At 54.3% G+C, this 114,838-nt stretch carries 109 protein-coding genes, 1 tRNA gene and 1 pseudogene (2 of these 111 only partly in view); 68 read left to right on the forward strand and 43 right to left on the reverse strand.

All coding sequences use genetic code 11. The annotated features are described in order from the left end of the window. The 31 genes from tssH to K5Y30_RS00695 form a co-directional block, all read left to right on the forward strand. Positions 1-610, forward strand: partial view of a type VI secretion system ATPase TssH gene (gene tssH, locus K5Y30_RS00555; RefSeq protein WP_222182733.1) — the final stretch only. It extends 1,991 nt beyond the left edge of the window; only the last 610 of its 2,601 coding nucleotides appear in the window; its start codon lies beyond the left edge, outside the window; the stop codon is at positions 608-610. Positions 611-645: 35 nt separating this feature from the next. Continuing rightward, on the forward strand, positions 646-1,083 hold the full coding sequence (yiaA, locus tag K5Y30_RS00560) for an inner membrane protein YiaA (RefSeq protein ID WP_222182731.1): 438 nt from the start codon (positions 646-648) through the stop codon (positions 1,081-1,083). Between the two features lie 85 nt (positions 1,084-1,168). Next, complete coding sequence (locus K5Y30_RS00565; RefSeq protein WP_222182730.1) at positions 1,169-1,717, forward strand: type IV secretion protein Rhs; 549 nt, start codon at positions 1,169-1,171, stop codon at positions 1,715-1,717. Continuing rightward, complete coding sequence (locus K5Y30_RS00570) at positions 1,711-2,157, forward strand: putative T6SS immunity periplasmic lipoprotein (RefSeq protein WP_222182728.1); 447 nt, start codon at positions 1,711-1,713, stop codon at positions 2,155-2,157. The genes K5Y30_RS00565 and K5Y30_RS00570 overlap by 7 nt, the downstream gene beginning before the upstream one ends. Further along, positions 2,154-2,633, forward strand: coding sequence for a putative T6SS immunity periplasmic lipoprotein (locus tag K5Y30_RS00575; RefSeq protein WP_222182726.1), 480 nt, complete (start codon positions 2,154-2,156; stop codon positions 2,631-2,633). Before K5Y30_RS00570 ends, K5Y30_RS00575 begins: the two co-directional genes overlap by 4 nt. Positions 2,634-2,710: 77 nt before the next feature. Beyond that, entirely contained in the window at positions 2,711-3,124 is a 414-nt protein-coding gene (locus K5Y30_RS24925; protein WP_370634184.1) for a putative T6SS immunity periplasmic lipoprotein, read from the forward strand. After that, the gene (locus tag K5Y30_RS00580; RefSeq protein ID WP_222182724.1) at positions 3,121-3,639 is read left to right on the forward strand and encodes a putative T6SS immunity periplasmic lipoprotein; all 519 of its coding nucleotides are present in this window, start codon (positions 3,121-3,123) and stop codon (positions 3,637-3,639) included. The genes K5Y30_RS24925 and K5Y30_RS00580 overlap by 4 nt, the downstream gene beginning before the upstream one ends. Before the next feature lie 160 nt (positions 3,640-3,799). Then, the gene (locus K5Y30_RS00585; protein ID WP_222182722.1) at positions 3,800-6,325 is read left to right on the forward strand and encodes a type VI secretion system Vgr family protein; all 2,526 of its coding nucleotides are present in this window, start codon (positions 3,800-3,802) and stop codon (positions 6,323-6,325) included. Positions 6,326-6,338: 13 nt separating this feature from the next. Continuing rightward, complete coding sequence (locus K5Y30_RS00590; protein WP_222182720.1) at positions 6,339-8,591, forward strand: ATPase; 2,253 nt, start codon at positions 6,339-6,341, stop codon at positions 8,589-8,591. 151 nt (positions 8,592-8,742) lie between these two features. Further along, positions 8,743-9,729 carry an EexN family lipoprotein gene (locus K5Y30_RS00595; RefSeq protein WP_222182718.1) on the forward strand — a complete coding sequence of 329 codons (987 nt, stop codon included), beginning with the start codon at positions 8,743-8,745 and terminating at the stop codon, positions 9,727-9,729. Positions 9,730-10,222: 493 nt separating this feature from the next. Then, positions 10,223-10,480, forward strand: coding sequence for a PAAR domain-containing protein (locus tag K5Y30_RS00600; RefSeq protein WP_222182709.1), 258 nt, complete (start codon positions 10,223-10,225; stop codon positions 10,478-10,480). 1 nt (position 10,481) lies between these two features. Continuing rightward, positions 10,482-11,669, forward strand: a complete 1,188-nt coding sequence (locus K5Y30_RS00605) for a hypothetical protein (RefSeq protein WP_222210264.1) — start codon at positions 10,482-10,484, stop codon at positions 11,667-11,669. A gap of 18 nt (positions 11,670-11,687) precedes the next feature. Continuing rightward, a complete protein-coding gene (locus K5Y30_RS00610; RefSeq protein ID WP_222210265.1) occupies positions 11,688-15,077 on the forward strand; it encodes an ImcF-related family protein in 3,390 nt (1,129 codons plus the stop codon). Then, positions 15,077-16,657: a type VI secretion system protein TssA gene (gene tssA, locus K5Y30_RS00615; protein WP_255606547.1), complete on the forward strand. Its 1,581-nt coding sequence runs from the start codon at positions 15,077-15,079 to the stop codon at positions 16,655-16,657. The genes K5Y30_RS00610 and tssA overlap by 1 nt, the downstream gene beginning before the upstream one ends. An 18-nt stretch (positions 16,658-16,675) precedes the next feature. Continuing rightward, positions 16,676-17,386 (forward strand): hypothetical protein, encoded by a 711-nt coding sequence (locus tag K5Y30_RS00620; RefSeq protein WP_222210266.1) that lies wholly within the window; start codon positions 16,676-16,678, stop codon positions 17,384-17,386. Between the two features lie 41 nt (positions 17,387-17,427). Then, complete coding sequence (locus K5Y30_RS00625; RefSeq protein ID WP_222210267.1) at positions 17,428-17,925, forward strand: DUF805 domain-containing protein; 498 nt, start codon at positions 17,428-17,430, stop codon at positions 17,923-17,925. A gap of 188 nt (positions 17,926-18,113) precedes the next feature. Continuing rightward, positions 18,114-18,425, forward strand: coding sequence for a hypothetical protein (locus tag K5Y30_RS24790; RefSeq protein ID WP_225614411.1), 312 nt, complete (start codon positions 18,114-18,116; stop codon positions 18,423-18,425). After that, positions 18,377-18,511, forward strand: coding sequence for a hypothetical protein (locus K5Y30_RS24795; protein WP_255606576.1), 135 nt, complete (start codon positions 18,377-18,379; stop codon positions 18,509-18,511). Before K5Y30_RS24790 ends, K5Y30_RS24795 begins: the two co-directional genes overlap by 49 nt. 80 nt (positions 18,512-18,591) lie before the next feature. Further along, positions 18,592-21,321 carry a type VI secretion system Vgr family protein gene (locus tag K5Y30_RS00635; protein WP_255606548.1) on the forward strand — a complete coding sequence of 910 codons (2,730 nt, stop codon included), beginning with the start codon at positions 18,592-18,594 and terminating at the stop codon, positions 21,319-21,321. Next, a complete protein-coding gene (locus K5Y30_RS00640; protein WP_222182698.1) occupies positions 21,318-23,162 on the forward strand; it encodes a phosphatidylserine/phosphatidylglycerophosphate/cardiolipin synthase family protein in 1,845 nt (614 codons plus the stop codon). Before K5Y30_RS00635 ends, K5Y30_RS00640 begins: the two co-directional genes overlap by 4 nt. Positions 23,163-23,164: 2 nt before the next feature. Further along, positions 23,165-24,445 carry a sel1 repeat family protein gene (locus K5Y30_RS00645; protein WP_222182696.1) on the forward strand — a complete coding sequence of 427 codons (1,281 nt, stop codon included), beginning with the start codon at positions 23,165-23,167 and terminating at the stop codon, positions 24,443-24,445. 101 nt (positions 24,446-24,546) lie between these two features. Continuing rightward, the gene (locus K5Y30_RS00650) at positions 24,547-24,684 is read left to right on the forward strand and encodes a hypothetical protein (protein ID WP_192411639.1); all 138 of its coding nucleotides are present in this window, start codon (positions 24,547-24,549) and stop codon (positions 24,682-24,684) included. Beyond that, positions 24,681-26,525 (forward strand): phosphatidylserine/phosphatidylglycerophosphate/cardiolipin synthase family protein, encoded by a 1,845-nt coding sequence (locus tag K5Y30_RS00655; protein WP_222210269.1) that lies wholly within the window; start codon positions 24,681-24,683, stop codon positions 26,523-26,525. The genes K5Y30_RS00650 and K5Y30_RS00655 overlap by 4 nt, the downstream gene beginning before the upstream one ends. Positions 26,526-26,608: 83 nt before the next feature. Next, positions 26,609-27,805: a sel1 repeat family protein gene (locus tag K5Y30_RS00660; protein WP_255602442.1), complete on the forward strand. Its 1,197-nt coding sequence runs from the start codon at positions 26,609-26,611 to the stop codon at positions 27,803-27,805. 76 nt (positions 27,806-27,881) lie between these two features. Beyond that, positions 27,882-28,145 carry a PAAR domain-containing protein gene (locus K5Y30_RS00665; RefSeq protein ID WP_222210270.1) on the forward strand — a complete coding sequence of 88 codons (264 nt, stop codon included), beginning with the start codon at positions 27,882-27,884 and terminating at the stop codon, positions 28,143-28,145. A 2-nt stretch (positions 28,146-28,147) separates the two neighbouring features. After that, positions 28,148-29,383, forward strand: coding sequence for a hypothetical protein (locus K5Y30_RS00670; protein WP_222210271.1), 1,236 nt, complete (start codon positions 28,148-28,150; stop codon positions 29,381-29,383). Between the two features lie 22 nt (positions 29,384-29,405). Further along, complete coding sequence (gene tssF / locus K5Y30_RS00675) at positions 29,406-31,169, forward strand: type VI secretion system baseplate subunit TssF (protein WP_222210272.1); 1,764 nt, start codon at positions 29,406-29,408, stop codon at positions 31,167-31,169. Continuing rightward, positions 31,124-32,221, forward strand: a complete 1,098-nt coding sequence (tssG, locus tag K5Y30_RS00680) for a type VI secretion system baseplate subunit TssG (RefSeq protein ID WP_222210273.1) — start codon at positions 31,124-31,126, stop codon at positions 32,219-32,221. Before tssF ends, tssG begins: the two co-directional genes overlap by 46 nt. Next, the gene (tssJ, locus tag K5Y30_RS00685; RefSeq protein ID WP_192411648.1) at positions 32,196-32,729 is read left to right on the forward strand and encodes a type VI secretion system lipoprotein TssJ; all 534 of its coding nucleotides are present in this window, start codon (positions 32,196-32,198) and stop codon (positions 32,727-32,729) included. Before tssG ends, tssJ begins: the two co-directional genes overlap by 26 nt. A 2-nt stretch (positions 32,730-32,731) precedes the next feature. Then, positions 32,732-33,172: a type VI secretion system baseplate subunit TssE gene (tssE, locus tag K5Y30_RS00690; RefSeq protein WP_222210274.1), complete on the forward strand. Its 441-nt coding sequence runs from the start codon at positions 32,732-32,734 to the stop codon at positions 33,170-33,172. 36 nt (positions 33,173-33,208) lie between these two features. Further along, positions 33,209-34,558, forward strand: coding sequence for a VasL domain-containing protein (locus K5Y30_RS00695; protein WP_222210275.1), 1,350 nt, complete (start codon positions 33,209-33,211; stop codon positions 34,556-34,558). Between the two features lie 118 nt (positions 34,559-34,676). Here the strand turns inward: K5Y30_RS00695 and K5Y30_RS00700 are convergent. Then, a tRNA-Ser gene (locus K5Y30_RS00700) sits at positions 34,677-34,764 on the reverse strand. A gap of 244 nt (positions 34,765-35,008) precedes the next feature. On the opposite strand from K5Y30_RS00700, the gene phoA reads away from it, so the two are divergent. Beyond that, a complete protein-coding gene (gene phoA, locus K5Y30_RS00705; RefSeq protein WP_222182684.1) occupies positions 35,009-36,415 on the forward strand; it encodes an alkaline phosphatase in 1,407 nt (468 codons plus the stop codon). 56 nt (positions 36,416-36,471) lie between these two features. Here the strand turns inward: phoA and gap are convergent, their stop codons facing one another. The 3 genes from gap to K5Y30_RS00720 all read right to left on the reverse strand — a co-directional run bounded on the left by gap (position 36,472) and on the right by K5Y30_RS00720 (position 39,909). Further along, the gene (gene gap / locus K5Y30_RS00710; RefSeq protein WP_101764088.1) at positions 36,472-37,482 is read right to left on the reverse strand and encodes a type I glyceraldehyde-3-phosphate dehydrogenase; all 1,011 of its coding nucleotides are present in this window, start codon (positions 37,480-37,482) and stop codon (positions 36,472-36,474) included. 78 nt (positions 37,483-37,560) lie between these two features. Beyond that, on the reverse strand, positions 37,561-38,541 hold the full coding sequence (locus tag K5Y30_RS00715; protein WP_222182682.1) for a GlxA family transcriptional regulator: 981 nt from the start codon (positions 38,539-38,541) through the stop codon (positions 37,561-37,563). A 132-nt stretch (positions 38,542-38,673) separates the two neighbouring features. Continuing rightward, positions 38,674-39,909 (reverse strand): acyl-CoA dehydrogenase family protein, encoded by a 1,236-nt coding sequence (locus tag K5Y30_RS00720; RefSeq protein ID WP_222210276.1) that lies wholly within the window; start codon positions 39,907-39,909, stop codon positions 38,674-38,676. A 299-nt stretch (positions 39,910-40,208) separates the two neighbouring features. Here K5Y30_RS00720 and K5Y30_RS00725 point away from each other — a divergent pair, with 299 nt between their 5' ends. The 11 genes and pseudogenes from K5Y30_RS00725 to K5Y30_RS00775 all read left to right on the forward strand — a co-directional run bounded on the left by K5Y30_RS00725 (position 40,209) and on the right by K5Y30_RS00775 (position 51,783). Next, positions 40,209-41,819 (forward strand): ABC transporter substrate-binding protein, encoded by a 1,611-nt coding sequence (locus K5Y30_RS00725; RefSeq protein WP_222210277.1) that lies wholly within the window; start codon positions 40,209-40,211, stop codon positions 41,817-41,819. Then, complete coding sequence (locus tag K5Y30_RS00730; RefSeq protein ID WP_222210278.1) at positions 41,816-42,838, forward strand: ABC transporter permease; 1,023 nt, start codon at positions 41,816-41,818, stop codon at positions 42,836-42,838. Before K5Y30_RS00725 ends, K5Y30_RS00730 begins: the two co-directional genes overlap by 4 nt. Further along, on the forward strand, positions 42,835-43,692 hold the full coding sequence (locus tag K5Y30_RS00735; RefSeq protein ID WP_192234184.1) for an ABC transporter permease: 858 nt from the start codon (positions 42,835-42,837) through the stop codon (positions 43,690-43,692). The genes K5Y30_RS00730 and K5Y30_RS00735 overlap by 4 nt, the downstream gene beginning before the upstream one ends. After that, positions 43,692-45,314, forward strand: a complete 1,623-nt coding sequence (locus K5Y30_RS00740; RefSeq protein ID WP_222210279.1) for an ABC transporter ATP-binding protein — start codon at positions 43,692-43,694, stop codon at positions 45,312-45,314. Before K5Y30_RS00735 ends, K5Y30_RS00740 begins: the two co-directional genes overlap by 1 nt. A gap of 19 nt (positions 45,315-45,333) precedes the next feature. Next, positions 45,334-46,716: an NtaA/DmoA family FMN-dependent monooxygenase gene (locus K5Y30_RS00745; RefSeq protein WP_222210280.1), complete on the forward strand. Its 1,383-nt coding sequence runs from the start codon at positions 45,334-45,336 to the stop codon at positions 46,714-46,716. Between the two features lie 525 nt (positions 46,717-47,241). Next, positions 47,242-48,453, forward strand: a complete 1,212-nt coding sequence (locus K5Y30_RS00750; RefSeq protein ID WP_222210281.1) for a multidrug effflux MFS transporter — start codon at positions 47,242-47,244, stop codon at positions 48,451-48,453. A gap of 69 nt (positions 48,454-48,522) precedes the next feature. Further along, positions 48,523-48,642: pseudogene (locus tag K5Y30_RS00755) on the forward strand (cupin domain-containing protein); the annotation flags it as partial. Then, positions 48,620-49,384 carry a carboxymuconolactone decarboxylase family protein gene (locus tag K5Y30_RS00760; RefSeq protein WP_222210282.1) on the forward strand — a complete coding sequence of 255 codons (765 nt, stop codon included), beginning with the start codon at positions 48,620-48,622 and terminating at the stop codon, positions 49,382-49,384. The pseudogene K5Y30_RS00755 and the gene K5Y30_RS00760, both read left to right, overlap by 23 nt. A gap of 117 nt (positions 49,385-49,501) precedes the next feature. After that, positions 49,502-50,320: an aldo/keto reductase gene (locus tag K5Y30_RS00765; protein WP_222182658.1), complete on the forward strand. Its 819-nt coding sequence runs from the start codon at positions 49,502-49,504 to the stop codon at positions 50,318-50,320. A gap of 31 nt (positions 50,321-50,351) precedes the next feature. Further along, positions 50,352-51,341, forward strand: a complete 990-nt coding sequence (locus K5Y30_RS00770; RefSeq protein ID WP_222182656.1) for an aldo/keto reductase — start codon at positions 50,352-50,354, stop codon at positions 51,339-51,341. 169 nt (positions 51,342-51,510) lie between these two features. Then, a complete protein-coding gene (locus K5Y30_RS00775; protein WP_222182655.1) occupies positions 51,511-51,783 on the forward strand; it encodes a hypothetical protein in 273 nt (90 codons plus the stop codon). Positions 51,784-51,826: 43 nt separating this feature from the next. Here K5Y30_RS00775 and K5Y30_RS00780 read toward each other — a convergent pair whose 3' ends face one another. Next, on the reverse strand, positions 51,827-52,036 hold the full coding sequence (locus K5Y30_RS00780) for a CsbD family protein (protein WP_007892931.1): 210 nt from the start codon (positions 52,034-52,036) through the stop codon (positions 51,827-51,829). Positions 52,037-52,344: 308 nt separating this feature from the next. Between K5Y30_RS00780 and K5Y30_RS00785 the strand changes: the two genes are divergently transcribed. Together K5Y30_RS00785 and K5Y30_RS00790 are read left to right on the forward strand one after the other, a co-directional pair. After that, positions 52,345-52,962, forward strand: a complete 618-nt coding sequence (locus K5Y30_RS00785) for a TetR/AcrR family transcriptional regulator (RefSeq protein WP_370634167.1) — start codon at positions 52,345-52,347, stop codon at positions 52,960-52,962. A 61-nt stretch (positions 52,963-53,023) separates the two neighbouring features. Beyond that, positions 53,024-53,227: a hypothetical protein gene (locus tag K5Y30_RS00790; RefSeq protein WP_101764092.1), complete on the forward strand. Its 204-nt coding sequence runs from the start codon at positions 53,024-53,026 to the stop codon at positions 53,225-53,227. 74 nt (positions 53,228-53,301) lie between these two features. Here the strand turns inward: K5Y30_RS00790 and K5Y30_RS00795 are convergent, their stop codons facing one another. The 4 genes from K5Y30_RS00795 to K5Y30_RS00810 are packed head-to-tail and all read right to left on the reverse strand — an operon-like array spanning position 53,302 to position 57,278. After that, positions 53,302-54,615 (reverse strand): MFS transporter, encoded by a 1,314-nt coding sequence (locus tag K5Y30_RS00795; RefSeq protein ID WP_222210283.1) that lies wholly within the window; start codon positions 54,613-54,615, stop codon positions 53,302-53,304. Next, on the reverse strand, positions 54,608-55,243 hold the full coding sequence (locus tag K5Y30_RS00800; protein WP_222182649.1) for a DUF4286 family protein: 636 nt from the start codon (positions 55,241-55,243) through the stop codon (positions 54,608-54,610). The genes K5Y30_RS00795 and K5Y30_RS00800 overlap by 8 nt, the downstream gene beginning before the upstream one ends. Before the next feature lie 2 nt (positions 55,244-55,245). Continuing rightward, complete coding sequence (locus K5Y30_RS00805) at positions 55,246-56,589, reverse strand: amidase (RefSeq protein WP_222210284.1); 1,344 nt, start codon at positions 56,587-56,589, stop codon at positions 55,246-55,248. 8 nt (positions 56,590-56,597) lie between these two features. Next, positions 56,598-57,278 (reverse strand): DUF2848 domain-containing protein, encoded by a 681-nt coding sequence (locus tag K5Y30_RS00810; RefSeq protein ID WP_222182645.1) that lies wholly within the window; start codon positions 57,276-57,278, stop codon positions 56,598-56,600. Positions 57,279-57,393: 115 nt separating this feature from the next. Between K5Y30_RS00810 and K5Y30_RS00815 the strand changes: the two genes are divergently transcribed. Next, entirely contained in the window at positions 57,394-58,068 is a 675-nt protein-coding gene (locus K5Y30_RS00815) for a GntR family transcriptional regulator (RefSeq protein ID WP_222210285.1), read from the forward strand. Here K5Y30_RS00815 and K5Y30_RS00820 read toward each other — a convergent pair. Then, positions 58,065-58,451, reverse strand: coding sequence for a cupin domain-containing protein (locus K5Y30_RS00820; RefSeq protein WP_222210888.1), 387 nt, complete (start codon positions 58,449-58,451; stop codon positions 58,065-58,067). The two genes, K5Y30_RS00815 and K5Y30_RS00820, sit on opposite strands and share 4 nt — an antisense overlap. A gap of 215 nt (positions 58,452-58,666) precedes the next feature. Between K5Y30_RS00820 and K5Y30_RS00825 the strand changes: the two genes are divergently transcribed. From K5Y30_RS00825 to K5Y30_RS00835, 3 genes are read left to right on the forward strand one after another with little or no spacing between them, the layout of a single operon-like run. Further along, on the forward strand, positions 58,667-59,905 hold the full coding sequence (locus K5Y30_RS00825; RefSeq protein ID WP_222210286.1) for an MFS transporter: 1,239 nt from the start codon (positions 58,667-58,669) through the stop codon (positions 59,903-59,905). A 16-nt stretch (positions 59,906-59,921) separates the two neighbouring features. Next, the gene (locus tag K5Y30_RS00830; protein ID WP_222210287.1) at positions 59,922-60,995 is read left to right on the forward strand and encodes a sugar phosphate isomerase/epimerase; all 1,074 of its coding nucleotides are present in this window, start codon (positions 59,922-59,924) and stop codon (positions 60,993-60,995) included. Positions 60,996-61,052: 57 nt separating this feature from the next. Continuing rightward, the gene (locus K5Y30_RS00835) at positions 61,053-62,033 is read left to right on the forward strand and encodes a LacI family DNA-binding transcriptional regulator (RefSeq protein WP_222182639.1); all 981 of its coding nucleotides are present in this window, start codon (positions 61,053-61,055) and stop codon (positions 62,031-62,033) included. Between the two features lie 76 nt (positions 62,034-62,109). On the opposite strand, the gene K5Y30_RS00840 is transcribed toward K5Y30_RS00835, so the two are convergent. Further along, positions 62,110-63,042 carry a ribokinase gene (locus K5Y30_RS00840; RefSeq protein ID WP_222210890.1) on the reverse strand — a complete coding sequence of 311 codons (933 nt, stop codon included), beginning with the start codon at positions 63,040-63,042 and terminating at the stop codon, positions 62,110-62,112. A gap of 11 nt (positions 63,043-63,053) precedes the next feature. Beyond that, positions 63,054-63,935, reverse strand: coding sequence for an SIS domain-containing protein (locus K5Y30_RS00845; protein ID WP_137385979.1), 882 nt, complete (start codon positions 63,933-63,935; stop codon positions 63,054-63,056). Between the two features lie 323 nt (positions 63,936-64,258). Between K5Y30_RS00845 and K5Y30_RS00850 the strand changes: the two genes are divergently transcribed. Then, positions 64,259-65,212, forward strand: coding sequence for a sugar phosphate isomerase/epimerase (locus K5Y30_RS00850; protein ID WP_101764104.1), 954 nt, complete (start codon positions 64,259-64,261; stop codon positions 65,210-65,212). A 62-nt stretch (positions 65,213-65,274) separates the two neighbouring features. After that, complete coding sequence (locus K5Y30_RS00855) at positions 65,275-66,510, forward strand: MFS transporter (RefSeq protein WP_110866351.1); 1,236 nt, start codon at positions 65,275-65,277, stop codon at positions 66,508-66,510. A 68-nt stretch (positions 66,511-66,578) separates the two neighbouring features. Here K5Y30_RS00855 and ychF read toward each other — a convergent pair whose 3' ends face one another. Beyond that, positions 66,579-67,670, reverse strand: a complete 1,092-nt coding sequence (gene ychF / locus K5Y30_RS00860) for a redox-regulated ATPase YchF (RefSeq protein WP_008107633.1) — start codon at positions 67,668-67,670, stop codon at positions 66,579-66,581. A gap of 111 nt (positions 67,671-67,781) precedes the next feature. Further along, complete coding sequence (gene pth / locus K5Y30_RS00865) at positions 67,782-68,369, reverse strand: aminoacyl-tRNA hydrolase (protein ID WP_008107639.1); 588 nt, start codon at positions 68,367-68,369, stop codon at positions 67,782-67,784. Between the two features lie 257 nt (positions 68,370-68,626). Between pth and ychH the strand changes: the two genes are divergently transcribed. Continuing rightward, the gene (ychH, locus tag K5Y30_RS00870; protein WP_061723496.1) at positions 68,627-68,902 is read left to right on the forward strand and encodes a stress-induced protein YchH; all 276 of its coding nucleotides are present in this window, start codon (positions 68,627-68,629) and stop codon (positions 68,900-68,902) included. Here ychH and K5Y30_RS00875 read toward each other — a convergent pair. From K5Y30_RS00875 to lolB, 4 genes are all read right to left on the reverse strand, one after another. Next, positions 68,899-70,074 (reverse strand): GGDEF domain-containing protein, encoded by a 1,176-nt coding sequence (locus tag K5Y30_RS00875; RefSeq protein WP_192234164.1) that lies wholly within the window; start codon positions 70,072-70,074, stop codon positions 68,899-68,901. The two genes, ychH and K5Y30_RS00875, sit on opposite strands and share 4 nt — an antisense overlap. Positions 70,075-70,301: 227 nt before the next feature. Beyond that, a complete protein-coding gene (gene prs, locus K5Y30_RS00880) occupies positions 70,302-71,249 on the reverse strand; it encodes a ribose-phosphate diphosphokinase (RefSeq protein WP_006118899.1) in 948 nt (315 codons plus the stop codon). A gap of 124 nt (positions 71,250-71,373) precedes the next feature. Next, positions 71,374-72,243, reverse strand: coding sequence for a 4-(cytidine 5'-diphospho)-2-C-methyl-D-erythritol kinase (gene ispE / locus K5Y30_RS00885; RefSeq protein WP_222210288.1), 870 nt, complete (start codon positions 72,241-72,243; stop codon positions 71,374-71,376). Beyond that, the gene (gene lolB, locus K5Y30_RS00890; protein ID WP_101764109.1) at positions 72,240-72,863 is read right to left on the reverse strand and encodes a lipoprotein insertase outer membrane protein LolB; all 624 of its coding nucleotides are present in this window, start codon (positions 72,861-72,863) and stop codon (positions 72,240-72,242) included. The genes ispE and lolB overlap by 4 nt, the downstream gene beginning before the upstream one ends. 216 nt (positions 72,864-73,079) lie before the next feature. Here lolB and hemA point away from each other — a divergent pair, with 216 nt between their 5' ends. Genes hemA through kdsA form a run of 6 tightly spaced genes read left to right on the forward strand, consistent with a single transcriptional unit; the run spans position 73,080 to position 78,391 of the window. Then, on the forward strand, positions 73,080-74,336 hold the full coding sequence (gene hemA, locus K5Y30_RS00895) for a glutamyl-tRNA reductase (protein WP_061718543.1): 1,257 nt from the start codon (positions 73,080-73,082) through the stop codon (positions 74,334-74,336). A gap of 41 nt (positions 74,337-74,377) precedes the next feature. Continuing rightward, positions 74,378-75,460 (forward strand): peptide chain release factor 1, encoded by a 1,083-nt coding sequence (prfA, locus tag K5Y30_RS00900; protein ID WP_222210289.1) that lies wholly within the window; start codon positions 74,378-74,380, stop codon positions 75,458-75,460. Next, positions 75,460-76,299 carry a peptide chain release factor N(5)-glutamine methyltransferase gene (prmC, locus tag K5Y30_RS00905; protein ID WP_222210290.1) on the forward strand — a complete coding sequence of 280 codons (840 nt, stop codon included), beginning with the start codon at positions 75,460-75,462 and terminating at the stop codon, positions 76,297-76,299. The genes prfA and prmC overlap by 1 nt, the downstream gene beginning before the upstream one ends. Positions 76,300-76,301: 2 nt before the next feature. Continuing rightward, entirely contained in the window at positions 76,302-76,700 is a 399-nt protein-coding gene (locus tag K5Y30_RS00910) for a SirB2 family protein (RefSeq protein WP_101764112.1), read from the forward strand. Beyond that, entirely contained in the window at positions 76,697-77,506 is an 810-nt protein-coding gene (gene sirB1 / locus K5Y30_RS00915) for an invasion regulator SirB1 (protein ID WP_222210291.1), read from the forward strand. The genes K5Y30_RS00910 and sirB1 overlap by 4 nt, the downstream gene beginning before the upstream one ends. A 30-nt stretch (positions 77,507-77,536) precedes the next feature. Continuing rightward, positions 77,537-78,391: a 3-deoxy-8-phosphooctulonate synthase gene (gene kdsA, locus K5Y30_RS00920; RefSeq protein ID WP_222182591.1), complete on the forward strand. Its 855-nt coding sequence runs from the start codon at positions 77,537-77,539 to the stop codon at positions 78,389-78,391. Positions 78,392-78,510: 119 nt separating this feature from the next. On the opposite strand, the gene chaA is transcribed toward kdsA, so the two are convergent. Further along, positions 78,511-79,596, reverse strand: coding sequence for a sodium-potassium/proton antiporter ChaA (gene chaA, locus K5Y30_RS00925; RefSeq protein ID WP_110866345.1), 1,086 nt, complete (start codon positions 79,594-79,596; stop codon positions 78,511-78,513). 367 nt (positions 79,597-79,963) lie between these two features. Between chaA and chaB the strand changes: the two genes are divergently transcribed. Further along, entirely contained in the window at positions 79,964-80,194 is a 231-nt protein-coding gene (gene chaB, locus K5Y30_RS00930; protein ID WP_222182589.1) for a putative cation transport regulator ChaB, read from the forward strand. A gap of 237 nt (positions 80,195-80,431) precedes the next feature. Then, the gene (locus K5Y30_RS00935; RefSeq protein ID WP_168197458.1) at positions 80,432-81,103 is read left to right on the forward strand and encodes a gamma-glutamylcyclotransferase; all 672 of its coding nucleotides are present in this window, start codon (positions 80,432-80,434) and stop codon (positions 81,101-81,103) included. Between the two features lie 6 nt (positions 81,104-81,109). Here the strand turns inward: K5Y30_RS00935 and K5Y30_RS00940 are convergent, their stop codons facing one another. The 8 genes from K5Y30_RS00940 to K5Y30_RS00975 all read right to left on the reverse strand — a co-directional run bounded on the left by K5Y30_RS00940 (position 81,110) and on the right by K5Y30_RS00975 (position 90,094). Beyond that, positions 81,110-82,525 (reverse strand): serine/threonine-protein kinase, encoded by a 1,416-nt coding sequence (locus tag K5Y30_RS00940; RefSeq protein WP_222182587.1) that lies wholly within the window; start codon positions 82,523-82,525, stop codon positions 81,110-81,112. A gap of 66 nt (positions 82,526-82,591) precedes the next feature. After that, entirely contained in the window at positions 82,592-83,542 is a 951-nt protein-coding gene (locus K5Y30_RS00945; protein ID WP_222182585.1) for a hypothetical protein, read from the reverse strand. A gap of 13 nt (positions 83,543-83,555) precedes the next feature. Continuing rightward, positions 83,556-84,332 (reverse strand): PP2C family serine/threonine-protein phosphatase, encoded by a 777-nt coding sequence (locus K5Y30_RS00950; protein ID WP_222210292.1) that lies wholly within the window; start codon positions 84,330-84,332, stop codon positions 83,556-83,558. Next, complete coding sequence (gene tagH, locus K5Y30_RS00955) at positions 84,329-85,441, reverse strand: type VI secretion system-associated FHA domain protein TagH (protein ID WP_217546375.1); 1,113 nt, start codon at positions 85,439-85,441, stop codon at positions 84,329-84,331. Before tagH ends, K5Y30_RS00950 begins: the two co-directional genes overlap by 4 nt. A 33-nt stretch (positions 85,442-85,474) precedes the next feature. After that, positions 85,475-86,173: a type VI secretion system-associated protein TagF gene (gene tagF, locus K5Y30_RS00960; RefSeq protein ID WP_222182579.1), complete on the reverse strand. Its 699-nt coding sequence runs from the start codon at positions 86,171-86,173 to the stop codon at positions 85,475-85,477. Between the two features lie 13 nt (positions 86,174-86,186). Further along, complete coding sequence (gene tssM, locus K5Y30_RS00965) at positions 86,187-88,301, reverse strand: type VI secretion system membrane subunit TssM (protein ID WP_222210892.1); 2,115 nt, start codon at positions 88,299-88,301, stop codon at positions 86,187-86,189. Continuing rightward, on the reverse strand, positions 88,301-89,515 hold the full coding sequence (icmH, locus tag K5Y30_RS00970; RefSeq protein ID WP_101764124.1) for a type IVB secretion system protein IcmH/DotU: 1,215 nt from the start codon (positions 89,513-89,515) through the stop codon (positions 88,301-88,303). The genes tssM and icmH overlap by 1 nt, the downstream gene beginning before the upstream one ends. An 84-nt stretch (positions 89,516-89,599) precedes the next feature. Continuing rightward, the gene (locus K5Y30_RS00975) at positions 89,600-90,094 is read right to left on the reverse strand and encodes an SH3 domain-containing protein (protein WP_192234148.1); all 495 of its coding nucleotides are present in this window, start codon (positions 90,092-90,094) and stop codon (positions 89,600-89,602) included. Positions 90,095-90,688: 594 nt separating this feature from the next. On the opposite strand from K5Y30_RS00975, the gene flhB reads away from it, so the two are divergent. Genes flhB through K5Y30_RS00990 form a run of 3 tightly spaced genes read left to right on the forward strand, consistent with a single transcriptional unit; the run spans position 90,689 to position 94,327 of the window. Beyond that, positions 90,689-91,840, forward strand: a complete 1,152-nt coding sequence (flhB, locus tag K5Y30_RS00980; protein ID WP_101764132.1) for a flagellar biosynthesis protein FlhB — start codon at positions 90,689-90,691, stop codon at positions 91,838-91,840. Further along, positions 91,833-93,920: a flagellar biosynthesis protein FlhA gene (gene flhA, locus K5Y30_RS00985; RefSeq protein WP_101764133.1), complete on the forward strand. Its 2,088-nt coding sequence runs from the start codon at positions 91,833-91,835 to the stop codon at positions 93,918-93,920. The genes flhB and flhA overlap by 8 nt, the downstream gene beginning before the upstream one ends. Further along, positions 93,920-94,327 (forward strand): flagellar protein FlhE, encoded by a 408-nt coding sequence (locus tag K5Y30_RS00990; RefSeq protein WP_222182575.1) that lies wholly within the window; start codon positions 93,920-93,922, stop codon positions 94,325-94,327. Before flhA ends, K5Y30_RS00990 begins: the two co-directional genes overlap by 1 nt. A 45-nt stretch (positions 94,328-94,372) precedes the next feature. Here the strand turns inward: K5Y30_RS00990 and K5Y30_RS00995 are convergent, their stop codons facing one another. From K5Y30_RS00995 to galB, 8 genes are all read right to left on the reverse strand, one after another. Further along, the gene (locus tag K5Y30_RS00995; RefSeq protein WP_222182573.1) at positions 94,373-95,686 is read right to left on the reverse strand and encodes a cytochrome c; all 1,314 of its coding nucleotides are present in this window, start codon (positions 95,684-95,686) and stop codon (positions 94,373-94,375) included. A gap of 10 nt (positions 95,687-95,696) precedes the next feature. Then, positions 95,697-97,298 carry a GMC family oxidoreductase gene (locus tag K5Y30_RS01000; protein ID WP_222210293.1) on the reverse strand — a complete coding sequence of 534 codons (1,602 nt, stop codon included), beginning with the start codon at positions 97,296-97,298 and terminating at the stop codon, positions 95,697-95,699. Continuing rightward, positions 97,291-97,818: a sugar dehydrogenase complex small subunit gene (locus tag K5Y30_RS01005; protein ID WP_222182569.1), complete on the reverse strand. Its 528-nt coding sequence runs from the start codon at positions 97,816-97,818 to the stop codon at positions 97,291-97,293. The genes K5Y30_RS01000 and K5Y30_RS01005 overlap by 8 nt, the downstream gene beginning before the upstream one ends. Positions 97,819-97,833: 15 nt before the next feature. After that, positions 97,834-98,289 (reverse strand): heme-binding protein, encoded by a 456-nt coding sequence (locus K5Y30_RS01010; protein WP_222210294.1) that lies wholly within the window; start codon positions 98,287-98,289, stop codon positions 97,834-97,836. A 116-nt stretch (positions 98,290-98,405) separates the two neighbouring features. Continuing rightward, positions 98,406-99,290 carry an NAD(P)-dependent oxidoreductase gene (locus K5Y30_RS01015; RefSeq protein WP_222210295.1) on the reverse strand — a complete coding sequence of 295 codons (885 nt, stop codon included), beginning with the start codon at positions 99,288-99,290 and terminating at the stop codon, positions 98,406-98,408. A 3-nt stretch (positions 99,291-99,293) separates the two neighbouring features. Next, complete coding sequence (locus tag K5Y30_RS01020) at positions 99,294-100,382, reverse strand: 4-oxalomesaconate tautomerase (RefSeq protein ID WP_222210296.1); 1,089 nt, start codon at positions 100,380-100,382, stop codon at positions 99,294-99,296. A 3-nt stretch (positions 100,383-100,385) separates the two neighbouring features. After that, entirely contained in the window at positions 100,386-101,099 is a 714-nt protein-coding gene (locus K5Y30_RS01025) for a 4-carboxy-4-hydroxy-2-oxoadipate aldolase/oxaloacetate decarboxylase (RefSeq protein WP_101764141.1), read from the reverse strand. After that, on the reverse strand, positions 101,096-101,836 hold the full coding sequence (gene galB, locus K5Y30_RS01030) for a 4-oxalmesaconate hydratase (protein ID WP_222210297.1): 741 nt from the start codon (positions 101,834-101,836) through the stop codon (positions 101,096-101,098). Before galB ends, K5Y30_RS01025 begins: the two co-directional genes overlap by 4 nt. 130 nt (positions 101,837-101,966) lie before the next feature. On the opposite strand from galB, the gene K5Y30_RS01035 reads away from it, so the two are divergent. After that, positions 101,967-103,193, forward strand: a complete 1,227-nt coding sequence (locus K5Y30_RS01035; RefSeq protein ID WP_192234128.1) for a LysR family transcriptional regulator — start codon at positions 101,967-101,969, stop codon at positions 103,191-103,193. On the opposite strand, the gene aroQ is transcribed toward K5Y30_RS01035, so the two are convergent. The 6 genes from aroQ to K5Y30_RS24800 form a co-directional block, all read right to left on the reverse strand. Next, the gene (aroQ, locus tag K5Y30_RS01040; protein WP_137385953.1) at positions 103,194-103,625 is read right to left on the reverse strand and encodes a type II 3-dehydroquinate dehydratase; all 432 of its coding nucleotides are present in this window, start codon (positions 103,623-103,625) and stop codon (positions 103,194-103,196) included. Beyond that, the gene (locus K5Y30_RS01045; protein ID WP_222210298.1) at positions 103,622-104,461 is read right to left on the reverse strand and encodes an amidohydrolase; all 840 of its coding nucleotides are present in this window, start codon (positions 104,459-104,461) and stop codon (positions 103,622-103,624) included. The genes aroQ and K5Y30_RS01045 overlap by 4 nt, the downstream gene beginning before the upstream one ends. Next, positions 104,461-105,720 carry a gallate dioxygenase gene (locus tag K5Y30_RS01050; protein ID WP_222182555.1) on the reverse strand — a complete coding sequence of 420 codons (1,260 nt, stop codon included), beginning with the start codon at positions 105,718-105,720 and terminating at the stop codon, positions 104,461-104,463. The genes K5Y30_RS01045 and K5Y30_RS01050 overlap by 1 nt, the downstream gene beginning before the upstream one ends. 18 nt (positions 105,721-105,738) lie before the next feature. Next, on the reverse strand, positions 105,739-107,118 hold the full coding sequence (locus K5Y30_RS01055; RefSeq protein WP_222210299.1) for an aromatic acid/H+ symport family MFS transporter: 1,380 nt from the start codon (positions 107,116-107,118) through the stop codon (positions 105,739-105,741). 389 nt (positions 107,119-107,507) lie between these two features. Beyond that, positions 107,508-109,238, reverse strand: coding sequence for an arginine--tRNA ligase (gene argS / locus K5Y30_RS01060; protein ID WP_222210300.1), 1,731 nt, complete (start codon positions 109,236-109,238; stop codon positions 107,508-107,510). Between the two features lie 169 nt (positions 109,239-109,407). Further along, positions 109,408-109,530, reverse strand: a complete 123-nt coding sequence (locus K5Y30_RS24800) for a hypothetical protein (protein ID WP_007889544.1) — start codon at positions 109,528-109,530, stop codon at positions 109,408-109,410. 311 nt (positions 109,531-109,841) lie between these two features. On the opposite strand from K5Y30_RS24800, the gene K5Y30_RS01065 reads away from it, so the two are divergent. After that, the gene (locus K5Y30_RS01065) at positions 109,842-110,402 is read left to right on the forward strand and encodes a VOC family protein (RefSeq protein WP_222182549.1); all 561 of its coding nucleotides are present in this window, start codon (positions 109,842-109,844) and stop codon (positions 110,400-110,402) included. Here K5Y30_RS01065 and K5Y30_RS01070 read toward each other — a convergent pair. Further along, positions 110,399-111,538, reverse strand: a complete 1,140-nt coding sequence (locus tag K5Y30_RS01070; RefSeq protein WP_222210301.1) for a MalY/PatB family protein — start codon at positions 111,536-111,538, stop codon at positions 110,399-110,401. The genes K5Y30_RS01065 and K5Y30_RS01070 overlap by 4 nt on opposite strands. Positions 111,539-111,623: 85 nt before the next feature. Here K5Y30_RS01070 and cutC point away from each other — a divergent pair, with 85 nt between their 5' ends. From cutC to K5Y30_RS01085, 3 genes are all read left to right on the forward strand, one after another. Then, a complete protein-coding gene (gene cutC, locus K5Y30_RS01075; RefSeq protein WP_222210302.1) occupies positions 111,624-112,376 on the forward strand; it encodes a copper homeostasis protein CutC in 753 nt (250 codons plus the stop codon). A gap of 169 nt (positions 112,377-112,545) precedes the next feature. Then, a complete protein-coding gene (locus tag K5Y30_RS01080; RefSeq protein WP_222210303.1) occupies positions 112,546-113,403 on the forward strand; it encodes a hypothetical protein in 858 nt (285 codons plus the stop codon). Between the two features lie 167 nt (positions 113,404-113,570). After that, on the forward strand, positions 113,571-114,191 hold the full coding sequence (locus K5Y30_RS01085; RefSeq protein WP_222210304.1) for a LysE family translocator: 621 nt from the start codon (positions 113,571-113,573) through the stop codon (positions 114,189-114,191). A gap of 3 nt (positions 114,192-114,194) precedes the next feature. Here the strand turns inward: K5Y30_RS01085 and cmoB are convergent, their stop codons facing one another. Next, positions 114,195-114,838 carry the 3' portion of a tRNA 5-methoxyuridine(34)/uridine 5-oxyacetic acid(34) synthase CmoB gene (gene cmoB, locus K5Y30_RS01090; RefSeq protein ID WP_110866314.1) on the reverse strand. Its footprint extends 325 nt past the window's final position, so only the last 644 of its 969 coding nucleotides appear in the window; its start codon lies beyond the right edge, outside the window; it ends in the stop codon at positions 114,195-114,197.

A 114,838-nucleotide genomic window follows, 5' to 3' on the forward strand; every position in this document is an offset into this window, starting at 1 on the left:
TCTTACCGAAGCGGTGCGCAAACGTCCGTACAGCGTAGTGCTGCTCGACGAGGTGGAAAAGGCGCACCGCGACGTGATTAATCTGTTTTATCAGGTGTTTGACCGTGGCTTCATGCGCGACGGCGAGGGGCGCGAAATCGACTTCCGCAACACCGTGATTCTGATGACCTCGAACCTCGGCAGCGATCAGTTGATGCAGCTGCTGGAAGAAATGCCCGAAGCAGCCGAATCCGACCTGCAGGAGTGCCTGCGCCCGATCCTGCGCGACCACTTCCAGCCCGCGCTGCTGGCGCGCTTCCAGACGGTGATTTACCGCCCGCTGGCGCGCGAGGCGATGCGAATCATCGTGGAGATGAAGCTGAAGCAGGTCAGCAAACGGCTGCAACGCCATTACGGCATCCGCACCACCATCGGCGAAGGCCTGTACGACATGCTTACCGACGCCTGCCTGCTGCCGGACACCGGCGCGCGCAACGTCGACAGCCTGCTGAATCAGCAAATCTTGCCGGTGCTGAGCCAGATGATTCTGCAGCACCGCGCCAGCGGCACATTAGGTAACAGCCTGACGCTGGACACCAATGAAGAAGGCGAAGTGAGTTTTATATTCTGAACACGTGACGTTCTTTTTAATGACAAGGAGTGTGTATGAAAACCCAAAATATCCCCGTTTCACCCGCGTTTATCGCTATTTCCTGGATTGGCATGCTCGGCGGCACGCTGGTTTATCTGGCGGGCCTGTGGCGCGCCGAAATGGAGCTGAATGAAAAAGGCTACTACTTCGCGGTGCTGATCCTCGGACTGTTCGCTGCGGTTTCGCTGCAGAAAACCGTACGCGACCGGCTGGAAGGCATCCCAACCACCCATCTGTATCACATGGTTTGCCTGCTGGCGTTCACCATTGCGGTGGTGCTGCTGGTTGCCGGTTTATGGAACGCCACGCTGATGCCGAGCGAGAAAGGTTTTTACGGTGTGTCGTTCTTCATGGCGCTGTTTGGTGCGGTAGCGGTGCAGAAAAACACCCGCGACGGCATGCACAGCGTATCTGACAGCGCTGATGAAAATACGCAGGAATCTCAGGCCTGATCTTTCCGGGTTCTCACGCTGCCGTCGCCGTGGTGGGAGAACGTTGACGCCATGACGGCGGTGTAATGATTTTTGGTGAATAAGCATGACAGATAAAGCTAAAAAAGCGGCTATCAAAGAGGGGAGCCTGCGCTTATTAACATCAGGTGAGATTGCGCTGGCAAAATCTGTTTATGGTGAAAAGATCAATTACAGTAAGGTCTGGATTCATCACGACAGTTATTTGCCATTTGGCCTCCAGCATGAGCGTGTGGCCATGACACCACAGGGCGAAATATATTACCGAACGCAGTTATACAAAGATGATTATTCAAAAGTATCATCCTATGACCAACATACATTCATTCATGAACTCTGCCACGTCTGGCAGTTAGAAAAGGGAATGTGCGTTATATGTCGAGGACTTGTGAGTTGGATCGCTTCCTATCGCTACAGGCTAGATGGGCGCCTTTTGAGTGAGTACCCAATGGAGCAGCAAGCACAGATTGTCGCCGATAGCTTCATCCTTTATTCGCAGGGTTACAGTAAATTTATTCAGCATCGTGATAATGATAGTGTAACTTTAGATGGTGAGTTAGATGAGTATATAGTTTTAGAGGGTTACAGAGCGGCTCTGAGAGGATTTCCATGGTGATAAGTCAATTGAATAAAATAAAGTCGTTAAGTTGCATCATTGCATGTTTTACTCTTACAGGTTGTATTGGAGACAAAGTAACATTTTCTGAAGTTGCTCAAGCGGTTCAAAAAGAGAAAGATATATGCTTTGAAGTTGAGCGAGTTAGTGAATACAGGCTAAAATCCATGAGCATATTCAGGAGGGGCATGGAAGATGATCGCGAATCTGTAAATTTTCGTGATTCGCATATAATCGATGGACAATATATCTGCATTCCTCGCGCTCTTTCAGATAAATTGTCAGACGGTGAATACATTGTCAGATTCAGTCTGAAGTCAGAAGGGCTGTTTCAGAGTGTCAGAGTATTCTCTAACGCAATACAGTTGAAAGAACATGAGGTTAAGAGTATCCCGTTGCAGCAGGATGAAACTACCCATTATTTAGGTAATCGTTTTTGAATTGGCAGTGTTTTAAATTGCTTTCGATTGCGAAATATTCATTCATTAGAAAAAATACAAACGTATTAGTTTTTTTAGTGAGTGCTTTGGTTCTTACTGGATGTCCGGGCGTTGGTGACAGAGGGTGGCACGATGAAACAACGGAAGCAGTGCGAGAAGGGCAAGAGATTTGCTTTCCCATAAAACAATCACAAGGGTATATCCCGACTTACCTGGCAATTAATCAGAGAGATACCCCGCGAACAGAGCAACAAAACAGGATTGTTGGTGACGTTGAAATTTCTGATGGCATGCTATGTCTTCCCCCGGATGAGTTCACGCCTGCTGAAGGCAAAGAGTATGTAGTTAAATTTATTCTTAAAAACGGCGGGGGCATTGATTCAATAAGAAGCTTTGTCGTTGCTGTTAAAGTGGTTAATGGAAAATTGGGTAGCTATCAGTTACAGGATTCTGAAATATCGCGAGGCTATAAATAAGTAAGTGGGTGTGTAGTCAGCGCCTAAAACGGCCACCAAGATAAATGGTTCAAATGTTGAAGCATATGCGAAAGACGATGATAAGCACATTAATATGCTTACTTGTGACCGGGTGTACGTTGGGAGAAGAGCAGGTTGGATTTGAGCGTGATGACAGGGTAAGTCTGGTTAACTATATGCTTTGTATCAGCACGCCCCCAGAGAAAACGTATTATCTGAGCGTCATTTCGATAAAAAATAAGGATGATTCAGGGTTGAGGGAAACGTATGCGGGAAGTGAATTGTTGGCAGTTCACAACAAACGTTGCCTTTCACCATCACAGTGGCCTGTTACGGAAAATCGGGCCTACACTATTCATTACACTCTGCTATCTACTTTGACGAATCGCCCATCTTTTAGAAAGGTCGCGTCAATTAAAATAAGTAATGGGAAAGTGTCATATTTGCCATTGAAAAAATTAGATTATTTTCCCGGCTTTATTTCTGAATGATTTCAAATGTCGTAACTACAGGTGGAAGCCTGTTTTTATTCTTAAGTATTCATCTGAAATTCATGATGATATGTTATCGATTTTATAAAACAGGATTTTTCTTCACTCTGATAATGAGTTCCGTCTTTCTCACTGGCTGCATTGGCGATAAGGTGACGTTTTCAGAAACGGCGAATATTACTCGAAGAGAAAATGCAGCATGCTTTGACGTGCGACGAGCCAGCGACTACACGCTAAAATTCATGAGTAAATTCAGAAGGGGGCATGAAGATAACAGGCAATATTTAATGCCCAACAATACCAACTTAAAGGACGGACGATTTATCTGTCTTTCCGAATCAGTGATTGACGAATTTGGCGATGGAGAGTATGTGGTTAGATTTAGCTTGAAGCCAATTAAAAAGCATCAAAATGTCAGGGTGTTTTCAAATGCCATACAAATTGATGGGCGTCAGGTTAAAAACATCCCACTGCAGGAGAATGAAATTACGCATTACCTCGGTAACAATTTCTAAATTAATGTTAACTTTTCGTGGAAAATGCGCTCTCGTAATAGCATCCAGAATAATTAATCCAGCCGCCGTTAAAGAACGTTAATTAAGACCAGAGAAAGTCGTCAATGTCTCTATCACTGATAGAGACATTGTGGCCGGCTGTCATCAAGGAGTGAATGACATGAACATGACTGATTTACTGCAAGGTGCATCCTCGTTAATAAACGGGACGTTGAACCGTTACAAGCTTTCTATCCCCTCATGCTCGTCCAGTATTGACGTCGAGAACTTTAACGGCACAGAAGCATTGAGTGAGAACTATCACTACGATGTGCTGTTCACCAGCCCGGATAAAGACATCACGGCCGCACAGATGTTGCGTAAACCAGCAACGCTGACCATGGGCACCGGCGAGTTGATGGGGCTGTCGGGGCAAAAAATGGTGCATGGTTACATCACTGATTTTCACCGTCTGACGGGTTCTGCCGATCAGGTGACTTATCTGGTGGTTATTGAGCCACGCCTTGCATTGCTGGATAAGCAATATCGCTCGCACCGTTTCTTTGTGAATAAATCAGTTCCTGAGGTGGTGAGCCAAATACTGGATGAACACGGTTTTCAGGGCTGGGAATATGAATTTAGTCTCAAACATGAATATCCCAGGCGCGAGCAGATAAACCAGTACCAGGAAAGCGATCTTCAGTTTATTCGCCGCTTGCTGTCGGAAGTCGGCATCTTTTACATGTTCACGCTCCAGCCAAACACCCAGACTGAAGTCGTCCGGTTTGGTGATGCACAGTCTGCACTTATTCAGGGCAAACCGTTGCCTCTTAACAGTCCTTCCGACCTGGAGGACAACGGGCAGGAATCGATCTGGGGACTGAATATCACCCACAAAGTGGTCGAAGCAGGAGTGGTCGCGAAAGATTACAACCATCGCGAGGCGCAGCGTATTTTACGCTCGGTTCAGGCGGATATGTCGCGCGGCGATGGTGATGAGATCAACTACGGGCAGGTTTATCAATACCGTCCGCGTCATCCTGACAGCGGCGATAAATATGTGCCCGCGCCGGAGACTGCGAACTATTACGCGCGCCTCGATCACGAACGTTTTTTGTGCGGCCAGACGCTGATTACTGGCATCAGCAATGACGCATCGCTGGCTCCAGGCAAGGTGCTGACCATTATTGATGGTGTTTTGCCAACGCTGCCGGAACAGCTTCAGAGTCCGGTCGTCGTCACCCGCATCCACCTCAGTGCCAGCCGTAAGTCGGCGTTACAGATTAACCTCAACGGTTTGCCTTACAGCGAAACGCTGTGCTGGCGTCCAAGGTTGTTACCACGCCCAAAAGTCAGCGGCACCATGACAGCGCGTGTCACCAGCGCAAAAGACAATGATATCTACGCCTGGCAGGATGCCTCCGGTTTGTACCGCGTGGTGTTTGATGCAGATGAAGAGAGCAAAGATCGCGGCCAGGAAAGCATGCCGGTGCGCCTCGCCAAACCTTATGGCGGTGATATGTATGGTTTCCACTTCCCGCTGATACAGGGCACGGAGGTAGCGATTGCCTTCCGTGAAGGGGATCCTGACCAGCCCTACATTGCTCATGCGCTGCATGACTCGAGACATGTGGATCATGTAACAGAGAAAAACAGCACCCGCAACGTCATCCGCACCGCTGGGCTGAATAAGCTTCGCATGGAAGATAAGCGCGGTGAGGAGCACATCAAACTCAGTACCGAATATGGCGGAAAAACTCAGCTGAATCTGGGGCATAACGTTGATGCATCAAGAACGTTAAGAGGAGAAGGCGCTGAACTAAGAACAGATAGGCATATAGCTATTCGCGGTGGGGCTGGCGTGTTTATTTCTGCAGATAAACAGCCGAGAGCTCAGGGCGATATGCTGAATATGAATGCGGCGATTGCTGAGTTACAGAGCGCTTTACAACTGGTTACAGCACTAGCCCAGAGTGCCAGAACCTCAGGTGCTGCAGAAGCCGATGTGCAGTCACAGCAACAGTTAGCAGACACACTTAATCAGCTCAAAGATGCGGGCCTTCTGCTATCCGCTCCGGCTGGTATTGCCGCAACCACTGCCAAAAATATTCAACTATCAGCGGGACACAGCGTTACAGCAACCGCAGGTGAAAATGTTGATATGAATATTGTTAAGCGCTTCACCGTTGCAGCAGGTGAGGCAATAAGCCTTTTTGCACACCGCGTCGGGATGAAGTTGTATGCAGCAATGGGAAGTGTGGACATACAGGCGCAAACAGACGCGATGCGGTTGCAGGCAGATAAAAATATTACTATGAGTAGCGTCAATGGTGAAATTGTACTCAACGCCTCAAAGGGCATCACACTAACGAGTGGTGGCGGAGCCTTTATAAAAATAAGAGATGGCGCGGTCGAGATTGGAGCACCACAAAGCATTGCGCTGAAAAGTGGAGATATAAGTTGGGGCGGAAGCGCTTCATTAAATGAAGCACTTTCTCCAGCAGCTATTAGCGATCCACAGTTTACAAATCGTCTAAATGGCCGTTTCAGAGTTGTTGATAAAACGACCCAACAGCCGAAGCCGTATGTTCCTTACCGTATTGAAACTGATGACGGAAAAATCATTAAGGGAGTAACGGATGAGGAAGGCTTAACCGAAATACATCACGGAATGAATCCGGATTCAATGCGGCTTTTTTATGAATAACAGGGAGTGACTCATGGAAAATAATAACCGGCCTGCAGCCAATGCCATGTTAGATAAAAAAGAAAACACAACGGTTACTGCAGAGCACAATTCAGGCACAGTTTATTTTTGCCCAGCAACAGAAGAATTAGTGTTTATCTCGGATACCGTCAGTGGTGATTTCGAACGCCAATGGAGTGAACTTATTGGTGCGGTAGATAACATGCACCAGAGCGGTGAAAATTATTCTCAGGCGATTGAAAAATATGGCGTGCTTTTTTCTGAGCCAGCGCGAAGTGCAGAGTGCAAAGCAGCCGAAGATGCTGCAGCTGAGGCGCAGGCTGATTATGAAAGTAAGAAAGAAGCCCTCAAGGAGAAGCTAGGAGACTTTACGCCTAAAGGTTATGAGGAAGTTGTTGAGCTCATTCCAGTTAAAACCAGGGGGCGTGGCCGCCATAATGGGCCAGGAAGCCGCTATGTATATGTGAAAAAAGGGTACTACGATCAAATGGGTCGTGGAGCCAGACATAACGTTCGAATGAATAGGCAGGACAGGAACGGGGCGAGTAAAAGTATTTTTGACTACGATGCGGATGGTAACCGGACAGGAATCAGCGGAAAAAAGATAAAAGAAGGACTCAAAGATTTTGATATTAAAGAAATCGAGTTGTTCAAGATTGATGCCGACGATATTGGCAAGATTGATGTCACGCTCACGGACTGGGCTGAAAGTTGGAACAATAGCTTGTTTGTTGATGGCCAGCGTATAAGTGAAAATATTGATGTCTCTGCAGGTGCTCAATTTCTAAGATTTACCGCAAATGCGGGAGCGTCGGGTGAATTCAGCATGAAAGGTGGACGAAATCTCTCTATAAAGGGAGAAGCGTCAAGCACGCTGACAATTGCATCAGGTGAAGCGCGGATGACTTGTTATTATCCTGACAGAGTTGGCTGGTCGTTAAAATTTGAGTCTGAAATCATTCCCATTGATATGGGCATGTTTCGCATGTTTCTGGAACCATCACTCACCGGTTTTATTGGCGCATCGGTACATGTGGAAGGGCAGTTAGAAGTAGTGACAGTTGGAACCACTCAGCGCCTGAGAGGGAGAGAACATGGCGGCCGGTTACCACCGTTCCATGAACGGCGTACCACTGGCCGGGTATTCCATGAACAAATGAACGAAGGCGACGAGGGCGTGACCCTAAGTGGTGAGGCTTTTGCCGGGGCTAAAGTCACCGCAGCTTTGAAAGGTGGATTTCAATGGCTGCAGCCTAAGGCTGCGACACAGTATCAAAATAAGACCGATGAGGAAGCAAAAAAGGTCAGTGAATTTGTCGATTTCTGCACAATCAGCGGTGATATCACTGGCTTGGTAGGCATTGGAATCGGAAGCAGTTTTTATTGCACTTTCATAAATGGCAAGTTCATTTTTAAAATAGCCGCTAGTCTTTGCTGTGGATTGGGCGCGAAAGGATCTTTTTTATTAGAAGTTGCTTATGAAAAACTCTGGGATTTTGGTTCCTGGCTTGTTTACCAGCTAAGTCTGATTGATTATAGAAAATTGACTCTAATTTCAAAAGAAGCTTTTGAAGCGTTCAGCCAAATATGCGTAATGCTCTTGAGTGACATGAAAAACAGCGTTGAGTCTATGCTTACAACTGTTTCAACTCGAGTTAGTGATATTACAAATGCATTTAAAGATTTTGGGAATGATTTAAATGATGGTTTAAAGGCTTCTTATAGGAGGAATGCGATTGCTGAAAATATTAATGCATTCCCACAGAGAATGTTGATGTTAACGCCAGAGAGTAAAGGCAATTTATTATGGTTACTGAGTCGTCACGGGCAAGCTGACCATTTAGATACTAAAAATCGAAGTAAAATGCTAATCGATATTTATCCTGAGCGAAAGGAGGCTGTAATTAATGTTCTTAACAGCATCCAGACCAAGCGAGAATGGAAGTTGGTTTTTCTACGAATGAACGAGAAAGGTCGAGCTTACGTTAATGAGCTATCAGTAGATGCTGATAATAAAGCAGAAGAAATGGAAGAGACGATTATTGATTTCTTGCAAGAAGGCTTCAATAGAGATAAGGATTTAAAAGACATAAAGGCAAGGTTAATTGTAAGTAACATATATAAAGGTTTGAAAGAAAGTCCGGCTTCAGGATATGCATTAGCCATGAATAACACCATGGATTATAAACTGGCACAAGGTGTTAATTTACATTACCCACAAATGGGAGATTTTGGTCCATTAGATCACAATCAAGCATATGCATAACAGGTAAATCCCTTTAATAAAACTAATGCAAAAACCTTCTGAAGTAATAAGGGATTCTGAAATGAAAGGATGGTCTTAAGTGCAAAGTGTTGATTCTGATAAATGATGAGATCTAAATTTAACATTTAATTTAAAACATGCATGAGGAATAATGAAAATGTGTGTATTTGAGCAGAAGTCTATGAGAATAATAGTGTTGGTCTTTATTTGTTTTTTTCTTTCAGCATGCGATGATAAAAAATATACTGTAAATGAATTAATCATAAATGAAGGTATCCTACATTCAATTCAAAAAAAATGCACAAGTTCGATCTCTCTCAGAGATACATCAAATTGCATTAATGCTTCAACTGCGACAGAAACGCTGCAACAAGCTGAGAGCGGAGATGCACAAAAGCAGCGGTTTCTAGCTGAACTATATATTTCGAATAATGTATATAGTAAAGCCATACAATGGTTATCTGCAGCTGCTGGCAATGGCGATGAGCAAGCTGTAGATAAATTAGGTCAATTGGCATATGTGATTGGGAGCAGAAAGCCTGCAACTCCCGAAGATCAAAAGATGTTACGATCTTTAGAAGAGCTGATAAAGAAATATCAGCAACCTGATTCTGTATTAAGCTATTATCTTAAAAATCTGTCAGAAGGCGATTCGAGTGCCTTAATATCTTTGGGATTAATGTACCGCAGAGGGGAAGGGGTTGAAAAGAACTTTGATACCGCCATTTCATATTTTAACCGTTACTCTCAAAATATTGGTGTAAAATCACCCGGTTGGGGTGATTATTATCTTGCTTATATGCATCTTAATGGCGAAGGTTTTAATAAAAGTGAATTGGATGGCATCCAGTTATTTGATAAATCCTGTCTGGTGGGGTTTACATTGTCATGTCTGAAATTGGCAGATCTATATTTTCATGGCGGAACTGGTTTTAATCCAGACTATAAAAAAGCAACTAAATTATTAGATGTTTTTTATGAGGGAGAAAAAATAGATTCCAGAAACATTGAACATGTTGATGATCTATTGACTATGTATGCTAAAGGTGGATACGGCATAGAGAGAAACCCAACAAGAATAAAAGAAATAAACGATTTTTTGTGTGAGAAAAAGTATAGGTATTGTGCAGAAAAGTAATGTCCTGCACCCTTTATAAGAATGGATGTATCAAATAAAAACACTCAATCCTAATTCATATTATAAGAGTGATATTTTAATTATTCATACATGGGCTGTGATTTCTCAATGTGTTATAGGTGACAGAATGATGTCTCCTTACACTTTTTTTAAAAGGATTTATTGATGAGTGTTCAAATGGCACCAGTAGCGCAGAATGAATCAAGCAAAGATGAGAGAGTGGTAAACACATATCATACCTCTTGCCAATGTTATTTTCGACCTGAAACATGTGATATTATTTTTCTTAATGAGAATGATGCAAATGAATTTGATGAGTTGTCCAACAAATTGGCTCATTTGATGAGTTGCAAAATTTAATAGTTTTGCACTGCAATGTACTTAATTATATTCATTATGCTTTTTTATTCATGATGTGAAGTATTTCAATATCTACATTTTTGTATTTTTAGCTCATTGCAAATTTCTAATTTTATATTTTAAGCGAAAATTTATGAAAGGGATTATTCGACTCGGTGATGCAACCACACACGGTGGTCGTGTGCTCCATGGAAGCAGCGGCGTTAAATTTATGGGCAAGGAAGTTGCTTGCTTGATGGATAAAGTATCTTGCCCCCAGCATGGTGAAACCAAGATTATTGAAGGTGATGCTGGTTCAAAAATTAATGGTAAGCCTATTGCGCTTCATGGACATAAGTGTGGTTGTGGTTGCACATTAATTACATCCCTCGCCAACGCAGGTAAGGCATAATATGCCAGTTAATCTCAATGAAATTCCCGATGTTATTGAAAATCCTGACCCGCCTCATAAGTTACGTTGGATCATTTTTATTGTTGTTGTTTGCTGTCTGGGCGCACTTATTACGCTATATCTTTGGCCTAAAAATGCTTCTACAAAGTCTATCTGGTTTTGGTTTTGCGCAATCATACTTCCTTTGATCACTGGGCTAGTCTGTTTAGTTGCACGTTTGCGACACTATGAAAATCGTTGCGAGCAGGCTGCATACTGGAATCATCTTCATGAACAGGAACGTGAAAGACAAATACGTCGTGGGCGACAGGCGTTATTTATAATCGGTGCGGCTTATCACACGCCGTTGGGATGCAACAAACTCTCACAAGCATTGTTAAAGGGGCATTCTCAACTCAGAAGTGAATATTATCCTGCATTGCTTAATAGCTTCATGACAGCACAACTGCCGGTAGCGCAGGTTAAAGCAAGCCAGAATACTTACGAGACCAAGTTGGACCGCGCGCTCAATAGCCTGCTCCCTATCATTGCAGATGAAATTCGGCAACTTCCACGGGTTTTGCCCGCAATTCGGATTCGCCATGATGGCACTTTATCTGATGCCCTTATTCTTGATGCATGGCGACGACACAGCTCCTCTGTGTTAACTACTTCTGAGATCTCTGTCCGCTCAGAGGATGATGGATTAATGTGGCTGGATACATGGCTGGATAATCCAAAAGATGTCGTAATTCTTTCTGTTGAAATCAATCTGTTCTCCACACCGCGTAATAAACAAGCAGAATCCGTTTCCGCGATTTTTATATCTGATGAAAAATGGGTTGCAGAGAATGATGTCGAACCCATTGCCTGTGTGCATAGGCCAGTAGTCGGGAGTGATGCGTTCCAGACCATCAATGATGCCATGCGTTGGGGTAGTGTCGCTGCTGGCGAAGCATTAACGCTCTGGCGAACTCAGGTTGAAATGGAAGCACTTTCTCCTCTGCTGGTGGCGTTGGAGCAGGGAGAGTATTTATCCGGGATTCAAAACGAGCATGTACTTGATGATTCGTTTGGACATCCCGCTGCGGCGGTTGGAAATATTGCACTGATATGTGCTGTGGAAAACGCAAGTTCTTCTGGTTTGCCACAAGTGATTCTTACTGGTGATAAATCCACGCACATGTCCGTTGTCCGCGCTGTGAAGTAATACCAAAAGGAAGGGGTAGTGAAAAAGACAAACAGATTTAGCACATGGATATTCGTGGCTATCGTCGGACTGATAGGCGCCATCCTAATCTGGATTGATAATCCAGTTTTGCGTCCCGAAACGCGGGAACATAAACTTTGGTATTCCTTAGCGATAGCAATTCTATGTTTATTGATCCTGCTGAGTGATGATTTCATTAAGCGGTGCTGGTATTGGTTAGTATCCCATGAGTTTTTCCGGCGGCTAAGTTTGGTTGGCACCAAAGAACAGGTTTCCCATGCTGCTCAGTCTGCAAGTTCTGAGCTTCATAAAACCGTCAGCGTCATTCGTCAGGCATTGCGTCATCATTACGGGCACTTCTGGAAACGCAAAGTTCGTATCCTGCTTGTCACCGGAACCATGGCTGATGTTGAACGGCTTACGCCAGGATTGACTCATCAGCTCTGGCAGGAAGATCGCGGCACATTATTACTCTGGGGCGGCGTTCCTGAATCCTCACCCGATGAAAGTTGGCTGACTGCCCTTAAACGTCTGCGTCGTCGTCCGGCGGATGCGATGGTCTGGGTCACCTCTGCCGCTGACCATCTTGCCGACACTTCGGGCGTGCCTGCCTCAGCGTTGCCCTCTGCCGCCATGATGGACGCCACCGCGCACGCGTTATCTGCACGCTACGAGAAGCTGGGCTGGCGACTGCCGCTTTATGTCTGGTCGCTGCATCCGCGCGCCGAAAAGCAGCAGGGCCGCATGACTCAGGCGGTGGGCGTTCAGACACTCACTTCAGGAAAAATAGACAAGTTACTGGCGGAGCTGGCAGCTCACCTCACCTCGCAGGGCATTCAGCAGGCGGCAGGTTCGCCGCAGCATCGTTTCCTGCTGAGCCTGGCAGATCAACTGACGCGTGAACCTGAAACACTCAACGCGCTGATTGTACCACTGCAGAATCCGTATCGACCGCTACCGCTGGCGGGGCTGGTATTCAGTCCGCCTTCTGAAGGTGCAGAGCGCGCGGTGCCCAATCACTGGGGCCGCGATAATCGCTGGGATGCGCTGCCGTCCACATTCACTTCGCTGCCCGCGCACCTGCGTCCGCAGCGTCGCGGCTTTTCCTGGTCGCGCCTGCTGGCATCCGTGGCGTGCCTGGCGGTGATTGCCTGGGGCGCGGGCCTGCTGGTGTCGTTCACCACCAACAGCAGCGTTATCAGCAACGCCCACATGCAGGCGATGCAGGCAGCCGATACCGGACAACCTCCGCAGCAGCGTCTGATGGCGCTTTCTGATCTGCAGAAAACCATGCAGCGCCTGCAACATCGTGCGGAGCACGGTGCGCCCTGGTACAGCCGTCTTGGGCTGAATCAAAACGACGCGCTGCTGGCGGCACTGTGGCCGCGTTACGCGCAGGCGGCGCTGCCGTTGCTGCGCGATGCGGCAGCCACGCATTTGCGTAAGGAGCTGCAGACGGTCGCTGACCTTCCGCCCGACAGCCCGCTGCGTGACACCCTCGCCAAACCGGCTTACGCCCAGCTCAAGCTGTGGCTGATGCTGGTGCGCCCGGAGCGTATGGATTCAGCATGGTTCAGCCAGGCGCTGATGCAGGACTGGGCGCAGCGCGCAGATGTGGCTACAGGTTACTGGCAGGGCACAGCGCCCGGCTTACTGGCGTTTTACGGCGCAGGTCTGGTTGCGCATCCTGAATGGAAACTAAAGGCGGACCCGGAACTGACCGGCCAAGTGCGCGCGCTACTGGTGCGTCAGCTTGGCGTCAGCAACAGCGAATCGCGTCTGTATCAGCAGGTGCTGGCGCAGGTGTCGCGCAACTATGCCGATATGCGCCTTACTGACATGACTGGCGATACCGATGCGGCGCTGCTGTTCAGCACTGATGAAGTGGTACCGGGTATGTTCACCCGTCAGGCATGGGACGACGGCGTGAAACCCGCGATTGAGAAAGTGGCCAATGCCCGCCGCGAGGAGATGGACTGGGTGCTGGGCGACAATCCGCCGACGACCGGGAAAACCTCCTCGGCCGATGTGCTGGAAGCGCAGCTCACCAGCCGCTACTTCGCCGATTACAGCGCGGCCTGGCTGAACTTCCTTAACAGCCTGCGCCTGCAGCCCGCGCCGACGCTGTCGGATGCCATTGACCAGTTGACGCTGATGGCCGACGTGCGTCAGTCGCCGCTGGTGGCGTTGATGAACACGTTGAACGTGCAGGGGCGTACCGGTCAGACCGGCGGGGCGCTCGCCGACTCGCTGGTGAAGTCGGCGCAGAACCTGTTTAGCAAAGATAAGCGCCCGGCAATTGATCAGAATGCCGGGCCGAGCGGTCCGCTGGATGCCACCTTTGGTCCGCTGCTGTCGCTGACCGACGCGCAGGGCAGCTCGTCGTCAATGAATCTGCGCACTTTCCTGACCCGCGTCACGCAGGTGCGCCTGCGTCTGCAGCAGGTCACCAACGCCGCCGATCCGCAGGCGATGACGCAGACGTTGGCGCAGACGGTGTTCCAGGGCAAAACCGTCGATCTGACTGAAACCCGCGACTACGGCAGCCTGATTGCCGCTGGTCTGGGGCAGGAGTGGAGCGGCTTCGGGCAGACGGTATTTGTGCGGCCGATGGAGCAGGCCTGGCAGCAGGTATTAAGCCCGGCGGCTGAAAGCCTCAATGCCCAGTGGCAACAGGCGGTAGTGAGCGAGTGGAACAGCGCCTTTGGTGGCCGCTATCCGTTCAAAAACGTCAGCAGCGAAGTTTCTCTGCCGCTACTGGCGAAGTATCTCAACAGCGATACCGGCCGCATCACCCGCTTCCTGCAAACGCGACTTAACGGCGTGCTGCACCGCGAAGGCACACGCTGGGTGCCGGACAGCATCAACGCGCAGGGGCTGACCTTCAACCCGGCATTCCTCAAAGCGATTAACCAACTTAGCCAGATTTCCGACGTGGTGTTCACCACCGGTGAAGCGGGACTGCACTTTGAGCTGCGTCCCGGCACGGCGGCAGGCGTATCGCAGACGACGCTGACCATCGACAGCCAGAAGCTGGAGTACGTGAACCAGATGCCGGCCTGGAAACGTTTCACCTGGCCCGCGGATACCGAAGCGCCGGGCGCAACGCTGAGCTGGGTCAGCACCGAGGCAGGCACCCGCCTCTATGGCGATATGCCGGGTGGCTGGGGCTTAATCCGCCTGCTGGATAAGGCGCAGGTCACCGCTAATCCAGGCATCAGCAGCAGCTGGCAACTGAGCTGGGCCGTGCCCGACGGTCGCACGCTGAATTACATTCTGCGCACCGAAGCCGGTGATGGCCCGCTGGCGCTACTGCGGCTGCGCAATTTCACGCTGCCATCAGACATATTTCTCCAGAGCGCCACAACTGTCGCGCCGGAAGACCTTAACGTCACGGAGGACGAATAATGCCGCTTAAATCTCTTATCAGCGCCTGTGGTGAAGACGCTGAGACGCTTCGCGCCCAGGCAGAACAGCAAATCGCACTGTGGAATAACTGGCTGCAGCCGGTATCGGCGGACAATCCCGCCGGTGAGGACCCGACCTATCACGACGGTTTTCAGCAGATGCAGGAGGAGGTGAACCGCCTTTCCGGGGCGGACACCGCGCTTATCTGCGAGCTGGCGGAAAACCTACTCACCTCTGTTACGAAAGACATCCGCGTGGCGGCCTGGTACAGCTGGGCACGCCTGCAGCTTGATGGCGAAGCCGGGCTGGCTGATGGCTTGTCATTAATGGCCGGGCTACTGACGCAGTTTGGCAGCAGCCTGCATCCACAACGTGCGCGCAGCCGTGAAGCCGCGCTGCGCTGGCCCGCCGGTTCGCGCATGCTCGACACACTTTCACTTTATCCAGAAGTCACCAAACAGGATGCGTTGCGTATCGCTGGCGCACTGTTGCTGATTGAGGACGCGAGCCTGGAGCACGGCGGTGCCGGGCTGGGCAGTCTGTATGCGGCGCTGGAAAATCGCCTGCTTAAAGCGGGTGGCCCGGATGCGGTGGTGCCACAGGCGGCGGGTGAGGGTGATAAGCATCAAACCAGCGGTCCGGCTGCGCCACAGATGGGGGCGATAGCCTCCGGACGCGAGTTGCTGGATCAGGCGCGCACGCTGTCGAAATACCTGCGTGATCAACCCGGCGGCTGGCTTGCTGCGCACCGTCTGATGAAATCCCTGCGCCACGATACGCTGCTGCAACTGCCGCCGCTTTCCGGCGACGGCAAAAGCCGTATCGAACCGCCTAAGGCAGACCAGCGCGCTCAGCTTAAACGTCTTTGGCTGCAGCAGAGCTGGCAGGAACTGACCGAGCAGGCCGACAGCCTGTTTTCGCGTGGTGGTAACCATTTCTGGCTTGACCTGCAGTGGTACATCCATCAGGCGCTGACGCGCGCCGGCAACACCACGCTTGCCGCCATCGTGCAGGACGATCTCAAAGGACTGTTGTCGCGCCTGAACGGCCTGGAAACGCTGACGTTCAGCGACGGTACGCCGTTTGCCGATGAGGTGACGCTCGGCTGGATACAGCAGCAGGTGATGAACACCGAACCAGTGTGGGGCGAGGGGACGTCAACGTCAGCTGGTGCCAGCAATGAAGATGATATCCTGCAACTGGAAAGCGAAGCCGTAGAGCTGGCCGATCGCGAAGGTATCGAAACGGCGCTGAATTGGCTGCAGCATCGGCCGGGAACTGCTTTACCGCGACAGCAGTGGCTGCTGCGTCTGCTGATGGCGCGCGTCGCTGAGCAGTTCGGTCGTCAGGAAATGGCGCTGCACCTGCTGGGCGCACTGGATAACAGCGCAGATGACATGACGCTCGGCCAGTGGGAACCGTCACTGCTGTTTGAAGTGAAATCGAGGCGGTTAAAACTCCTGCGCGCTCGCGCCGGGCGCAGTGAAGCGGATAAAGCACGAGTGCAGCCGGAAATGGAACAACTGTTAGCTGGGCTGGTTCATATCGATGCGGCACGCGCTGTGGTGTTACTGGGTTAAAAACAAAAGGGATTTAATATGCTGATTTTACGAGCGATTATTGTAATGATGGTTTTTTCATTAACAGGCTGTACTTATTACTTATGGAGCTTAAGTGACACCCGCTCAACAACTGTGCGAGAAATGAATTTCTCTGATCGAATTAGCGGGATGTTTGAGTATAAAAATTTACATCTGACTGAAGGAGATAATGTCACTGGAAAAGACATTATCAGACTTCCAGATGAAGGCGTAGGATTCGTTGGGGACAATAATATCTATTTTGTGACGGTTAACGGTAATGAATTATTGGCATTGAACGATTTGATGAAGAAAGTGCCATTAAGAATGAACAATGATGATAAATTTATCGATATGAATCTTAAAGGCTACTACAGTAAGAACACTAATGCAGAATTCCAACAAACAATGAGCGTTAGAACTCGAAAACCTGTAACTGCATTAACTCAATCACAAAAGAAAGCGCTTGAGGATAAGCGGTTTTCATCAGTGGACGGTTATTTACAGCGTTCAGTGACCGTTGAGGGCATCATTATCAATAAAATGAGGTTAGGTTCATCTTTCCCTCAGACAACATCACTCGATGAAAGCTATCAGGTGCGATTTTATTCATCATATCGTTACGATAAGTTCGACAGTGGCTCGGTAGCCTTAAAACTTGCATTGACACCTGTCACGTTAATTGGGGATGTTGTTTTTATTCCGCTATATCTACTCACTGCAAAGTAGTAATAGGATAGGGATATTCATCAATCTAATAAGAGGGTGAGATGATTAGATGCATCATCAGATGTTACATCGGTGGGTGGCGAAACATATTTAATTATAAAGGATGCGCAAGTCGGAAAGAGTTTTGGGTTTTCATTCTGGTAAGCTTACTAGCTTTGAATTTATATTCAGCAATAACTGGAATGCTGACTCTGACCGGCAGTGGCATAGTTGATGTCTTGTTGTTCCTTTCAATGGGTTTTTCTCTTCAACTATTATTTATATGCATCCTGATCATCCCTGTTATGTCTTTGGGCGTAAGAAGAATGCATGATATTGGTCGGAGTGGCTGGTGGTTTAGTAGCCTGCTACTTAGCAATATTTTTATTATTCCTGTATTCCTTGGTGTTCTGGTCAACAGTATTGCAAATCGCTTTTCATGGGATATCGCACTCTCTATATCGATTTGGGCAAGCCTGGTGTTGAATTTAAGCGTTATTTTTTACCTGACATATCTGTGCTGTAAACCTTCAGTAAGACCATCACCGCTTCCACATTAACGCAATAAAAATAAAATCAGAGCTACGTAATGAAAGATCTCACCCTGCGTTATTACGATACCGAAATGCGCTAGCTGCGTAATACCGCTAAGGAATTTTCCGCCACGCAACCTGATAGCACTACGAAGGACAAAATAGACCGGGCTGGCGCGCCGGATCCGATAGGTGGGTTAACTGTCAGGGATTAAATGATGAACGACCGGTTAGCGGAATGTTACGCCGGGGCCTGGCGTAAAACATTCGATTATAAAAACTGCGCCACGCGCAAGGAATTCTGGTCATTTATTCTGGTCAGCACGCTCCCATCTTTATGCTCAGGCGCCGTGCTTCTTATTGCTCTTATTTGGGTTGATTTATGGGTGGTTATATTTTGTGGAATTGGTCTTGCGACTGTTATGTCATTTTTCAGCGTAATCATTATTTTTCTTTTATGTCGCTGGGAATTCGACGCATGCACGATATTGGCCGCTCAGGTTGGTGGTTTGGCTTCCTGTTTATAGGAAGTATTTTTTTCTTTCCTGTAAGTCTGTTTTTATTATACCTATGCAGTAAGCCTTTGCTCCATCTGCATCCGGTTTATCTCTGAATAAATAATTAGAGCTCTGTGTAAGATTTTTAAGATTCACTATTAAACTTAATTATTAGTATCTTTACGTCATGGAGGACATGATGAATACATCCGGTATTCTACAGAAAGTTTTGTCCGTCTCATTAAATCGCTATTATCTCGATTTACCGGGCAGCACCTTTAGTACTGATGTTGAAGAGATTGAGGGAAAGGAGGAGATGAGCGAACTGTATAGTTACACAGTTCGTTTCACCAGCGATGCTGGCGACATACAGCCTCAGCAGATGCTGCGGAAAAAAGTCTGGTTAAATATGCAAGCTCCCTCAGATGAGCTGAAATCGGTATTGCCTGAAAAAATCGTTAAAGTCATACACGGAGTGATAACTCACTTTCGGCGATTGCAAGGTTCACGCGATCAAGTAAGCTATGAAATTATTATTGAGCCATTTGTTTCACTGCTAGGTAAACAATTCCACAGTCATCGATTTTTCGTCAATAAATCAGTGCCTGAAGTGGTAACGAAAATACTTACTGAACATGGTCTGGAAGCCTGGCAATACCAATTTAGCCTGAAGCAAAGCTATCCAAAGCGCGAACAAATTAATCAGTACCAAGAAAGCGATCTAAAATTTATTCAACGTTTACTGGCTGAAGTAGGAATTTTTTTCTACTTTCGCTTACAGGAGGATGCGCGCACTGAAGTAATCCATTTTGGTGACAGTCAGGTGTCGTTTAATACTGTCAAATCGCTGCCGCTTAACAGCCCTTCAGGTATGGGTGATTGCGGAAAAGATTCGATCTGGGAACTAAATCTTAATCATCAGGTTGTGGAAGCTAGCGTATCCGCTAAAGATTATAACCATCGTGAGGCGCAATATATTTTACGGTCTGCGGAAGCGGATATGACACGGGGCGATGGCGATGAAACTAATTATGGCAAGGTTTATCATTATCGACCTCGCCATCCGCAATCTGGTGACAAGTACACACCAGCTGCAGAAACCGCAAACTTCTATGCACGTTTGGATCATGAACGCTTCCTCGCTAGCCGAACATCCATTACAGGAATAAGCACCGATCCCTCTCTGGCTGCTGGGCAAACGCTGATAATAACCGACAATAGTGTTCCTTCAACCTTGCCAGAGTTGCTGCATAACCCACTGGTAATTATAAAGTTGAAGTTCGTTGCCAGTCGGGAATCAGCTATGCGAGTGACGATTGGCGCCGTGCCATACAGTGAAACAATTTGCTGGCGTCCAGCAATGCTTGTACGCCCTAAAGTCAGCGGCACTATGACAGCGCGAATCACTAGCGCAAAAGATAATGATATCTACGCCTGGCAGGACGCTTCAGGTCTTTATCGTGTGGTGTTTGATGCGGATGAAGAGAGCAAAGATCGCGGGCAGGAGAGCATGCCAGTGCGACTCGCCAAACCTTATGGCGGCGATATGTATGGCTTCCACTTCCCACTGATTCAGGGAACGGAAGTAGCGATAGCCTTCCGCGAAGGTGATCCTGACCAGCCTTATATTGCTCACGCGCTTCATGATTCGCGCCATGTCGATCACGTCACCGAAAAGAACAGCACACGCAACGTTATCCGCACCGCAGGTTCAAACAAACTGCGCATTGAAGATAAGCGCGGTGAAGAGCACGTCAAACTCAGCACCGAGTATGGTGGTAAATCACAGCTAAGCCTGGGGCACCTGGTTGATTCCTCGAGAGCCAAACGCGGTGAAGGTTTTGAACTGCGCACGGACAAGTGGGGCGGGATTCGTGCTGGAAGCGGTATTTTTATAAGTGCAGATAAGCAACCTGGCGCTGGTGCAGAAGTGCTTGAGATGCAGGATGCACTTAACCGCTTGCACAATGCAGGCAATCAAATGCAGCAGTTAGCTGATGATGGAAAAGCCGCAGGCGCAGAACCTGCGCAAGTGGAAACTCAACTTAATTTCATGCGCGAAGAGTTAGAACAGCTCAAGCAAGCAGTCGCACTGCTTAGTGCGCCGCAGGGAATCGCGTTAACCAGCGGTAAACATTTACAGCTTGCAGCGGCAAAGAACTTAATCGCCACCGCAGAGGCAGACGCTGATGTTGGCATCGTCAAACGCATGTTTATCGGTGTGGGCGAGGGACTGAATATATTTGTGCGCAGAATGGGTATCAAGCTATTAGCAAATCAGGGGCCGGTTTCGATTCAGGCGCAGAACGATCAATTGCAATTGCTTGCAAGGCAAGGACTGGAAATTACCAGCACCGAAGATGAAATTCATATCATTGCTAAAAAGAAAATCGTGCTGAATGCCGGGGGAAGCTACATCACGCTGGACCCGTGCAAAATTGAGTTGGGCACCGATGGTGACTTTGCGGTGAAATCAGCAGATTTCGCCTATAGCGGACCGGCAAGTATGACGGCGGAACATCCTGAATATCCCGAAATCCAATCCACCGCTAAGCAATTATTGAATCTCAAAGTACCAATGTCACCTGATGCAGAAGCCGGAAGCTGGGCTGGCATGCCGTATACGTTGTACGCCGATGGAGCAGCGATAAAACAGGGCGTGCTGGATAACACCGGCAATTTACCGATTGAACATCAAACCGTGACGAAATCTTATCGCTTGGTAATGGCAAACGGTGTTAGCTACCAGATTCCCATCGCCGCCACTTATCGCAATCCAGAGCAAGGTGTTCTAGCGAATCGCGGCATTCATCATCATCGCTCGCAAACTGAGGGCGAAATTAATGCTCCTGTTTCGCACACTGAGCACCGTTCGCTCTATGCCGCATTACTTGATGGTATTAATGACAGGGAAGAAGACGCATGAGTCAGTCAGATATCGTTTCACCTATTGCAACTGATATAACCCAGCAATGTGTGATTACACCCCCGTGGTTTGTACAGGGCAGCGAATATCAACCTTTGCCGGCGACCTATTTTCCGCTGATTAATGGTGAGGAAGCATTTGGTGCAGTGCATCATGCCATCGAAAATGCGCGCAAATCAGTGGATATTATTTGCTGGGGTTTTCAGCCTTCGATGTATTTTGTGCGTGATGGTCAAGCCCCATGTATTGGGCAACTATTAGAAGATCTTGCCCAGAAGCGTGGCATTGAAGTGAGGATCCTGGGTTGGGAAATGCCGTTTAATACCGCTGGATTAGGTGGTGAAGCTAATTTGCCGGGTAAATTTATTACTGGAGTTAAAAATAGAGCGGGTCAAACCTCGACTAATGATCAATTTTCTTTTGATCAGGATTGGTTTGAAAAATATGCGCTTGCTAACACCATTAAAGAGATATCGCGTGGAATAGGAACTACACCAAAAAAACTGCAGCAGTTCCCACAATTTGTCAGCCGTGGCTTTAATGTAGATGAGCGTGCGGAAATTGCTTATCAGACTAAGTTCAATAGCCTTGATAAAAATCTGAGCAATATGAGCACTGCTACTATGGCAGCAAGTGTTACACACCATCAAAAAACAGTGTTAGTGGATTATGAACTGCCGGAGAGAGCGGTTGGTTTTGTAATGGGTCACAACATGCTGGATGAATACTGGGACACAGACGCGCATTCAGCTGCTAATCGAGGTGAGAATAGACTCCCACCGAATAAAGGTGCGACTGGTGCTCTGCCACGTCAGGACATTTCCAGCCGGGTAACCGGACCAATACTAGAGCATTTGCATCATAATTTCGCGACTGCATGGAAGAGAGAAACCGGTCAGGATCTCTTGTTGCAGCGTCATGCCAGTGAAGTGGCTAAAAAAATGAAGCCGCAAAGATCGCTTGGTGCTCCATTAATGGCACAATTGCTGCGCACTCAGGCGCAGGAAGGTAAACGAGATATTGAGAAACTCTATTTGCAGGCAACAAACAATGCAACGCAGTTTATCTATATTGAGAACCAATATTTCCGCTGGCCTCCACTGGCAGAATTGATCAAGAAAGTCGCAGCAGATCAGACTCGTGAAGGACGCGATCCAGGAAAACACGGATCACTATATCTTTTTGTTACAACCAATGTGAGTGAGCAGGGAATTGGGCCTGGCAAAGTGAATACGCAACGTATGCTCGAGAGTTTGGGGCGTGCTGATACTATACCTGGAATTACCAAATTAAGACGTAAAGAGATGTTGTGGAATGAAATGCCAACTCCACCATCTATTGATGCAACCTACGCTGATAAATTAAAATATATTCAGGGTCGAGATAAGAAAAAAGCTGAAATCAGAGCAAAAGAAAAGGAAGTTGATAATAGTGTGGTTGTTCCAGTAGAACATCCCGGGTTAAAAATTCATGTCTGCTCTTTAGTTGCTCCTGACTCTGATCCAAATGATTGGATGCCAGTATATATTCACTCTAAGTTAATGATCATCAATGATGTATTTACCACGCATGGGTCGGCCAATATCAATACTCGAAGCATGCAGGTTGATAGTGAAATGAATATTGCTCATTGTAATACATCAGTAACAAAGGTGATGCGGAAGAGATTGTGGAATTTGCATACTAATAATTTAGGTGGGCAGGATGATGCACGGGAAGCATACATAGAATGGGATAGATTAATTCAAAGTAATAAGGTTTTTGAAGGTGAACATCATCCTCCAGAAGTTTCTGTTATTGAGTTTTACTATGCTGAAACAAAGTTAACCGATTTGGATTAATCATGAAAAATATTTTGTGTTTTATTTTACTGCTTATTGCCTGCGATCAGAGCAGGGGATATGCTTCATTGATAGGTAAAGGCACCATGGATTCATTGTTAAATTTAAATTATAAAAAAGAGTTTGTTTGCAGCCGGCAAAAAATGATTGAGTCATCGCCTGATGCAGAGGTTATATTTAACTATGCGCGTTGGATGCAAAAAAATAATCAACTTAAACAAGATGAGAACGTGTACTCTCAAGTAGAACGCCTTTATCGTATTGCTTCAGAGAATGGTAATGCTAAAGCTAACATAAACTTACAAAATGGTTCACTTAGAGGGTATTTTTATTTAAAAGATGATGAGCGTTTGCGTATGAGTCAGGAGTTAATTAATCATGGCATTGGTGCTGGGTATTATTTTGTTGCGATCTATCTTCAGCATGGTGTTGCAGGTTTACAGAAAGACCAAGAGATGGCTTTACGTTATATGCGTAAAGCTGCTGATGAAGGAAATCCACAAGCGCAGGCTTATGTTGGTGATAAATTAGCACCAAAAGATATTGCTCCTGAGATTGGTTTACAACTCCGCCGTTGTGCAGCAGAGCAAGGAGAAGGAAGGTCTGCGCTTTCCTTAGGGATTTACTATCAATTAAACAAGCAATTTGAGGCTGCCATTGAAGCATTCCAATTAGGCGTTTCTGCAGGTGATGCAGCATCTGCAAGCTTCCTAAAACATGGTTTTGACGGTCCGACAATATCAGAAAAAATTAATTATTTAGGGCAACAAAAAGATACTGAACGTACTAAAAGATATGAAATTATAAGTACAATTCTGAATGATTATTCTTATGCAAACCCTTCCATTCCAGAAATAGATGAAATTGTGCCACTTCCACCCGCACCGTTACCCGCCTGGGATGGAAAGTTGAAATGGCTGGAAGAACGAGAAGCCAATATTCCACCTGAAAAGCCCAGTGAAGCACTGATTCACCAAATGGCACGAGATAAACAGCTCGATCCTGCTACCGGCAAACCATTACCAGAGTCACCACATTTTGTTCGTGATGATTCCATCAAGCTATCATGCCGTAATGGTGAGGTGTGTCCCGTGAGTGGATATTGGGAAATGGAATGGTGGGATTACAACAGCCTAAATACTCAGAGGATAGTGCGCTTTAATCAGGGGGATATTCTGCCAGCTGACAGAGTACGGCGCGTTGTCACTCGTCCCTGGCCATTTGAGGACAAAATTGTGATTGAAGAGAAAATGATGGCGTGGCGTTTAATCGCTGAAGCTTAAGGTGTTCTTTTAAAAGTTCTGATGTTACCTAAATTTGACGTCCGAAGTTTGGCGGCATGCCATAAACGTTACATTTTAATTCTTCAGTAATAAAGAGGGTCATGCTGGCAAATCGCGGCATTCATCATCATCACTCGCAACCTGCAGAAGAAATTAATGCTCCGGATTCGCACACCGGGCACCGTTCGCTCTATGCCGCATTACTTGATGGTATTAATGACAGGGAAAAAGACGCATGAGTCAGTCATATATCGTTTCACCTATTGCAACTGATATGACCCAGCAATGTGTGATTACACCGCCGTGGTTTGTACAGGGCAGCGAATATCACCCTTTGCCAGCAACATATTATCCATTGATTAATGGTGAGGAAGCATTTGGTGCGGTGCATCATGCCATCGAAAATGCGCGTAAATCAGTGGATATTATTTGCTGGGGTTTCCAGCCTTCGATGTATTTTGTGCGTGATGGCAAAGCACCCTGTATTGGGCAATTATTGATTGATATTGCTGAAAAGCGTGGCGTTGAAGTAAGAATACTGGCCTGGGAAATGCCGTTTAATACTGCCGGATTTGGTGATGAAGCAAATTTACCTGGAAAGTTTTTGCCGATTGTAAGAAACCGCGCAGGTCAGACTTCTACCGATACACAATTTGATTATGACTGCTGGTGGTTTAAAACCTCTGCGCGCTTTAATACCATGAAGGAGATGGTCCGGGGAAAAGAAAGCACGCTTGAGAAACTTTATCCTTTTCCACATTTTGTTTGCCGTGGTTTTAATGCGAGGGATCGTGCTGAAATTGCATACCAGGCAAAATTTAAGGCTCTTGATAAAAACCTGAGTAACTCAACGATTGCTACTATGGCAGGAACTGTCACACATCATCAAAAAACCGTATTAGTGGATTATGAACTGCCCGAGAGGGCCGTGGGTTTTGTGATGGGACATAACATGCTGGATGAGTACTGGGATACTGATGCACACTCAGCCAGGAATCGGGGTGCTCATGCACCCGAACCGAATAAAGGTGCGACCGGTGCTCTGCCACGGCAGGATATTTCAAGCCGGGTAACCGGGCCAGTCCTGGAACATTTACACCATAATTTCGCGACTGCCTGGCAGAAAGAAACCGGGCAGAATCTTCTGTGGCAGCGTAATGCCAGTGAGGCTGCTAAAAACATGCGGCCGCAAAAATCACTTGGCACGCCGATTATGGCGCAATTGCTGCGCACCCAGGCGCAGGCAGGTAAGCGCGATATTGAGAAACTCTATTTACAGGCAACAAATAACGCCACACAGTTTATCTATATTGAAAACCAGTATTTCCGCTGGCCACCACTGGCAGAATTGATTAAGAAAGTCGCTGCGGATCAAACTCGAGGAGGGCGCGATCCGGGTAAACACGGCTCGCTTTATGTTTTTGTTACCACTAATGTGACTGATGGCGGTATTGGAGCAGGTACAGTAAACACGCAACGTATGCTGGAGAGTTTAGGCCGGGCAGATACCATTCCAGGTATTACCAAATTAAGACGTAAAGAGGCGCTGTGGAATGAAATGCCAAGTCCGCCATCGATTGATGCCTCACTTGATGAAAAAATAAAATATATTAAGGAAAGGAAGGATAAAGAGGCGGAAGTCAAAGCGAAAATGCAGGAAATAGACAATAGTGCCGTTGTCCCCGTAGAGCATCCGGGATTAAAAATCCACGTCTGTTCGCTGGTGGCACCTGATTCAGAGGGAAATAACTGGATGCCAGTTTATATTCATTCAAAACTGATGATTATCAATGATGTTTTTACCACCCATGGTTCAGCCAATATCAACACACGAAGTATGCAGGTCGATAGTGAAATGAATATTGCGCATTGTAATGCACCAGTAACCAAGAAGATGAGGAAGCGATTATGGAATCTGCATACGAATAATTTGGGTGGGCAGGATGATCCTGAAATTGCATTTGATTATTGGAATGATTTGATAAAAAAGAATCAGGCGTTAAAAGATTCAGGTAGTTCACCTAAAGCTTCGGTTGTTCCTTTTATGTATTCAAAAAACAAATTAAGTGATCTAGATTAAATATGAGATTTTTAATATTTTTAGCCCTTTTTCTTGTTGCATGCGATCAAAAAAATATCAGTTTATCAACAAAGAGTGACGCAATGAATCCATTGAATGCAATAAAGATTAAGTTAGACTTTTCTTGTAAATATCAAAGAGTTAACAATGGGAGTGATAACTCTTATTTACTATTTAGTTACGGTCGCTGGTTGCAAAAAAATAATCAGCTCAAACAGGATTTAAATACTAATGCCGAAATAGAACGCTTATACCGTATCGCAGCGGAACATGAAAATGCAAAAGCTATTATCAATTTATTAAATGGATCGTTGAGAGGTTATTTCATCCTAAATAATGAAGAGAAATTGAGTTTCAGTCAGACGTTAATTGACGAAGGGATTGGTGCTGGATATTATTTTATAGCTCTATATTTACATAATGAAGCAGCTGGTCTTAAGCAAGACTATGAAATGGGATTACGCTACATGCGTAAAGCCGCAGATGAAGGCAGCCCACAGGCCCAGGCTTACGTGGCTAATATACTTGCACCATTAAATATGGCACCAAGTGTTAGTCGAAAGTTGCGTCGTTGTGCTGCTGAGCAGGGAGAGGGAGATGCAGCAAACGCTTTGGGGATCAACTACCAGATAAGCAATGAGTTTCATAATGCAATTGAAATGTTTCAATTAGGAGTGGCCGCAGGAGATTCGAGTTCGGCTAGTTATTTATCTGGTGGTTTTAATGGGGCTGATAAAAACAATGATCTTTATTATTTAGGACTAAAGGAAGATAAAGAACGATCTCGACGTTATCATGATATTAAGAAAATTTTATCCCGTTACTCGTATGCTAATCCCAAAGTTCCAGAAATAAACGAAATAGTTCCATTGCCACCCGCACCGTTACCAGCCTGGGATGGAAAGTTGAAATGGCTGGAAGAAAGAGAAGCCAATATTCCACCTGAAAAGCCCAGTGAAGCACTGATTAACCAAATGGCGCGGGATAAACAGCTCGATCCTGCTACCGGCAAACCATTACCAGAGTCACCACATTTTGTTCGTGATGATTCCATCAAGCTATCATGCCGTAATGGTGAGGTGTGTCCCGTGAGTGGATATTGGGAAATGGAATGGTGGGATTACAACAGCCTAAATACCCAGAGAATAGTGCGCTTTAATCAGGGGGATATTCTGCCAGCTGACAGAGTACGGCGCGTAGTCACTCGTCCCTGGCCATTCGAGGACAAAATTGTGATTGAACAGAAAATGATGGCGTGGCGTTTAATTGCTGAGGTTTAAATATTATGGTTTGTTTTATTTAAATGTATTGCCGCCAAAAAATGTTGGCGTTTTCTCAGTTTAAAGGAGTGATTTAATGAAAGGAATTATCCGATTAGGCGATAGCCATGCTGGTGGCGGCACGGTGTTGGAAGGTTCAACCACAATGAAATTTTCTGGTATCGGCGCAGCACGTAAGGGGGATGCGGTTATTTGTCCTATTATTGGTCACGGTAAGAATTTCATTGCTGAGGGCCATGCTACGTTTAAAGATAATGGTGTGCCAGTGGCATTTCAGGGGCATCGGTGTGCGTGTGATTGTGAATTAATCTCCAGCCTGACACAAGCTGTGGCAGAGTAATTATGGCAATCAACCTCAGGCAGGTACCTACTGCGCTCAAACAACCTGAATTACCAAGATTGTGGATCTGGCTATTATTACTCGCTCTGTTTTTGGTATCTGGCACCGCTTATCAAATGTCAGTAAATTTGGAAAATAAAGCCATCGATGCTGAAGCCTTTTGGGAAAAAGCATTAGTGATTCCAGCCGCTATTTGGTTCACGCTGTTAGTCCTTCGAATGGTTTATTATTCCGGAGATGTTGCAACAGTTGATAAACTGAATGCTAAAAGAGAAAAGGCTATTCAGCAACAAGTGCAATTGGGTCAGCGCTACCTCAACATCTTAGACGTCAGCCTTCATACTGCATTGCGTTTTCCTGATGATCAGGATGGTAAAAAACAATGGCAGGCGATCCAACAAAAACAGCAGGCTCTGAAAACCCAGCCTTCATGGCAAAGCGAACGCGGTATTAGACATAGCCGGTTAAATGCCACGGCTGAACAATCGCCGGAGCAAATACTTAACCAAGCAATGACCGCAACAATTAATCAATTGAGTAAGACGTTAGCATCGTTTCCATCTGATTTACCGCTGCATCTACTACTGGAAAATCACATCGGCATACCGGATATCAATTTTCAAAAAATGTGGCAGCAACATTTTAACGATGCTCATATCCAGCAAGCGATTGAATGGCTGCATGGTTCTGGACTTCAAGCTATTGATGAGTGGCTTGATCATTGCAGCAATAAATCCTCATTGCTTTTAGTATTAGCCGTCAATTTTGCCCCTGTACAGCTGGAAGGATCGGCTGAATCGCTAGTTTATTTACTGCTGGCAAATCCGGGTTTGCCAGATTCGCCCAAACCGCTAGCGCAATTGCATCGACCTGAACAGGCTTACAGTGTGACTGAGGAGGATCTGAACTATGCGGTGCAACATGCTGCGCTGTGGGGAGATGCCACGACTGAACAAATCAAAAGCGGATGGTTGGTTGGCATACATTCTTCATGGCAGCAGAGGGTAGCAATGGCTCTTAAAGCGCTATCGTTACCGCTCAATATTGGACAGGATCTGCACGACATTAACAGCACGTTGGGTTATCCGGGGCCTGCTGCATGCTGGCTTACTATCGCTTGTGCCAGTTCCTCCTTAAATGAAGGCCCACAGATTATGCTGAGTGGAACGGGATTAGAAACCGAGCAATTGTGGGCCACGCTGATCGTGCCAGCTAAAGACCAAAACTCTAATACTTAACGCAACAACTCATGGCTCAATAATGAAAGATCTCACCCTGCGCTATTACGATACCGAAATGCGCTACCTGCGTGATGCCGCAAAGGAATTTGCGGCTACGCATCCTGATCGCGCTGCGATGCTTAACCTTGACCGGGCTGGCGCGCCGGACCCGTTTGTTGAACGTCTGCTGGAGGGCTTTGCCTTTTCCGTTGGTCGGCTGCGTCAGAAAATTGATGACGACCTGCCGGAACTGACTGAAGGGCTGGTCAGCATGCTGTGGCCGCACTACTTGCGCACCATTCCGTCGCTGTCGGTGGTGGCGCTGACGCCAGACCTGCCAAAAATGAAAATGGCGGAGGTGGCGCCAGCCGGACTGGAGGTCTATTCGCGTCCGGTTGGCCCGAAAAACACCGTGTGCCGCTACCGCACCACGCAGGCGCTGACGCTGAATCCGCTGGAAGTCGCTGGCGTGACAATGGCAACCGAGCCGGACGGGCGGTCGCTGCTGCGTATCCGCATCGACAGCAGCGGTCAGGCCGACTGGAATCAGACCGACCTGAGCCGCCTGCGCTTCTGGCTGGGTGAAGACGTACCGGTCAGTAACGCGCTGCACCAGATGCTGACGCGTCGCCATGCGGCGTTGTATATCCGCCTTGCGGGTCAGGAAGAGCGTGCGCAGCTCGACGGCTGGTTCAGCCCCGGCGGATTTGGCGACGATGACCGGCTGTGGCCTAAGGGCGACAGCGCATTCAGTGGCTATCAGCTTCTGCTGGAATATTTCACCTTCCCGGAGAAATTCCGCTTTGTTCATCTCAACGGGCTGGAGAACATCACGCTGCCACTGGGCCTTGCGTATTTCGATATTGAGGTGGTGTTCAGCGCGCAGTGGCAGAACGATCTGCCGGTGACGGATGAATCACTGCGGCTGCACTGCGTGCCGGTGATCAACCTGTTCACGCTGGAGGCGGATCCGCTGACGGTGAGCGGACTGGAGAGCGAATACCTGCTTCGTCCGAAGCGACTGCAGGACGGCCATACCGAAATCTACGCGGTGGATGCGGTTAACGGTTCGGGTATTGGCGGCAGCGCAGATTACGTGCCGTTCTCCAGTTTCCGCCACAAGGGCGGCATGATGCGTCGCCTGGCACCTGAGCGCTACTTCCATACCCGCGTGCGCAAAGGCGTGAGCGGGCTACACGATACCTGGCTCATTCTCGGCGGCCAGCAATGGGAAGCGGGGCAGGAGCTGGCCAAAGATACGCTGTCGCTGCGCATCACCGGCACTAACGGTCAGCTACCGCGCCGGGCGCTGCAAAGTACGCTGCTGGATCGCTGCGAACAGGTATTACAGACGCCGGTAACGGTGCGCAACCTGTGTCGTCCAACGCTGCCCGCTTATCCACCGGCAGAAGATCGCTTTCACTGGCGCGTGCTGAGCCATCTCGGCTCTGGCTTCATCAATATGATGAGCAGTGCAGAAGTGCTACGCGGCACGCTGGCGCTCTACAACTGGCAGGATGACGAGCTGTGTAACCGCAAGCTCGACGCCATTCTTGACGTGCAGCATCACCGTCTGCAGCGCTTTGAAAACGGTTATCTGCTGCGTGGTCTCGAAGTGGAAATCACGTTGGACAGCAATGGCTTCACCGGTAACGGTGACATCAACCTGTTCGGCGAGATGCTCAACCGCTTCCTGTCACTTTACGCCGACATGAATCAGTTCATTCAGCTCTCCCTCATCATCCGGCCAGAAGGAAAATGCATCCGGTGGAAAGAGAATCACAGCCAGCGCCTGCCCGGCTAATTGCGCAGCTGGGTGACCGGCTGCCGTATATGAACTTTTACCGCTTCTGCCAGCTGCTTGAGCAAAGCGATCCCGACGCGCCAGTGCCTGGCAGCGGCTGGCAGGTGCGCCATGAGCCGGTGCGCTTCCGTCCGCATCCGGGCATGGGCTTTCCGGCTGGCGAAATTCGCGGCTATGAAAATCCTGTCCGTCCCGGTTTGCCGCCGACCGTGCGCGTCAACTTTATGGGGCTGTACGGCACCGAATCGCCGCTGCCTACGCGCTATATCGATGACATCGCTCAGCGCCGCGATGGCCACGAGGCGATGCAGGATTTTCTCGATATCTTCAACCACCGTCTGACCGCACAGTTCTACCGCATCTGGCGCAAGTATTCCTATCCGGCAACCTTCGCAGAAGGCGGTCGCGATAATACCTCGCAGTATTTGCTGGGACTGGCCGGACTCGGCATTAAAGGCTGTGCAGAAAACGTCGCCACGCCGGTATCGCGTTTCCTGGCGCTTCTGCCAGTGATGTTGCTGCCGGGGCGCACCGGTGAGGGTGTGAGTTCGCTGGTCACCCTGCTGGCGCCGGATACGCGAGCTGAGATAAAGCACTGGGAGCCGCGCCGCATTGAGCAGCGAAACGTCCTGGCGATGAGTGTACGTCAGCCGGTGAGCATGAAGAATCGCCCGGTGATGGGCACGCACGCCACCGACGTCAACGGCCAGGTGCTGATTCGGCTGTTTACCGACAATCGCGACGAAGTCAGCGGCTGGCTGCCGGGGGGACAACTGCACGGTGATTTTATGGCGATGCTGCACGTTTATCTCGGAGCGAAGCTCGATGCGCGACTGGAGCTATGCGTGGAGCGCAGCCTGCTACCCGATGCGCAGCTAAGCTGCCGTGAAGCTGATGCGGTGCTGCTGGGACGCACTGCCGTGCTGCCCCAGTTGAGCGCATCACATTCTAAAAGAGATGACGTTATTACTATTCAGCTCGGCCGCTATGAGCGCGTCCGGGTCAACACATCAAGGATTGAGACCGATGAAGAAGGCGATTACCGCTGGTAAAACCCTGCTCCCTATAATATTCGCGCTGGCCGTCAGCGGATGCGGACTGACGCAGAAAGTGTCGGACGGCACTGTTTCGATGACCAGAGCCATTTTCTACAAACAGATTAAAACGCTGCACCTCGACTTTGTCGCGCGCGAAGGTGTTAACCGCAATGCTCAGGGCGCAGCGTTGACCACCGTGGTGCGCGTCTGGCAGTTGAAGGATCGTAAAGCGTTCGACAGCTCGGACTATCCATCGCTGCTGGCCGCCGACAGCCAGGCGCTGAAGACCGATTTAGTGGCGGAGAAATCGGTGAGCGTGCGTCCCGGCGAGTCAGTGAGTATTGATGTGCCGATGGAAGAGAATGCAAAGTTTGTCGCAGTAGCGGGCATGTTTTTGTCACCGGACCAGCAGAATGAGAAATGGCGGCTGGTGCTAACGCGTGACGACCTCGATCCCGACAAGGCGCGCATTATTGAACTGGGCGACGGTACGTTGACGTTGCTGGCCGTGAAGAAGGAGTAATCATGACACCTTCACTTTACGACATTCTGTACGGCAATTTTGAAGGTGATCTGGAGCTGGAACGTGTTGGCGAAGAGAACCAGGTGATTTTGTCGGTGCTGGATAACATGCAGCGCATTCTCAACAGCCGCGCCGGTTCGCTGGCGCACCTGCCGGATTACGGCCTGCCCGATATGACGCGCATCCTGCAGGGCATGCCCGGCACCGCGCATCAGCTGCTGTATACGCTCTCTGAGGTGCTGCTGAAATACGAGCCGCGCCTGAAGCGCATTGACGTGGTGTTACTGGAACAGAGCATACCCGGCGAACTGCGTTATGCGATTGATGCTGAGCTAAATGAGATCGGATTAGTGCGCTTCGGCACCGAATTTATGCCGGAAGGGCGCGTGATGATCCGTCACATGAAACAGCAGCAATATCTGGATGCCAGGGCATCTGTTTAATTTTTTCGCCTGATTAGGGCTTTTCGGAACACAGCAATGACTTCATCTCAACCTCGCTTCGTCAAAACCGGTGGCGATCCGCGCGCGTTCGCTGAATATGCCGCGCTGCGCCAGGAAATGCAGAAACTCACGCATCCGGCGCGTCCGGATGTCGATTGGCCGCACGTCTCCACGCTCTGTTTAACGCTGTTCGAAAAAAACGGTGTCGAGCTGCAAAGCGCGGTCTGGTACACGCTATCGCGCGCGAACACAGCAGGATCGGCAGGTATGACGGAAGGCCTGGCGGTGCTAGTAGCATTGATTACCCGCGATTGGCCGACGTTATGGCCGCAACCGGCACATTCACGTATCGAACTGCTGGCGGGACTGAGTCGTCGGTTGCAGCAATTCCTGCGTACTCAAACGATAACCGAAGCAGACTTAACGGCGCTGAGCCAGGCGGCGCGCTTGCTCAGCGAGGTTGGCGATCATCTGCAACGTCTTGAACTGCGTCAGCTTAGTCAGATTGATCCGCTGCTGGACCGCATTCGCAGTGCGGTGGTGATGCTGGAACACTGCGATGTTTCAAAATCTGATGCTGTGACTAAGCTGCCTGAAGTCGTTCCGATTGAGAAGCCCGCACTGACGTTAGCAAGTGCAGAAGTCAGTGGCTGGGTGTACGTTCCATCTCCGGGTGCGCCGGCACCCGATTTGCGGCGGCTGCGCCGTCGGGCATTTATCAGTGGCGTGGGCGCGACGCTGCTGAGCGTGTTACTCATCGCCGCTACAGGCTATTTGGTTGTGCAAAAAACTGAGCAGGAATCTCCGTTGCAGCAGGCATTACTGGCTTCAATATCACCACTTCCTGCGCCTCTCACACCGGAAATGATGGCTGAGCTGCAAGCGAATCCCGCCGAATGGCTAAACGAAGCGGCATGGCTGGAGCAAACGCAGCAGCAATTGAACCGGCTACAAAACGTATCGCCGGACTGGAATCTGCAGCTCGGTAATGCGCTGGTAATGCAGGCCAGCCTGTTGTGGCCTGATTCGGATGCGGTTAAAACGATGAGCGCACGGTGGAACAAGCAGCTTAACGCGGCAGCAATGCCAGCAGATAAAATGCAGGGATGGCAACAGGGCATGGAGCAGCTCAACGCGTTGTCGCAGCGCCTGAATGGACTTGACGAGAAGCGCGGCAAATATCTGACGGTGAGCGAACTGAAAACAGCGGTCTACAATATGACGCAGGCGTTCAACGTAACGGTGCCACTGGAAGAGGAACTGCGCGTGTTGCAGCAATCGGACGATGACGCTACACAGAATCAGTTAACACAAGCGGAAATGCACCTGAAGCAGCTTATCGCCAGTTACCAAACGATAGCTACATCGTCAAAAGAGCAGGACTAGCAAAATCCGCAGCCAACCGGTATTCGCAGCTATCAAACTCTGCGGGGGTTTGAATCCCCCTTGCAGAAAACAGGCAAAAAAAAAGCCTGAACTTTCGTTCAGGCTCTTCTTTAGAATGTGGCGGTGAGAGGGGGATTCGAACCCCCGATACGTTGCCGTATACACACTTTCCAGGCGTGCTCCTTCAGCCACTCGGACACCTCACCGCATTTTTTTGTCAACCGCGCTGGGTCAACGGGGCGCTACTATAGGGAGATCGCTGAAAAGGGTCAAGCGCTATTTTCTCCTTTTGTTCTATTCGCTTAAGCTCTGAGCGTATTGCCGTTAGCCTGCTCATCATGGCGATTCTGTCATCAAATCATTCCCTCTCTGTCACAAAAATGTCACCGCACTGTCGCAGACTTGTCCGCGGAAACATTTGGTTATATCTATGGAAAAGGATACTTAGAAATGAAACAGATACCTCTCTTTACGGTTACGCTGCTGGCTTCTCTGATCGCGACATCAGCAGTGGCAGACGATGCACACTATTCCCGCGCTGCTACCGGCGATGTCACCGAGCACGGCGGCGCGCGTCGTCTCACCGGCGACCAGACCGAAGCGCTGAAAGCGTCATTAAGTAATAGCACCGCAAAAAACGTGATTCTGCTGATTGGTGATGGCATGGGAGATTCGGAAATCACAGCCGCGCGTAATCAGGCGCGGGGCGCAGGCGGTTTCTTCCCCGGCCTTGATGCATTGCCGCTTACCGGTCAATACACGCACTATTCACTGGATAAGAAAACCCACAAGCCGAATTACGTGACGGATTCCGCCGCATCGGCCACCGCGTGGGCCACCGGCACCAAATCCTATAACGGCGCGATTGGCGTCGACGTGAACGGCAAAGATCAGGTAACGATTCTTGAGCTGGCGAAAGCCGCCGGTAAAGCCACCGGTAACGTTTCCACTGCTGAGCTGCAGGATGCCACACCAGCAGCGTTGATCGCCCACGTCACTTCGCGCAAATGCTACGGCCCGGAGAAAACCAGCGAATTGTGCCCGACTAACGCGCTGGAGCAGGGCGGTAAAGGATCGATTACCGAGCAGATGCTGAAAACCCGTGCGGACGTCACGCTGGGCGGCGGCGCGAAATCCTTTAGTGAAACCGCCAAAGCCGGTGAGTATCAGGGTAAAACCCTGCGCGAACAGGCACAGGCGCTGGGTTATCAGTGGATTGATAATCTTGATGGCATGAACGCGATTCAGCAGGCCGATCAGAGCAAGCCGGTGCTCGGTCTGTTCGCCGACGGCAATATGCCGGTGCGCTGGCAGGGACCGAAAGCCAGCTATCACGGCAACATTGATAAGCCGGTGGTGACCTGTGAAGTGAATAAAGAGCGTCCGGCTTCGGTACCGACGCTGGCGCAGATGACCAAAAAAGCCATCGATCTGTTGAGCACCAATGAGAAAGGCTTCTTCCTGCAGGTGGAAGGCGCGTCGATTGATAAGCAGGATCATGCGGCTAATCCATGCGGTCAGATTGGTGAAACCGTCGATCTGGATGAAGCGGTGCAGCAGGCGCTGGCCTTTGCGCGCGAACATGGCGACACGCTGGTGGTTGTGACCGCCGATCACGCGCATAGCAGTCAGATCGTGGAAAACGGCACCAAAGCGCCGGGTTTGACGCAGGCGGTGAATACCAAAGATGGCGCGGTGATGACCATCAGCTACGGCAATTCAGAAGAGGATTCGCAGGAACACACCGGCACGCAGGTGCGCATTGCGGCGTACGGCCCGCATGCGGCCAACGTGGTGGGCTTGACCGATCAGACCGATCTGTTCTTTACCCTGAAGGATGCGATGGGGTTGAAGTAACGGAGTGATTGGTGAAAAGGTCGCCATGAATGGCGACCCTACAAAATCAAATGCGATTACAATCCGCGTTTTGCCATCAACCGCGCTAAATCCACCAGACGATTGGAGAAGCCCCATTCGTTATCGTACCAGGCAAGAATCTTTACCAAATTGCCGCCAATCACCAGCGTAGAGAGCCCATCAATAATCGATGAACGGGCATCGCCCTGATAATCGCTTGATACCAGCGGCTCGTCGCTGTATCCAAGAATCCCCTGCAGCGGACCTTCTGCCGCCGCGGCTTTAAACGCGTCATTCACCTCTTCTGCGGTCACGTCGCGTTTCAGCGTCACGGTCAAATCCACAATCGACACCACCGGCACCGGCACGCGCAGGGAATAGCCGGTCAATCGACCCTCCAGCTCCGGAATCACCCGACCGAGCGCCTTCGCCGCCCCGCTTGAGTAAGGCACAATCGACAACGCCGCCGCCCGTGCACCGCGCAGATCTTTCTCCGGCTGATCGTGCAGCACCTGGCTGTTGGTATAAGCATGCGTGGTGTTCATTAAACCGTGCTCGATACCAAACGCCTGGTGCAGCACCGCCGCCGCTGGCGCTAAGCCGTTGGTGGTGCAGCTGCCGTTACTCACCACAAAGTGCTGCTGCGGATCGTAACGTTGATCGTTCACGCCCAGCACAATTGTCAGGTCATCGTTTTTGCCCGGCGCGGAGATAATCACGCGCTTAGCACCGCCGCTGGTGATGTGCACTGCGGCTTTGTCGCGTTCGGTGAAGAAGCCGGTGGCTTCAATTACGATATCCACGCCGACATCGCGCCAGCGAATATTCGCCGGATCGCGCTCGCTGAACACTCGCACCGCTTTGCCATCAATGCGCAATTCGCCCTCACCGGCCTCCACTTCCGCCGGTAGCCTGCCGAGCAGGGAGTCGTGTTTCAACAGATGCGCGAGGGTTTTACTGTCGGTGAGGTCGTTAATGGCGACGATTTCAATATCATCGCTGCCCAGAGCTGCACGAAAAACGTTACGTCCGATACGGCCAAAGCCGTTAATGCCGATCTTAGTCATGATTGACTCCTTTTCCGAAGATGCTGGAGTCACTCTAAGCCGATGATGTGATGGCGTAAACGCCAAAAAAGGATCACTTTACGCCAATTTCTGGCAGTGGAAGCGCTGGCGATATTCGCCCGGCGTGAGATGCAGTTGACGCTCAAAGCTGCGGCGTAAATTGATGCTGCTGCCAAAACCGGTCTGTTGCGCGATGCGATCCAGCGTGTCGTTGCTTTGCTCCAGCAGTTCACGCGCGGCGGCGAGGCGCGCTTCGGCCACATAGCGCGCGGGCGGTGCGCCGGTTTCACGGGTGAACACGCGGGTAAAGTTGCGCGGGCTCATGGCGACGCGCTCCGCCAGTTTCTCGACTGAGAGATCTTCGGCGAGGTTGGCGCGGACCCAGCGCTGCAGTTCAGCGATCGGGCCAATGCCGCTCGGCGTTTGCAGATGAAAGCGGCTGAACTGCATCTGTCCGCCCGGACGGCGCAGATACATCACCATATCCTGCGCAATATCACGCGCCACGCTAAAGCCGAAATCCTCTTCCACCAGCGCTAATGTCAGGTCAAAGCCCGAGCTGACGCCGCCGGAGGTCCAGATCGGTCCGTCCTGAATAAACAGCGGACCGCCTTCCACCTGAATCGCTGGATAGCGCGATTGCAAGGTATCGAGCAAGCGCCAGTGCGTGGTGGCGCGGCGACCTGCCAGCAAGCCGGATTCCGCCAGCAGCATCGCGCCGCCACATACCGACACCACGCGACGCGCCTGCGGAGCCGCCAGCTTGATGAAATCGACCACCATATTGCCTTCTTCCACGCTGTCGCCGCGCCCGGTGATCATGATGGTGTCCCACGCAGTGCGCGGATCGAGATCGGCCAGTTTGAGGTCGGCTAATAGATTGAGGCCGGATTGGCCATGGATCACCTGATGCGATTGGGTGGTGGCGAGGCTGACGCGATAGCGTTGCTGATCGACGCCAACCGGCAGATGGTGATTGGCGCGCATCAGGATATCGGCGATACCCGCCGCTTCAAACAGCATGCCGCCGTCGGGTACAATAATCAGAAAGGTTTTCATGGCGTGAAATAGACATTTTGACGGAATAAGCCAGAGTGTCTCATGGCGGCAATATCAGGCACAATCCATAGCGGCGCAATTTAATGCGCAATAAATTGCGCCGCTAAGGGATGGTGCAATGATCCATATCGATTACACAGATGATTTATCCGCTACGCCGATGCGCCACTGCTCGGGTGGCAACGTGCCGTTCACCGCGAAATCACCGACGATGCGATCCTTGTAGATGCGTGGATTGTGCGAGGAAAGCGTGCGCACATTGCGCCAGAAGCGGTCCAGCCCCAGCGGTTTCAGCGTGGCTGACGCGCCCAGCGCATCAAACAGCGTCGAGCTGGCATTGAGCAGCAGATCGCTCACCACATTCAGCGACTGCGACACTTCCAACTCGGCGATCGCCACCGCAGGGTTCTCCACCTCCTGATCGCCACTAAAGTGGGCGTCATACGCTCGCTGCACCGCGCTGGCGGCGTGCAGCACAATCGCGCCGCTGCTGTAGGCTGCGCCGCGCAGGCGTCCAACCACTTGCAAAATCTGCGCATCCTGCGCGGCACGCGGCGCATTGCCGTTGCTGTAAGTGCGGGTGCGCGACGCCACCTGCTGTGCCACTTCGCCGCTCTGCGCGCGGCCAATGCCAGCCAGCGTCGCCAGATGAATCAGCTGATAAAACGCCGGTGAATACCTGAAATGAATCTCTTCATTGATGTCATCGGCGGCGATCGCCACGTTGGCAAAAATCGCCGTGCCGCTGGCGGTCAGGGTTTGGCCGAAGCCGTTCCAGTCGTCGAGTACCGTCACGCCCTCTGCGGTGCGGGAAACCGTCACCGATACGCCTTTGCCGTTTTCATCGGTGATGCCGATATCAATCCAGTCAGAATAGAGCGAGCCGGTGGTGTAAAACTTGCGGCCATTAAGCCGCCAGGATTCGCCGCTGCGCGCAATGCGCGTGGAGAATTCAGACTGACGCGCATCGCCGGTTTCGCTCCACGCCGGCCCAACGATTTCGCCGCGTCCGAGGCGCGTTAGCCACTTATCACGAAACGGGCTGCTGCCGCTGTTCAGTACGTTCTCCACAAAGCCGAGATGACCGCGAATCGATTGCACCAGATTAGAATCCGCCTCGCCAAGCTCAATCAGCAGCGCGAACAGCTCAGGCAGCGTCGCGCCCAGGCCGCCATGGCTTTCCGGTACGCGCAGTGCGGTGAAGCCGCTCTGTTTCAGCCACGCAATTTGCTCCAGCGGCAGTTGACGCTGCAGCTCTCGCTCAATCGCGCCCGCGCGTATGTTCTGGAACATACGGCGGAAACGCTCCGCCAGCTGTTCATAACGGGATGACGGGCCAGCTCCCCAACCTGATTCGATGTGCGACATGACGCTTCTCTCCAGCATAGAAATTTTCATTACTATGTCATCGCCATCGGGCGCGATTTAATGCTTTTTCTGCGTAAGCTATTTCGCCAAATAACTAAACTCAGCTTATTTCACTATATGGAACAGATGATTCATTTCTGCATATTGACTGCCACTATTGTTATTTGCCGCGCTTTATATCTGTGTTCTATTCAAACGCGACTCCGAAAATTACCCATTAATTTCCAGAAAATATAATTTCAAGCGGAATAGATCCACGCGAAATCTGTTATTAGCGTTTGACCGGGAAATAGTGAGAAATGAAATATCAGGTTCTTCAGCGCTTATTCATACCGATATGGGCGACGATAAGTGGTGCGTTGCCCTTTAGCGTCAGCGCGCAGACCGTGCCGCCCCATTATAGCGACGGCACGCTGGTCTATCTGCATGAGCAGGAGCCGCCATGCTTGTGGGGCGGCTGGGTGCAGCAAGCTTATTTATCGCGTCAGGTTTTTGATTATCTGGTGAGTTATGACAACGGACAGATTCGTCCGTGGCTGGCTGCCAGCTGGAGTGAATCCGCCGATCGTAAAACCATTACTTTTCATCTACGCCACGACGTTAAATTTACCGATAACGATCTGTTTAATGCCGATGCGGTTATTGCGAATTATCCGGCGTGGCAAAAAGGCATAGGCTGGCACGGTTTTACTTATATGACCGGATTTACCAAGGTCGATGATTATACCGTGGCGCTACATTTATCTGAGCCGAATCCTGAAATCTATAACGTGCTGGCAAATGGTCATTACGGATTTCAATCACCCGATTCACTGGCGCATCACAGCAGCGAGCAGAAGTGCTTACGACCGGTCGGCACCGGACCGTGGAAAGTGGCGCGCTGGGTGCGCGGCGATGGCATCAGTTTTGTGCGCAATGACGACTATCGCTGGGCACCGCCAAACGCGCACCACAACGGCCCGGCATATATCAAGCATCTGGAGTGGAAGTTCGTGCCGGATGCCACCACGCGCTGGGGCGCGCTGGTGAGCGGCGGCGCGGATGTGATTTATCAGCCGCCGTCCGCGCAGTGGCAGGCGCTGCAGCATCATTATCAAACGCTCTCCTACGTCGCCACCGGACGGCCGCAGGCGTTCTCCTTTAATTTGCAGCGCGGTCCGTTTACCGATCAGCGGGTGCGCCAGGCGTTTGCTTACGCGCTGGACCGCAAGCAGATCGTCAAAACCGTGTTCAAAGGCGCGGTGCCGTATGAGGGCAACGGCTCGCTGAGTAAAAGCACGCCGCTCTATCTCAATGTCGACGATCGCTATTCACTCAATATCGCCAAAGCCAATCAACTGCTGGACGCCGCCGGCTGGACCGGGCGCGATGCCGCCGGCTATCGCACCAAAGACGGCAAAACGCTGGATGCGCGCTTGCCGTTTATTCAGGCGATTATCGACCAGGAGGGCGCGCTGATGCTGCAGGCGGTGCAGGATCAGGTCAAACGCGTTGGCATCAAGCTGGATCTGATCCCGCTGACGCAAACCGAAGGCTTTGCCGGCGCACGTTCGCGTCCGGCAGATAAAGAAATCAGCTTTGGTTACTGGGTTTGGCCGTCGCCCAACATCCTCGACATCGTCTACAACCATGCGCTTAACGGCGCGTTCAACGGCAATAACACCAGCTTTTTCAATAATCCCGAAGTGGAAGCGCAAATCCTTGATGCGCAGCGTGAGCCGAATGCGCAACGGCGCCAGCAAAAGTTCGACCTGCTGCAAAAGTGGTTTGACGATCAGGCGATTGCCATCGGCGGCTACAACTTCACCTACAACGTTGCCATTGCCAACAACATTCGCGGGCTTTGGCAGGATCAGGGCAACGGATTGCTGAACTTTAACGATGCTTACTTCGTGCAGGAGCAGCCATGAGTGAATTAACGTCATCGTCGCCGCAAAACAGCACCGCCGATGTGGCCAGCGTTGCCGCGCCACGCAGCCGTACGGCGTCGCTGCTGCGGCGGATTTCACTGCGCATCGCCTCCGCGCTGTTCGTGCTGTGGGGCACCATCACCGTGACGTTTTTGGTGCTGTCGGTGCTGCCGGGCGATCGCGCCACCATCCTGCTGAATATCACTTCCGGGCAGGTGATTGAACGCACGCCGGCGGAGCTGGCACCGATCAATGCGCAATACGGTTTCGATAAGCCGATTGTCGAGCAGTATCTGCACTATTTCTGGCGGCTGCTGCACGCCGATTTTGGTTTCTCCTTCGAGTTGCAGCGGCCGGTGGTGCACATCATCGCCGAGCAGCTGCTGCCGACCTTTACCCTGGCGATTGCCGCGCTGCTGCTGGCGTGGATCATCGCCATTCCATGGACGCTGCTCACCGCCGGACGCCATCGTCGGCTGGCGGCATTCGGTTCGGCAGTGGAAACCATCATGGCCGGATTGCCGCAGTACTGGATTGGCATTCTGCTGCTGATTGTTTTCGCCATCGGTCTGCGCTGGTTCCCGGTGGTCGGCGGCACCAGACTGCTCGGCACCGTGCTGCCCGCCATCACGCTGGCGATTCCGCTGGCGGGCTTTATTGGTCACGCCATTCGCGGCGAATTTGAACGCAGCATGCAGCAGCCGTTTGTGCTGTCGGCGCGGGCGCGCGGCATGAGTCTGGCGGGCGTGCGGCTGCGCCATGTATTACGCCACGCCCTGATTCCGGCCATCACGCTCAGCGGCTGGGCAATTGGCAATTTGCTCTCTGGCGCGGTGCTTGTGGAAGCGGTGTTTGCCCGGCCGGGCCTCGGCAACGTGCTGGTCAATGCGGTGAGCAACAAGGATTTTGCGCTGGTCTCCGGCATCGTGATTCTCATCAGTTTCCTCTACATCGTCATTAACCTGGTGGTTGACCTGATTTACCTGATCGTCGATCCCCGCCTGCGAGGTCGCCCATGACAACTCATCTCACGGATTACGCCGGACCGCGCATTACGCGCTTCAGCTGGCAATTGCCGCTCTCAGTGCTGCTTTCCGCCATTGTCGCGCTGTTCTTTATTGTCGCGGCCATCGCGCCTGGCGTGCTGGCGACGCACGATCCCTTCAGCACCAATCTCTATCGCGCGCTGCAAGCGCCTTCGTGGGACAACTGGCTCGGCACCGATGACATCGGCCGCGATCTCTACAGCCGCATTATATGGGGCACGCGTCAGTCGCTGCTGATTGGCATCGGCGCGATGGTGATTGCGCTGTTGGGTGCGGTGGTGCTCGGCTTTAGCGCCGCGCTGGGACCGCGCTGGCTGGCGGAGCCGGTTAATCGTCTGCTGGAAATCCTGCTGGCGTTTCCCACCTTGCTGCTGGCGCTGCTGTTTGTCGCGCTTTTGGGTCCCTCCGCCAGCAGTTTGCTGATCTCGGTCGGCATTGGCACCGCGCCCGGCTATGCGCGATTGGTGCGTGCCCAGGCATTGCAGGTCAAACAATCCGGTTATGTCGAAGCGGCGCGTGCGCTCGGACATCCGTGGCCACGGCTGTTTACCCAACACATCGCGCCAAACGTGTTCCGGCCGCTGTTCTCGCTGGTGGCGTTAGGCATCGGGCAATCGGTGGTGTGGGCATCCGGTCTGTCGTTTCTTGGATTAGGCGTGGTGCCGCCGTCGCCGGAGTGGGGCGCGCTGCTCGAAGCCGGAAAAATTAACGTCACCGTCGCCTGGTGGCTGGAAGTGCTGCCGGGCATTGCCATTGTGCTGGTGGCGCTGTCGTTTACGCAGATTGGCCGCTACATCCAGCAGCGAGCGGAAGGAGAGACGCGCTAATGAGCAACAATGTGATTGATGTGCGCGGCCTGAATATCTGGGCCAGCAGCGAAAGCGGGCAACCGCGCCATATTGTGAAGAACGTCAGCTTCGCGCTGCAACGCGGGCAATGTCTGGCGCTGGTGGGTGAATCGGGGTCGGGGAAAAGCGTCACCGCCCGTTCGCTGGTGGGATTAGCTGGAGACGGATTACACGTGCAGGCTGACACGCTGAGCCTGCACGGTGAGACGCTGCAGCAGCGTAGCGACAGTTGGTGGCGCAAGGTGCGCGGCAGCAAAGTGGGTTTCATTTTGCAGGACGCGCTGGTGTCGCTGGATCCGCTGCGTCCGGTGGGCAAAGAGATCGCCGAAGCGCTTGCGCTGCATGGTTGGGGCAACGCCGCCAGCCGCCAGCAGAAAGTGCAGGCCTTGCTGGAAGAGGTCGGCGTGCCGCAGGCGGCTTATCGCGCCAGCCAGCGGCCGGGAGAGCTGTCGGGCGGCTTGCGCCAGCGCGCATTGATCGCTTCGGCGATTGCGCTGCATCCGGATGTACTGATCGCCGATGAGCCCACCACCGCGCTGGATGTCACAGTGCAGGCGCAGGTGCTGGAAGTGCTGCGCCAGATGCTGGATCGCGGCACCAGCGTGATTTTGATTAGCCACGACCTGGCGGTGGTGGCGAAAATCGCCGATCAGATTCTGGTGATGCAGGGCGGATCGATTGTGGAGGCGGGCACGGCGCAGCAGGTGCTGCAACAGCCGCAGCATGCGTATACCCAAGGTTTGATAAACGCGATTCCCAGCGAACACACCAAAGGGCAACGCCTTTCCGGCAGCGCGTCCAGCGTGCCAATCCCAACTGTGATGCCCTCGGATGAAGTGCTGCTGGAAGCGCGGCATATCGTGAAGCGTTTTCGCGGGCACCGCGCCGTCGATGACGTTTCCTTTACCCTGAAGCGGGGCGAGACGCTGGGAATTGTCGGCGAGTCGGGTTCGGGTAAAACCACCTTGTCGCGCATCGCGCTGGCGCTGGAATCACCGGACAGCGGCGAGGTGCTGTTTGCTGGCCGGCCGTGGAGCCATGCGTCCGCCGCCGATCAGCGCGCCATTCGCCGCCAAATCGCCGTGGTGTATCAGGATCCGCTCTCCTCGTTCGATCCGCGCTGGCACGTGGCCGACATCCTGCTGGATGCGATTGCGCTTGATCGGCAGGCGCCGACGCAAACGCCACGCGAGCGGGCGATTAGCCTGCTGCAATCGGTTGGGCTCGGTGCGGAGCATCTCAGCCAATGGCCGGCGCGTATGTCGGGCGGCCAGCGTCAGCGTGTGGCGATTGCCCGCGCGATTGCGACCCATCCCAAAGTGATTGTGCTCGACGAAGCGGTCTCGGCGCTGGACGTCACCATTCAGGCGCAGATTCTCGATCTGCTCAGCGATCTGCAGGCGCAGCTCGGCGTCAGCTACCTGTTTATCTCGCACGATCTCGGCGTGATCCATCACATGAGCGATCGCGTGCTGGTGATGCAGAACGGCCAGGCGGTCGAGCAGGGCGCCGCCGATGAGGTGTTCTACCGCCCGCGCCATCCTTACACCCAGACGTTACTTGCCTCGCTGCCACGCCTGGCCGCGCTGGAAACCGCTTAACTTTGCTACTGGAGCGAACATGTCACGCGAACTGATTTACAACGGATTTTTGCATCTCACACCGAATCATCACAGCCACGGTTACTGGCGCACGCCGGAAGGTCAGGTGCAGTACAACTACAACCAGCTTGATGCCTATGTGCAGACGGTGAAAACGCTGGAGAAAGGGTTGTTTGATACCTTGTTCATCGCCGATGTGGTGGGCGTGTATGACATCGAATATGGCGACGGTAAAACCACCATGCGCGCCGGCACCCAGTTCCCCGAGCCCGATCCAATCACCATTCTTTCGGCGCTGGGTTTAGCCACTGAAAATCTCGGTCTGGTGGTGACCAGCAACGTGATTCAGACCCATCCGTTCTCGTTTGCGCGCCAAATCTCCTCGCTGGATGAATTTACCCGCGGTCGCATCGGCTGGAATATCGTCACTTCGTATCTCTCCAACGGTTTCCGCAACTACGGCTATCAGGACATTGTGCCGCACGACGAGCGCTATGAATGGGCGCAGGAGTATCTCGATGTGGCGTATAAGCTGTGGGAACTGTCGTGGGAAGAGGGCGCAGTGCTGCACGATCCCGCCACCAACCGCTTTTTCGATGCCGACAAGATCCACAAAATCAACCACGTCGGTAAGCGCTATCGGGTGGAAGGGCCGCACATTGTTGAGCCGTCGCCGCAGCGCAGCCCGGTGTTCTTCCAGGCCGGCAATTCCGACGCCGGACGCCGCTTTGCCGCGCGCAACGCCGAAGTGACGTTCCTGCCATCGCAAACGCCAGACACCGCGCGCAAAGATATCGCCATCCTCAATCAGGATGTGGTGGATTTTGGTCGCCAGCCGGAGGATTTGAAGAAACTGGTGATGCTTTCCACCGTGATTGGATCGACAGAGGAAGAGGCGAAGCGTAAGCAAAAATATCTGTTCGACAACATTGATATCAATGCATTGCAGGGCTTTTACAGTGGCGGTTCGGGCATCGACCTGGCGAATATCGATCCCGATACGCCGCTGACCGAACTGAGTCGCCGCGAGGAGTTCAGCCAGCATATGCGCTCGAAATTCCGTATCGCGGTCGATGCTGATTATGGGCAAGGCCGCGTGCTGACGTGGCGCGAATACCTGATCCAGCACGCGCTGCTGCCGGGCCGCTTCGCCGGTACGCCAGAGCAGATCGCCGACCGGGTGCAGCAGTTTGCCGATGCCGGCGTTGATGGTTTTAATGTGGTGCCGGTCACCACGCTGGGCTGGTGGGATGAGTGGGTCGAACACGTGGTGCCGGTGCTGCAAAAACGCGGCCTGGCGCAAACGGCGTATAAGGCAGGCACGCTGCGCGAGAAGATTTTCGGCAAGGAGAGCAAGCTGCCGGCGTCGCATCCGCAACGGACGTTGACGCTAGGTGAGTAACACGATTACCAGGGCACCATTTATAGCGTAATGCTTGGCAGTTAACCCAGCGGCGAGTGCGCAGGCCGGGGCCACTTTTGGGCCGGCGATCCTCGCGCCGCTTACGCGGTACCTTCACTTTGCTCGTCTGCCTTACGGACCGGCGAGGACGGGACGTCCTTGTCCCGGCTCCGCCTTTCGCCCGCGTCCTGCGGGCTCTCCTGGCTTCCTCGCTTCGTTCAGCGCTGCGGAATGCCTCCCCAAAACTGGCCCCGGCCTGCTTTGATGCTTTCGTGCGTGTTGTTGAAAAGGGCACATTTGCAGAAGGCACCGCTTTAGCGGCGCGAGGACGGCCCATGACGTAGCAGATGTGCCAGAGCCCGCACCGGAATTAAAGCAAAAGGCTTTTTAAGCACACAAGCATTACAACATTCAGGGCGACTTCTGATTAATGAATTTTCCTCATAGGCGCAATGCCATTTCAGACCATTATCTTCACAATTCCTTCCGCTAACATGTATGGATTCGATCTCTCTGGAATTCAACATGGATCACGCCTCAACGCGTCCGCCATCCTTTACCGTCAAGTCGAGCGGTTTGCCGTTTATTCTCATTCTGAGTGCGTTGATGGCGATCACCTCGTTATCCACGGATATCTATCTGCCCGCCATGCCGATCATGGCGCGCGAGCTGCACGGCGATGCAGAACTCACCATCACCGGTTTTCTTATCGGCTTCTGTATTGCCCAGCTGATTTGGGGGCCGCTAAGCGACCACTTTGGCCGCAAAGCGCCGCTGTTTGTTGGGCTGACGCTGTTTGTGATTGGCTCAGCGGGTTGTGCGCTCTCCACTGACATTACCCACATCGTGTTCTGGCGCGTGTTCCAGGCGCTGGGCGCTTGTACCGGACCGATGCTGGCGCGCGCCATGATTCGCGATCTGTTTGCTCGCACGCGTGCCGCGCAGGTGCTCTCGACGCTGATTGTGGTTATGGCGATTGCGCCGATTGCCGGGCCGCTATTAGGCGGACAGATGATCCGCGTGACATCCTGGCATGCCATCTTCTGGCTGCTGGCGGCCATAGGCGGCGTGATGCTGATTCTGATCTGCTGGTTGCCGGAAACGTTGCCGCCGGAAAAACGGGTGAAAGCCTCGCTGCCGGGCGCGTTTCGCAACTATTTCGCGCTGCTTAAAAATCGCCATTTCATGCGTTTTACCCTGTGCGTCGCGTCGTATTACGTTGCGGCGTATGCCTTTATTACCGGCTCGCCTTTTGTCTACATCACTTACTTCGGCATTGATGCGCAGCATTATGGCTGGCTGTTTGCGGTCAACGTGGTCGGTTTGATGGCGGTGAGCATGGTGAACCGACGTTTAGTGCATCGTTATCCGCTTGAGTCGCTGCTGAAGTTTGCGGTGCTAACCGCCACCGTGGCGGCGCTGATCCTCGCGCTCTGCACCAAACTACAGCTTGGCGGCATCGTAATGATCATTCTCTCGGTGTTCGTGTTCTTCTCGATGAACGGCATCATCGCGGCCACTTCAACGGCGGCGGCGATGGATGCGGTGCCGAATATGGCGGGTTCCGCTTCAGCGCTGATTGGCTCGCTGCAATACGGTAGCGGCATCATCTCGTCGCTATTGCTGGCGCTGTTAAGCGACGGCACGCCGTGGACCATGGGCTGGATTATCGTGCTGTTTACTGTGGTGAGCGCGGTGATGGCGATTACCGCCGCCAAGGCTATGTCGCAAGCTTAAATGTTCTGGTCGAAAAACGGATCGAGTTGGCTCATCGCTTCATCGACATAACGCGGCACCCAGTAGGTCTACTGGCATGGCGCCAGCGCCAACAGTGCGATGACGCACCTCGCGGTGACTGGCGTGGTGGATGGCAAAAGCGTAACCTGGATGGAGAAAGTCACTGATGAACACTATCGCGCCGATTAAGCCACTCACAGTCGGCATCGTCATGATGTTCGCCGGAAACCTGGCGACCTATGCTGCAACCCAACAAGGAGTGACACCTGCAATGAATCAGTCAACAAATCCGTCCGATACGCTCTCGTCACGTCAACAAGCCATTCCGCTGATGGCGGCGTTTATGGCAACCAGCAACATGGAAAAACTGGATGGCGCACTTAATCAGGGACTGAACGCCGGATTAACGGTAAACGAAGCCAAAGAAATTCTGGTGCAGCTGTATGCCTACACCGGTTTCCCGCGCAGTCTCAACGCGCTGAGCGCGCTGATGAAAGTCACGGAAGCGCGCAAGCAGCGCGGCATCAAGGATGAAGTGGGCAAAGAGCCGCTGCAGCCGGTGCCGGTGGGCGATGCGCTGCGTCAGCTGGGCACCGATAACCAAACCAAAATTTCCGGCGCGCCGGTGCAAGGGCCACTTTTCGACTTCGCGCCGGTGATCAATCAGTTCCTGCAAAGTCACCTGTTTGGCGATATTTTTGCCCGTGACAACCTTGACTGGCAAAGCCGCGAACTGGCGACAGTGGGCGCATTGGCCGCCACGCCGGGCGTGGAGGCGCAGCTGCTGTCACATACGCGCGTCAGCTTGCGCGTAGGCATCACGCGCGGCCAGTTGCAGCAGCTGGCGGAACTGTTGCGTGCCAACGGGGAAGCGCAGGCGGCGGATCGCGCGGAAGCAGCGCTGCAGGCAACGTTTCAGCCTGCATCGTAGCGGGCCCGGCCAGCTCCGGAGCTTCATTGCGAGTTTTGAAAAGGGCTCATCTGCTATAGGCCCGTGACGCAGCAGATGTGTCAGGGCCCGCACAAATAACGCACCAACGGCCTCGATATGCCTCTGCTGGGCTTTGGTGTGTTTCAGATGACCGATGCCGCCGAGTGCGAGCGCGCGATAACCGACGCCATTGAAACCGGCTATCGTCTGATCGATACCGCCGCCTCCTACCAAAACGAAACTCAGGTCGGCAATGCCCTCAAGCAGAGTGGCATCGCGCGCGATGAGCTGTTCGTCACTACCAAATTGTGGCTGCAGGACACCAACTATCAAGGTGCCAAGGCGCAGTTTGAGCGCTCACTCAATCGCCTGCAGATGGATTATGTCGATCTCTATCTGATTCACCAGCCATACGGCGATGTGCACGGCGCGTGGCGGGCGATGGAAGAGTTGCAGCAGGCAGGCAAGATCAAAGCGATTGGCATCAGCAACTTCCAGCCGGATCGCCTCGCGGATCTCATCGCGTTCAACAAGATTGTTCCGGCGGTCAATCAGGTGGAAGTCAATCCGTTCAACCAACAGCTGCACGCGGTGCCGTGGATGAAGAGCCGCAACATTCAGCCTGAAGCCTGGGCGCCGTTTGCGGAAGGCAGAAACGGTTTATTCCAGCATCCGCTGCTGACGAAGATTGGCGAAAAATACGGCAAGAGCGTGGGTCAGGTGGTTCTGCGCTGGATCTTCCAACGCGGCATCGTGTCGCTGGCGAAATCGGTGCGCAAAGATCGCATGGCAGAAAACATCAACGTGCTGGACTTTGAACTCGGCGAGGCAGAAATGCAGCAAATTACCGCGCTGGATAGCGCGACCAGCGCCTTCTTCTCGCACCGCGATCCCGCGATGGTGGAGTGGCTGACAGGCCGTAAACTCGACGTGTAATCATCACCGACGCAACCTGAGGAACAGAGAGATGCAAAAACGTTATCTGGGAAATTCCGCACTGGAAGTTTCAGCGCTTGGCCTCGGCTGCATGGGGCTAAGTCATGGCTACGGTCCGGCAACGGATACTCAGCAGGCCATCAAGCTTATCCGGGCGGCCGTTGAGCGCGGCGTAACATTTTTCGATACCGCCGAAGTCTATGGGCCGTACCTGAATGAAGAAGTGGTTGGCGAAGCATTACAGCCGTATCGCGACGAGGTGGTTATCGCCACCAAATTTGGCTTCACCTTTGGCGCTGATAATAAGCAGCAGATCCTCAATAGCCGACCGGAGCATATTCGTGAAGCCGTTGAAGGTTCACTGCGTCGCCTGAAAACCGACGTGATTGATCTGCTGTATCAGCATCGTGTTGATCCCGACGTGCCGATTGAGGATGTGGCTGGCACGGTAAAAGATCTGATTAGTGAAGGCAAAGTTAAACACTTTGGTCTGTCAGAAGCGGGCGCGAATACCATTCGTCGCGCCCATGCGGTGCTGCCGGTCACCGCGCTGCAAAGTGAATATTCTATGTGGTGGCGCGAGCCGGAACAGGAAATCTTGCCGCTGTTAAAAGAGCTGGGCATCGGTTTTGTGCCTTTCAGCCCGTTAGGCAAAGGCTTCTTAACCGGCGCGATTAAATCGGGAGCGACCTTCGGTGAAGATGATTTCCGTAGCAAAGTGCCACGCTTTGCCGCCGAGGCGCTGGCAGCTAACGAAAAACTGGTGACGCTGGTGGCACAGCTGGCGGCGGAAAAAGGCGTGACCTCCGCCCAGATCGCGCTCGCCTGGCTGCTGGCGCAGGAGCCGTGGATTGTACCGATTCCGGGCACCACCAAACTGCATCGTCTGGAGGAGAACCTTGGCGCGGCGGAAATTGCGCTTTCCGCGGCAGAGTTGCAAAAGCTCAATCAGGCGCTGGAGACCATCAAAGTGATGGGTGAACGTTATCCTGCGGCGCTGCAGGCGCGGGTCGGCGGTTAAGCCAGGCTAACGCTTGCGGCGCGATGTTCAGCTGTCGCAAGCGTTGCATGTCGAAGCATTTTCGATTGCATCGACATTTTTTTGTATTTGACGTTTTTTTCTCAGTGGGTATGCTCAGCCACGTCAGGATCCCCCGGCCAGGGTTGGTTGAGACGATTACAGAGAGCCCATGAAAAACAGTAATGACAAACAGTTATGCGACATCGCGATTGGTGATGCGGTGATGGAATTATTTAACCAGGATGCGCCGGTTTCGCGTACCACGCTGCTCGCGCAATTAGAGAAGATGATACATGCGGGTGTGACGGCGGAAGAGGTGCGGATCGCCAGACTGGCTTTAAGTGTGGTGAAAAGCAGCATCGATAACGCTGAGCAATCTGAAAAGAACGTGATGAGCTTTAGGGCGAAAAACGTCGCGGCGGATGACTCAACGCAGCACTGATAGCTGCATGCCGGACAAAGTTGTCCGGCATAACGGCGCGGCGTTACCAGCGGTACTTATTCGAATCTTCCCACTCTTTAACTTCTTTCTCCGCACGGTCTTTTTCATAACCGTAACGTTCCTGGATTTTGCCGACCAGCTGATCGCGTTTTCCTTCAACCACGGTCATGTCATCATCGGTCAGGTCGCCCCATTTTTCCTTCACTTTCCCTTTGAACTGCTTCCAGTTGCCGCTAATACGATCTTCGTTCATGTTGATCTCCCTATTTCGTGGTGACTGTGTGCTGCCCTTCGCTGGCCTGATGCCAGCGGGTGAATTAATCCTGGCACAGGATTTGCGCTTTGCTTGCCTGAGCTGTGAGCTGACTCATAAATTTGCGAATGTGTGAGCCAGCGTGGAGAAAAAAGCCGTTAATAGCAAAAAGTGATTCTCTAACTCTTTGCTCTATAAGGCATTATGTTTGCCCGTCTATACAGACAATGCCGGGTTGCGATATAGTAACCGCCGATAAGACATTTCCGTCAACTTTTGGAAACCTGCATTACCCAATGCCATCCGCCATGAGCAAAACGCCAACCACTGACACGAAAAACAGAGAGCGTGGCCGCCCAAGAGAGTTCGATATCGAACAGGCTCTGGACAAAGCCATGATTGTTTTTCGTCAAAAGGGTTTTCATGCCGCGTCACTGAACGATTTGGGCGAGGCGATGGGGCTGACGGCGGGCAGCATTTATAAGGCTTTCAAAGATAAGCGCAGCCTGTTTCTGCTGGTGTTTGAACGCTACCTTTCGGTGCGCAATGCCGATCTGCGCCAGCGTCTGGCACAGTTCACCAGCGGCCGCGAGAAGCTCGGCGAGCTGCTGCAATTTTACCTCGATTCCGCGCGGGCGGTGGAAGGTCGTACCGGCTGTTTAGTGGTGGGCAGCGCGGTGGAGCTGCAGGTGCTGGATGACGATCTTTCGCAGCTGGTGAGTGAAGCGGTCATCCGCAATAAAAACTTCCTCGCCTCGCTGCTCAAAATGGGCCAGGAAGATGGCTCGGTCACGCCCAATCTGGATGTGGACACCGCCGCGGGATTGATCCTCTGCATCGCCTTTGGCATGCGCGTTGTGGGCAAGATCACCGATGTAAAAGATGAACCAGAGACCATCAAGTTAGTTATGAAGCTGCTGGACTAAAATTTGTCTAATTAGGAGTCGGATACTTCCTAAATAAGCGAAGCGTAAAGACGGAGGGCAAGTGAAAGACGAAGATTCAGATATTACGGAAGAGATTCGCGCATTGGTGGGCAGGGTAGTGACACGTATCCTGCGTCCTGATGAAGCGCTTACCGTTCAGGAACTCATAGGCGCGTTGTATCGCCTAAGTTTGCGCTCCACCGACAGCAAAACCAAAGTCGCCTGCGAGAAAGCCATTCGTATCCTGGCGAAAAAACTGCACTAATAGGGTCGCGCGTGCCGCGCCTTGTTGTTCTCCTCTGCTGAAGTCTGGCAATCCCTCGCCAAACACCTGTCTGATTAAAGCGGGCGATGCGCGGTCTCTTTCGCCTTCCACAGCGCAAACAGCGTGATCAGCAACGCCAGGCTGACATACAGCGATACCCACAGCGTGCTGCCCATCTCTTTATACAAGGTCGTGATGATCAGGGGCGCAAAGCCACCGCCAATGATTCCTGCCAGCGTGTAAGCCAGTGACGATCCGGCGTAGCGCACGTGGCTGGGGAACTGCTCGGTGACAAACGCCGCCTGCGGTCCGTACATCACCGCATGAATCAGCAAGCCGCCAATGACCGCCAGCACAATCAGCACCGGCTGTGAGCTATCCAGCAGCACAAAGAACACAAACGACCAAACGATTGCCAGCAGCGCACCGGCAATGTAGACCGGACGACGGCCGAGCTTGTCGGAGAGCGCACCAAACATCGGCACCGTAATCGCATTGCCAATTGCGCCGAGCATAGTGGCCATTAACGCCAGCGGACGCGGCAGTTGCAGCACGGTGGTGACGTAGGTGAGGGTGAACACCACCACCAACGCATACAACACGTCGGAGCCGATACGTGAACCGCCAGCGATCAGTAGCTCACGCGGATAGCGAACAAACACCTCTTTCAGTGGCGTATGCGTGGTTTTCTCCGCCTGCTGCATCGCGACAAAGGTTGGCGTCTCTTCTACGCCGCGACGCAGCCATAAGCCAAACATCACCAGCAGCAGACTCAGCAGGAACGGAATGCGCCATCCCCACTCCTGAAACTGCTCGCCGCTCAACGCAACCGTTACCAGCGTGATAAATCCGGTACCAATCAAGGTACCGCACGAGGGACCCACCTGCGCAAACGAGGCGTTACGGCCACGCTTGTCGGCATCGCCATGCTCCATCGACAGCAACACCGCTCCGGCCCATTCGCCGCCTAATGCAATGCCCTGAATAAAGCGCAAGGCCACCAACAGCACTGGACTCCAGATGCCCCACGCCGCATAGCCCGGCAGCAGGCCCATCAGCGCGGTGGTGACGCCCATAATCACCAGGGTGGTGATCAATACTGCTTTACGCCCGGCGACATCGCCGAGATGACCAAAGATAAAGCCGCCCACCGGACGGGAAATGTAGCCGACCGCATAGGTGGAGAACGCCAGAATGGTACCGACCAGCGGATCGAAGCTGGGGAAAAAGACGTGGTTAAACACCAGCGCCGCCATGATGTTGTAGACCGTGAAGTCATACCACTCCAGCGCGGTGCCGATGGAGCTGGCCGCCGCGAGGCGACCGGTTTTGCTGTGGCTGGCGCGCGCGCCTGACGCGTGCGGCAACGTTGAATCGGTATTAGCCATGAGCCATCTCCTGTTGGGTTAACTGCCAGCTGAGGGAGTAGAGCTGTACGTCCGCGTTGAGTGCCTGCGCGGCATCGGCGGCGAGGGTTTTACACACCTGGGCGTCGCGGCAGGTCAGCAGCAGCATCGGATGCATTGGTCGCGTTGCGCTGGTTTCCCGTGGCAGCGGCGAGCTCAGCGTGGTGTCAGGCGTCAGCAAACGTGAGGCGATATAGCCGGGCGTTTGCTGCACGCTGCTTTGCCAGCTGCCCAGCGATGCAACATCTGTACCCGCTTTTAAGGTCAGCACCGCCAGATGGCTACCGGTGCCTTGTCCATGCTGATGCGATATGGCGCAGACGCGGCGCATCGGATTGACCATTTTGCTGAGGTTCTTCACCGACCATTCGGTCTGGCGCGTGAAGGCGGCGTGATAATCGGCGCTGGTAAAGGCTTCCAGCGATACGGTTTCATACAGGCCGAGGTATTTGCGTTCGGCATCCACCGCCTGATAACGCGTGCCGCTAAGAAAGCCGCTGATGGCCACGCGCTCTTCAACGTGTTCGTGGTCGTACCATTGGTTGAAATCCGCTTCATCTGCAGCATCGATATTGGTGGCGACAAACAGCATGCCGTGGGGTTGAGTCATGATCAGCTACTCCGTTTCAGGGTGGTTTCAATCGCGGCAGCCCAGCTGAGTAATGCAGCATCGTTGCCATGGGGGGAAGAGAGCATCAGGCCAACCGGCGCAGCGCCGGGCTGATGACAAGGCAGAGAAATCGAACAGCCATCCAGCATGTTGATCACGCTGGTGTTGCGCAGCATCAGCAGGTTGACCTGCATGTAGCGCGCGGGATCGTCGAGCTCAGTCAGCGTCGGCGCGATCAACGGCACCGTCGGCATCAGGATGCCGTCGAAGGGCGCAACCGCCTGCTCGACGCGTTGTTTCCAGTCGGCGCGCAGTTGGTAAAGTTCGGCGGCATCCTCTTCGTTCAGTAAGCTGCCGCGATTAATGCGCGTCAGAACCTGCGGATCGTAGGCTTCTGGCTGGGATTGGGCGTAATGCTGATGCCATTGCCAGGCTTCCCACGCGGTAATGCCTCCACGTGCGTTAATGGAGTCCAGTTCTGCCAGCTCTGGCAGCGGCAGCTCGGTGATTTTCACGCCCTGCGCGCACAGCACATCAAGCGCATGCAGCCAGGCGGCGCTGACGTGTTCGTCAAGGCCAGCCAGCACGCGCGTCTGCGGGATAACGAAATGCGCGTCCGATAGAGTGCGTTCATCCAGCGTGAGCGGTCGATCGGCAATCACGCTATCGAGCAACCAGCAGCTGCGCACGTCGTGAGCGATCACACCGATGCTGTCGAGCGATGCCGCCAGCGGCAGCGTTCCGCGTTGATCGATGCGGCTGGCGCTCGGTTTGAAGCCGGTTAAGCCGCACAGCGCCGCCGGAATGCGCACCGAACCGCCGGTATCGGTGCCAACCGCCGCCAGACACATGCCGTCGCTCACCGCCACCGCTGCACCGGAAGAGGAACCGCCCGGAATGCGCTGCTGCGCGCGCTGCCACGGATTGGCGGGTGTGCCGTAATGCGGATTGACGCCGAGGCCGGTGAAGGCGAACTCGCTCATATTGGTTTTGCCAACGATGGCGGCACCGGCCAGCTGCAGCCGATCCACCATGCTGGCGTTCGCCGTGGCTGGGCTGGTGTTGCTGAGCAAGCGGGAACCGGCGGTAGTGACTTCTCCGGCGACATCAAACAGATCTTTGATGCTGATGGGCAGACCATCAATCGCGCTGCGTGGCTGTTGCTGCTGCCAGCGCGCACCGGCTTGCGCGGCCTGCTGCTGCGCATCCGCAGCATAAACGTTGGTGAACACGCGTTTGCCTTCACCGCCTTCCGACGCGATCGCACGCAGCGCATCCTGCGTCAGGGTTTCAGGGCTGATTTGCCCGGCGAGCAGCTGCTGGCTCGCTTGCCATAACGTTGTCATAGGGAACCTCAGGCGATAACCGGCAGCGAGCCAGTGATGTAGGTGTGTTCCAGCGTGCGGTTGAGCACCGGATCGTGCAGCGCCATGCGGAACTCACTGGCAGGACGAATCCCGCCGATGGCGCTGAGCGTGCCGCACGACATGGCGAAACCTTCCTCAACCTGGCCTGTAGCAAAGTAGCGGCTTAACAGATCGAGCGGCGTCAGCAGCGAGGAGAGGGCGCCTTGCTGATAAGTTACCCAGTCACCGTTGACGTTGATCCATGCACGAAGCTCGAGCTGATCCCAGTGCGCTTTAACGTCCGCCATGCGCCACGCGTGACCGGCCACCGGTTTGATGCACGCCTGTTTCGATAGCGCCACGCTGAAAGTTTCCAGATGGCGATCGGTATGATCGGAAATCAGCGACACCCAATATTCGCCGCGATGGAAAAACACAAAGGGTTCAGCTTCACCGGACGTCTGATCGCCGACCACTTCCAGCTGCGTTTCCTGACTTAATTGATTGGTGGCGACGCGGTAAAACAGCGGCACTGCACCAGGAGCGGGCACGCCCAGCGCTTCCAGCTCCCTGATATGGTGCAGCACCGCTTCCTGATCGCGTCCTACCCAGCCCGCGATAACAAGTTGATTAACCTCAACATCCAGTACTGCCGCATCGGCGTAATCTGTCGTAAACCGTAATTGCATGGGATCGATCTCCAGGTGAGAAATGCGTGTGAAATTTCACTGTGATTTCAATCTAGCCATTTTCATGCCAGGTTTTTGTGTAATATGTCTCAGTTACCTAATAAGGATTTGTGTGATGAGTAATGTGATGGCTGAAAATGTGAGCTCGCCGACGACCCCGAAAAGCATTTCGCTTAACGAGCGCGCCTATCTGGCGTTCAAGCACCGGCTGATCACGCTGCGCTACAAACCGGGCGACTATCTCAATATCGCGCAGGTGATGGATGATCTTGAGATGGGCAGAACGCCGGTGAATCAGGCGGTGCATCGACTGGAGACGGAAGGGCTGTTGCAGATTATCCCGCGCAAGGGCGTGATGGTGGCGCCGCTGTCAATTGATGATGCGCTGGAGTTAATTGAGGTGCGTCTGGTGAATGAGGCGCTTTGCTTGCGGCTGGCTTCGCAGCGGGTCAATGCGGCGCAGATCATCTATCTGCGGGAGATGAATCAGCGCATTGCCAATGCCAGCGCCTCACGCGATCGCGAACAGATGATGCTGCTTGACCGCGAATTTCATCAGGTACTGGCGGACATCGCCGCCAACGGTCGGCTGGCCGATATTCTCAGCATTATCCACGCGCAGGCGCAGCGCTTCTGGGCCACCACGCTTTCCAGCGCTGCGCACATGAACGAAGTGATCGCCGAACACGAAGCGATCATTGCGGCGCTGGAGCAGGGAAATGCCGAGCAGGCGGAAGAGGCGGCGCGGGTGCATATCTATTCGTTTAAACAGGCGCTGCTGAATAATTAATACTCGGCTTCTTCACCCGGCAGCGGAATAGAGAGTTCCATGCCCTCAACCCCGGCGTAGAAAATAATCAGCTCGGCACGCTGATCCGTGGTGAAACCACGATGGGCAATGTCGATGGATTCATTAAAGGCTTCGCCAGCGTTAAACGTTTTAGTCTCGCCGTTGGCTTTGTCTTCGATAGTCAGCGATCCCGATAAAATATACGCGGTATTCGGCATCGGATGCGTATGCCACGGCAGCTCGGAATGTGCAGGAATGGTCATCTTCATCACCGTGATCTCGGGCTTACCGGCTGGATAGTGTTCAATATGCTGGCCATTCCAGGCTTGCCCGCTTTGCAGTAGCGTTTCTGCACTGTTTTCATGTTCGTTATCGGCGCTCATCTCATTCCCCTGAATCGTCATTAACAATCTCTCCCGCACAGGATAGTGCAAATCAGCAAGGCTGCGCGTGCAATCACTGTCAGCCTAAGCCGCATCGGTGATGCTCGGATCACTTGTAAAAGAATTGTGATCGGGCACCAGGAACCGCTTAAAGTAATCGATTACTTTGTTTCTCTCAGTGGAATGTAATCGATTTCTTTTGGCGCGAGGTCAGCATGTTTTCGGCAACGACAGGTTCTAAGATCGCGGTGAGGCAGCAGCGTCTGCTGATTCCCCGCTTGTCATTGATGATGTTCATGCAGTTTTTCATTTGGGGAAGCTGGTCCGTAACGCTCGGGCTGGTGATGACGCAGCACAACATGTCATTGCTGATTGGTGATGCTTTCTCAGCAGGGCCGATCGCCTCAATACTGTCGCCCTTTGTGCTGGGCATGTTGGTTGACCGCTTCTTCCCTTCACAGAAAGTCATGGCGGTGATGAACCTGGCGGGCGCGGTGATTTTATGGTTTGTCCCGGGCGCGCTGGTGGCCGAAAACGGCGCGCTGCTGATTGGCTTGCTGTTTGGCTATACGCTGTGTTTTATGCCGACGCTGGCGCTCTCTAACAACATTGCCTTTCACAGCCTGGCCAGCAGTGACAAAAGTTTTCCGGTGGTGCGGGTGTTCGGCACCATTGGCTGGATTGTGGCGGGCATCTTTATTGGTGTTACCGGCATCGCCTCCAGTACCGCGATTTTCACCCTGGCCGCGATCTGCTCGGTGGCATTGGCGATTTACAGTCTCACGCTGCCGCATACGCCTGCACCGGCGAAAGGCATGCCGCTAAAAGTGCGCGATCTGTTCTGTGCGGATGCCTTTGCGCTGCTGAAAATCCGTCACTTCTTCGTCTTTGCTCTCTGCGCCACCTTGATCTCCATCCCGCTCGGCACCTATTACGCCTACACCGCGTCCTGGCTGGCGGATGCGGGCGTGAGTAACGTCAGTACCGCGATGTCATTTGGTCAGATGTCGGAAATCTTCTTTATGCTGGTGATCCCGCTGCTGTTTCGCCGCCTTGGCGTCAAATACATGTTGCTGGTCGGCATGGTGGCGTGGTTTGTGCGCTACGCGCTGTTTGCCATGGGCATGAACGATGAAAGCCGCGCACTGATCTACATGGGCATTCTGCTGCACGGTGTCTGTTACGACTTCTTTTTTGTGGTGGGCTTTATTTACACCGACCGCATCGCCGGCGAGAAAGTGAAAGGGCAGGCGCAGAGCATGGTGGTGATGTTCACCTACGGTATTGGCATGCTGCTGGGCTCGCAGATCTCGGGCGCGCTGTATAACCGCCTGATTGCCGGACAGGGCACGGCGCAAAACTGGGCAACATTCTGGTGGATCCCCGCAATTGCCGCAGCGGTGATCGCCGTTCTTTTCCTCTTCACCTTTAAATACCGGGATGAAGCGGTTTGATTGACGGGAGATGTAAGTGAAAACGTTAAAAGGACCGGGAATTTTTCTCGCGCAGTTTATTGGGCAACAGCAACCGTTTAATTCGCTGGCAGGGTTGGCGCAATGGGCCTCTGCGCTCGGTTATAAGGCGCTACAGATGCCTTGTAATCACCCGCTAATTTTTGATCTGCCGCGCGCCGCAACCAGTCAAACCTATTGCGATGAAGTGACGGGTTTGCTGGCCAACTACGGCTTGCAGATCAGTGAATTATCGACGCACCTGGAGGGCCAGCTGATTGCCGTCCATCCGGCGCACGATCGCGCCTTCGACGGCTTTGCACCCGCCGCCTTGCACGGCGACAAAGAAAAGCGCACCGCGTGGGCGATTCAGGCGGTGAAGCTGGCAGCGGCCGCGTCAGCCAACCTTGGATTGCAGGCCCACGCGACGTTCTCCGGTTCGCTGGCCTGGCCATATCTCTATCCGTGGCCGCCACACAATCCTCAGCTATTGAGTGAAGCTTTCTCAGAGCTGGCGCGGCGCTGGCTGCCGGTGCTGGACGAGTTTGACCGCTACGGCATTGATGTCTGCTACGAGATCCATCCCGGTGAAGATCTTCACGATGGCGTGACGTTTGAACGCTTCCTGGCGTTGGTGAACAATCACCCGCGCTGCAACATCTTGTTCGATCCCAGCCACTTGCATTTGCAGCATATCGATTATCTGCAGTTCATCGATATCTACCATCAGCGCATTAAGGCGTTTCACGTTAAAGATGCCGAATATCTGCCGAACGGACGCAGCGGCGTGTATGGCGGTTATCAGCGCTGGATAGATCGTGCTGGTCGCTTCCGCTCACCCGGTGACGGACAGATCGATTTCCCGGCCATTTTCAGCAAGCTGGCGCAATACGATTATGCTGGTTGGGCGGTGCTGGAGTGGGAGTGTTGCCTGAAAGAGGCGGAAACCGGCGCGCGCGAGGGCGCCGACTTCATCCGTCGCCACATCATTCCGGTGGCCGAGCGGGCATTTGATGACTTTGCCGCACAACCGCAGCAGGCGGCCAGCATCCGCGCCCAGTTAGGGTTAAATGCGGCAAAGTCGCATGATTAAGGCGGGCGCGAAATTATGCTAGCCTCCGTAGTATCTGAGTAAGCAAGAGTTGCAAGCATGTCCATCCAAAAAATCGCCCGCTTAGCGGGCGTTTCTGTGGCAACAGTTTCACGGGTACTGAATAACAGCGATACGGTAAAAGCGCTGAATCGTGAGAAAGTCCTGCACGCTATTAAAGCGAGTAATTACCAGCCAAATTTATTAGCGCGTCAGTTGCGAACTGCACGTAGCTCAATGATTCTCGTGATGGTGTCGGATATCTCCAATCCCTTTTGTGCCGAGTTGGTAAAAGGCATTGAGGAGCAGGCGGAGAAAAACAGTTATCGCATTCTGTTGTGCAATTCTGGCTCAGACATCGAGCGCTCCCGCTCCAGTTTGCAATTGCTGGCCGGGAAAATGGTGGATGGCATTATCACCATGGATGCGTTCAGTAAGTTGCCAGAACTGGCGCAGCTGATTGGCGAAACGCCGTGGGTGCAATGCGCGGAATACGCCGATGCCGGTGATGTCTCCTGCGTGGGCATTGATGATGTGCAGGCATCAAAGCACGTCGTGGCGTTTCTGGCGGGCAGGGGACGACAGCGTATTGCCTTAATCAACCACGATCTCAGCTATAAATATGCGCAGCTGCGGCAGGCGGGTTATCAGCAGCAACTTATCCATGAAGCACGCAGCTGGCAGGCCATCACGTACGCCACCGAGCTGAGTTTTAATGCCGGTAAACAGGCGATGGAAGCCTTGCTGAGAGCGCCCGAGCGTCCAGATGCCGTGTTTGCCGTGTCGGATACCTTAGCGGCGGGCGCGCTGTCAGCCATTCATGCCGCCGGGCTGCGCGTGCCGCAGGATATAGCGGTGACGGGGTTTGATGGATCCGACCTCGCCGAAATGGTCACGCCGCCGCTGAGCACGCTGGCGCAGCCGTCGCGCGATATGGGGCGCAAGGCGTTTACCTTGCTGCTGAATAAGATCGATCAACCTGATTCGCCGGCTCAACGCATTATGATGGACTGGCACTTTGTGGTGCGCGCCAGTACTTAATCGGCGTTTACGAAGGCTGCGAAGTATATGGTCTGATGTTGTAAAGGTGCCGTTCAGAGCTTCAGGTCCGTATTTTTCAACCAAACAGGCGCTGGCGATTTTGCGTCAGCGCGTGCGCCACATCAGGCAGCATCGGGAAAGAACTCTGACCACCATATTTCTGGATTGAGCAGGAACTGATTTCAGCCGCGAAAGGAATCGCTTCTTCCAAATCGATGTTGTTCACCAGGCAATAGGCGATGCCGCCAATAAAGGAATCCCCTGCGCCGGTGGTATCCACCACATCCGGACAGAACACGGCGGGATAATGTCTGGCACCGGCATCACCGGATAACACCGCGCCTTTCTCGCCCAGCGTAATAATCACCCGGCCATTCACCTTCTGCTGTAGCGCTGCCGCACAGGTCATCGCTTCCTTAACCGACGTGACAGCGGTATTGCTCATAAAGCTGGCTTCGGTCTCATTCACCACCAGTAAATCGACCTGACTCAGCGCCTGCGGAGAGATTTCGCGTGCTGGCGCGTTGTTCAGCAAAATCTTGCATTCATGGCGGCGTGCCACGCTGATGGCACGTTCAACCACACGATCGGGAATTTCCGACTGCAGGATTAACAGTGGCCGATCACTGAATAACCCATCGTGAATATCAGATTCGGTTATCAGGTAGTTTGCGCCCTTAATAATGGTGCTGCAGTAATCGCCGGATTCCAGAATCTGCACGATGCCAATGCCGGAGGTTTTTCCGCGCTGGCTAATGTTATCCACCGATACGCCATTTTCGTTCAGTGATTTTATTAGCTCAGAACCATAAATATCATTGCCCACGCAGCCCACCATATTGACGTTCAGTCCCAGCTTGGCGCACTGAACCGCCTGGTTTGCCCCTTTACCGCCCGGCATCAACATTAATTCGTTGCCGGTAAACGTCTCCCCAATTTCCGGCAGGCGATCCTGCTGGACAAGAATGTCGTAGTTAAGACTGCCAATAACAACAATATTATGTTTCATCATTTCGGCCCTTAATTGGCGGTGCGCTTGGACGCAACCGCATTTCTGGTGTTGTGTAAACTGGTCTGACTTTTTTCGCTGGTCTTGCTGGCTATAAGGGTAAAGATGGCATCCAGAATATTCAGATGCACAATGCGCGTGGTGGCGTTCTCTCCGGTAATTGGATTGTTTTTAACCGACGAGATAATCGAGTGCCGGGCAATTAAACTCAGTGGGCTGTTGGGATAATTGGTCAGGCAGATGGTTTCTGCGCCGTTCTCATTCGCCGCTTTTACCATCTGAATAATGTCCGTGGTTTGGCCGGAGTGAGAAATCGCCAGCAGGATATCGCCGGGTTGCATCAATGAGGCGGTCATCAGCTGCTTGTGGCTGTCACTAAACACCGACGAGAAGATGCCGATCTTCAGCAGCTTATGATTGAAGTCATCACAGATAGAACCTGAGCCACCGCACCCGGCAATAACTATGCGTGCGCTTTCTGGTTTATTAATAAACAGATACGCCACTGCTTTTATCACGGCACTATTAATCACGCTCAGGGAATCCTGCAGTGCCAGCACCGAATTTAAAAAGGTGCTTTCAATCACCTGCTCGACATATTTTTCTGAATCGGGGATTACCGGAATATCGATGATATCTTCCTGCGTGCTGACTTGCCGGGCAATATTGATTTTCAGATCGTGAAAACCGGTAAAACCGAGTTTCTTCGATACTTTAGTAATGCTCGAGACGCTAACATTCAGATAATTCGCAATATCAGTGATGCACATTTTAGATAAAGACTGCGGATTGTCGTCAATAAAACGTGCAATTGAACGTTCCTTTTTTCCCAGCTCAGGCGCAAGGGTGCGAGCCAGCAGAAATATCTCATTGCCTTTAAGTCGATTATGCATTTTGCGCGCTCATTAAAAACGTTGCCGCTAAGCTAGCATGGCAGTTAGGGGAAAAGTGTTAACTGGATCACACGCTGTAAAACGTTTTACTGATGCATTTTACTGACAGTAAAATAAAAGCATCGTTATTGCGATTGTTATTTCATTAACAGTAAAATAGCTATTTAACTTATTGTATTGCAATGATTTTACTCGCAGTAAAATTTTTACTATTATAAATCTACCGTTTATTTTATTAGCGGTAGTATTTAGCTGATCGCATTTACCTGATGAATATTCTCATTTATAAGAACATGGAAATCCCATTAAAGGTAATTTAAAAAATGAAATTCTCATCACGTATAAATTCATTTCGCTCCAGAGCCGATCTGTTTGCGGCGAAGAACAATATGGATACTTGCGATCTTATTACGCGTATGGGTAGCGTTGCGGGCTTGACGCATATTGAGCTGAATTATCCGGAACACTTTATTGGTCAGGATAAAGCGCTGATTAAACAGACCATCGCCGATAACAATTTGCAGGTGGGCGGCATCGCACTGCGTTATAACAAAGAGTTCATCGAGGGTGAATTCACCAATCCGGATGCCGCACTGCGAAAAAAAGCGATTGAAATTACCCTTGAAGCCGCAGAGATGTGCAAATACCTTGGCGGTAATACCGTCACGCTGTGGTTTGGCTACGATGGCTACGATTATCCGTTCCAGCAGGATTATTTCCGCGCCTATGAGTGGCTGGTCAGCGCATTACAGACCGTGACCCAGGCACACGCGGATATGCAATTCAGTTTTGAATATAAGCCGTATGAACCGCGCACCTTCTCCTTTATTGGTGATGTCTCTTCAACGCTGATGCTGATTGATGATGTAGGCTCCGACAATCTCGGTATTACCCTCGATTTCTGTCACATGATCATGAAGAAAGAGAATCCCGCTTTCTCACTGTTCCAGTCGGCACGCAAAAACCGTCTGGTGGGCTTCCACCTGAATGATGGTTATGGTCATTTTGATGATGGATTGATGCTGGGTTCCGTGCACCTGATGCAGACGCTGGAATACATCTATTACGCAAAACGCGTTAACTTCAGCGGCCTGATCTATTTCGATACCTTCCCAAGCCGTGAAGATCCGGTTGCCGAATGCGCGCAAAACATTCGCATGTATAAAGCGCTCTCCAGCTTTATTGATCGCCTGAGCATTGATGAAATCGATCAGCTGATTAAAAGCCAGGATGCGCTGAAAGTGCAGGGCATGCTGATGAAAATCATCGCTGAATAAAAACAAAATCAAAACTTACCTCTATTAACTACCACCAGTCAGTGTCTGACACGGGGGAAACTATGTTCGACAAAATAGGTTTGCCTAAAAACTTGCTTTGGGGCTATATCGGCCTCGCGATATTCATGATCGGCGATGGTGTAGAACAAGCGTGGATTGCCATCTGGCTGGTGGATAAAGGGCTGTCTGTCGCGCAAGCCTCTTATCTGATCACCGCATACGGTGTCACGGTGACGCTGGCGGCCTGGGTGACCGGCGTACTGGTGCAAACCCTCGGCCCGCGCAAAGTGATGCTGTATGGGTTGATCACCTTTGTTATCGGCAGTATCGGGTTTATCGGCGTTGGCCTCAAGACCATGCACATGGCCTGGATGCTGCCGTTTTATGCCATTCGCGGCATCGGTTATCCACTGTTTGCCTACTCGTTTCTCATCTGGATTAACTACAGCACGCCGGTGGAGCGCCGTTCTACCGCAGTGGGTTGGTTCTGGTTTACCTTCTCGCTGGGTTTGAGCGTCATCGGTCCGTTCTTCTCCTCGCTGGCATTGCCGGTGATGGGCGAAATTCATGTGCTGTGGGTCGGCATGGTATTTGTGGTCGTCGGCTCCGTGTTAGGCATTTGGGTGAACCGCGACGTGGTACCGGCATCTGAAATTCATCCTTTCAGCGCGGCGGAGTTAATTAAAGGCATCACCATTCTGCAGCGTCCGGTGATTGCGATGGGATTGGTGGTGAAATCGGTAAACGGCATCGCCCAATATGGCCTGGCGACCTTCCTGCCGCTCTATCTGATCAGTTTCGGCTACAGTAAAACCGAATGGCTGCATATGTGGTCGGCGGTGTTCCTGGTGGCGATTTTCGCCAATCTGTTCTTTGGCTTCTTTGGCGATAAGTTTGGCTGGCGAACCACTATCATGTGGGTCGGTGGCTTTGGCTATGCCGCGGTGCTGATTTTGGTCTGGGCCGTGCCGCAGCTGCTGGGCCATAACTTCTATGTGATGGCATTGGTGCTGTGCCTGTGCGGTATTACCATGGCCGGTTATGTGCCGCTGTCGGCGCTGTTCCCGTTGCTGGCCCCGGACAGCAAAGGCGCGGCCATGTCGGTGCTGAATCTGGGCGCAGGTCTCGGGGCATTTATCGCACCTGCCATCACCGCGCTGTTCTACTCATCGCTGGGTGCGGGCGGGGTGCTGGGAATTTATGCCGGGCTTTATGTTCTGAGCGGGGTGTTGACGCCATTCCTGAAAACGCCTGAAGAGCTGGATGCGCGAGTGGCGATGACGGACAAAGCGGCCTGAAAGACGTGAGATTTTGGTTATAAAAAAAGCCCAGTTAATTAACTGGGCTTTTTATTGCGATTAAGAGATTAGACGTTGAACAAGAAGTTCATCACATCGCCATCTTTTACAATGTACTCTTTACCTTCTGAGCGCATTTTACCGGCTTCTTTCGCGCCTTGTTCGCCTTTAAACGCAACGAAATCTTCAAACGCGATGGTCTGAGCGCGGATAAAGCCTTTCTCGAAGTCGGTATGGATTTTACCCGCCGCCTGTGGCGCGGTGGCGCCGACAGGAATGGTCCATGCACGCACTTCTTTCACGCCTGCGGTGAAGTAGGTTTGCAGGTTGAGCAGCGCATAACCGGCGCGGATCACGCGGTTCAGGCCCGGCTCTTCCAGACCCAGTTCAGCCATGAACTCGTCGCGTTCGTCATCTTCCAGCTCAGCGATATCAGACTCAACGGCAGCACACACTGGCACCACCACCGAACCTTCGGCTTCGGCAATCGCACGCACCTGATCGAGGTACGGATTGTTTTCGAAACCGTCTTCGTTGACGTTAGCGATGTACATGGTTGGCTTCAGCGTCAGGAAGCTGAGGTAGCGGATGGCCGCTTTCTCGTCAGCATCCAGATTCAGTGCGCGCAGCATGCCCGCTTCTGACAGATGTGGCAGGCACTTCTCCAGCGCAGCCAGCTCGGCTTTCGCATCTTTGTCGCCGCCTTTGGCTTTCTTCTGGCAACGCTGAATCGCACGTTCGCAGGTGTCGAGATCCGACAGCGCCAGCTCGGTGTTGATCACGTCAATATCTTCCGCCGGGTTAACTTTACCCGCAACGTGGATGATGTTGTCGTTTTCAAAGCAGCGCACCACGTGACCGATGGCTTCGGTTTCACGGATGTTGGTCAGGAACTGGTTGCCCAGGCCTTCACCTTTGGACGCGCCTTTCACCAGACCGGCGATATCGACGAATTCCATGGTGGTGGGTACGACGCGCTGTGGCTTAACAATCTCGCTCAGCTGATCGAGGCGCAGATCGGGCATTGGTACCACACCGGTGTTTGGCTCGATGGTGCAGAACGGAAAGTTGGCTGCTTCGATACCCGCTTTAGTCAGCGCGTTGAACAGGGTGGATTTACCGACGTTCGGCAGGCCCACAATACCGCATTTAAATCCCATGGTCTGATTACCTTTCTCACTGAGTGCGCAGCGCTGTTCAATAGCGCCGACAGATTCAAAAAATTTCGCGCATTATACACAGAATTGCCTTCTGCGGCTCGGGAATTGGCCTTAGCCCGCCTTGAACGCATGCAGGCGGTTCATCGCCTTAATCTTATCTTCTTTCAGCCACAGTTCGGTGCAGCGCACCGCTTCGTCTACGGCATCATCAATCAGCTTTTGTTCGCTGGCTGGCGGCTTACCCAGCACGAAACCGGTCACTTTATTGCGGTCGCCAGGATGACCAATACCCACGCGTAAACGGTGAAAATTATTGTTGTTGCCCAGCTTGCTGATGATGTCTTTCAGGCCGTTATGGCCGCCGTGGCCGCCACCTTGCTTGAATTTCGCCACGCCCGGCGGTAAATCCAACTCATCGTGCGCTACCAAAATCTCTTCTGGCGCAATGCGATAAAAAGTCGCCATCGCCGCCACCGCTTTGCCGCTGAGATTCATAAAAGTGGTGGGCACCAGCAGGCGCACATCTTCTCCCGCCAGCGACAGGCGCGCGGTGTAGCCATAAAACTTTGGCTCGTCTTTTAAGGACTGATTGTTGCGGCTCGCCAGTAAATCGACATACCAGGCGCCAGCGTTATGGCGGGTTGCGGCGTATTCAGCGCCGGGATTGGCCAGCCCCACAATCAGTTTAATGCTGCTCACGATGTTTATCCTGTCTTGCTGCGGAAAGGGCGATAGTTTACTGCCTGGTGGCACGGATGACAAAGGCCGCGCGCCACAGATAATGTCTCTACGTGACTAATCATTTTCTATCGAAATCAAGGCGCTGGCGGTAAAGATTTGTCAAAGGTTGTGAAGGATATGTGATCCTGTACGCAACTTAAGCGGCAGGTATTGCCTAAGCTTATGGCTAGTTAACCATACGTGCTGTTTTGCTTTTAAAAGGATGGAGGTGGATCATGAAACGTCAAAATTGCCGCTTTGTAGGTAACGGTTTGATGTGTTTGGGTTTACTGACGATGGTATTAGGCGTCGGCTATTCCATTATCAACCAGCTTCCTTCACTCAACCTGCCGCAATTCCTTGCGCACGGTGCGATGTTCAGCATCTTCGTTGGCGCTTTACTGTGGCTGGTGGGCGCGCGCGTCAGCGGACGTGAGCGCGTGGAAGATCGTTATTACTGGTTACGTCATTACGGCGATAAGCGTTGCCGTCGCAATCACTCATCACATTAAGTGAGTACGGTTTGCTGCAGCGGCTGTAACTGCGCGAGATAACGTTCGATGCGGTTACGGCCGCTGGCTTTTGCGCGGTACAACGCTTCATCGGCCAGCGCCAGCAACAGCGGGAAGGGTTCGCCAGGCTGCAGCGCGGTGGCATAACCGATGCTGACGGTATAACGCACGTCGTTAGGTTGCGACAGCTGTGTCGCCAAACGGATACGTTCACATACCCGCTGCGCCTGCTCGGCATCGCCGGGAATGATCGCAGCAAACTCCTCGCCACCCAAACGGGCAAAATGTCCACTCTCCGGCATCAACGCCTGCACCACCTGACAAAAATCGATTAACACTTGATCGCCTTGCTGATGGCCGAAACGGTCATTGATGCTTTTAAAATGGTCCAGATCGAACAGCACCGCGCTATAGACAAAGTGTTGTGACTGTCGCGCGCTGCGCAATAACATTTTATCGGCCTGCTCGAATAGCGCGCGGCGGTTCCACACGCTGGTGAGCGGATCGTGCATTGATGCCAGTTTATGGGCGATTTGCGTGCGTTCGTTGACCATCGCCAGAATGGTGAAACTCAGGCCAATAACAAACAGGATCGATTCAAGAATCACATACACCGAGAAGCTGGAACCGCCAATCGCACCGCGCACCGGCGTCGCCACCGCATCGTCCAGAAAGATACGCGCCACGTGAAACAGCAAATGGATCCATAGCAGGATTTGCGCCGGCCAGAAGGTGACGGTCAACGACGCGCGCACGCGCCACAGCAAGCGGATTAGCGCGCCGGTATAGATGATGCACAGCAGGCAAACCACCAGCACGCGCTTCGGCTGGCTATGATAAAACGCGGGGAACAGGCACAAAATCGCCCACAACAAACCGCCGCCTAACCAGCTGAGGCCAATCGCTTTACCGCAGAAGATGCGGAAGGCATTGAGCAGATTGCCATAAGCCAGCAACAGCATGACGTTGCCGACCGCGACCGGTAAAAAATGGAATCCCGCACTGCGTAAGCTGCTCAGGAACACCGCCGCCAGGGTTAAAACCAGCGCCAGCGTGGTGCAGCCCAATACGCGATCATACTGCGCACCGACCCAGGCAAAAATCAAAATGATACTCAAAAACCCCAGCACAAAGAGCTCGCAAACAAACAGTGTGTAGAGGTCGAGAGTCATAGTGGTCGGAGCTCTTAAAAAAGTGGGGAAGAAAATACCATTAATTATTGGAGCGCTAAAGGGCGGCAATGCGAGTTGATGGAAAAGAGTGGATGGCAGCGATAATAGCGAGATTTAACGAAATTTATCGCGCAAATATCAATGGGGAAAGTGGCTTAATCGGTGAGTCAGGTTGAGGGCAGGGTGCAAAGAAAAACCGGGCACGAGGCCCGGTTTCACGCGATGAATTAATGCTCAAACATCGCGGAGATTGATTCTTCGTTGCTGATACGACGAATCGCTTCGGCCAACATGCCAGACAGCGTCAGAGTACGCACGTTTGGCAGAGATTTCATCTCTTCAGACAGCGGAATGGTATCGCAGACAATCACCTGGTCAATCACCGACTTACGCAGGTTTTCCACCGCGTTGCCGGAGAAGATTGGGTGAGTAGCGTAAGCGAAAACACGTTTCGCGCCGCGCTCTTTCAACGCTTCAGCCGCTTTGCACAGCGTACCGCCGGTGTCGATCATATCGTCGACCAGTACACAGTCACGACCCGCAACGTCACCAATTATGTGCATCACCTGAGAAACGTTCGCGCGCGGGCGGCGTTTGTCGATGATAGCCATATCGGTATCGTTGAGCAGTTTGGCGATGGCGCGGGCACGCACTACGCCACCGATGTCTGGGGAAACTACAATGGGATTTTCCAGGCCAATTTGCAGCATATCTTCCAGCAGGATTGGGCTGCCGAAGACGTTATCCACCGGGACATCAAAGAAGCCCTGAATCTGTTCAGCATGCAGGTCAACGGTGAGAACACGGTCAACGCCCACGCTAGAAAGGAAATCGGCAACCACTTTGGCGGTGATCGGTACACGAGCAGAACGCACACGGCGGTCCTGACGCGCATAGCCAAAGTAAGGAATGACAGCAGTAATACGACCAGCAGAAGCCCGACGCAAGGCGTCGACCATCACAACCAGCTCCATCAGATTATCGTTGGTGGGGGCACAGGTGGACTGGATGATGAAAATATCACCACCGCGTACATTTTCGTTAATCTGTACACTTACTTCACCATCACTGAAACGGCCAACAGCGGCGTCTCCGAGGCTAGTGTAAAGGCGGTTGGCAATACGTTGTGCTAGTTCCGGGGTGGCGTTACCAGCAAATAGCTTCATATCAGGCACGAGAAGAACCTCAGGCTTGGCGTCCAGAGAATGAACGGCTCTAGAGTAACCGGCGAATACCAAAGAGCATGTTCATACGGGTGTGTTAATGCGCAACATGCAGTGTCTGGAACGGGTGACACTGTCACGTAGACGCTTTTAGCCCAGAAAGTGTGCGCTGCAACGGCGAGAGGTTAAGCCCGCGCGCCACAAATCCGCAAATCCATTTCGGGGCAAGCTCCAGCACCTGACGTGCGTCGGATTCGGTGTCAAATTCAGCAAACACACAAGCTCCGGTCCCAGTCAGGCGCGACGGCGCGTATTCTAGCAGCCAGGAAAGCAGCTCATCAACCTTACGAAAACGTTTTCTTGCCACAGCCTCACAATCATTGTGAAAAGGACGCTGTAACAGTTCATCTAATGTGCGGATTGGTGAATCACGCGTCAGTTCGGGATCGCGGAACAGATCCGGCGTCGCGATGCTCACGCCCGGATGGGCCACCAGATACCATTTTTCTGCCGGTTCAGCCGGCTGCAACAGTTCGCCAACGCCTTCAGCAAAGGCCGCGTGACCCTGAATAAAGACGGGCACATCCGCGCCCAGTTTGATGCCAATCGTCGCCAGCTCAGCAACGCTTAAGCCGGTTTGCCACAGATGATTCAGCGCCACTAACACCGTCGCTGCATTCGAAGAACCGCCGCCAAGTCCGCCGCCCATCGGCAAAACCTTCTCCAGCGCGATGCTGGCACCGGCCTGCGCGGGCAAAGTACCACGCGCGGCGGCAACGGTTTTTAACGCCTGCGCGGCACGCACAATCAGGTTCTCGTCATCCGGCACACCAGCCAGCGGTGTGAGCAGCGTAATCTTGCCGCTGCTGTCTGGTGTGATTTCCAGCGTGTCACCGTAATCGAGAAACTGAAACAGCGTTTGCAGATTGTGGTAGCCGTCAGGACGACGGCCAGTGATATACAGGAACAGGTTCAGTTTTGCTGGTGCGGGCCACGTGGTGATCATTGGGTGGTCCAGCTATCCATGCGTAATTTGATGCGCTGACCGCCTTCAGACAGCTCCAGATTCGCCGGCAGCGGCGGATTCACTTTGCTGTCGTAATCAGAAATATTCACTTTCCACTGCTGACCGTTACGACTGTAGTTCAGGCTTTGCAGCTGATAATTGTTGTTGAGCTGATAATCGCTGGCATCGCCTGGCAAGCCCATCATCCACTGACGCAGATTGGCGAGCGGAATATCCATGCCGGTGAGCTGTGAAATCATCTTCTCGGCATCGTTACTCACGTAGCGTTTGCCTTTGTTATCTACGATCTGCACCACGGAACCTTGTGCATCCAACTGCAATTCGGTGCTGCCGAGCGGATTGGTCAGCAGCAGGCGATAGCGATCCGCAGCGGTTTGCTGCCAGTTAAAGCGTGCATACACTTTTTGCTTATCCGACAGGTAAGCGAACGCACCGCGCGTCTGATACTGGCTGATTTTCGCCACGGCTTGCTGATGCTGCTGCCATTGCGGTGATGTGGTGCTTGGGCCCGGACCTTGTGGTTTGTTAATGGTACATGCAGCCAGTAACACGCTGGCAAGGGGTAAAAGGCGCAGTAACTTGCGCGGGGGCAAATGCATCACGTGGTCATCTCCTCAGACACGTTTTTACTTCGTAACCGGTAACGCTAACCATCCGCATGTAAGCCGTCAATGCTGTTATGGCAATAATTGCGCACGATCAGTTTAATCTTATTACTGTCATAGGCTTTGTATGGCTTTTCTTGACCTGTGGCATCTTGTAGAATGCGCTGCACAAAACCCTGACAACACTTGGGATATCCCAACCCGAATCACATGACGCTGCTTGCACTCGGAATCAACCACAAAACTGCACCTGTTGCGCTACGCGAACGCGTTGCGTTTACACCAGACACGCTGGAACTGGCGCTGAATAGCCTGCTGTCCCAGCCGATGGTGCAGAGCGGTGTGGTCCTTTCGACCTGCAACCGTACAGAACTCTACCTCAGTGTAGAGCAGCAAGCCGACCTGCAGGAGAAGCTGGTGCGTTGGCTGTGTGACTATCACGATCTGCGTGAAGAGGATGTGCGCAACAGCCTCTACTGGCATCAGGATAACGCGGCGGTCAGCCATCTGATGCGCGTGGCCAGCGGGCTGGATTCACTGGTGTTGGGTGAACCACAGATTTTAGGTCAGGTTAAAAAAGCTTTTGTTGATTCGTCACGCGACCACGCGCTGAGCAGTGAACTGGAGCGCATGTTCCAGAAAACCTTCTCGGTGGCCAAGCGTGTGCGCACCGAAACCGAGATTGGCGCCAGCGCCGTATCGGTCGCCTTCGCTGCCTGTTCACTGGCGCGTCAAATTTTTGAATCTCTCAGCACCGTTAACGTGCTGCTGGTCGGCGCTGGTGAAACCATCGAGTTAGTGGCGCGTCATCTGCGTGAACACTCCGTCAAGAAGCTGATGATCGCCAACCGCACCCGCGAACGCGCACAGCTGCTGGCCGATGAAGTGGGGGCAGAAGTGATTGGCCTCGGCGATATCGAAACCCGTCTGGCCGATGCCGACATCATTATCTCTTCCACCGCCAGCCCGCTGCCGATTATCGGTAAAGGGATGGTGGAGCGCGCGCTGAAAGCGCGTCGCAATCAGCCGATGCTGCTGGTGGATATCGCCGTACCGCGCGATGTCGAGCCGGAAGTGGGCAAGCTGGCGAACGCCTATCTCTATAGCGTTGATGATCTGCAAGCGATCATCGAGCAGAACATGGCGCAGCGTAAAGCCGCCGCCGTGCAGGCTGAAAGCATTGTGGTGCAGGAGAGCGGCGAATTTATGGCCTGGCTGCGCGCGCAAAGCGCGGTTGAGACCATCCGTGAATACCGTTCGCAGGCCGATCAGGTGCGCGCCGAGTTACAGGAACGCGCGCTGGCCGCGCTGCAGCAGGGCGCTGACGCCGAAAAAGTGCTGCAGGAACTGGCACACAAGCTGACCAACCGTTTAATTCATGCACCAACCAAATCACTGCAGCAGGCCGCGCGCGACGGCGACAGCGAACGCCTGCAGATCTTACGTGACAGCCTCGGTTTAGAGTAATCTGGTCAGTCACGACCTATCACTGGGATACCCGCTATTACATGAAGAGCTCTATTGTTGCCAAGCTGGAAGCGCTCCAGGAACGCCACGAGGAAGTGGAAGCGTTGCTGGGCGATGCCGGCGTGATTGCCGATCAGGATCGTTTCCGTGCGTTATCACGCGAATATGCCCAGCTTAGCGACGTCACCCGTTGTTTCCGCGAATGGCAGCAGGTGCAGGAAGACGTTGAAACTGCCGAAATGATGCTGGAAGACCCGGAAATGCGCGAGATGGCGCAGGAAGAATTAAAGCTGTCACGCGAGAAGCGTGAAGCGCTGGAACAACAGCTGCAAGTGCTGCTGCTGCCGAAAGATCCCGACGATGAACGTTCGTGCTTTGTCGAAGTGCGCGCCGGAACCGGCGGTGATGAAGCGGCGATTTTTGCCGGCGATCTGTTCCGTATGTACAGTCGTTACGCCGAAGCGCGTCGCTGGCAGGTTGAGATCATCAGCGCCAACGAAGGTGAGCACGGCGGCTATAAAGAAGTGATCGCCCGCATCATCGGCGATGGCGCGTATGGCCGCTTTAAGTTTGAATCGGGCGGCCATCGCGTACAGCGCGTGCCAGAAACCGAATCGCAGGGCCGTATTCACACCTCGGCTTGTACCGTTGCGGTGATGCCGGAACTGCCCGAAGCGGAAATGCCGGAAATCAACGCCGGCGATTTGAAAATCGACACCTTCCGTTCTTCCGGTGCCGGTGGTCAGCACGTTAACACCACCGATTCCGCGATTCGTATCACCCACTTGCCAACTGGCATTGTGGTGGAGTGTCAGGACGAACGTTCACAGCACAAAAACAAGGCCAAAGCGTTGGCGGTGCTGGGCGCGCGTATTCACGCGGCGGAAACGGCAAAGCGTAATGCCGCAGAAGCCTCGACGCGTCGTAACCTGCTTGGCAGCGGCGACCGTTCGGATCGTAACCGCACCTACAACTTCCCGCAGGGCCGCGTAACAGATCACCGCATCAACCTGACGGTCTACCGTCTAGATGAGGTGATGGAAGGCAAGCTGGATTCGCTGATTGAGCCGATTGTGCAGGAGTATCAAGCCGATCAGCTGGCCGCGCTGGCTGGACAGGACTAATGATCATCCGTCGCTGGCTACAGCAGGCTGTGGTAGCGCTCTGTGGCGGCGACAGCCCGAAGCGCGATGCGGAAATATTGCTGGGTTTTGTGACGGGCAAAGCGCGCAGTTGGCTGATTGCTTTTGATGACGCGGAACTGGACGCGCAGCAGCTGGAACAACTGAATGCGCTGCTGGCGCGCCGCGTCAACGGTGAGCCGATTGCGCATCTGGTCGGTGAGCGTGAATTCTGGTCGCTGCCGTTGCGCGTTAGCGATGCCACGCTGATCCCGCGCCCGGATACTGAAGTGCTGGTGGAGCAAGCGCTGGCGCATCTGCCGGCCGCCGCGACGTCTCTGTTGGATTTAGGCACCGGCACCGGCGCGATTGCGCTGGCGCTGGCCAGCGAACGGCCAGGCTGCCAGGTTATCGGCTGCGATCGCATCGCGGCGGCGGTGGAACTGGCGCAGGACAATGCGCAGCGTCTGCACATTGATAACGCCCGCTTCATCCTCAGCAACTGGTTTAACGATCTTCCCGCCCAACGTTTTGATCTGATTGTCAGCAATCCGCCCTATATTGATGCCGCCGATGTACATCTGCAGCAGGGCGACGTGCGCTTTGAACCGCGCAGCGCGTTAGTGGCGGACGATCAGGGTTTGGCCGATTTACGTTTTATCATTCACACCGCACCGCACTGGCTGCACGCTGGCGGCTGGCTGCTGCTGGAACATGGCTGGCAGCAAGGTGATGCCGTGCGCGCCATCATGACGCAGCACGGTTATCAGGCGGTGAGCACCGTTGACGATTACGGCGGTAATCCGCGCGTCACACTAGGACAATTTTTTAATAAGGAATAACGATGGCGAGCTGGTATCCCCTGATTAAACATTTTCACTTGCTGACCGTCGCGCTGACGATTTGTCTGTTTTTGCTGCGCTTCTACTGGCAAACCACCGGCTCAGCGATGCTGCAACGCCGCTGGGTGCGCATTGCGCCGCACGTTAACGACACCTTTTTGCTGTTAAGCGGTGCGCTGCTGGTGATGATTACGCATTTTTATCCGTTCACACCGCAAGGAAGCTGGCTGACGGAGAAGCTGTTAGCGGTTATTATCTACATCGCCTTAGGTTCCGTGGCATTGAGCCGTCGCCCACGTAAAATGGGGACACGTTGGATCGCCTTCCTGATTGCAATCGTAGCGTTGCTGTTTGTGATTAAGCTGGCGATGACCAAAATGCCGTTATTGGGGATTGTATGACCTCGCCAGAGCAACTCGATTACAGTGAAACACCGTTGAGTGAAGCGGTGATTGGCGCCACATGCGCCATACGCAATGATTTTTCCGCGCCTTCGGTGCAACAACAGTTGGCGGCGCTGGTAGATGAAGCCCGTGAGTTCGTCAGCAGCGAACAGGACGCCGATTTGCAGCTGGGTAAGCTGCTGGAGCTGTTCTATCGTCAGTGGGGATTTGGCGGCGCCAGCGGCGTGTACAATCTCTCCGACGCGCTGTGGATCGACAAAGTCTTGAAGAGCCGTCAGGGCACTGCGGTGTCGCTGGGCGTGATTCTGCTGCACATCGCCGATGAGTTGGAATTACCGCTGATGCCGGTGATATTCCCGACCCAGCTGATTCTGCGTGCCGACTGGTTAGATGGCGAAATGTGGCTGATAAACCCGTTCAACGGTGAAACGCTGGATACGCATACGCTGGAAGTGTGGCTCAAAGGCAACATTAGCCCAACCGCCAAGCTGTATAACGACGATCTCGACGAAGCCAAGACCATCAACGTGATGCGCAAGATGCTCGACACCTTGAAATCCGCGCTAATGGATGAGAGGCAGATGGAGCTGGCGCTGAACGTCAGCAAGGTGCTGCTGCAGATCGATCCTGACGATCCTTACGAGATTCGCGACCGTGGTTTGATCTATGCGCAATTAGAGTGTGATCACATCGCGCTGAATGATTTGACCTATTTCGTTGAACAGTGTCCTGAAGATCCGGTCAGCGAGATGATTAAAGTGCAGATTCACGCAATTGAACAGAAACAGGTAACGCTGCACTAAGCGTTACCCGATAAAAGGAAAGGAAAGGGCATGACACAGAAAGTAGTGAATATCGGCGATATTAAGGTCGCAAACGATCTGCCATTCGTTCTCTTCGGCGGCATGAACGTGCTGGAATCGCGCGATCTTGCCATGCGCATCTGCGAACACTACGTTAAGGCCACCGACAAACTCGGTATCCCTTACGTATTCAAAGCCTCTTTTGATAAAGCCAACCGCTCTTCAATCAAATCCTATCGTGGTCCAGGTTTGGAAGAGGGCATGAAGATTTTCCAGGAGCTGAAGCAGGCGTTCGGCGTGAAAATCATCACCGACGTGCATGAAGCATCGCAGGCGCAGCCAGTGGCTGACGTGGTTGATGTGATTCAGCTGCCGGCATTCCTCGCCCGTCAGACCGATCTGGTGGAAGCGATGGCGAAAACCGGCGCGGTAATCAACGTCAAGAAGCCACAGTTTGTCAGCCCAGGCCAGATGGGTAACATCTACGACAAATTCGTCGAAGGCGGTAACGATCAGGTTATCCTGTGCGATCGCGGCAGCAACTTCGGCTATGACAACCTGGTTGTCGATATGCTCGGCTTCAACGTGATGAAAAACGTCACCCAAAATAGCCCAGTGATCTTCGACGTAACCCACGCGCTGCAAACGCGCGATCCGTTCGGTGCTGCATCTGGCGGTCGTCGTGCACAGGTCGCCGAGCTGGCGCGTGCTGGCATGGCGGTTGGCATTGCTGGCCTGTTCATCGAAGCACACCCAGAGCCAAACAGCGCCAAATGTGACGGTCCATCCGCGCTGCCGCTGGATAAGCTGGAACCCTTCCTGGTGCAGATGAAAGCAATCGACGATCTGGTGAAGAGCTTCCCAGAGCTGGATACCAGCAACTGATTGTTTTGAAATGTGAAAAAGGCGCCGATGGCGCCTTTTTTATTGGCTGGTCGCCATAAATGGCGATCCTGCAACATGCACGATTTCCGTAAAGTTGGCATTTATGCCGACCGCTAGTCTCACAGCATAATCGTCAACAAATACCCGGCAAACAGTGCCAGATGCGCGGCACCGTTCAACACGTTGGTACGGCCCGTTGAGAACGAGATGTGGCACAGGATCAGCACGGCGCTCATGATCACCATCTGCGGTGGCTCAAGGCCGAACACCAATTGCTGGTCGGTCAGGGTAGCGATGATGGTCACTGCAGGCACCGTCAGTGAAATGGTCGCCAGCACCGAACCGAAAAACAGATTCATTGCGCGCTGGACCTGATTCATCAGTACCGCTTTGATTGCACCTAAACCTTCCGGCGACAGAATCAACAGCGCCACCAGGAAGCCGGTGAACTGCGCCGGGGCGTTCAGTTCTGTCAGCAGACTTTCCAGCGGATTGGCGTTCATCTTGGTCACGGTAATCACCGCAATCAGATGCACGATCAGCCATGCGGTGTGCCACAACGAGCTGTGCGCAGAAGGCTTACCGTGGTGCGGATCGTCGCCATCATCTTCGTGCTCATAAACGAACAGGCTTTGGTGGGTTTTGGTTTGAATCAGCAGGAACACGCCGTACATGGCCGCAGAAATCGCCGCGATGATCAGCGCCTGCGTGGTCGTGAAGTTACCGCCAGGTAACGCATTGGGGAACACCAGCACCAGAATCGCCAACGGGAAAATGGCGATCATGTACTGTTTTACGCCCGCCAGATTAACGTACTGCGTGGCAAACTTGCGCCCGCCCAGCAGCAGGGCAAAGCCGACTAAACCGGCGGTCACAATCATGATGATCGAGTAGAGCGTGTCGCGCATTAGCGCGGGCGCGGCATCGCCGGTGGCCATTAGCGCGGAGATCAGACTCACTTCAAGTATGACGACGGAAAGACTGAGAATCAGCGAGCCATAAGGTTCGCCTAAACGGTGTGCCAGCACGTCGGCGTGACGCACCACGCTGAAGGCGCTAAACAGAATGGCAACTAATGCCAACAGATTGATGCCGATAACCGGCAGAAGCGCTGTCTGGTTGCCGAAGAAGCTCAGCACCGCCAGCGCAGCAACGGGGAAAATCAGTGAGTACTCGGTATGGCGGGTTTTCTCATGTCCAGGCATTTACCATCCTCTCCGGAAAAAGTACCAAGCAGGCAATCATTGCCTGATAAATATAATGAGTTTTCTGACGCAACGCAGTGTAACTTTTCATCAGCTGTGTTGCTGTGACTTTACGCGATTTTACCAAAAGCGTTTATTATGCATAACACGGCAAAAGAGTGTGTTATCGCTGGATTAACGCCTTTATTCATTATGTTGCATGAGTCACTCACCCAATTAAAGATGAGATTGATCTGGTTAATCGTCGTATAGGGTGAAGTTTATAGAGGTTTAAACCTGTTTTAGGTAATCTGCCAGTGAAAGTGCGAGTTTGCTTTTTAACCCAGATGATCCAGGCTTAAACCCTGAGCATGAAACAGGAGGAAATATGCCTTATTCATCAAACAAAGAGCTGCCAGACAGCGTGCGTCATGTCCTGCCGGCTCACGCGCAAACCATCTATCAAAAGGCCTTTAACAGCGCCTGGGACCAATACAAAGATCCCGACGACCGGCGTGGTGATGAGTCGCGCGAAGAGGTCGCCCACAAAGTCGCCTGGGCAGCGGTCAAGCATGAGTACGCAAAAGGTGACGATGACAAGTGGCACCCTAAACCCTAGTTTGTCATGCGGGCCAGTGCGGCCCGCCTCGCACTTTTCCCTTCGCCATTCAAGTTCCCCACCAGGCAGCCGATGCTATTTACACAGAATTTCCCTTTTGTGATCGGGGTCAATCTTGAATGTTTTGTTAAAAATGAATTAATGTCTTCTCTTAAGACGATGCCATGAGCGTCGCCTGTAGACATCAGTTTTGAGGAACCACACCGGCAAGATGTCAGCGCAGTAGAGGAGACCACAGTGTTAACGCGGGAATTTTTGTTAAAAGCAGATTGTAAAACATCGTTTGGCGATATTGATGAAGCGCTGTTCTGGAGCTGTGAAAAGCGTGCGGCATCGCTGTCCGCGACGCTGGCCTGTCGTCCTGACCAAAGCCCGGTGTGGATTTTTGGCTACGGCTCGCTGATGTGGAATCCCATTTTTGAAGCGGCCGAAGTGGCGCCGGGTCGTTTAGAGGGCTGGCACCGTGCGTTTTGCCTGCGTCTGATTGCCGGTCGCGGCACTGTAACCGCGCCTGGCCGCATGCTGGCGCTGAAAGAGGGCGGTTCTACCAGCGGACTGGCGTTCCGCTTACCGGAATCGCGTTTGCATGACGAGCTGGAGCTTCTGTGGAAGCGCGAAATGATCACTGGCTGCTATCTGCCAACCTGGTGTGAACTGGAGCTAGAGGACGGACGCAACGTCACCGCGCTGGTGTTTATCATGGATCCGCGTCATCCGCTGTATGAAACCGATTCCTGCCGCAGCACCATTGCGCCGTTGATTGCCCAGGCCAGCGGTCCGCTCGGCACCAACGCACAATATCTCTACGCGCTGGAGCAGGAGCTGGGCAAGCGTGGCATGCAGGAAGCGGCATTGACGCGCCTGGCAGCAGATGTCAGAGCGCTGCAGAGTCATTCAGCAGCGCGCTGATACAGATTACTGCGCCGGATTAATCAGCCAGGTGCCCGGCTTATCGATGGTCAGCGATTGGCTATGCACCTGGTTGCCGTTACGCACCTCAATGCGATAGTTCCCCGCCGCCAGATTGAGTGAAGCGAATCCGCTGGAGGAGGGCTTCACATCGCGGGCTTCGCCATTCAGCATCACATTCTCACCCGCCTGTAAACGCAGATAAACCGTCGCCACCGTCGGTGCGCTGCTCGCTACACTGTTGCCTGCGGCGGCAGGCGCAGCGGGCGCGGTGCTGGCGGCGACCGGCGGTACTTCGCTGTGACGATTCGCTTTCCACACCACCACCACAACCGCCAAAACCGCAATCGCAGCGGCCACCACTAAACCTGGCGACAAACGACGCACGTTGCGCGGCGTCAAAGGTTCCACTGCGGCTGCGGCATGATTGACTGCTAACACCTGCGGTTCCGGCGTTGCAACACTCGGCTCCACCGGTACAACCGGCTCGGCCACGACAGGAATGGTGGTGGAGAGCGCTTCAACATCGCTTACCGGCAGATTGATCAAGCAGGCAAAGGCATCAATGCTTTGTGGACGATCTGCTGGCTTCATGGCTAACGCGCAGTCAATGGCGTGCAGCAGCGGCAGCGAATAGCCTTCCGGCTTGCGCTCCACCAGCGGCTGATAATTATCCTCAATGCAGCGCACCACGCTCACCGGCGGCGCATGGCCGGTGATCAGGTTGTGCAGCACCGCGCCTAGCGCATAGATATCGGTCCACGGTCCTTGCTCGATTTCGCCTTCTTCGCTGTATTGCTCAATTGGCGCAAAGCCGGGCTTCAGCATAATCTCGGTTTCATCCGAGAGGTTGCCGATCTCTTTGCGTGCCGAGCCAAAATCGAGCAGCACCGGCAGCTGATTTTCCTGAATCTGGATGTTATCCAGCGAGATATCGCGATGCAGATAACCGGCGGCGTGAATGGTATCGATGGCGCCAAACAGCGGCGGCAGCAGACGACGGATCCAGCTTTCATCGATGCTGTCCGGACTGGTAATCTGCCACTCTTTTAGCGTCATGCCGCTGTAATAGAGCGTGCCCATGTAGGCGGTGCCGTTCTCCTCCCAGAAGCGCAACACATGCAGCAAGCCGGGATGATTGAAGCGTGCCAGCAGGCGCGCCTCCTGAATAAAGCTATTACGACCGGCGGTAAACAGCTTATGGAAACGCTCACCGCGCAGTTCCAGCGACATATCCGCCGCACGCACCGCCAGCGAGACGGGCATGTACTCTTTGATCGCGATGGTGCGTTCAAGCTGATGATCCCAGGCACGATAAACAATGCCGAAGCCGCCGCCGCCAATCACTTCCTTGATTTCAAATTCATTAAACCGGTAGCCCGCAGGTAGGGCGTTAGGTGTATGGTTTTCGTTTGCCGACATAGTGAACTCTCTGAACACGTCCTGTAGCGCCCCGTCATCAGGATGACGGCAGGCAACGACCGCTAATTAATTAATGTTACGCCAGGCACCAATCGCCGGATCGGCGAGATCCGCATGCAGGGTGTCAATCAGTAACACAGTCACTTTTTGCTGTGGCATAAATTGCGGCGACCAAACGCCGCGTAACGTCTCAACCCGCTTTTTCAGCACATCGCTGTCCTGATCGGCGGTTTTGTCCATCTTCACCAGAAGTGTGCCGCTGAAGCGCCACACATGCTGTTGTGCATCAAACGGCAGCACTAACCAGCTATCATCGGCATCCGGACGCGTAACAATCATGCGCTGGTTATTTACCGAGACCACTTCCAGCGGCGGACCGCTTATCTTCAAATCTGCAATCGGGTAGCCCTGATAGAAATTCAGCGCCAGATTGTGGGTTTTGCCGGCGCTCATCAGCGTCATTTCGCTCGGGCCTTCCAGCCAGCCTTCGGTGGAGCAGTGCTGATTCGGGTTATCCGGGATAAACAGCGATTCACCTTTGTCATCCCACCAGGTACGGAAATGGCAGCCGCCCGGCAAGGCAAAGTGCTGCAGCGGCGTGCTATCCGCCGGGCGTGACAAATCGAGCGGCGCGGCGTTGCTGGTGGTGGCGCTGGCGGTGGCATCGTTCAGCACGATCGGGCGCCAGTTCTGTAATTTGGCCGCGCTGCCGTTAGCCAGCACGCTGCCCTCTTTATTGGTCATCTGCCACGGCAGTTCATCCAGCAAGCCACACTGATTGGCCAGCAGCGTACCAACGCGCGGCAGGAAGCTGGTCAGGATGCTGGAGTCGGTGCTTTTGCCCGAAACAATGCGCAGCGGCAGCGTCTCTTTGCACCAGTCGTTGGGTGCTTTGCTCGCCACGTTATCAATGTAGACTTCCAATGACAGGCTCGGTGAATACACCACACGATAATCTTCTGCCTGAGCATTTACGGCCAGCAACAGGGTTGCGAAGCCCGTCAACCACACTTTCATAAGAATCCTTGGATCAATAACGTGACGGCAGAAAACGTGCCGCATCAGCCTGGGAATAAAGCAGCGTCGCTTCCTGCGGTTCGCCAATCCAGACGGCCAGAGCGCTGAGATTGTCGCTTTTTACACTGCGGTTAACGGCTTGTTCCATCAAAGTCAGCCACTCTTCGCAGGCATTCACCATGCGCAGGGCCAGTTCCATTTCGTGGGTGGTGAGATTGAGCCAGAATCCATCGCTGCAAACCAGAAACGCATCGCCATCGGCCAGCGTAATCACCTCGCTAAAAGTGGCCGGACGGGCAGGTTCAACACCGAGCGCATTATAGAGTAAATTACTGTTAATGCCGGTATTTTCATAGCCCGCCTCACGTAGCTGCTGGGCCAGACTGTGGTCACTCGTCACCTGATTTAGCACCCCATGACGGAAGTGATAAATCCGGCTGTCGCCAGCGTGCGCCCACCATGCGCGCTGTTTTTCGCGGTCGATAAACAGCGCGGCGAGCGTGGTGCTCATACGTGAAAAATTCGGATTGTTTCCCTGTGCCTCAATCAGCACCTGCTGGCAGTGTTCGATGGCGGCGCGCGTGCTTTCAGGGGTGAACGTCGCACTGTGCTGCAGCTGCGTTAGCAGCGTATCGCGCACCAGTTGCGCGGCGATATCACCGCCAGGCAAACCGGCGACGCCGTCACACACCAGAAAACAGGCTTTGTGATCGTCCAGCTCGGCGCCGGTACGATCCTGATTTTCGTCGCGCATGCCTTGCTGGCAGCGGCTGGCAAACATCATCTTCATGCGTCTTCGGTCCGCGTTTGAGAATCTTTGTATTGATTCACTTCCATATCATAGGCATGCAGGAAGGCTTCGCCGAACAGCGTATGGAAGTCATCCTCAATTTCGCCAGCGGTACGTTGATAGTGGCGTGAGAAGTAATCCCACAGCGCCGCTTTGCGTCCGGTGCTGAACGCCATTTTGGGCAGCACGCCATCTTTGCGTGCTTCTTCTTCTAAGCGCTGCGGGTTAAATGATTGCAGCATGGCGGCAATAATCGCGCGGATACCGGCAATCATGCCGAGCTGATGCGCCTGCAAATCCACTAGCGCATCGCGCACCGCCGGTTCCGGCGGCATAAAGCCCGGCATCTGGCTTTGATACATCTGCATCAATACGGTTTTACCGGACGGCAGAATCTTGAACGGGTTATTCGCCTCATTGAGGATCATCGTCATGTCGGCTTTCACGCCGCGCTTGAGGATCGAGCGCGAGGAGAGCAGGGCGACGGTACCTTGCGAAAACAGGCTCAGCATGCGACCGGTTACGCGCATCTGCTCTTCGGTGATGGTGGTTTGATGGCCGTTGTTCAGCCCCATCCCTTCCAGCAGCGCGGCAATCAGTTTGTCCTGAGAGACGCCCGGCAACATGGCTGGCAGCGTCGGCGCATCGCTTTGCGGATCAATCGCCAGACGCGGATCGTTGCGGCGCTCCTGACGCGCAACCGGCTCGGGAATCACCTCGGACTCCTGCATCATACCGAGCGGGTCGTCGCTGCTGTCGGCAAAGAACGCCAGCGGATCGTCCTGGCGGGCTTTCAGGTTGTTAGGGTCGCGGACTTCGAGCCCATACTCACCGATTTGCAGCGTGTCGCCATCCTGCAACGCCACTTGCGAGCCGCGTTGCAACGCGACGCCGTTCAATACCACCGACGTGACGCTGCCCTGATTGGTCAGGCGGCACTCGCCCTCCGGCGAAAGATGCACCAACGCCTGCAGACGCGATATGGCGCGCGATTCGTCAGGCAGCACCAGATCGTTATCCTGACTGCGGCCGATGGTGCCACCGGGCGGTTTAAAGGCTACCGTCTTGGCGGGCACATCCGTATTGCACTGCACAATGGTAAATTGCATGAGTCATCCCGTTAACAAGGCAAACGCCACGGCCTATTCAAACATCGGTGGATAGAGGCCGTTGCGGCCCGGCTGTGCACCAGACGCCGGGTTAAACAATAATGAAAAAAGTTGCGCAGTCAGCGGGCCACTGTGTTTATGGGTGGCATGGCTAAAACCGTCACTGCGATTACTCCACCAGTAGCTCATGTGCTGCTGCGGATCGAATCTGTCAGCCACTTCACGCCAGCTCAGCGTACAGGGCAAATCATCAAAACCAATCACATCCATGATGTCGCTGCGCTGCGTATCCGGCACCAGCAGCGGCGAAAGACGCTGCATCTGCTGCTCCAGCGCATCGGGATTGAGCCGATCGCGCACCGCGTGCAGCAGCAGCGCGCCCAGCTCCTGAAACCAGTCGCCGGACATCGCCAGCTGCGCGCTGTGCCAGTTGCTCAGCGGGAAGCTGCGCAGCGCCAGCAGCGGCCAGCTTCGGCCCACGCGATCGCAGGACGGCAGCAGGCAGCCCATCTGTACCTGCTGACGCAGCGGCGAAAGCGGTAACACAAAATTCCACACCGGCGCACGTAAAAACTGTGCGGTGCTGGCATCGGCTTGCTGATGCCAGTGCAGTAATCCTTGCTGAAACCAGTGGCTCCACGGCGTCACGGTATTTTCGCTCAGACGCTGGCGCAAAAAATCGCCGGTGGCCGGTAACTTGCCGTACCAGCCCGGCGCAGTGTGTGTCGGCATGATTACCTCACCATTACTCACTGTGTCTGGTCAATCGCTGCGAAACAACGTGCGGCGCAATCGCCAGCGTGTTGCTGCTGTCACCGGCATTTTTCAGATTCTCCGCAAGCTTACGCATCATCAACGCATTGTCACGCGCATACGGCGAAGACTGAATTTGCTGATCCAGCAGCTGGCTCAGATGCCAGTCGAGCTGCTGCAAATCGCGCGCGCTGACATCCTCCGGCAGCGTGCGCTGCAGGTTTTGCATCAGCCAGCCACGCAGGAACTCGCCGTCATAATTGCGCGGCTGATAGAGCATCTGATAGGCCCGCAGCGCATTGCGACTGTAATCGTTATCGGTGCCAGGATCGTCACGCAGCAAATTGGTGATCTGCTGCGCCACGCGCGGCAGCAGTAAAGACTTAAGCGCATTTTGATAAAGCGCCCACGCCGCATCGCTGACCTGGTTGCCGCGATACAGACCAACGCGCATGGTAAGCGGTGGATTGTCGAGGGAAAAACGCTCGGAGAGCGGCAGTTTCACCAGGTTATTTAAGAAGGGTAGCAGATCAAAAATATTATCGGCGGGCTGATGGATCACCTGCTGACTTTGCGTGGTGATCGGCGCAATGCGTTCGGCAACCTGGTCCAGATAACGCTGATTCTGAATATAGCTGGTGAGCCACAGACAGGAGAGCAGCAGCAGCGCGCCGGTCAGCACGCCATAACCGATCCAGTGGAACAGGCGGTTGCGGTATTCCCAATGGCGATTGCTGCCCGCCAGACCGCTTTCGCGGAATACTAAATCGCTCAGCAAATCGCGGATAAAGAAACTCTGTCCTTTGTTGCCGGGGATCGGACTGCTGCGATCGACGCTATTCCACGCGGCGAGGCTGCTTTCACCGGTATGCGGCAGCTGCAGCTTGCGGTTCAGCTCGCCCATGATGCGGTCAAACGGTAAACCTTCCTGCGTGCCGCTGGTGAAGAACAGGCCGCGCGCCGACCAGGCGATCGGCTCCTGATGGCTGGAAAACACCACATCGAGATACTCATTCAGCAGCGGACGCAGCGAACTGAACTCTTGCGGGAACAGGAAGCTGTCGGCGCGCTGGGTGAGATCGCGCTCGCCGGCCATGACGTCGGCCAGCTGCTGCTGTAAACGCTGTTCTAAGTGCTGATATTGCTGGCTGAAGCTGCGGTGCCAGTCGTCTTTATGCGGTTTGCCCGGTTCCCACGGGAAAGTGAAGCCCCAAATCGCATCGCGCTGCGGCTTGCTGAGCGTGCCGTAAAAACTCATAAACCCTTTCAGCAGGTCGGTTTTGGTCACCATCACATACACCGGGAAGTGAATGCCGGTGTGCTGATGCAGCTCCGCCATGCGTTCACGTAGCGCGCTGGCCTGCGCATGGCGGGCTTCGGCTGAATCGGTCAACAGATCGGAGACGCTGATGGTCATGATCACGCCGTTGATCGGCTGGCGGGTGCGATAGCGCTTCAGCAGATTGATAAAACTGTGCCACTCCGCGCCGTCACGCGCGCGCTGGCTCTCCTGCAACGCATAACGCCCGGCGGTATCGATCAGCACCGCGCTGTCGGTGAACCACCAGTCGCAGTGGCGCGTGCCGCCCACGCCGCGAATCGCCGCTTTGCCGAGGCTGTCGGTGAGCGGGAATTCCAGGCCAGCATTAAGCAACGCGGTGGTTTTACCGGCGCCCGGCGCGCCAATCATCACGTACCACGGCAGCTGATAGAGATAGTGACTTTGAAAACGAGCCAGCCAGCTCTGCTGATGGCGACGACCAAACTGGGTGCGCTTTAAACGCAGCGCCGCTTCACTGAAGCGCTGCGCCAGCAGGGTTTCAGTGGCCTGGCGATCGGATAACTCTTCCTGGCTCATCTGCTGCAGACGATTCAGCAGCTTGCTGTTAAACCAGCCGCGCCACAGTGCAGGAAGAAACTGGAACAGCAACCAGAGCAGATAGAGCAAACCGACCGCTAGCTGGCGCGGCAATACCGGCTCGAGCGGCCGCGTATCGCCCCAGCTCCACAGCGGTCCGAGCATCCACAGCACGCAGCTCAATGCCGTGACGCCAATCAGGCTCCACAGCAGGCGATGGGTTAACAGATGTTGCAGTGATGCGCGCATCATTGGCCTCCCTGATGATTGCCGAGGGTTTCCGGTGTCACAAACAGGGTGATTTCCACCCGTCGATTACGGGCGCGGTTTTCATTACTGTCGTTCGGCAGCAGCGGATTGCTGTCGCCGCGACCTTCCGCTTTCACGCTGTGACCTTCCGCGAGCTGCGGATTAAGCAGCTGCATGATGGCGCGTGCGCGCGCAGAGGAGAATTCGTAGCTGGAGGCGAAGCGGCCATCGACCGGGCTGTTATCGGTATACACCGATACCAAAACCGTGCCTTTAACGGTTTTCATTGCGCTGGCGACATGCGCCAGCAGCGCCCGTCCCACCTGATTCACCACCGTGCCGTCGCTGGAGAACAGTTTGTCAGCGGGGATGATCACTTTGCTGCCGAACGCGCCGTCGCTCACTTCCAGCTGTCCGGCGGCAATCACATCATTCAGACGTTGATGGAGATCGAGCAGCGCTTGAGGGGAAGTAGGGCGACGTCCTGGCGTGATTTGTGGCAGCGGGGTTTGATAGATGGTGCGCAGCAGCGGTTCGGCGGCGTTGCCGAGTCGCCAGTTCAGTCCGCTGTAAATCAGGCTCGCCACCAGCGTGGCCAGGGTAACGCAGGCCCAGAGCGGCACCATCGGACGCGTCAGGGTGCTGACCAGCGGATGCACTTCCACCAGCGGCACCGCCGGATTGGCGCTCGCCGGGCGATGTTCCGTAATGAGTTGTGCCAGGCGTTTGCGGATGGCTTCACACTGCGCGCGGCCGCTGTCACTGCCGCGATAACGGCCTTCATAACCGAGCAGCAGGCAATAGTGGATCAGTTCCAGCAGCCACAGATGCTGCTGCGGGCTTTGCGATACGCGCGACAACAGCTGGAACACTTTCTCACCGCCCCAGCTTTCATTGTGAAAGGTGACCAGCATGCCGTTGCCGGACCACACGCCGCGCGTGCCCCACGGCGTTTGCGCTGCGGCTTCATCCAGCACGCTGCACAGGCAGTAGCGCGCGCCGATAATCATCTCAAAAGGTAAGCCCGCTTGTTTACAGCGTTGTTCGAACTGGCGGATCTCTTCGATCAGTAACTGGCGCAATCCGGCAGGATCGTCATGCGTAGCGGCCTGCCGTATACGTACCACGGCATTCAGGATGGGTGCTGCGGCATTAAGCAAAAGGTTATCATTGCCCGCGACAATGCCATCGCGAGCAAGGGAATCCTGAGTCATTAAATCTTGGTTATCCAGGCAAGGGCGAAAATCACAGCCCGCAGAGCAAGCGCTTCTGCGGGCATTGTGCGCCGGATTGCATTATCAGTCTAAAATCCAGGTCGCGGTATCGTTAGTGCGACAAGCCTTGCTGGCGCCGCCAACGGCCACACAAACCTGTTTGCTGTTGCGGCGGGGGCGCGGACGATCGCTTCGAATGGTCGCGTCGTAACGGCTGCTCTCCACGCCCGCTTTCGGCGGAATATAGCCAATTAACTGGCCGTTAGGCTCATCAGCCACTGCTAGCCAGCTGTGTTCAACACGGCCCAGCACTTCGAATGGTTTAGCGTTATCAAGATAGCGCACCACCTTGCCACCATAATCAGGCGTGGTCATTACCGAGGCGGCGTACAGCGCGCGATAACTCTCATTGACCGGCGTGAATTCGCCAGGTGCTGCCACCGCATGACGATGGACCAGTTGGACGCCATTCACTTCACTGGTTACCAGCGTGTCATCTGTAACGGGTGGCGGTGGCGCTTTGCAAGCAGCCAGACTTAACACCGCCAGCAACACAAGCACGAGACTCTTATTCACCATGATCCTCAAATTTCATCAGATTAGCTGCAGAGTAATCTGCGGCACGGGCCGTTAAGGCAGGCAGATTAAGCAGCGCGAAAGCCATCAAAAAAACAGACAGATTACAGAAAGATAGTGCTGAACTAAGTCTACCTAAGACTTTTGAGAATTCAAACCATTGCACCATGAGAAATCCCGTGCTAGCGGGCGAAAAAGCAGCGCAGGCCGATGATATAAAACACATAGTCACGGTGATAGATAAGCTGAGTTAATTTATTCGCTGCTGTTAGCGGTGCAAGGCTGCGCAACGGCATTTGGTCACGGTTAGTACCAAACGAAAATGGTAAATAAGATTAATCTATTTATGTGCGATAAAAAAGATTGCTTTGCGAAACAATTTTCTCAATTTCAGAATTTCCGGGCCCCATACTGCCATTTTGGCACGCAGCACGGCATGGCTTTTGCTAGGCGCATTTATAAACTTGCGGCGGCCAATAATCGACCGCAATTTAACTTATGGCTAAATAAGCTCACATTTCCCCCCTTTAATCCGCGCTTTAGCCTGACAGGGTTTTGGCATTCTATGCTCAGAATTCCTGCCAGCTGAGGTAAGTCGTGGCTGAAGAGAGTAACGAGGACAAAACAGAATCGCCCACGCCCCACCGACTTGAAAAAGCGCGTGAGGAGGGGCAGATTCCGCGTTCGCGCGAGCTGACTTCAGTGATGATGCTGTTGATTGGATTGCTGATCCTGTGGGTCGGCGGCAACAGCATGGCGGAGCGTCTGGCCAGCATGGTCGCCACCGGATTTCGTTTTGATCACGGCATGGTGAACGATGACAAAGTGATCATTGGTCATATCGGCAGCCTGATTAAGCAGGCGGTGATCGCGCTGCTGCCGCTGATGGGCGGCTTAGTGGTGGTGGCGATTGCCGGGCCGATGGCGCTGGGCGGCCTTAACTTCAGCGGCAAATCCATTAAGTTCGATCTCAAAAAGCTCAACCCGCTCACCGGTATTGGCCGCATGTTCTCCGGCCAAACCGCTGCAGAGCTGGTGAAATCGATCATGAAAGCGGTGCTGGTTGGGCTGGTGGCCGGTTGGTACATCTGGAGCCACTGGGAAGAGATGCTGCGTTTGATGAGCGAATCGCCGATCAACGCGCTACATCACGGTTTGTCGATGATCGCCGCCTGCTGTGGGCTGATCATGCTGGGCCTGTTCCCGATGGTGGGTTTTGATGTGTTCTGGCAGCTCTACAGCTACTTCAAAAAGCTGAAGATGACGCGCCAGGAGATCCGCGACGAACATAAACAGAACGAAGGCGACCCGCACGTTAAAGGGCGTATTCGCCAGGCGATGCGCGCGGCGGCGCGCCGTCGCATGATGGCTGATGTACCGAAAGCCGACGTTATCGTCACTAACCCGACGCACTACTCGGTGGCGCTGAAGTATCAGGAAGGCAAGATGAGCGCGCCGAAAGTGGTGGCCAAAGGCGCGGGCGATATCGCCCTGAAGATTCGTGAGCTCGCCAAAGAGCACCGTATCCCGATTCTCGAAGCACCGCCGCTGGCGCGTGCGTTGTATCGACACACCGAAATTGGTCAGTTCATCCCCGGCGCGCTGTATGGCGCGGTAGCGGAAGTGCTGGCCTGGGTTTGGCAGCTGCGACGCTGGAAGCGCGAAGGCGGCCTGATTCCAAACAAACCAAAAAACCTGCCGGTTCCGGCAGACATGGACTTTGCAGGAGAGAACACTAACGATGGCTAATTTAGCCGAGAAGCTGCGTTTACCGGGCAACTTTAAAGACACGCAATGGCAGGTGCTGGCGGGCCCGGTACTGATCATGTTGATCTTGTCGATGATGGTGCTGCCGTTACCCGCATTCATTCTTGACCTGCTGTTCACCTTTAACATTGCGCTGTCGATCATGGTGCTGCTGGTGGCGATGTTCACCCAGCGCACGCTGGAGTTCGCCGCCTTCCCGACCATTCTGCTGTTCTCGACGCTGCTGCGTCTGGCGCTGAACGTCGCCTCAACCCGTATCATTTTGCTGGAAGGCCATACCGGCGCCGATGCCGCCGGACGCGTGGTGGAAGCCTTTGGTCACTTCCTCGTTGGCGGTAACTTCGCCATCGGTATCGTAGTGTTCATCATCCTCGTCATCATCAACTTCATGGTCATCACCAAGGGTGCGGGACGTATCGCCGAAGTCGGCGCGCGTTTTGTGCTGGATGGGATGCCAGGTAAGCAGATGGCGATCGATGCCGACCTCAACGCAGGCTTGATTGGCGAGCAGGAAGCCAAGCAGCGCCGTACCGAAGTGACGCAGGAAGCCGATTTCTACGGTTCGATGGACGGTGCGAGTAAGTTCGTCCGTGGTGATGCTATCGCCGGTATCCTGATCATGGTGATCAACATCATCGGCGGCCTGTTGGTCGGCGTGGTGCAGCACGGCATGGATCTCGGTCACGCCGGTGAAACCTACACGCTGTTAACCATCGGTGACGGCCTGGTGGCACAAATCCCCGCGCTGGTGATCTCCACCGCCGCAGGTGTCATCGTGACGCGCGTGGGCACCGATCAGGACGTCGGCGAGCAGATGGTAACGCAGCTTTTCAAGAACCCGCGCGTGCTGATGCTGAGCGGCGGCGTGATTGGTTTACTCGGCCTGGTGCCGGGCATGCCAAACCTGGTGTTCCTGCTGTTTACCGCTGCGCTGCTGGGCCTGGCCTGGTGGCTGCGCGGTCGCGAAATGCAGCCGAAGAAACCGGCGGAAGCCTCCAGTCTGGTAAAAACTCAGGAGACGCCGGCCACGGTGGAAGCGTCGTGGACCGATGTGCAGCTGGAAGATTCGCTCGGCATGGAAGTGGGTTATCGCCTGATTCCGATGGTCGATCACCTGCAAAACGGCGAACTTTTGGGGCGTATCCGCAGTATTCGTAAGAAGGTGGCACAAGAGGTCGGCTTTCTGCCGCCGGTGGTGCATATCCGTGACAACATGGAGCTGCCGCCCGCGCGTTACCGCATCCTGATGAAAGGCGTAGAAATTGGCAGCGGCGATGCTTATCCGGGCCGCTGGATGGCGATTAACCCTGGCACCGCCGCTGGTTCACTGCCGGGCGAGCCGACCGTCGATCCGGCCTTTGGTCTGGCGGCAATCTGGATCGACAGCGCATTGAAAGAGCAGGCGCAGATTCAGGGCTTTACCGTGGTGGAAGCCAGCACCGTCGTGGCGACGCACCTCAATCACCTGATTGGCCAATACGCCAGCGAGCTGTTTGGCCGACAGGAAGCGCAGCAGTTGCTGGATCGCGTTACGCAAGAGATGCCGAAGCTGACCGAAGATCTGGTGCCGGGCGTCATCACGCTGACCACGCTGCATAAAGTGCTGCAAAACCTGCTGACCGAGCGCGTCTCGATTCGCGATATGCGCACCATTATTGAGACGCTGGCGGAACATGCGCCGGTACAGAACGATCCGCAAGAGCTCACCAGCGTAGTGCGTGTGGCGCTGGGACGTGCGATTACCCAACAGTGGTTCCCGGGTAACGGCGAAGTGCAGGTGATTGGCCTCGACGCCACGCTGGAACGTCTGCTGCTGCAGGCGCTGCAAGGCGGCGGCGGACTCGAACCCGGTCTGGCGGATCGCTTACTGGTGCAGGCGCAAGGCGCACTGCAGCAGCAAGAGATGGCGGGTGCTCCGCCGGTGCTGCTGGTCAATCATCCGCTGCGTGCGCTGCTGGCGCGCTTCCTGCGCCGCAACCTGCCGCAGCTGATTGTGCTGTCGAATATGGAGTTGACCGACAACCGTCAAATCCGTATGACCGCCACCATTGGAGGCAAGTAATGCGTCGCTGGTGCTGGGCATTGATGATGTTGCCGATGATGACGCTACCGCTGGCTGCCGCTGCGGCCAGCGGTGCCTGGAGCGCCAACGCCAGCGGCCCAAGCCTTGGCGTGCGCGGTAACTGGCTGATGACGCCTGCGCTGCGTGCGCCTTCCAGCGCGCCGGGCAATATTTCGCTGGTGTACTGGCGTTATCAGCTCAGCCGTCCTGCGCCCTCGGGTTTGGTGGTGCGCTTGTGTGCGGGCGATCGTTGTGTCGAGATTGAAGGCGCCAGCGGCAGTACGCGCGGCTTAGCCAACGTGGCGGCGGAAGAGACGCTGCATCTGGCGTTTGGCTTTCAGGGGAAGGGCGCATTGCCGCCCGGCTTACGGGTGGTGAGCAGTGAAGTGACGGTGAATTATCAGTAACGCGTGTTACCTCGGCGACGCGCCCTGCGCCGCCGAGTGCATGGATTAAGGCTTATCTCCCTGACCGTAAATTGGGGGTGAAGCCAGTTTTGCATCCTCTCTTAACCCTTTCACCTGCTTCGCATCCACTTTGGCCGCTGCCGGATTACCAAACTGCTGGGTAACAAAGTTACTGACATCCGCCACCTGCTGGTCACTCAGTTCAGGCGCAAAAGGCGGCATAAACACTTCGCCCTCGCGCATATGGCGATGCACACCGTTGAGGACCACCGATACCACGTTCAGCGCATCTGCCGCGCCGGTGCTGGTGTGATGGAACAGTGACGGATAGGCATGGAAACCGCTGCCCGATCCCGCACCTTCCGCGCCGTGACAGCTGGCACAGTTACCGGCAAATACCACCGCGCCGGGCTGAGCATGGCGGGTCGCCTCATCGGCACCGCGCAGTGCAATCAGCGCGGTGGAAGGTTGTCCCCAGCTGTCGCGCGCCCGGGTTTGCTGTGCGTCCGGCTGTGGCTTAACGCTGCGCAGATAGGTGGCGATGTCCTGCAGATCGCTTTCGGGCAGATATTGCAGGCTGTGCTCAATCGCTTCGGCCATCGGCCCGGAGGCGCTGGCTTTGTTGGCGACAAACCCGGTTTTCAGGTAGGTCACCAGCTGCTGCTGGCTCCAGTCACCGATGCCAGCCTGCTTATCCGGCGTAATGTTGTATGCCATCCAGCCGCCAAGATCGCCGCCGGCCAATGCTTTATCGTTGTCCATGCCCATGGTCAGATTACGCGGCGTATGGCAGGTGCCGCAGTGCGCCAGCGCTTCAACCAGATAGCGGCCGTTATTCCACTGCGCGCTCTGCTGCGTATCGTTCTGCAATTCGCCTTTATCGAAGTTAAACCACTTCCAGAAGCGCATGCCCCAGCGTTGGTTGAATGGGAACGGCAGGTCGGTTTGCGGTGAAGCCTGATGCACCGGCGGCATCGACATGAGATAGGCTTTGATTGCCAGCACATCGTCGCGCTTCATTTTGGTAAAGGAGTCATACGGCATCGCCGGATAGAGCTGCTCGCCATTTTTGCCAATGCCGTCGCGCACCGCAGCAACGAACTGATCGTCACTCCAGCTGCCGATACCATACTGCTTATCGGAGGAGATATTGCTGCCCCAGATTTGGCCGAAAGGCGTACTGACCGCAAAGCCGCCGCCAAACAGCGGGCCGTTGGTGGCGGTATGACAGGCGGTACAGTCACCGGCGCGCGCCAGATATTCGCCGCGCTTAATCTGAGCGGCATTGTCTGCCGCCTGCGCCACGGCGCACTGCATCAGGACCACCGCGATAGCGGCCTGAATCAATACAGGTTTCATCGGGTGCTCCTTACAAGCTTGCCAGAACGCTATCGGCCATACGCAGCGCCAGCGCGGTTCCGGTCAGCGTTGAGTTGACCGTCGAGGCCGACGGCATAATGCCGGTGCCGGCGATAAACAGGTTCGGGTGATCGTGGGTGCGGCAGTGACCATCCACCACCGAATCCTGTGGATTGCTGCCCATGATCATGGTACCGGTGATGTGCTGGTTGTTGTCGTAAACGCCGCGCTTGCTGTAAACCGCCTCGGTGCCGCCCATCTCTTTCACCATGCGCTGGAAGTCGATCATCGACTGGTCGTAGCCGCGATGCACGTAGTCCGGGAAGCGGTAGTAAACCTCGAGACGGGGAATGCCCCAGGCATCCTTCTCGGTTTTACTCAGCGTGACGCGGTTCTGCGGCTCCGGCAGCATCTCCAGCAAACACTTGAGCTGAACAAAACGCTCAGCCTGGAAGGCCAGCTTGTCGTTAAGCGCCTTGCCATAATAGCCCTGACGTACCAGACGTTCGGTGAGATAACGCACCGGCGAGGTGTTGGCGAGGTCGATACGCAGCGCCGAACGTTCACCACGGAAATCGCCGTCGCGCATATTGTTGATGCTGCCGGGACGCATTGGCCCACGGCCAAACCACACCGGCTCATCGGCGTAGAACTCCACTGACGATCCCGGATGATCCATCAGGTTGCGGCCCACCATGCCGGAGCTGTTGGCGATGCCGTTCGGGTAGCGATCGCTGGTGGAGAGCAGCAGGATTTTCGGGCTTTCAATGCCGTTGGCGGTCAGGACAAACTGTTTGCCGGTCACGCGATGAGGCACTTTATTCTGATCGAGATAGTGCACCGCCTGAATGGTGCCTTTGTCGTCAGCCTCAATGCGGAACACCACCGCATTGGTGACGATTTTGACACCGGCATCCAGCGCCTTACGTGCGGCAATGCCGCCGTGATACTGCGCATCAATCGGACAAACCGGCATGCAGTTATTGTTGCCGCAGCAGGCTGGGCGACCGTCATAGGCGATGCTGTTACGCGCCTGCGGACCAATGCCCACCTCATAACCCAGCGGACCGAGTCGCTGCTTCAGACGATCGAAGCCGTACGGCAGCGGAATGCCCGGCAGCGGGTAAGGGCGCGAACGCGGCGAAGCCAGATCGCTGTCGCCAGATACGCCCATCTGGTATTCCGCGTCGCAGTAATAGGGTTCCAGCTCGTCATAGCTGATGGGCCAGTCGCGGCCAACGCCGTACAGCGACTGAATGCGCATATCGTTCGGCAACAGGCGGAACGCTTGTCCAGCCCAGTGCCATGTGGTGCCGCCGGTACCGCGCAGATATTGGGCGCGATAGGGATCCGGGCCTTTCTGGATCAGGTAATTGTTATCGCTGGGTATGAATTTTGGCTGCGGTGCCCACGGCTGCGGCGGATACGGCTCGGTGAAATCGCCCTTAAACGGCGAATTGCGAAAATACTCCACCGCCTGATCGCGCTTAATCTCCGGGCCGGACTCCAGCAACAATACCGACGCGCCCGCTTTGGCCATCTTCAGCGCCGCCAGTGAACCGGCAATGCCGGCGCCAATCACCACCACGTCGGCGCTTAATGAATCAGACATGTGCTCTCCTTGCAGGCGGCTGCGTCCAGAAGTTAGGTTGCCCCGGCGCGTAGCTCGGTGGTAACAGGGAATCACGCACCAGCTGATAGCTGACGATATTTTCAAAGGCGATACATTGCGGACGCGGCAGCGGTCCGACGACGCCGAGATACCAGCCGGAAACCAGCGCCTGATAAAGATCGTTAAGGGCTTTGGGCTGGCTACTCAGCAGCGCCAGCAGGCTGCTGCCGTTGGCGGCGGGTTGCTGCTCCAGCAGCGCGCTGAGCGTATCGAGCTGGCTATCCAGCTGCGGGAAATGCGCGTGCAGCCAGCTGTAGAGGCGCTGCGCCAGCAAGGCATCCGGCTGGTCCAGTCCGGTTAATCGGACGGAAATCGCAGTAAAACTGGCGGACGGAGCCACTGCGGCGGCCAGCGGTGGCGAGGCGAAAGCCAGGCTGCCGGGTAGCGCCTGCGTCAGGACGCCAGCCACCAACAGGCCCGCCGTGCCGGTCAGCAACCGGCGGCGTGAAAGAGTCATCATGGAAATTCCCGAAAGTTATTTCAGCGCCTGAGCGGCAGCCTCTGAAGCCTGGTTATCCAGATCCTGTTTGGGGGTGCTGACGCCGACGGCGCCGACCACTTCATCCTGCAGCGTGAGCGGGAAACCGCCACCGAGTGCCACAGCGTGCGGGATGGCGAGAACCGTGGTTTCGCCACTCTGCAGACGCTGCATAAATTTCAGGGAAGGGGCGTGATACAGCGCCGAGGTGCGCGCTTTACCAATGGCGGCATCGACGCAGCCCGGCGATGCGCCGTCAAGGCGCTGGAAGGCCAGCAGCGTACCGCTGGCATCAACCACCGCTACACAGCCGGTGCTGTGCTGCGCGCTGATGCTGTTTTTGACACTGGTCATCACCTGGTTGGTGTGGCTGGCGTCCAGCGCGGCGGCGCTGGCCTGGCCAATACCCGCTGCCAGCAGCAGGGAAAGGGCGACAGATGCTCTAATCTTCATGTTTTGCTTCCGATATTTATTGTTTTAAAACGTGCTTCTCGTCTCGCTTACGCTACGCTGTTGCAAAAATGTAAACAATTGCCGATAAACAAAACGCATACCTCTATGCGTATAACTCATTGAGGTGGATAGATCTTATCCAGCGTCTGTTGCCAGACGAAGGGCGTCAGTTGTTGATAGCGCAGGGAGCGGGCGTTTAACGCATCAATCAGCCCTTGCTGCGTGGCAACAATCGCTGCGCTCATGGCGGCCGGTACCTTGACGTCCTGCAGCGTTTTCACCACTTCCTGCATCTCTTCAGCGCGTCGCTGGCCGTGCTCTGCCACGCGGCTAATCAGGTAGTGCGGCAGCTGATCGTTCCAGCCCAGCGACGGGAAACTGGCGTGCAGCGAGTCGAGTACCGCTTGCTCTACGCCATACTGGCGCGCCGCGCTCAGGCATTCGGTGGTCAGCGCTTCGAGGCCTTTGATCATCACGCTGCGGCACATCTTAATCGCTGAAGCTTCACCCACTTCGCCACCCAACAGGCGGCTGTGGAGACCCAGCTGTTGCAGCAGCGGCTGCACCTGTGCAGCCTGAGCGCCGCCAATCAGCAGCGGCGTCGCCAGCCGCTTGGGCGGCACCGGCGCCATCACCGCCACGTCGATATAGCTGGCCCCCGCAGCGTGAATCACTTCAGCCGCGGCGCGTTTGGTGTGCGGTGCCACCGAGTTGAGATCGAGAAAGTGCTGCCCGGCCTGTAACCGCGCTGCCGCCTGCTGCGCCACGTTGAGGGCCTGCGACGCGGTAACGGTGGAGAACACCAGCGCGGCGTCCTGCAATGCATCCGCCAGCGAAGCGGCCAGCCGCACGCCGCTCTGCTGCGCTTTTTGCTGCAGCGCGGGCAGGGTTTCTGCCGCGAGGGCTTTGCGATCCCATACCGTCACCGCATTGCCCTGCGTCTGTAAATCATGGGCGAGAATGCCGCCCGCTTCGCCAAAACCGATAAAGGTGATGTTCATCAATTACTCCTTGCTGAAGGGCCAGACCGCCGCCGGAATCATGACTTCACCGGCGAAAATGGCACGCGCAGTGCGCAACAGACCGCAGCCCGCCAGCGGGTTATCGCCTTCGCGCTGCAGCAGCACGCTGAATTCTCCGCTGGGATGTTCCACGCTCAGGCGCTGTTGAGGTTTCTGGCTGGTGCGTGCCAGTCCGTCGGCGACGCTGCCGGGGATCAGGCAGGCGCTGGCGACACTCACCGCGCCAAGCACACCAATCGAGGCATGGCAGCGGTGCGGAATAAAGGTGCGTGAGCTGATGGCGCCACCGTGACGCGCTTCAGCCAGCAGCGTGACTTTGGGCACTGTTCGCTGGCTGACATCCCCTAAATTCATCCGCGGCCCGGCCTGCAGGCGGATCGACTCCAGCCGCTGCTTGAGCTCGCTGTCGTTATCCAACGCGTCGCGGCTTTCATAGCCGCTGCGATTGACATCCGCTGCACGCACCAGGATCACCGGCATGCCGTTGTCGATGCAGGTGACGTCGATGCCATCAAAACGATCGCGCGGCTGACCGGTTGGCAGCAGCGCGCCACAGCTCGAACCGGCAATGTCTTTGAAGGTGAGGGCGATCTCGCCTGCGCTGCCCGGCACGCCATCAATGCGCAGATCACCGTCATAGTCGACTTCACCGTCGGGCGTGGCGAACGCCGCCTCGGCAATCTGCCCGGTGTTCTGCATGAAAATGCGCACACGGGTGCGTTCGCTGCCTGCCTTGACCAGCCCGCGTTCGACGGCGAAAGGCCCGACGGCGGCGAGGATATTGCCGCAGTTTTGCCCGTAATCGACGCGGGCTTGATCGACGTTGACCTGGGCAAACAGGTAATCGACATCGGCATCGTCACGGTGTGAAGCGCTGACGATCGCCACTTTGCTGGTGAGCGGATCGGCCCCGCCGAGGCCGTCAATTTGACGGATATCGGGCGAACCCATCACCGCCAGCAGTACCCGATCGCGGGCCGCCGGTTCGGCTGGCAGATCCTGTGCCAGAAAGCAGGCGGCTTTGGAGGTGCCGCCGCGCATCAGCAAGCAGGGAATGCGACGCTGGCGCATGGTTTATTCCTCCAGTTGATCGAGCGTGTCGAGATAGCGCAGTCCTTTTTCCGCCAGGCGCGGGCGCATCTGATAGATATCTAGGCCCAGCTCACCGGCCGCTAAACGCAGGCGTTTGCTCTCTTCCAGCTCTTCACGCTGACGCGCTTTGGCCGCCACGCTGGCGGCTTCATCGCGTGCCACCACCACCACGCCGTCGTCATCGGCGACGATAACGTCACCCGGCCAGATCAGCTGCCCGGCACACACCAGCGGCACATTCACCGAGCCGAGCGTCTCTTTCACCGTGCCCTGCGCATATACCGCACGCGACCAGACGGCAAAGCCCATCTCACGCAACGTGCGGCTATCGCGCACACCGACATCCGCCACCAGCCCGCGCACGCCGCGCGCCTGCAGCGAGGTCGCCAGCAGATCGCCGAAGAAGCCGTCGCTGCACGGCGAGGTTGGCGCAACCACCAGCACATCGCCCGGCTGACAGAGTTCCACCGCGACGTGAAACATCCAGTTATCACCCGGCGCCACCAGCACGGTGACCGCGCTGCCCGCGATGGCACAATCCTGCTGAATCGGGCGAATGGCAGGATCGAGCAAACCTTTACGCCCCTGCGCTTCATGCACAGTGGCGACGCCAAAGCGCGCCAGCGCGTCGATATCGGTGGCTGCCGCACGCGGGATGTGGCGCACCGCGACGCCTTTTTTCGCGATGATGCTCATGCCAGATCCTCCGTTACGCGCGGGAAGATGCTCTGATAACCTTCGCCATAAATGATGTCGCGGCTGGTGGTAATGCCGACGTTACGCTTGGCCTGCACGCCGCGCTGCTGCGCTACGCGCGTGTAGTATTCCCACAGATGTTCCTGCCCGGCCATGCACTGAATCGCCTGATATTTTTTGTCCCACACTGAGGTGATATCCAGCAGCACATCCGGCTTCCAGTTGCACTGTTCAGGCTGGTGCGGTTCGAAGCAGTACACCGGCGGCGCACCGACAATTTTTTCGCCCGGACGGTAGCCTTCGGCTTGGGCGATAATGCGCGCTTCCTGCGCCAGATTGGTGGCCATTGGGTGATCGTAGTTGTAGGGATCCTGCAACGAGTGAGTCAGAACAAAGTGCGGCAGCACCCGACGATAAACGTCCGCCAGGCGGAACAGGGTTTCTTTATCGGCACGCAGCGGATAATCGCCGAGATCAAAAAATTCGATGCTGGCACCGAGGATCTCGGCGGCGGCCTGCGCCTCGCTGCGGCGGGCGGCTTTGACTTTCGCCTCGCTCATCTCCCCCTTGCGCCACAGCTTGGCCGACTCACCGCGCTCGCCAAACGAGAGGCAGACAACGTGGACGTCATAGCCCTGCGCATGGTGCAGCGCAATGGCACCGCCGGCGCGCCAGACGAAATCCGCTGAGTGAGCGCTGACCACCAGCGCGGTTTTTTTTGGGGTGTTGTTAGTCATGGCATACTCCTCCGCTGTTTTTTTCCATGCTGTCACCGCCAACCTGGCGGCGATAATTCATTTAATTGCAGCGGGTATGCGTTTTATTTATATTGCGACATCGATCGGTGGCGGAAACAGGCAGGGAAAGATGGCGGAAAAGGGCACGCAGGAGCTGACAAATCTGATGCAAATCAGGGCATTTAGCCAGGTGGTGGCACAAGGCAGTGTCTCACGGGCGGCAGATGAATTATTTCGCACCCAGTCGGCCATTACCCGCGCTATTCGCGACCTTGAGCTCACCCTAGGCGTGACGCTGTTTGAACGTCACGCCGGTGGCATGATGCTGACTGACTTCGGTAAATGTGTGCTGCCGCGCGCGCTGCGGGCGATTGAGGAGCTGCATCAGGTGCCGCAGCGGCTGGCAAAATTGCAGGGACGCGGTGCGCAGCGTAGCGACGCGGAACCGCTGTGGCTGTTTAACGTGCGTCGGCTGCAAATTTTTATCACGCTGTGCCAGACGCGGCATATGCAGACGGTGGCGGCACGTCTCGGACTAAGCCAGCCGGCGGTGAGCGCCGCGCTGCGCGTGCTGGAAAACGGCGCGGGCATCGCGCTGCTGGAGCGCACGCCGCACGGCATGATGCCTTCGCTGGCCGGACGTGAAATCGAAGCCAACGTGCGGCGTGCGCTCAATGAACTGCGCCACATTCCGGCCGACATCGCTGCCCGCAGCGGGATACTCGAGGGAACGGTGCGCGTAGGCGCATTGCCGCTGGGACGCACGCGTATCCTGCCGCAGGCGATCGTGATGCTGACGGCACGTTATCCGGGCGTGCGCGTGGTCACCAGTGAAAGCGCCTTTGGCGTGCTGGCCTCGGAGATGCGCTCGGGCGATATCGATTTTATTTTTGGCGCGCTGCGCCGCGATGAAGATGCGCTGGACGTCACGCGCGAGACGCTGTTCTCCGAACGCATGGTGCTGCTGGCGCGTCACGATCATCCGCTGGTGGGACGTGAGCTCTCTACCGAAGATCTGCGCGCGGCGCGTTGGGTGCTGCCGCGTTCGGCCACGCCGGCGCGTTATCTGCTGAATAATAGTTTTCAGGCGATGGGCATTCCGGCACCCGATCCGGTGGTGGAAACCGGCGATCTGGCGTTGGTGCGCGGCTTGCTGATGCAGTCGGATATGCTGGCGGCGGTCTCCGCGCACCAGCTGGAAGTGGAACTGGCGTCCGGCGCGCTGGTGGCGTTGCCGGTGCCTTTGCCGGATACCGATCGCGCTATCGGGCTGACGGTGCGTGCGGGCTGTCTGCACTCACCGGCAGCGGATGCGTTGATCCGCTGCCTGCGTGAAGTGTGCGGGCAGGACCAATAATCAACCTGCGCGCGCCGCTTCCATCAACGCATAGCGGTAACCGCGAATGCCGTAGCCGCAGATCACGCCTTGTGCGACGTCGGAAAGATAGGAGTGATGACGGAACGGCTCACGCTTGTGCACGTTGGTGATGTGCACTTCCCACAGCGGCAACCCCACGCCGGTGACCGCATCGCGGATCGCCACCGAGGTGTGCGTCCACGCCGCCGGGTTGATCACCAGCGCCTGCGCTTCGAGACGCGCCTGCTGAATCCACTCAATCATTTCCCCTTCGTGATTGGTCTGGCGAAACTCAATCGCCACGCCCAGCTCTTCCGCCGTTGCGCGGCACAGCGCTTCCACGCTTTGCAGCGTGTCGGAGCCGTAGGTTTCTGGCTCGCGGGTGCCCAGCAGATTGAGGTTCGGGCCGTTCAATACATAGATGGTTCTCATCGTGACTCCTGTAATTCAGTAAAACCAAAGAGCCGCTGTGGCGTGTGCCAAAGCACCTGACGGCGGCTCTTTTCATCGGGGATCAGCTGTTCGATCAGCAGCAGTTGCGTGCCCATATCCATGCGTTCACTGGCGCGCAGGAAAGGCCAGTCCGATCCCCACATGCAGTTTTCCGCGCCGAATGCGTCCAGCAAGGCCAGCAAATAGGGATGTCCATCGCTGAAGGGATAGGGCTGCCGGGAGAATTTCGCCAGCCCGGAGAGCTTGACGCTGGTGCGCTGCTGGCCGGCCAGCGACAGCAGCGCCTGAAAGGCTGGTTGTGCTACGCCCGCGCTGACGTCAGGCCGACCGGAGTGATCGATCAGCAAACGCGTGCGGGTGCGTGACAGCAGCGGCATCAGCGCCAGTAGCTGATCGTTTTGCACCTGAATCTGGGCAAAGAGATCCAACTCCGCCAGCCTGCCCATCAGGGCATCAAGCTGGAGAAACGGCTCGGTGCCCAGCATCGCCACGTTAAGCGCAATGCCGACGATGCCTTGATCTTTCAGGCTGGCGAGCGTGTCGCTCTCCACGTCACGCGGCGTGACGGCAATCCCCTTGAAGCGTCCTTCGCCGCGCTTGATGGTATCCAGCAGGCAGCGATTGTCGGTGTTATAGCCCGACGTTGGGCCGACAATCAGCGAGTGGCGGATGTTGTAGGCCTGCATCACTGCGCGATAGTAATTCGGCGTCGCCAGCTCGTGTCCGTCCGGGTTATAGGCGCTCTCGGGTGCCCAGGGAAAGTTTACTGGATCAAAAACGTGGTGATGGCAGTCGATGACCGGTTGCGTAAACATCAGTCTGCTTTCCCCGCCACCGAATAGAGCACCTGCTGATTGCGCGTCTGCTGGAACTGTTCCAGCGTTTCACCGCGCATCGCTGAGTAGATATGCAGGTTAGAGACGCCGACTACCGCACCCAGTTTTTCCAGCAGGAAGAAGCTGACGCCGTAATGGATCATGCCGCGCCAGTCGAGCTGGGTAATCAGCGTTTGCTCTTCAGCGCTCAGCCCGGCCTCCTGATACAGCGCCTGCGGAGCTTCGCGGAATCGCTTACGCCATTCTGGCTGAATCATGCGGTGCAGGAAGCGGTTGATGCGCAGCGCTTTAAGGCTGCGCGCCTGGGTGAACGGATAGGTGCCGGGCAGTTTTTCCACGCCGCTGAGCTGCAGGTTGATCTTATCGCGCTGACGCTGGTGCACATCGACCGGCGCTTCGCGTGACTGATTTTCGAGGATCAGCGTGGCGATCCCGGTCATCGAAGGCAGATAGTAATCCTGATGCAGTTTCTCGACGTTGGCCGACAGCGCACCGCGCATGATCAGCCACATAATCACTTCCGCACCTTCCAGGCCGCCGAGCGTGGCGTATTCCGCCAGGGTGATTTCGGTCAGGCGCTCGGGATCGTTGATCAACAAATCAATAAACTGCGCATCCCATTCGGGATTGTTGAAGCCGCAGCGCTCGCCGTGTACCTGATGTGACACGCCGCCGGTCGCGACCACCGCAACGTTCAGATCCTCCGGGAAACTTTCTACCGCGCGCTTCAGCGCCTGGCCGAGTTTATAGCAGCGACGCGCCGTCGGGATCGGGAACTGCAACACGCCGACCGCCAGCGGAACCACCTGCATCGGCCAGCCGCCTTGCCACGGTGCCAGCGCCGACAGCGGCGAAAACAGGCCGTGATCCAGCGCTTTGTCCTGGAAGAATGACATATCGAACTCATCCGCCATCAGGCTGGCACCAATATGCTGTGACAGCGCCGCATGGCCTTTTACCGGCGGCAGATCGCGCGGGCCGCCGCCTTCATCCGCAACGGCATATTCGTCATCAATGCCCAGCACAAACGCCGAGTAGTGATCAAAAAAGAAGGAGGTGACGTGATCGTTAAACACATACAGCAGCACATCCGGTTTTTTCTCCTTCAGCCAGCGCTGCATCGGGGCAAAGCCATCGAAAATCGGGGCCCATGCGCCTTCCTGCTGCTTGTTGTGATCGACCGCAAAGCCAATGGTGGGAGTATGCGAAACCGCTAAACCGCCTATGATTTTAGCCATAATTTTTTGACCTCTACTTCATCGATTATTGAGGGTACGCGACAGGGACGGCAGGTCGTTAAGGTCGATGCCTTTAACCTGACGGGCCACCTGTGCAGGGTGATGTCGGGTGATGGAAAGTGCCGCCAAAACTGCCGGGAGCGACAAAACGATAAAAATGGCTGTTTGCCCAGGGAACACGCCGAGCAGCACGCCGCCCAGCGACGAGCTGATAATGGCGCCGCTGCGACCAATGCCGTGCATCCAGCACACGCCGGTGGCGCGCATTTCGGTGGGATAAAAGGCCGGGGAGAAGGCCTGCAATCCGGTTTGTGCACCGTTGATGCAGACGCCGGCGAAGAACACCAGCAGCGCCAGTACATTCGGGCCAAAGCTCCAGATGCCCTGCGACACCAGGCAGAAGCTGCCCAGCAGATAGAACAGGGCGATAACATATTTCGCTTTAAAACGGTCCATCAGCCCACCAACCATCAGGCCGCCGAAGGTGCCGCCGAGCTGGAATAAGCCCGCCACAATCGCCGCGCGCTCCAGCGTTACGCCGCCAGAACGCAGGATGGTTGGCAGCCAGCCGTTAAGCAGGTAGATGACAAAAAGCCCCATGAAGTAGGTGAGCCATAACACCACCGTGCCGCCTGCATAGTCGCGGCTGAACAGCTGCAGCACCTGCGCCTTTTTCGGGATGATTGGCGCATTGAGCACAAAGGCGGTGCCAGCGGAGAATTCGCCGCCCAAACGTTTGAGCACGGCGGCAATCTTGTCGCGACTGACTTTGCGCACCACCATATACATCGCCGATTCCGGCAGCAGCCACAGCAGCAGCGGTAACATCAGCAGCGGCAGCAAGCCTCCTAAACCCAGCACTGCTTGCCAGCCAAAGTGCGGCAGCATACCGGCGGCAATGAATCCGCCCAGTCCGGAACCGATATTAAATCCGCTGTACATCACGGTGATCATCAGGCTGCGACGGCGCTCCGGCATATATTCCGACACCAGCGTGACGCAGTTGGGCATCACCGCACCGAGACCGAGGCCAGTGAGAAAACGTAACACGCCCATTTCCAGCGGCGTGCGGGCGAAAGCGCTCATCAGGCTGAAGCAGGCGAAGACGGCAATCGACAGTAGCAGCACGCGTTTGCGGCCAAATTTGTCGGACCACGGACCGGCAATCAGCGCGCCAATCGCCACGCCGAACATCGCGGCACCGAGAATCGGCCCCATTTCCGCATGGCTGATGCCCCAGTCTTCAATCAACGCGGGCGCAATGAAACCCATCGCTGCCGCGTCGTAGCCATCAAACATGATGATGATGAAACACAGGCTGAGGGTCAGCCACTGGTATCCGGTGATCGGGCGGGCGTCGATCCAGCCTTTTACATCGATAATGTCGTGATTGCTCATAGGATACGCTCTGATTTTTTTATTAATGACGTTATCGGGTTGAGATTTTTTTCTGCCCTGACATTGGCCGGGCGCATCACTTTAACCCGATTGCAGGGGTAAGTTTTATAGTTTTTAGCTTTTAAAACAGATTGTTGCATGTTTTTGTGTTCTTGCTTCCATAACCAAATTAGGGATGGCGTGCGAGTTTGTCTGCCATAAAATGGTTATGAAGGTATGAGTTTTGTTTATTTGGTGAGCTGCGTCGGAAAAATGAGAAAGCGAGTCGAGGCTGAGAAATGGTGGGTATTGAGCAGGGCAGAAGCGCTATTTAGAGCAGGCTGAAGAGCAGAATTTTGTCAGAGGGGGAAGCAGCGGAGAGCCGTTTGCGGCGCTCTCCGCCAGATATATTACATGCGTTCGACGGTTTTGATGCCCAGCGTATCCAGACCTTGCTTCAGCGTTTTCGCGGTTAACGCGGCCAGCTGCAGACGGCTCAGACGGATATTCTCGTCCTCGGCGGAGAGAATTGGGCAGTGTTCGTAGAAGCCGGAGAACTGGCCGGCCAGATCGTAGAGGTAAGCACACATCACGTGTGGCGTACCGTCGCGCGCGACCTGAGTAATCACTTCTTCGAACTGCAGCAGACGCGTGGCCAGCTGCGCTTCACGCTCTTCGGTCAGCACGATGTCGCCGCTCAGGCTATCGGCATCAATGCCGGCTTTGCGGAACACCGACAGCACGCGCGTGTAGGCGTATTGCATGTAAGGCGCGGTGTTGCCTTCGAAGGCCAGCATGTTGTCCCAGTCGAAGATGTAATCGGTGGTGCGGCTTTTTGACAGGTCAGCGTATTTCACCGCGCCGATGCCAACCACTTCCGACAGATCCTTCAGCTCCTGCGCGGACATCTCTGGATTTTTCTCGCTGACCAACGCATGCGCGCGTTCAACCGCTTCATCCAGCAAATCGGTGAGGCGAATAGTACCGCCGCTGCGGGTTTTAAATGGACGACCATCTTTACCCAGCATCATGCCGAAGGCGTGATGTTCAAGCGGTACCGATTCCGGCACGTAACCGGCTTTACGCACGATGGTCCACGCCTGCTGCAGGTGCTGATGCTGACGGGAATCGATGTAATAGAGCACGCGATCGGCATGCAGGGTTTCGAAGCGGTATTTGGCGCAGGCGATGTCGGTGGTGGTGTAGAGATAGCCGCCATCTTTCTTCTGAATGATCACGCCCATCGGTTCGCCTTCCTTGTTTTTGAACTCATCAAGGAAAACTACTGTGGCGCCTTCGCTGGTCACCGCCAGGCCTTTTTCGCGCAGATCGGCGACGATGCCCGGCAGCATGTCGTTGTACAGGCTTTCACCCATCACATCTTTGCGCGTCAGCGTCACGTTCAGGCGGTCATACACCTGCTGATTCTGGCTCATGGTGATATCAACCAGCTTCTTCCACATGCTGCGGCAATATTCGTCGCCACCCTGCAGTTTCACCACGTAATTACGCGCGCGCTCGGCGAAGGCTTCGTCGGCATCGTAGGTCACTTTGGCTTCGCGGTAGAAGGCTTCCAGGTCAGCCAGCGCAATCTCTTCGTGATGTTCGTTCTGCTGTTTTTCCAGATAGGCAATCAGCATACCGAACTGCGTGCCCCAGTCGCCGACGTGGTTGGCGCGGATCACGTTATGGCCGAGGAACTCCAGCGTACGCACTGCCGCATCACCAATGATGGTGGAGCGAACGTGACCGACGTGCATCTGCTTCGCCACGTTAGGCGCGGAGTAATCCACCACGATAGTTTGCGGCGCAACCGCGCTCACGCCAAGGCGCGGCAGCTGCAGCGCCTGCGCGGTTTGCGCGGCCAGCCATGCACGATCGAGGAAGATATTGATAAAGCCGGGACCGGCGATTTCGACTTTGCTGGCGATGCCGTTAAGATCCAGATGTTGAATCACCTGCTCAGCCAGTTGTCGCGGTGCCTGACCGAGCTTTTTCGCCACGGCCATCATACCGTTTGCCTGGTAATCACCGAACTGTACCTTCGCAGACTGACGAACCTGAGGTTCGCAATCGGCAGGCGCACCCGCCGCAATCATTGCCTGACTGACTTTGTCGGAAAGAAGAGCCTGAATATTCACCGCGTTACCTTCATATGCTGAAAAGGCCCGCCTGTAGGCGGCGAGCCGATGTCGTCATCCCGCAACTGCGCGGCGGGACGAAAAATAAGAGGGGAAGTATACGTGAAATGTTAAAGTGAGTCAGCTATTCGGTATCTGATGACAGGCAACATCGGGCCCTCAGCGCCGATTAACGGCGCCGTGGGTGACGACGAGGATTTTTAACGCTTTTGTCTTCACGCACCTTCCAATGGCGGGAAATTGCAAATCCCATTAATGCAATCAGGACCGCGACAACAATGAGCATAGACATAAGGCCGTTCCTTGTAGTTGTGAAACCCAAATTTATAAGAAAGGGTTTCAAGCTGCAATTGTTTGCAACCTAAATAAGAGTTATCTCATTGTATTAACTATTATGATTAATAACAAATAGTTAGGTCACTTTCATAAAGTAACTGCTGGACCTGATTAGGCGATAAATCCGAAATGAATGGTCTATTTATGCAGTTTTCAGCCTTTTTGACGCCTAAATCGGATGAATCCGACAATTTTGTCAAGCGGAATCAACGGCTAGCAAATTTCATATTGATTAGTAAACCTGAACTGAATTAGAGGTAAGGCTTGATGCAGACCCACTTTCCTATGGAATTGGATGATTTAAAACAAGACATGGCTCGTTTTGAGCAGTCGCTGGTGAATTTTTCTGAACGTTTAGGCATTAATCTGGCCGAACATGAAGCCGATCACGTTGCGGTACGCTGCCACCAGTTTGCGACAGCAGAACGCTGGAAAGCGGGCTTATTGCAGATCGGAACGCGGTTTTCCGAGGCAATGATCAATGGTCGCCCGATCTGCCTGTTCAAACTGCATCAGCCATTGAACCTGGCGGGCTGGCAAATCGATGTGATTGAACTGCCGTGGCCGGGCGAAAAGCTGTATCGCCATGAAGGCTGGGAACACGTGGAGATTGTGCTGCGTGGAGAACCGGAAACGCTGGGTGTGCGGGCGATGGCGCTGCTTTCAGATGATGCGCTGACGCAGCCGGGCATCTCGTTTAAAACCAGCGCGCCCAAAGGCGAGAACGAGCGTTTGCCCAATCCGACGCTGGCGGTGACGGACGGGCAAACCACGATTAAGTTTCATCCGTGGCGACTGGAAGAGATCGTCGCCAGCGAGCAGGCTTAACGGCGCGCCGCGACCGCTTTTTGCAAACGCGCGACCGCCTGTTCCAGCGTGGCGCGCGTACAGCCAAAGTTGAAGCGCACGAAATTATCGTCGCCAAAATCGTGGCCCGGTGAAAAACCGAGACCGTGCTGCTCGAAGTAATCCATTGGGCTGGCGACATCCAGCTTGCTGGCGTCGATCCAACCGAGGTAAGTCGCTTCCGGCGCGGCCATCTGCAGTTCGGGCAGTGCATTGACCTGCGCCACCAGCCAGTCGCGATTGGCGCGCAGATAATCCAGCTGCGCTGCCAGCCATGCATCGCCATCGCGCCACGCCGCTTCGGCCGCCACCAGCGCCAGAATATCCACGCCAGGCACAATGCCTTCACGTACGCGTTTGAACCGTGCTCGCAGCTCTGAATTGGGAATGATCGCCAGCGATGCACCCAATCCAGCAATATTGAAAGTTTTCGACGGAGATAGCAGCGTGATGCTGCGCTGTGCGGCATCTTCACTTAAGGCCGCAAACGGAATGTGCTGCGCGCCGGGTGACAGCAATAAATCGCAATGGATTTCATCGGAGCAGACGATCAAATCATGCTGCTGCGCAAATGCCAGTTGCGCTTCCAGCTCGTCACGACGATAAACCGTGCCGCCCGGATTCTGCGGATTACACAGCATTAGCAGGCGTTCATTGCCCTGCATCGCGCTATCATCCAGAACCATCACCCAGCGATCGTTTTGTAAACGCAGCGGTAAATTTACCTGCGCGCGGTCAGCCAGCTTCGCTGCACCGCGAAACGGCGGATAGATCGGCGTCGGGGAAACAGTAGATTCGCCAGACTCCGTGAATGCGCGGACCGAAAGATTCAAACCACACACCACGCCGGGCAATAACACAATCCAGTCCGGCTCAATCTGCCAGTTGTAGCGCTGCGCTAAACGCGAAAGGGTGATATCAATCAATCCGGTTGGCGTTGCACCATAGCCAAATACACCGTGCTCAGCGCGCTGTTTAATGGCCTCAATCACACCCGGCGGCGAACGGAAATCGCTGTCCGCTACCCAGAGCGGCAGCACATCGCGATCACCATATTTGTGCCATTTCAAACTATCGCTGTGACGACGGTCTATCCATTGATTAAAATCGAATGCCATAGTGCGAGTTCCACGTAAACTGTCCAATTAAGTAGACTAACTGAAGCATTCATCCCGAGCCAGAAGTCATGAGAAGGAGCATGGTATGACGAAACTGGAAATTTGTTGCTACGGCATCGACTGCGCAATGACTGCGCAGCTGTCCGGTGCCGATCGCGTGGAGCTGTGCAGCGCACCGCGCGAAGGTGGGTTGACGCCTTCAGCCGGCGTGCTGGAAGTGGCACGACGTGAAATTTCGATCCCGGTACATCCTATTGTCCGTCCGCGCGGCGGCGATTTTTGTTACACCAACTATGAGTTTGAGTCGATGAAATCTGACGTTGCGCTAATGCGTGAACTCGGTTTTCCTGGCTTAGTGATTGGCATGCTGGATGAAGATGCGCATGTCGATATCGTCCGCATGCAGCAGATCATGAAACTGTGTGACGGCATGGACGTCACCTTCCATCGCGCCTTCGATTTATGCCACAGCCCGAAACGCTCACTTGAGGTGCTGGCTGATTTAGGCATCGCGCGTATCCTGACGTCTGGCCAGCAACAAAGCGCCGAAGCAGGAATTGCATTATTACGGGAACTAAATGAACACAGCACAGGTCCGATTATTATGGCCGGTGCGGGCGTGCGTTTGAGCAATATCCAGAAGTTCATCGACAGTGGATTGCAGGAAGTCCACAGCTCCGCCAGCCGTTTAGTCGCTTCGCCGATGCGCTACCGTAAAGCCGGTGTTTCTATGTGCTCCGAAGCGGAAACCGATGAATTCAGCCGCTATTGCGTTGATGGTGACGTGGTTGAAGCCATGAAAAGCATGACGCAGTTGAGCGCCGTCCGGGTAGCCTGAATTTACCCCGATTTTGCCGCGCAGCACGCCAGTCCCAACGACGTGATGTTTGCAAGTACCAACCCCAGTTCTTCTAACTGGGGTTCTTTTTATCTGCAATTCCCGCGGAGATAGCGTGATCGAGTAAATGATGCTTTGATTACTCTTTGGCTTCGTACGGATAACCTTCATGAAATCCATCCCTTGTACCGTATTAATGCTGCTTCTCCCTTACTGCGGCGTCGCGCTGGCGGTCAGCACGGCGTGTCCGCCGATGAGCAAAAACATCACCAGCAGCAACAACTGGATCATGCTGGGCGGCGATGCCAAAGGCGCAGTGCGACAGGTAGTAGCGGGCGAATTTGGCAAAGATGTGAACTCGCAAAAGCGCGTACTCGGCCAGTTTGATCAGTGCGGCGATTTGATGGTGGCCGATATCTCCTACGACAAAAATGAAGGCAACGTCCTGCTGACGATGGAACAACATATCGCCCGCGTTCAGCGCGGCTGGGTGGCGGAATATGCCTACATGGTCAAAGTGATCAAAGCGGGGCAGGAGGAAGTGGTCGACAACCGTCAGGGCACCATCAACTGGCAAATCGGGCAGCATGGCAACATCGTCAGCTCATCCGATAAATTCACCAGCATGGGCAAAGATGGCTTTACCGATACCACTTATCGCTATGACAAACAGTTCAGAGTGGAAAAAAGCGTGGCGCGCGGCAGCGATAATATGACCAACGGCGAAAGCAGCTGGCGCTGGAATCCACAAGGATTGGTAACCTCATCCACCAGCGCGCGCAGCAAAGATACTTATAGCTATGATAACCAGTGGCGAGAACTGCGTTTGAACAGCACCGCGACCACGCCAGTCAGCACGCTGCGCTCGGTGGATGAGTGTCAGCTGTGGGATGAAGTGGGCAACTGCACGCTCAGTTATCTGCATGAAACCGAAGTTTTCGCCAAAGGCACCATTGAACGCCATCTCAGCTCCGCTTATAAATACCAATACTGGAACGCACCCAACGAAACCGCCGCACAAGATTAAAGCAAACTACACAAAACCCACATTAAGGCAAAGAATCAGGGCCGCGGAGTAAAGCTTCCGCCGCATGGATGCGGCGGCAGAGTCCACAAGGACGTGTTCACGACGCCTTTACGGAGCGGCCCTGATTCTTTGCCTGGAACGCACTGAACCAAACAGGGAGCCCGCACATGACACTCATCCTTTCATTCCTTTTCGCCATCACCATCCTCACACTCACGCCCGGTTTTGATACTGCATTAGTGCTGCGTTCAGCCGCCGCGCAAGGCTGGAAACGTGCCTGGGCTACAGCATTTGGCGTTACGCTGGGTTGCCTGGTGTGGGGCGTTGCGGTGGGTTTGGGATTGGGCGCGCTGCTGCTGGCCTCGGAAATGGCGTATAACCTGCTGAAATGGGTCGGTGCGGCCTATCTGCTCTATCTCGGCGTCAAATTACTCATCAACCCACGCACCCAAGCGGAAGAAGGGCCGCGCGCGCAGAGTAAAGAGCAAAGCTATGTTGCCTGCTTTACGCGCGGACTCTTTGGCAATCTATTAAACCCGAAAGTCGGCGTGTTCTACGTCACCTTCCTGCCGCAATTCATTCCGGCGGGTGCGTCGGTGCCGCTGTGGTGTACGCTGATGGCGCTCACGCACATGGTGATTGGATTAGTGTGGAATGCGGTACTGATTGGCAGCAGCCAGTACTTTGCGGCGCATCTGCGTCGTCCAGCGGTGCTAAAAGTGATGGATCGCCTGACGGGCTGCGTGTTTATTGGCTTCGCCGCGAAGCTGGCGCTATCGCGGCGTTAGACATTACGGCTTGCGGGCCACTAACACGGCGCGCAGCGGGGCGGGATAACCTTCAACGGTCTTACTGCTATCATGCGGATCAAGGAACTCGGCCAGCGACTCGCTGGTCATCCAGCTGGTGCGACGCTGCTCTTCCACGGACGTCACCGCGTAATCCGCGATGCGCACATCGACAAATCCGCACTTCTCCAGCCAACTCTTCAGCGCCGCCGCAGAAGGGATAAAGTAAACATTACGCATCTGCGCATAACGCTCGCCCGGCACCAACACCGCGTTCTCATCGCCTTCAATCACCAGCGTCTCCAGCACCAGCTCACCGTCACTGACTAACTGATTTTTCAGCTGCATCAAGTGATCGAGCGGCGAACGGCGATGATAAAGCACGCCCATTGAAAACACGGTATCAAACGCTTGCAACGCCGGCAGTTGCTCTATGCCCAGCGGCAGCAAATGCGCACGACGATCGTCGCCCAACAGCTTACGCACCGCTTCAAACTGGCACAAAAACAGTTGCATTGGATCGATGCCGACCACCAGCTTCGCGCCCGCGCCAATCATGCGCCACATGTGATAGCCGCTACCGCAGCCGACATCCAGCACCGTGCGATGCTGCAACGGCGAAATGTGCGGCAACACGCGATCCCATT

Source organism: Pantoea sp. DY-5 (assembly GCF_019795955.1).
Taxonomy (GTDB): domain Bacteria; phylum Pseudomonadota; class Gammaproteobacteria; order Enterobacterales; family Enterobacteriaceae; genus Pantoea; species Pantoea leporis.

Bases quoted from the DNA above. Each gene is read 5' to 3' on its own strand.
- yiaA (WP_222182731.1), top strand. From the start codon at position 646: ATGAAAACCCAAAATATCCCCGTTTCACCCGCGTTTATCGCTATTTCC.
- K5Y30_RS00565 (WP_222182730.1), top strand. From the start codon at position 1,169: ATGACAGATAAAGCTAAAAAAGCGGCTATCAAAGAGGGGAGCCTGCGC.
- K5Y30_RS00570 (WP_222182728.1), top strand. From the start codon at position 1,711: ATGGTGATAAGTCAATTGAATAAAATAAAGTCGTTAAGTTGCATCATT.
- K5Y30_RS24925 (WP_370634184.1), top strand. From the start codon at position 2,711: ATGATAAGCACATTAATATGCTTACTTGTGACCGGGTGTACGTTGGGA.
- K5Y30_RS00580 (WP_222182724.1), top strand. From the start codon at position 3,121: ATGATTTCAAATGTCGTAACTACAGGTGGAAGCCTGTTTTTATTCTTA.
- K5Y30_RS00585 (WP_222182722.1), top strand. From the start codon at position 3,800: ATGAACATGACTGATTTACTGCAAGGTGCATCCTCGTTAATAAACGGG.
- K5Y30_RS00590 (WP_222182720.1), top strand. From the start codon at position 6,339: ATGGAAAATAATAACCGGCCTGCAGCCAATGCCATGTTAGATAAAAAA.
- K5Y30_RS00595 (WP_222182718.1), top strand. From the start codon at position 8,743: ATGAAAATGTGTGTATTTGAGCAGAAGTCTATGAGAATAATAGTGTTG.
- K5Y30_RS00600 (WP_222182709.1), top strand. From the start codon at position 10,223: ATGAAAGGGATTATTCGACTCGGTGATGCAACCACACACGGTGGTCGT.
- K5Y30_RS00605 (WP_222210264.1), top strand. From the start codon at position 10,482: ATGCCAGTTAATCTCAATGAAATTCCCGATGTTATTGAAAATCCTGAC.
- tssA (WP_255606547.1), top strand. From the start codon at position 15,077: ATGCCGCTTAAATCTCTTATCAGCGCCTGTGGTGAAGACGCTGAGACG.
- K5Y30_RS00620 (WP_222210266.1), top strand. From the start codon at position 16,676: ATGCTGATTTTACGAGCGATTATTGTAATGATGGTTTTTTCATTAACA.
- K5Y30_RS00625 (WP_222210267.1), top strand. From the start codon at position 17,428: ATGATTAGATGCATCATCAGATGTTACATCGGTGGGTGGCGAAACATA.
- K5Y30_RS24790 (WP_225614411.1), top strand. From the start codon at position 18,114: ATGATGAACGACCGGTTAGCGGAATGTTACGCCGGGGCCTGGCGTAAA.
- K5Y30_RS24795 (WP_255606576.1), top strand. From the start codon at position 18,377: ATGCACGATATTGGCCGCTCAGGTTGGTGGTTTGGCTTCCTGTTTATA.
- K5Y30_RS00635 (WP_255606548.1), top strand. From the start codon at position 18,592: ATGATGAATACATCCGGTATTCTACAGAAAGTTTTGTCCGTCTCATTA.
- K5Y30_RS00640 (WP_222182698.1), top strand. From the start codon at position 21,318: ATGAGTCAGTCAGATATCGTTTCACCTATTGCAACTGATATAACCCAG.
- K5Y30_RS00645 (WP_222182696.1), top strand. From the start codon at position 23,165: ATGAAAAATATTTTGTGTTTTATTTTACTGCTTATTGCCTGCGATCAG.
- K5Y30_RS00650 (WP_192411639.1), top strand. From the start codon at position 24,547: ATGCTGGCAAATCGCGGCATTCATCATCATCACTCGCAACCTGCAGAA.
- K5Y30_RS00655 (WP_222210269.1), top strand. From the start codon at position 24,681: ATGAGTCAGTCATATATCGTTTCACCTATTGCAACTGATATGACCCAG.
- K5Y30_RS00660 (WP_255602442.1), top strand. From the start codon at position 26,609: ATGAATCCATTGAATGCAATAAAGATTAAGTTAGACTTTTCTTGTAAA.
- K5Y30_RS00665 (WP_222210270.1), top strand. From the start codon at position 27,882: ATGAAAGGAATTATCCGATTAGGCGATAGCCATGCTGGTGGCGGCACG.
- K5Y30_RS00670 (WP_222210271.1), top strand. From the start codon at position 28,148: ATGGCAATCAACCTCAGGCAGGTACCTACTGCGCTCAAACAACCTGAA.
- tssF (WP_222210272.1), top strand. From the start codon at position 29,406: ATGAAAGATCTCACCCTGCGCTATTACGATACCGAAATGCGCTACCTG.
- tssG (WP_222210273.1), top strand. From the start codon at position 31,124: ATGCATCCGGTGGAAAGAGAATCACAGCCAGCGCCTGCCCGGCTAATT.
- tssJ (WP_192411648.1), top strand. From the start codon at position 32,196: ATGAAGAAGGCGATTACCGCTGGTAAAACCCTGCTCCCTATAATATTC.
- tssE (WP_222210274.1), top strand. From the start codon at position 32,732: ATGACACCTTCACTTTACGACATTCTGTACGGCAATTTTGAAGGTGAT.
- K5Y30_RS00695 (WP_222210275.1), top strand. From the start codon at position 33,209: ATGACTTCATCTCAACCTCGCTTCGTCAAAACCGGTGGCGATCCGCGC.
- phoA (WP_222182684.1), top strand. From the start codon at position 35,009: ATGAAACAGATACCTCTCTTTACGGTTACGCTGCTGGCTTCTCTGATC.
- gap (WP_101764088.1), bottom strand. From the start codon at position 37,482: ATGACTAAGATCGGCATTAACGGCTTTGGCCGTATCGGACGTAACGTT.
- K5Y30_RS00715 (WP_222182682.1), bottom strand. From the start codon at position 38,541: ATGAAAACCTTTCTGATTATTGTACCCGACGGCGGCATGCTGTTTGAA.
- K5Y30_RS00720 (WP_222210276.1), bottom strand. From the start codon at position 39,909: ATGTCGCACATCGAATCAGGTTGGGGAGCTGGCCCGTCATCCCGTTAT.
- K5Y30_RS00725 (WP_222210277.1), top strand. From the start codon at position 40,209: ATGAAATATCAGGTTCTTCAGCGCTTATTCATACCGATATGGGCGACG.
- K5Y30_RS00730 (WP_222210278.1), top strand. From the start codon at position 41,816: ATGAGTGAATTAACGTCATCGTCGCCGCAAAACAGCACCGCCGATGTG.
- K5Y30_RS00735 (WP_192234184.1), top strand. From the start codon at position 42,835: ATGACAACTCATCTCACGGATTACGCCGGACCGCGCATTACGCGCTTC.
- K5Y30_RS00740 (WP_222210279.1), top strand. From the start codon at position 43,692: ATGAGCAACAATGTGATTGATGTGCGCGGCCTGAATATCTGGGCCAGC.
- K5Y30_RS00745 (WP_222210280.1), top strand. From the start codon at position 45,334: ATGTCACGCGAACTGATTTACAACGGATTTTTGCATCTCACACCGAAT.
- K5Y30_RS00750 (WP_222210281.1), top strand. From the start codon at position 47,242: ATGGATCACGCCTCAACGCGTCCGCCATCCTTTACCGTCAAGTCGAGC.
- K5Y30_RS00760 (WP_222210282.1), top strand. From the start codon at position 48,620: ATGAACACTATCGCGCCGATTAAGCCACTCACAGTCGGCATCGTCATG.
- K5Y30_RS00765 (WP_222182658.1), top strand. From the start codon at position 49,502: ATGCCTCTGCTGGGCTTTGGTGTGTTTCAGATGACCGATGCCGCCGAG.
- K5Y30_RS00770 (WP_222182656.1), top strand. From the start codon at position 50,352: ATGCAAAAACGTTATCTGGGAAATTCCGCACTGGAAGTTTCAGCGCTT.
- K5Y30_RS00775 (WP_222182655.1), top strand. From the start codon at position 51,511: ATGAAAAACAGTAATGACAAACAGTTATGCGACATCGCGATTGGTGAT.
- K5Y30_RS00780 (WP_007892931.1), bottom strand. From the start codon at position 52,036: ATGAACGAAGATCGTATTAGCGGCAACTGGAAGCAGTTCAAAGGGAAA.
- K5Y30_RS00785 (WP_370634167.1), top strand. From the start codon at position 52,345: ATGAGCAAAACGCCAACCACTGACACGAAAAACAGAGAGCGTGGCCGC.
- K5Y30_RS00795 (WP_222210283.1), bottom strand. From the start codon at position 54,615: ATGGCTAATACCGATTCAACGTTGCCGCACGCGTCAGGCGCGCGCGCC.
- K5Y30_RS00800 (WP_222182649.1), bottom strand. From the start codon at position 55,243: ATGACTCAACCCCACGGCATGCTGTTTGTCGCCACCAATATCGATGCT.
- K5Y30_RS00805 (WP_222210284.1), bottom strand. From the start codon at position 56,589: ATGACAACGTTATGGCAAGCGAGCCAGCAGCTGCTCGCCGGGCAAATC.
- K5Y30_RS00810 (WP_222182645.1), bottom strand. From the start codon at position 57,278: ATGCAATTACGGTTTACGACAGATTACGCCGATGCGGCAGTACTGGAT.
- K5Y30_RS00815 (WP_222210285.1), top strand. From the start codon at position 57,394: ATGAGTAATGTGATGGCTGAAAATGTGAGCTCGCCGACGACCCCGAAA.
- K5Y30_RS00820 (WP_222210888.1), bottom strand. From the start codon at position 58,451: ATGAGCGCCGATAACGAACATGAAAACAGTGCAGAAACGCTACTGCAA.
- K5Y30_RS00825 (WP_222210286.1), top strand. From the start codon at position 58,667: ATGTTTTCGGCAACGACAGGTTCTAAGATCGCGGTGAGGCAGCAGCGT.
- K5Y30_RS00835 (WP_222182639.1), top strand. From the start codon at position 61,053: ATGTCCATCCAAAAAATCGCCCGCTTAGCGGGCGTTTCTGTGGCAACA.
- K5Y30_RS00840 (WP_222210890.1), bottom strand. From the start codon at position 63,042: ATGAAACATAATATTGTTGTTATTGGCAGTCTTAACTACGACATTCTT.
- K5Y30_RS00845 (WP_137385979.1), bottom strand. From the start codon at position 63,935: ATGCATAATCGACTTAAAGGCAATGAGATATTTCTGCTGGCTCGCACC.
- K5Y30_RS00850 (WP_101764104.1), top strand. From the start codon at position 64,259: ATGAAATTCTCATCACGTATAAATTCATTTCGCTCCAGAGCCGATCTG.
- K5Y30_RS00855 (WP_110866351.1), top strand. From the start codon at position 65,275: ATGTTCGACAAAATAGGTTTGCCTAAAAACTTGCTTTGGGGCTATATC.
- ychF (WP_008107633.1), bottom strand. From the start codon at position 67,670: ATGGGATTTAAATGCGGTATTGTGGGCCTGCCGAACGTCGGTAAATCC.
- ychH (WP_061723496.1), top strand. From the start codon at position 68,627: ATGAAACGTCAAAATTGCCGCTTTGTAGGTAACGGTTTGATGTGTTTG.
- K5Y30_RS00875 (WP_192234164.1), bottom strand. From the start codon at position 70,074: ATGACTCTCGACCTCTACACACTGTTTGTTTGCGAGCTCTTTGTGCTG.
- ispE (WP_222210288.1), bottom strand. From the start codon at position 72,243: ATGATCACCACGTGGCCCGCACCAGCAAAACTGAACCTGTTCCTGTAT.
- lolB (WP_101764109.1), bottom strand. From the start codon at position 72,863: ATGCATTTGCCCCCGCGCAAGTTACTGCGCCTTTTACCCCTTGCCAGC.
- hemA (WP_061718543.1), top strand. From the start codon at position 73,080: ATGACGCTGCTTGCACTCGGAATCAACCACAAAACTGCACCTGTTGCG.
- prfA (WP_222210289.1), top strand. From the start codon at position 74,378: ATGAAGAGCTCTATTGTTGCCAAGCTGGAAGCGCTCCAGGAACGCCAC.
- prmC (WP_222210290.1), top strand. From the start codon at position 75,460: ATGATCATCCGTCGCTGGCTACAGCAGGCTGTGGTAGCGCTCTGTGGC.
- K5Y30_RS00910 (WP_101764112.1), top strand. From the start codon at position 76,302: ATGGCGAGCTGGTATCCCCTGATTAAACATTTTCACTTGCTGACCGTC.
- sirB1 (WP_222210291.1), top strand. From the start codon at position 76,697: ATGACCTCGCCAGAGCAACTCGATTACAGTGAAACACCGTTGAGTGAA.
- kdsA (WP_222182591.1), top strand. From the start codon at position 77,537: ATGACACAGAAAGTAGTGAATATCGGCGATATTAAGGTCGCAAACGAT.
- chaA (WP_110866345.1), bottom strand. From the start codon at position 79,596: ATGCCTGGACATGAGAAAACCCGCCATACCGAGTACTCACTGATTTTC.
- chaB (WP_222182589.1), top strand. From the start codon at position 79,964: ATGCCTTATTCATCAAACAAAGAGCTGCCAGACAGCGTGCGTCATGTC.
- K5Y30_RS00940 (WP_222182587.1), bottom strand. From the start codon at position 82,525: ATGTCGGCAAACGAAAACCATACACCTAACGCCCTACCTGCGGGCTAC.
- K5Y30_RS00945 (WP_222182585.1), bottom strand. From the start codon at position 83,542: ATGAAAGTGTGGTTGACGGGCTTCGCAACCCTGTTGCTGGCCGTAAAT.
- K5Y30_RS00950 (WP_222210292.1), bottom strand. From the start codon at position 84,332: ATGAAGATGATGTTTGCCAGCCGCTGCCAGCAAGGCATGCGCGACGAA.
- tagH (WP_217546375.1), bottom strand. From the start codon at position 85,441: ATGCAATTTACCATTGTGCAGTGCAATACGGATGTGCCCGCCAAGACG.
- tagF (WP_222182579.1), bottom strand. From the start codon at position 86,173: ATGCCGACACACACTGCGCCGGGCTGGTACGGCAAGTTACCGGCCACC.
- tssM (WP_222210892.1), bottom strand. From the start codon at position 88,301: ATGCGCGCATCACTGCAACATCTGTTAACCCATCGCCTGCTGTGGAGC.
- icmH (WP_101764124.1), bottom strand. From the start codon at position 89,515: ATGACTCAGGATTCCCTTGCTCGCGATGGCATTGTCGCGGGCAATGAT.
- K5Y30_RS00975 (WP_192234148.1), bottom strand. From the start codon at position 90,094: ATGGTGAATAAGAGTCTCGTGCTTGTGTTGCTGGCGGTGTTAAGTCTG.
- flhA (WP_101764133.1), top strand. From the start codon at position 91,833: ATGGCTAATTTAGCCGAGAAGCTGCGTTTACCGGGCAACTTTAAAGAC.
- K5Y30_RS00990 (WP_222182575.1), top strand. From the start codon at position 93,920: ATGCGTCGCTGGTGCTGGGCATTGATGATGTTGCCGATGATGACGCTA.
- K5Y30_RS00995 (WP_222182573.1), bottom strand. From the start codon at position 95,686: ATGAAACCTGTATTGATTCAGGCCGCTATCGCGGTGGTCCTGATGCAG.
- K5Y30_RS01000 (WP_222210293.1), bottom strand. From the start codon at position 97,298: ATGTCTGATTCATTAAGCGCCGACGTGGTGGTGATTGGCGCCGGCATT.
- K5Y30_RS01005 (WP_222182569.1), bottom strand. From the start codon at position 97,818: ATGATGACTCTTTCACGCCGCCGGTTGCTGACCGGCACGGCGGGCCTG.
- K5Y30_RS01010 (WP_222210294.1), bottom strand. From the start codon at position 98,289: ATGAAGATTAGAGCATCTGTCGCCCTTTCCCTGCTGCTGGCAGCGGGT.
- K5Y30_RS01015 (WP_222210295.1), bottom strand. From the start codon at position 99,290: ATGAACATCACCTTTATCGGTTTTGGCGAAGCGGGCGGCATTCTCGCC.
- K5Y30_RS01020 (WP_222210296.1), bottom strand. From the start codon at position 100,382: ATGCGCCAGCGTCGCATTCCCTGCTTGCTGATGCGCGGCGGCACCTCC.
- K5Y30_RS01025 (WP_101764141.1), bottom strand. From the start codon at position 101,099: ATGAGCATCATCGCGAAAAAAGGCGTCGCGGTGCGCCACATCCCGCGT.
- galB (WP_222210297.1), bottom strand. From the start codon at position 101,836: ATGACTAACAACACCCCAAAAAAAACCGCGCTGGTGGTCAGCGCTCAC.
- K5Y30_RS01035 (WP_192234128.1), top strand. From the start codon at position 101,967: ATGGCGGAAAAGGGCACGCAGGAGCTGACAAATCTGATGCAAATCAGG.
- aroQ (WP_137385953.1), bottom strand. From the start codon at position 103,625: ATGAGAACCATCTATGTATTGAACGGCCCGAACCTCAATCTGCTGGGC.
- K5Y30_RS01045 (WP_222210298.1), bottom strand. From the start codon at position 104,461: ATGTTTACGCAACCGGTCATCGACTGCCATCACCACGTTTTTGATCCA.
- K5Y30_RS01050 (WP_222182555.1), bottom strand. From the start codon at position 105,720: ATGGCTAAAATCATAGGCGGTTTAGCGGTTTCGCATACTCCCACCATT.
- K5Y30_RS01055 (WP_222210299.1), bottom strand. From the start codon at position 107,118: ATGAGCAATCACGACATTATCGATGTAAAAGGCTGGATCGACGCCCGC.
- K5Y30_RS24800 (WP_007889544.1), bottom strand. From the start codon at position 109,530: ATGTCTATGCTCATTGTTGTCGCGGTCCTGATTGCATTAATGGGATTT.
- K5Y30_RS01065 (WP_222182549.1), top strand. From the start codon at position 109,842: ATGCAGACCCACTTTCCTATGGAATTGGATGATTTAAAACAAGACATG.
- K5Y30_RS01070 (WP_222210301.1), bottom strand. From the start codon at position 111,538: ATGGCATTCGATTTTAATCAATGGATAGACCGTCGTCACAGCGATAGT.
- cutC (WP_222210302.1), top strand. From the start codon at position 111,624: ATGACGAAACTGGAAATTTGTTGCTACGGCATCGACTGCGCAATGACT.
- K5Y30_RS01080 (WP_222210303.1), top strand. From the start codon at position 112,546: ATGAAATCCATCCCTTGTACCGTATTAATGCTGCTTCTCCCTTACTGC.
- K5Y30_RS01085 (WP_222210304.1), top strand. From the start codon at position 113,571: ATGACACTCATCCTTTCATTCCTTTTCGCCATCACCATCCTCACACTC.